The following is a 106,516-nucleotide window of genomic DNA, read 5'->3' on the forward strand; positions in this document are numbered from 1 at the left end:
ACCAGCAGCGACCGATCGAACTCCATGAACGCGTCCCGGAGCTCGGCGTCGTTGGTGTACTCGACGACACCCCGGGCGATCGCCGTCCGCACGGCGTCGGCCTGGCCGCTGACGCCGCCGCCCTCGACGCTGACCTCGATGTCCATCTCCCCACGAAGGTCGTCGCCGAGGATCCGGAACGGCTCTAACATCTTCAGCCGCGAGATCTCGGGTTCGACCAGCTCGACGGGCTGGCTGTTGATCCGCACCCGCCCCTCGCCCTCCCGGACGGTGGCGCGGGCGACTGCCGTCTTCTTCTTGCCGCTCGTGTTGGTTACCATGTGACGTTAGCACCCAGCTGCTCGCTGACTTCGTGGAGGTGGACGAAGCGGATGTTCGACAGTCGATCCAGCGACGTTCCCTCCAGGATCTCCGCGTCGTCGTCCTCGTACGGATCGCCGACGTACACCCGGACGTTCTCGAACGCCTCGCGCCCCCGTGGCTTCTTGTAGGGGACCATTCCCCGGATCGACCGCTTCAGGATCGTATCGGGGCGTTTGGGGTAGGCGGGTCCTCGGTCGGACCCGAGCTGGAGCCGGGTCCGGTAGGTGTCGAAGACGTCCTCGCTGTCGCCGGTGATCACGGCGTCCTCGGCGTTGACGACGGCGATGCGCTCGCCCTCCAGGGCGCGCTCTGCGACCTGGCTCGCGACACGGCCCATGATGCAGTCTCGGGCGTCGACGACGAGGTCGGCCTCGAACTCGGCGACGCTCATGCGATCACCCGCACGTCGCTTCCCTCGGGATTGTCCTCGATGAGTTCCTCGAGGGGAAGGGTCTCTCCGACCTGGTCGATCTTTGTCGCCGCCGACGACGAGAAGTCGACGGCCGCGACGGTGACGCTCTTCTGTAGGGCGCCGGCCCCGAGCACCTTGCCGGGGACGACGACGGTCTCTTCTTCGCGCGCGTACCGCTCGATGCGCCCCAGGTTGACCTCCGCGTGGCTCCCCCGGGGTTTCTCGAGACGGTCCGCGACGTCTCGCCAGACGTCGGCGTCCGCCTCTCTGGACGTCGACTTCAACTCGGCGATGAGGTCTGTCAGTCTCGGATTGGTCTTGCTACTCATTGGTTGTAGGTCGCTGAAAAGTGATGCAGGGAGCAGGATTTGAACCTGCGGACTCCTACGAGACAGCGCCCTGAACGCTGCGCCGTTGGCCTGACTTGGCTATCCCTGCCCGCATCACTTCCTATCGTTCGCCCCGTAAAACCCCTTTCGGTCCGACACGCCGCGCTGGCGGCCGGCACAGGCCTCGGAGTCGGGGTGTGGGGGTGTCGATACATCGCTGTTTACAGCTGAACTGCTTCCTCGAGTTCGTCGGCGCGGGCCTCGATCGAGTCGGCCGCCCGCGTCACGAGTTCCTCGACGGTAAACGAGCCGTCGGTCTCGACGTGGAAGACGAACGCGTCGGGGACGTCCTCGACGCGCACTTCCTTGCCGGGATACCGTTTTGCGAGGTCGTTGTCGAACTCCTCGGCGTTGAGGAGTTCGCCCTCGTCCTCGATCACTCCGCGGACGATCCGGCTCTCCTCGTCTTCGAACTCCTCTAGGTCGCCGACGACCTCGACACGCTGGAGGTGTCGGTAGCCGACGGCCACGCCGCCCTGGTGTTTGGCGTGGGTCTGGCCCCGTTCGATCCGGGCGTCGGCCTCGACTTCGAGGCGTTGGCCCTCCTTCAGCTCGATGATCGGGACGTTCTCCTCGGCGGGTGTAACGAGGGCGTCGCCCGAGACGAGGTCCCGGGAGTAGGCGGTCGCGGGCCCGGAGACGTCGAGCGAGAGCGTCACGACGTCGTCCTCGACGAACTCGCCTTCCGGCGGGGTCGTCAGCGGGACGAGCCCGAGCCGGAGCGCGAGCTGTTCGTCGAACATCACCGAGGAGTTCTCGATGAAGCGGACCTCGTCGATCGCCATCGTCGGCACGTCGGCGACCATCGCCCGGCGGATTCCATTGGCGAACGCGGGCGTCGCTCCCCGCACCAGAAAGCGGGCCTCCCGGTCGCCGCGTTCGACGAACTCGACGTCGTACTCCCCTGGCATGATCAGTATCCGCCCTTGCCCTTGGGTGCGCGCGATCCGTCGTGTGGGACCGGGGTCACGTCCTCGATGCGACCGATCTCGATGCCCGAGCGCGCGAGCGCGCGGATCGTCGCCTGCGCGCCGGGGCCGGGCGATTTCTGGAGGTTGCCGCCGGGGCCGCGAACCCGGACGTGGAGTCCGGTGATGCCCGCGGCCTTGATCTCGTCGGCGACCGACTCGGCCATCTGCATCGCGGCGTACGGCGAGGCCTCGTCGCGGTTCTGTTTGACCGCCGTCCCGCCCGAGGACTTCACGATGGTCTCGGCGCCCGTGAGGTCGGTGACGGTCATGATGGTGTTGTTGAACGATGCGTGTACGTGGGCGATCCCCCACTTGTCGTCGTCCTGGCTCATGATTCTTGGTCCTCCGCGCGTTCGGGGTGGAGTTCGTCGGCCAGCGGGCTCGTCTCGTCGAAGGCGACCGCGTCCTCCTCGTCGACGTCGACGAGGTAGGAGGGCACCTGGTGGCGCCGGTCGCCGACGACGACGTGGCCGTGGACGATGAACTGTCGGGCCTGCTGGGGCGTGTTCGCCAGCCCCTTCCGGTAGGCGACGGTCTGGAGCCGCCGTTCGAGGACGTCCTCGACCTCGAGGCCGAGGATGTCGCCGAGTTCGTCGGCCTCGCCCAGGATCCCCAGCCGGGCGAGCCGACCGAGGAACTCCTCGCGTCGGCGCTCGACGGTCTCGTCGTCCTGGGGCTGGGCGAGCAGGTCACGGGCCTCCCGGCGGTAGGAGCGAAGCTCGGACTGTGCGCGCCAGAGCTCCTCCTTGTTGGCGAGGCCGTAGCGGTCGATCAGGGAGTGTTCGCTCGAGATGCGTTCGCCCTGATAGGGGTGGTTGGGCGTCTCGTACTGTTTGGTCTTCGTTCCGATCGGCATCAGAGCTCACCTCCCTCGTCGTCTTCCTCCTCGGCGGCTTCCTCGGCCTGTTCCTCGCGGATCTCCTCGACGTTGACGCCGATGGTTCCCTCGGTGCGGCCCGTCGATTTGGTCCGCTGGCCGCGGACCTTCTGGCCGCGCTGGTGGCGGATGCCCTTGTAGGAGTCGATCATCTGCATCCGGTTGATGTCGTGTTGTCGGGCGAGCTGGAGGTCGTTGCCGACCTCGTGGCTCGTCTCGCCCGAGAAGAAGTCGTGGCGGCGGTTGGCCAGCCACTCGGGGACCTCCGTGGCGTAGTTCTCGACCAACTCGACGATGCTCTCGATCTCGTCGTCCTCCAAGGCGCCGAACGTTGCCGTCCGGTCGATGTTCGCCTCGTCGGCGATGATCCGGGCGGTGCGTCGGCCGACCCCGTTCATCTCCGAGAGCGACCGCTCGACGGACTTCGTCCCGTCCAGGTCGGTCTGGCCGATCCGGACGAAGTATCGAATGTCGTCCTCGTCCTCCGTGTCTTGTGTCTCGCTCATGTTGTGAGTGTCTCGTCTGGTGTCTCTCGCGTGCGACGGTGGCTCCTCGCCGGCCCGCCGCAGTCGACGTCGTGGCGGGGATTTGAACCCCGGAGGCTTGACGCCACATGGTTAGCAACCATGCGCCTTGGGCCGCTTGGCTACCACGACACCGGTCTCCGCTATCGTCGCCCTTCCGGACTCGGGGCACCGTACCCCTACATCGTAGTGCGGACGAACCTACCCCTGTCGGGTACTTAAGCCCAACGAAACGCCCGCTCCCGGTCGCCACGCCGACCAAACTGACCGATCGGTCCGGACCGGCGTGATTTATGTACCCCGAACCGATAGCTCCCCCAACAAGTGTCCCGACGAACCCTCCTCGTCAGGCTGGCCGGCGCCGTCGTCGGCGTCGTCGCGATCGCGTTCGCGGCGGCGACGATCGACGACCCGGTCGAGCCCGGCGGCGACGGCGGCACCGGCGGCGAGGGGACGGGAAGCGGGACGCCGGTGCCCGAGGCAACCGAGGGGCCGGTGTCGGCCGTCGACGTCCCTCCGTTTCTCGAGTATCTCCTCCTGTTGGCCGTCGTCCTCGTCGCGGTCGCCCTCGCGTGGTACCTGATCAACCACCGGCGGGAGGCCGTCAAGATCATCGCGATGCTGGTGGCGGTCGTCCTCGTCCTGATCGCGCTCATCTACGGCCTCTCGATGCTCGATCTCGGAGGCGGCGGGAACCAGTCGCCGGCACAACCACTCCCACAGGAAAACGAGTCCGTCGGCGACCCCGGCTCGGGGGACGGCGACGCGACCGTCGACACGAGCCCGATCAGTTCGGTCCTGCTCGCCGTCGGCGCCGTCCTCGCGGTCTTCGTCGGCGCGCTCGCGCTGAGCAGGCGCGACACCGGCCCGCCCGACTCCGCGGGGACGGTCGAGGCGGGCGACGGCGAGGAGGAGGCCGCCGCCGTCGCCGGAGCCGCCGGCCGGGCGGCAGAACGGATCGAGGCCGGCGACGGCGAGGACGTCGACAACGAGGTCTATCGGGCCTGGCGGGACATGACCCGGCTGCTCGAGGTCGACCGTCCCGAGAGCTCCACCCCCGGCGAGTTCGCCGACAGCGCGGTCGAGGCGGGCATCGCACGCGAGGACGTCTCCGACCTCACCCGGCTGTTCGAGGACGTCCGGTACGGCCACCGCGAGACGACCGACGTCGAGGAACGGCGCGCGGTCGAAACTCTCCGGCGGATCGAAGCCGAGTACGGCGCCGACGGCGGTGAGGACGAATGAGGCTTCGATCGGTCACCCTCGCCATGGGGGTCGCGGCGTTCGTCGCCGCCGTGGCGATCCTGGGTGGGGTCGTCGTCTTCGACGTCGGCCGCTGGCTCGCCTTCCCGATCGCGGTCATCTCTTTGCTGGTCGCACTGAACGTCCTCGCCCGCCGTCGGGGCGCCCGCGACCGCGGGGAGACGCCCGACCCCGAACGCCGCGCGCCGGTCCCGATCCCCGGAACCGACCTCTCGGCGACCGTCACCGAGTTTCGGTCGGAGTACGAGCGCCGGCTCTCCCCGAGCACCCGGATCCGGGAGGGGCTCTCCGACGCCGCGGTCGCGGTCCTGACCCGCTTTCGGGGCCTCTCGGAGGTGGAGGCCCGCGAGCGCGTCGAGGAGGGGACCTGGACCGACGACCCCCACGCCGCCGCCTTCCTGGCTCCGGAACTCGACCCGCCGAAACGGTCGCTACGCGAGCGGTTGACGGGCCGGCTCGCCTCCGAGACCCGCTTTCGGGAGGGCGTCCGCCGGACCGCCGCCGCGGTCGCGGCCGTCGGCTACGGCGGGACCGACGACCGGGGAGAGCTGCCGGCCTACGGCGGGGCGACCGGCTCGGGAACCGCTCCCCGGACCGACTCCTCCGTTGTCGAGGGGGTCGTCGAGCGCGCGAGCCGGGAGACGGGCCACTGGACCGGGATCGGCGTGATCGCCCTGGCCGCCATCGGGATCGGCACCTTCGCCGAGTCCGCCGCGGTCGTGATGGCCGGCGCCGTCGGCATCGGCTACGCGGCCGTCGCCGACGCCCTCGAGGCGCCGACCCCCGAGATCGAGGTCGAGCGAACCCCGAGCGAGACGAGCCCCGAACCCGGCGACGAGATCGCGATCGAGGTCGAGGTGCGAAACGAGAGCGGCCGGTTCCTCCCGGACCTCCGGATCGTCGACGGCGTCCCGCCCGGGCTCGCGGTCACGGAGGGCGCGGCCCGTCTGGGTACCGCGCTCCGGCCCGGCGAGGAGGTCTCCTTCGAGTACACCGTCACCGCCCGTCGGGGGACCCACGAGTTCGACCCCGTCCTCGTTCTCACGCGGGACCTCTCGCGGTCGGTCGAACGCGAGTTCCTGGTCGGGGCGGAGACGACGCTGGTCTGTGAGCCCGTCCTTCGGCCGATCGCCGCCGGCGTCCCCTTGCGCCAGACCGCAGCGACGTTCTCGGGACGGCTGACGACCGACGAAGGCGGTTCCGGTACCCAGTTTCACTCCGTCCGGGAGTACCGCCGCTCGGACCCGCTGAACCGGATCGACTGGAACCGCCACGCCCGCACCGGCGAGCTGGCGACCCTGGAGTTCCACGAGGAGCGGGCCGCGAAGGTGCTCGTCCTTGTCGACGCCCGCGAGTCGTGTTACGTCGCGCCCGGCCCCGAGGCCCCCCACGCGGTCGACCGGTCGGTCGCCGCCGCGGGCCGGATCGCCGCCACCCTCATGGCCGACGGCGACACGGTCGGCCTCGCCGCCATCGGTCCGGTCGACGACCGCGGCGAGGGCGACGACCAGTGCTGGCTCGCGCCGGGATCGGGCCACACCCACCGGGCCCGGTTCCAGGAGCTGCTCGCGACCCATCCCCAGTTCTCGACGATCCCCCCCGGCGGGAGCCGCCGCTGGATCCCTCAGATCCGGCGGATCCACCGCCGGCTCGGGGGCGACACGCAGGTCGTCCTGCTCTCGCCGCTTTCGGATCGTGCAGCCCCCCACATCGTCCGCTGGCTCGAGGCGCGGGGCCACGCCGTCACCGTCGTCAGTCCGGACCCGACCGCCGGCGACACCACCGGCCGGCGCCTCGCGAGCGTCGCCCGCCGGCTCCGCCGGTTCGACCTCCAGCGCGAAGGGGTCCCCGTGATCGACTGGCGCGGGGACGAATCGATCGACGAGGCGTTCGCCCGCGTCGGAGCGACGGGAGGTGGGGTTCGATGAGCGGGGAGGAAGCGGCCGATACCGACGACGAGGACCTCGAGGAGATCGACGCCGCCGACCCCGACGCCGCGGGACGGGAGGCGACCCGGCGCCCGACGACGATCGACGGCGGGGTCGCCGCCGGGAGCGCCGTCCTCGCGGCGGCCGCGGCCGCCTACGGCTCGCTCCCTGCCTTCGGCCTCGCCCTCGTCGGCGCCTCACTGCTCGCGCTCGGCCTGCTCTACGGCCGGCGGCCCGCGGTAGACGTCGCCGGACTCCTCCTGTTCGTCGGCGTCCTCGCGGGCGGGTTCGTCGGCGACTCCGTCGAGGCGACCCTCGTCGGCACCGTCGCCTGCGTCGTCGCCTGGGACTTAGGCCAGTGTGCGATCGACCTGGGCGAGCAACTCGGTCGGGAGGCCGACACGACCCGCCTCGAGGCCGTCCACGTCGCCTCGAGCGTTCTGATCGGGGTCGTCACCGTCAGCGCCGGCTACGCGCTGTACCTCGTGGCCGGCGGCGGCCAGCCCGCCGCCGCGCTCGTGCTCCTCTTGCTCGCGGCCGCGCTCGTGACGGTCGGGCTGGGCGCCCGCCGCTCGCGGCCGAGCGGGCGCTCGCGGTCGGCCCACAGGAGCCACCGGTAGCTCCACCGGTTCAGGCGTCGGCCGTCTCGAGGTACTTCTCGTTTATCTCCCACCCGCCCTCGTCGGTCTCGACGAGGTACTCGCCGTAGTAGGGCACCCGGTCGGCGACGACCTCGCGGAACGCCTCGCGGATCTCCCCGCGACTCATCTCGCCCATCGGCTTCAGATCGTCGTTTCTGTTGAGACAGCCTTTTAGATACCCCTCGTGGGTGACCCTGACCCGGTGGCAGTTCGCACAGAACGTGGGGTTGCCGACGGGGTCAACGATCTCGACCATCCCCCTGCCGTCGCCGTCCTCGCCTTCGATCCAGTAGCGCTTGCGGTCGTGCATCTCCCGGCGTTCGATCTCGACGGCCCGCTCTGCGAGCCAGTCGTGGACTCGCCCGATGTCGATCGCCCACTCGGGGTTGCCCGTCAGTTCGGGCATGTACTCGATGAGCTGGAGTCTGAGTCCGTCGTTTTCGGCGACGTGATCGACCATCTCGGGGACGTAGCCCGCCGTCGCCTCGAAGACGACCATGTTCAGTTTCACCGGGTCGAGCCCGGCGTCGAGGGCGGCGTCGACGCCCTCGATCACCCGGTCGAATCCTCCGGATTTCGTGATCTCGGCGAACGCCTCCCGATCGATCGCATCCTGGGAGATATTGACCCGTTCGAGGCCGGCCTCGACCAAGCCCTCGGCCCGACCGGGGAGGAAGGTCCCGTTGGTCGTCAGCGAGGTTTCCATCGAGTCGGGAACTCGCTCGATGATCTCCTCGAGATCCTCCCGAAGCATCGGCTCGCCGCCGGTGAACTTCACGCTGTCGACCCCGAACTCGGCGGCCGTTTTACAGACGCGGACGACGTCGTCGGTCCCCATCTCGTTCTCCCGGGGATCCATCGGACCGCGGGTGTCGCCCAGCCCCTCGTTGTGACAGTAGACGCAGTCGAAGTTACACCGATCGGTGAGCGAGACGCGGATCCCGGTGACGTCCCGATCGAACTCGTCGGTGAGCATCGCTTGGCCGCCCTTCGCTTTCCACCCGCATAAGCGCGCGGTCGGTTCGCCGATATCGTAACCGGTTTTGGTTACACCCTGTGTCTGCGCACGGACCGCTCTTGGCGCTGGCCCGCCAGGGATCTCCATGAGCACGATCGCCGAGTTCTCTGTGCCCGCCGCGGAGTTCCCGCTCGGAGCGGCCCTCGCCGACCTCCCCGTCGACGTCGAGATCGAGCGCGTCGCCGCCTACGATTCCGATCGCGTGATGCCCTACGTCTGGTTTTCCGCCCCCGACGCCGACGCCTTCTCGGGGCTCGACGACCGCCTCGCGGCCGATCCCAGCGTCGAGGCGGTCGAGTCTCTGACCGACCTCGGCGACGAACGCCTCTACCGGATGGGCTGGGTCGAGGACGTCGCTCTCGTCTGCTACGCACTCGCCGAGGAGGGAGCGACCCTTCTGGACGCGACCGGCGACCGCTCGCGCTGGCGGCTCCGGGTCCTCTTTTCCGAACGCGAAGCGGTCTCGCGGACCTACGAGTTCGCGACCGAGGAGGGGCTCGCGGTCGAGATCCGTGGGATCCACGGGCTCGAGGACGACCGCCACGGCTGCGACGGGCTCACCGACGCCCAACACGAGACGCTCGTGGCGGCGTTCGGCGGTGGCTACTACGAGATCCCCCGCGACGCCGACATGGCAGCGCTCTCGGACGAACTCGGCGTCTCCCGCCAGGCACTGTCCGAACGCCTCCGGCGGGCCCACCGGGTTCTCGTCGAGCACGCGGTCGCGACCGGCACCGAGGAGCGTTGACCGGCACAAGAGATACCCCTGCGAGGCCCGAACCGGCGGTATGGACGAGGACATGCTCGCGGACCAGAAGCGGCTCGTCGCGCTTCTCGAAAGCGAGGGCTGGGAGGTCACTGATCTCGAACTCTCGGCGTACGACAGCCCCTGGGCCGACGAGGACGACCCCGAGGCGTCGGTCACGATCACCGCCCGGCGGGCCTACGACGGGGACCGGGAGGACGAGGCCGGCGGGAGCGATGACAGCCAGTTCCGGCTGAAGTGACTCACCCCTTGACGTTACAGACCGGGAACGTCCGTGCGACCTTGTCGCCGATGCCCAGCGCGTCCGAGACCCGGACGACCTCGTCGACGTCCTTGTAGACTCCGGGGGCCTCCTCCGCGATCGTCGCCCCCGACTGGGCCTTGACGTACACCTGCTGGTCGCGCAAGTCGTCCTGGACGTCCCCACCCCAGTAGTCGTTTTTCGCCTGGGTCCGGCTCATCAGCCGGCCGGCGCCGTGTGCGGTCGAACCGAAGGTGAGATCCATCGAGTGCTCGCCCCCGCGGAGGACGTAGCTGCCCGCGCCCATGCTCCCGGGAATGATCACCGGCTGGCCGACCTCGCGGTAGGCGGCGGGCACCTCCGGGTGGCCCGCCGGGAACGCCCGCGTCGCGCCCTTCCGGTGGACGTACAGTTCGCGTTCGTCGCCCTCCACTGTGTGGGTTTCCTTTTTCGCGATGTTGTGGGAGACGTCGTACAGCAGCTCCATCCCCATCTCCTCCCAGGGCCGGTCGAAGACGCGCTCGAAGACCTGCCGGGTGCGGTGCATCACGAGCTGGCGGTTGACCCACGCGAAGTTGATCGCGGCGTTCATCGCGCCGTAGTAGTCCGCCGCGAGCTGTGAGCCCGCGGGCGCCGCCGCGAGTTCCTTGTCGGGCAGGCGCTCCAACAGTCCCCGATGCTGTTTCTCGATCCTCCGGAGATAGTCGTTGCAGGTCTGGTGGCCTAACCCTCGGGAGCCACAGTGGATGAGGACGACGATCTGCTCCTCCGAGAGACCGTAGGCTTCGCCGACCTGGTGGTCGAAAACGTCGGTGACCCGCTGGACCTCGAGGAAGTGGTTTCCCGACCCCAGCGAGCCGAGCTGGTTTTTTCCCCGGTCCTTCGCTTTCTGGCTCACCTTCGAGGGGTCGGCGCCCTCCCGGACGCCCTCGTCCTCGCAGTGGGCGAGGTCGTCGGGAACGGCGTACCCCTCCTCTAGGGCCCACTCGACGCCCCGATCGAGGACCGCCTCGACGGTGTCGATGCCGCTCTCGACGACGCCGCCACCACCGAGACCTGACGGAATATTGGCAAACATCGAATCGACGAGCTCCTCCTCGTTTCCCTTCACGTCGTCGTACGTCAGATTCGTCCGCATCATTCGGACGCCACAATTTATATCATATCCGACAGCTCCCGGCGAAATACAGCCGTTTTCGGCGTCCATCGCGCCGACGCCGCCGACGGGAAAGCCGTAGCCCTGGTGGCCGTCGGGCATACAGATCGCGTGGTTCGTGATCCCCGGGAGGTGGGTCGCGTTCCGTAGCTGCTGGAGGGTCTTGTCGCCGGAGATCTCTTCTAGGAGGGCCTCGCTCGCGAGCACGCGGGCGGGTGCGCCCATCTCTCCCTCCTGGGGGATCTCCCAGACGAACTCCCGGACCTGCTCCAATGTGACGTCGCCGGCGTCGAACGTGGGCGCGGTCATAGCCGACAGTCGAACGCGAAGGCTGAAAGGTGTGTCTCCACGGCTTTCGATCCGGGCTCATGGGGTCGGTGGTAGCGATATACCGGTGATCGCCGGTAACGGACGACGACCGACCCCATCAGACGTCGAAGACGACGTACCCCTCCCACCCGCCCTCGACGCGCTCGATCCGCATCTCGGAGTAGGTGACGGCCTTTATCTCCCGGGCGTCGATCGCATCGAGGGGGAGTCCGCGGGCGGTCGCCTCGAGACGGAACTCCTCGTCCGTGTGCTCGCCCGCACCTTCCGTCTCCTCACACCCCGGAACCACGAGTTCGACGATCTCGTTTTCGACCGGGAGCTCGAGGCGGACGTCCCGGAGGTAGATCAGTTCGTCCAGGTACTCGAACAGCAGCGCCTCGAGGGACTCCGCGCTCGCCGAAAGCGAGAAGCGTTCGCCACCGGTCTGCTCGGGGGTCTCACAGCTCGCGGCGGCGAGCCCGTCGGCGACGGCGGCGAACAGCCCCGCGAGGTCGTCGGCGCTCGCCCACACGCCGATATCGGCGGTGTGATCCCGGAGTTCGAAGTGGGGCTCGATCGTCATCCGGTCGGGCTTTGCCGCCCGCGGCCGTATGTCCGTCGGTCGGGGCCCGCTGCCGGTGGAATTATATTCGCGTCAGTGCTACGGGAGGGCAGTGAGCGTCAATCTCGACACGTGCGTCGTCTCCCCCGGCGACGACGACCATCTCGAGGACGCCTGGGGGCTCAAGGAGCGGATCCGCCGCGAGGAGGGCGTGCTCAAGCAGCGCCGGGGCTTTTTCACCGACGCCTACCGACGCTCGACGGTCTACTGCTATCTCGCCGACGACGCGATCGTCGGCTTCGCCACCGTCCGCCGGGACGGCTACGTCCTCTTTCTAGCAGTCGATCCCGACTACCGCGACGACGGGATCGGCAAGCGCCTGATCGCCCGGGTCGTCGAGGACAACCAGTCCGTGAGCTGTCACGCCCGGACGACCAACGAGGGCGCCCTCGAGTTCTACGAGTCGGTTGGCTTCGAGATCGAACGCCGGATCGACAACTACTACGAGGACGGCGGCGACGCCTACTACCTCACGCTGGGCGAGGGCGGCGGGATCCGCGACCGGCTCTCGGATCTGCTCGGCAGGTAACGGCAGGTAGCCCCAGGGCGAACGGCACCCTTTTGAGACCCGCCCGAGGACCACGGGCCATGGAGGAGCGAACCCGGGCCTATCTCCGGGGGCGGTTCCGGGACTACTATCGCCGGACGGAGATCACCCCGCCGCCCGAGGCCGACGAGCGCGAGTGGGGATTTATCCCCTGGACCGACGGTCCCGGGACCACGATGGTCCGCCACCGCTCGCTGCTCGAGCTCGGCGACATCGAGGACTTCCTCGAGCGAAAGCGTCCCCGGCACGTCTACTTCTCGGTGGGGCGCTACGACGACCCCGGCGCGGGCTCGATGGGGGAGAAGGGGTGGCGCTCCTCGGATCTCGTCTTCGATCTCGACGCCGACCACCTGCCGGGGGTAACGTTGGGCGAGGACAGCTACGCCGAGATGCTCGCGATCTGCAAGGACGCCCTCTATCGCCTGCTCGACTTTCTCGAGGACGATTTCGGCTTCTCGGAACTCGAAATCGTCTTCTCGGGCGGACGGGGGTATCACGTCCACGTCCGCGACGACGCCGTCCTCGATCTGGAACGGGACCACCGCCGCGAGATCGTCGATTACGTCCGCGGGATCGGTCTCGAGTACGACCACCTGGTCGATCGCGAGACCGTCTCGGGACTGGGCCGGAAGACCCCGACCGAGCGCCGAACGCTGCGGATCGACGGCGGCTGGGGCCGGCGAGTTCACGGGTACTTCATGGCCTTTATCGAGGAACTGCTCAACCTCCCCGAGGACGACGCGCTCGAACGGCTCACGGCGTTCGAAGGGATCGGCGAGGGCAAGGCGAAGGCGACCCTGAACGCCGCCCGGAACAACCGCGAGGAACTGGAGGCCGGAAACGTCACCGTCCACACCGCCGTCTCCCAGCTCGCCGAACGCTTTTTGGAGGAGGCCGTCGAACGCGACAACGCGCCGATCGACGAGCCCGTCACGACCGACACGAACCGGCTGATTCGGCTGCCGGGCAGTCTCCACGGCGGCAGCGGGCTCGCCGTTTGCCGGCTAGACCGCGCCGAGTTGGAGGCGTTCGACCCGCTCGCCGACGCGGTTCCCGACCCCTTCGTCGGCCACGAGATCGCGGTCGATGTCGAGGAAGGTGGCGAGGTCGAACTGGGCGGCAAGATCCGAACGGTCGAGGAGGGGCCCCAGTCGCTGCCGGAGTACGTCGGGATCTTCCTGATGGCTCGCGGACGCGCCGAGAAGGAAAAGGAGTAGGTCCGAGGGGGTGCGTTGAAACGATAGACAGGGTCGGGAAACGTCAGTGAATCAACGGAGTCGAAACAAGGAGACTGTGTTGACCTCTTATTCGTTGACGAGCAGAAGCTTGCCCTGGAAGTCGCCCGATTCGCCCAGCTGATGTGCGTCGGCGACGTCCTCGAAGGCGAACCGGGCGTCGATGTGCGGTTCGACGACGCCGTCGTCGACCAGCGTGGCGATGTCCGCGAGTTCGTCCCCGATCCGTTCTTGATGCTCGCCGAGCAACACGGGAAGGATCACGAGCACGACGCCGAGTTCGAGCGACCGTTCGTGCATCGCCGAGATGTCCTGGGCCGAACTCGATTCGGTCGTTACGACGGTTCCGAACGGCCTCACGGCCTCGAATGCGGTCTGGAGGTGGTCGTCGCCGACCGGATCGAAGACCACGTCGAAGCCGTCGCCGCCCGCGTACTCCTCGACGTACGACGCGACGTCGGTCGCGGTGTAGTCGACCGTCGCGTCGGCACCGAACTCCTCGGCGAGCGCGCGTTTCTCCTCGCTCGAGGCGGTCGCGGTCACGTCGGCGCCGAACCAGTCGGCTAACTGGACGCCGACGTGGCCGACGCCGCCGGTCGCGCCGTAGACGAGTACCTCCTCGCCCAGGGAGACGGTCGTCTTGTCGGCGAGCATCTCCCAGGCGGTGAGCGCGACGACCGGCAGCGCCGCGGCGTCCTCGAGCGGGATCGATGCCGGGGCGTGGGCGAACGTCCCGGCGTGGCCGACGACGTACTCCGCGAGCGAGCCCTGCCGGCCCGCGCCACCGGGCATGCCGTACACCTCGTCGCCCTCCTCGAAGCGCGTGACGTCCGCGCCGACTTCGTCGACGACACCCGACACGTCACAGTGGAGCGTCGCGGGGAGTTCCGGCGCGAAGTCGGGAATGGCCCCCTGCCGGATCTTGTAATCGACAGGATTGACGCTCGAGGCGACGACCTCGACCCGGACTTCGTCCGGATCGGGGTCGGGAACGTCGATGGTCGTCTCCGTGAACACGTCCGGGTCTCCGAACTCCTCGATCACGTGGGCCGTCATCTCGGGAGGCATCTCGGTTCGAGGTTCGACCGCCTGCGGGGAATATGCGACGCTTGCGGCGATCGAGTGGGGTTGTTGTGGCGACTGCTCCCCGACTCGACGCGAGTCACGAACGAAACGAGTCCGCCACGTCAGAGGGGCTGAAGCGGAGGGTATGTGTCTAATTGGCACACTTCGCAGCCTCCCGCTTCAACGCCCTCTCCGGCGAGTCGTCTGACGCCGTCCAGGAACACGGACGTTCGAGGAGTCTGATGGACCGTAGCGGTCCCTTGAAAGCCCAGCCAGGTCGGTTATTCGTCGGTTTCGTCGGTCTCGTTCCCGCCGTCGCCGGGATTGAAGTGGATCGTCTCGCTTCCGGCGTCGTAGACGTCGTCCCAGTCTTTGTCCTCGTCCACGAGGAAGACCTCAACGGTCAGGTCCTCGCGCTCGCCGAACTCCGTCAGCCCGTCGGGACGGACGGGGATGTGGAAGGTGCCGTTCTCGGTCATCTCGACCTCGCCGGTACGCTCGACGATCTTCTGGTTGTCCGCGCCCTCGTTGATCTTCACGAAGAAGTACGGCTCGCCGACCACGTCGCCGTGTTCGGGCGGGTCGACGCGCTCCATGCTGGTGTTGGCGACGACCTCGACGTTGAAGTTCGAGTACCCCTCGCCGTCGGCCGCGGCCACGGTATCGACGAACTCGATGCTCTCGATCCGGTCCGCGTCGTCGTCCTTCCGTTCGAGGGGCCGGTTGGGTTCCTCCGGCGGCGACCACTCGGCGTCCGCAGTGTCGTCGACGTAGTCGTCCGCTCCATCGTCGCCAGCGTCCTCGCCGGAGTCGTCCGTCCGGTCCTCGAGACCGCTCGAGTTCCCCTCCTCGTCGTCGGTCGCGTTGCCCTCGGTGTCGTTGGCGTCGGACCCGTCGTCCTCGTCGGATTCGTTTCCGGTGGTCGCGTTCTCCTCGTCGGTCGCGTTCTCGTTGGCGTCTCCGAGGCTGGAGTTCTCGTCCGTCCCGTCCGACTCGTTTTCGTCCTTGCCGTCGGACTGGTTCTCCGCGCCGGTTGACCCCGCTCCGTCGGAGTCGCTCGAGTTCTCGCCGTCGCTCGCGTTCTCCTCGGGGTCGTCCGCCGAGCCCTCACTCGCTTCCGTATCGGACTCCGTCGAGTCGTTCTCGCCGTCGGACTCGTTCGAGTCGGTTGCGTCCGTTGGGTCTTCGTCCTCGCCGGTGTCGTTTGCGGGATCGTCGGCCCCCGGTCCGAAGGCGGCACATCCCGAGAGGGCGACGAGTACCACGACCGCGATCACGGCAACGTTCCTGAGTCGCATCGGTTCCAGGTAGTCCGTGGCTCCACCATATACTCACCGTATCCGGCACGTCGGAGGTCCCCGTCACGACGGGCCGGCGACCACGCTCCGGGTCGGTATCTTTACAACGTCGGCACCTGTTCGCCTAACCCGTATAGCTCGGATGAACCTCGACGAACTCCGCTCGGTCCAGAGCAAGGAGCGCCAGAAGGACAGCCTCCAGAACCTGCGTCCCTCGTTCTACCGGGAGGTCGGCGAGTACATCTCGGAGCTCAAAGCCGAACGCGAGCGCGCGGCCGAGGCCGCAAGCGACCCCTTCTCCTCGCCGGAGGTCGGCCGGCTCACCGACGAGATCGAGACCGCCAAGGACGTCGTCGAGGCGATCTACGAGCGCCGGATGGGCAAACTCGTCAAACAGGCCAGCCTCGCGGCCGCGGGGATGCCCGCCGACGACGAGGGGCTGACCGAGGAGGAAGCGGAGCTCTTCTCGGATCTCATCGACCGAATCCGGGCGAACAAGGGCCGCGTGCTCGACGTTCTCGAGTGGAGCGAGGAGGCCGCAGACGGGACGGACGTCGAGGGGGAATCCCGGGAGCCCACGCCCGACGATCCTGGTGCCGACGCCGCCGGAGCCGAACCGGCGGAGCCCTCGGACTCCGAGGGCGTCTCCGTCGCCGACGCGATGGGCGGCGATCTCGAGGAGCGCTCGCCCGCATCCGACGCCGGGGGCGACGGTCCCACACCTGAACTAGAGACGGGGAGCGCGTCCGGCGCGGAGGGCGGACTCGACCCCGACGAGATCATCGACGAGTTCGACGCCGAACCGGGATCCGGTCGGGACTCCCCACCCGCCGAAGCGGGGACCGACTCGAGTCCCGGTCCCGGATCGGCGACCCCCGATTCCGGCGGGGCCGAACCGGACGACGAACCCGACACGGGTCGGCCGGAGGGAGGGCGGGATCGATCGACGGACGGCGGCGGAACCGCCCCCGCGTCGGGCTCCGCGGACGTCGATCGGGTCACCGTCAGGATCACCCGCGACGTCGGCTCGATCCTGGGCGTCGACGACCGGGAATACTCGCTGGCCGACGACGACGTCGTGACCCTCCCCGAGCGCAACGCGACGCCCCTCCTCGAGCGCGACGCCGCCGAACCGCTCGAGTAACCGGACCCGGGGACCACAAGAGCTACCCCCGGGACGGCCCAACCCCGGTCCATGCTCGAGATCGGCGAGCCCGCACCCGAGTTCGAACTGCCCAACCAGCACGGGGAGCCCGTTTCGCTCGACGAGTTCGACGGCCGGGTCGTCGTCTACTTCTACCCGCGGGCGAACACCGAGGGCTGTACGACCGAGGCCTGTGGCTTCCGGGACGAACTGCCCGCGTTCGACGAGCACGACGCCGCCGTCGTCGGGATCAGCGACGACCCGGTCTCCGACCTCGCGGAGTTCGCCGCGGAGTACGACCTCGAGTTCGACCTCCTCTCGGACGAAGAGGGGAAGGTCGCCGCGGCCTACGACTCCTACGGCGAAAAGCAGATGTTCGGCAACACGTTCGACGGCGTCTTCCGGAACACGTACGTCGTCGGACCGGATGGCCGGATCGAGGCCGTCTACGAGGGCGTCTCGCCGGAGGGCCACGCCGGAGAGGTCCTCGACGGAATCGACGAAAAGTCGTCCTGACCCGAGCGTTCCGGTTTTTGGTTCCGGGGACCGAGGTCGAAGCATGGAACGCGTTTCGTTCGAGGACGTCGAGCGCGAACCCGCCGACGGCGGCGGGTGCCAGTCGCTGACCGACGCCCTGGCTACCGAGCACGTCGCGATCAACCGCTATGTCCTGGCACCCGGCGAGCGGTTCAGCGGCTCCGTCCACGCCCACATGGACCAGGAGGAAGTCTTCCTCGTGCTCGCGGGCGAAGCGACGTTCGAAACGCGCGAGGAAGAGGTGATCGTGGGCGCGAGCGAGGCGATCCGGTTTTCGCCCGGGGAGTTCCAGTCGGGGCGAAACGACGGCGACCGGCGGCTGGAGGCGATCGCGATCGGGGCGCCACGGGACAGCGATGACGTCCGAATCGCCGAGATTCCGGTTCTCGATACCGACGTCTCCTGTCCGGCTGTGGCAAGGGGGAGATGCGGATCGCTCGCGCGGAGGACGTCGAACTCGTCTGTCCCGACTGCGGGGCCGAGTTGAACCCCTCGGAAACGAGTGGCTGACGGGAGGATTCGGGTTCTACAGTAAGCGACGAGGTTCAGCGAGAGATCGACCCACGGCATGCGAACCACCGAAGCATACGCGGGCTTTCGCCGCCGTTCCCCGGACGCTACGCGCTCGGGTTTTTCGTGGAGACTTTGACAAACGGTTCGAGTGAGCGAACGCGAACGAGGACCCCCGTAAAACGGTCCTACTGGAAGGTCCGGCCGAGCTGGTCCTCCTCGGCGGGTTCGGCCTGCTGGAACTGGTCTTCGATCTCGTCGTAGCGCTCGCGGGTCTCCTCGGTGACGCTCGCCTGGACCTCGCCGAGGGCGTGCTCGAAGTGCTCGCGGTTGACCCGGACGTTACCGACCGCGTCGGTCATCTCCTCGGGGGCGACCGAGCGGATGAACTCCCGGGTCGCGGCCATCGAGGCCTCCCGGCAGACCGCCTCGATGTCGGCGCCGACGTAGCCCGCCGTGCGCGAGGCGAGTTCCTCGAGGTCGACGTCGTCGGCGAGGGGCTTGTTCCGGGTGTGGACCTCGAAGATCCGTTTGCGACCCTCCTCGTCGGGCACGGGGACGTGGACGTGGCGATCCAGCCGTCCGGGCCGGAGCAGGGCGGGGTCGATCAAGTCGGGCCGGTTGGTCGTCGCGACCACGACGACGTCCTCTAACTCCTCCAGCCCGTCGAGTTCGGTCAGCAGCTGGGAGACGACGCGCTCGCCGACCCCCGAGTCGCCCGTGCGCTGGCCGCGTTCGGTCGCGATCGAGTCGATCTCGTCGAAGAAGATCACGGTCGGGGCGTTAGACCGAGCCTTCTCGAAGACCTCCCGGACCCCTTTCTCGGACTCGCCGACGAACTTGTTGAGCAGTTCGGGGCCCTTGATCGAGATGAAGTTCGAGTCGGCCTCGTTGGCGACGGCCTTCGCGAGCAGGGTCTTGCCCGTACCCGGTGGGCCGAACATCATCACGCCCTTTGCGGCCTGCATGTCCATCGACTCGAAGACCTCGGGGTAGTCGAGCGGCCACTGGATCGTCTCGCGAAGCCGTTCTTTGGTGTCGTCCAGGCCGCCGACGTCGTTCCAGGTGACGTCGGGGACCTCGACGAAGACCTCGCGGAGCGCCGAGGGCTCGATCCCCTTCAGCGCCTCCTTGAAATCCGCCTCGGTGACCCGGAGGTTCTCTAGGACGTCGGCGTCGATCTCTTCGCTCTCGAGGTCGAGATCCGGACGGATCCGCCGGAGGGCGTTCATCGCGCCCTCCTTCGCGAGGCTCGCCAGGTCGGCACCGACGAACCCGTGGGTGTTCTCGGCGTACTGGTCGAGATCCACGGAATCCGAGAGGGGCATTCCGCGGGTGTGGACCTGCAGGATCTCTTTTCTCCCGTCTTTGTCCGGGACGCCGATCTCGATCTCGCGGTCGAAGCGGCCGCCCCGCCGGAGTGCGGGGTCGATCGCGTCCACGCGGTTGGTCGCGGCGATGACGGTGACCCGGCCGCGCTCCTCCAGGCCGTCCATCAGGCTGAGGAGCTGGGCGACCACGCGGCGCTCGACGTCGCCGCCGGCCTCCTCGCGTTTGGCGGCGATCGAGTCGATCTCGTCGATGAAGACGATCGCGGGCGAGTTCTCTTCTGCCTCCTCGAACACCTCCCGCAACTGCTCTTCGCTCTCGCCGTAGTACTTCGACATGATCTCGGGGCCGGAGATCGTCTCGAAGTGGGCGTCGATCTCGTTTGCGACGGCCTTGGCCATCAGGGTCTTACCGGTGCCCGGCGGGCCGTGGAGCAGGACGCCCTTGGGCGGTTCGATGCCGAGCTGCTGGAACAGCTCGGGGTGGCGCATCGGGAGCTCGATCATCTCGCGGACCTGATCGAGTTCGCTGTCGAGCCCGCCGATGTCCTCGTAAGTGACGTCCGGGGCGCCCTGGCCGGAGGCTCCGCCCGACGAGATCTGCTCGGCGGGGGTCTCGGAAATCTCGATGCTCGTCGAGTCGGTGATCACGATCGTCCCCGAGGGGGAGGTGCTCGCGATCTTCAGGGGTACCGACTGGCCGGAGCTGGCCATCGGGCCGAACGAAAGCGAGAACGGCACGGTCTGACCCTCGGTGACCGCCTGCCCCGAGAGCTTGTCACGGACGAGGGGACCGATGTCTCCCCGAATCCGGAGGTTCTGTGGGAGCGCGACGGTGACCGACTCGGCGGGCTTGACGTCTGCGGCCTCGACCTCGACGCGGTCGTCGATGCCGACGTTGGCCTCCTGGCGAAGCCGCCCGTCGATCCGGACGACGCCCCGGCCCTCGTCCTCGGGGTAGCCGGGCCAGACGCGGGCGACGGTCTGGCCGTCGCCGGTGCCCGAGAGGACGATGTAGTCGCCGTTCTCGAGCTCTAGCTCGCGCATCGAGGCGCGGTCGATCGCGGCGAGTCCGCGGCCGGCGTCCTTCTGTTTGAGGGGTTTGACGGTGAGTTTCATCGGTCTTCCTCCAGTTCGATGGTGAGGACGCCGTTTTTCATAAACGCTTGCGCGTCGCCTGCATCCTCGGGGAGGTCGAACTCCCGCTGGTCGTCGCCGGTGACGACGATCACGGTGCCGTCGGCGACGTCGACCGTGGTTTCGTCCCCTGCGGGGCCGAAGTCGATCGCGTAGACGTCGCTATCCTCGTATGCGTACTGCCTGACCATCTGCCCGTCGTCGCGGGCGAGTTGCTGGATGTTCATCTTCGACTAACCCAAGGTAAGCCAGCAAACTATTTAAACCTTTCGTAGGTGAATCGGATGACTGCGGCGAGGTAGCTGTATTATCGCTGTTGGCAGTTCGGTCGGATCCAGGGGGAGAACTATCGTAGGGTGGTTCTGCTGGCCCCCTCAGTGTCGGGGTCCCGTCGGTCGCGGCGTTGTGCTCTACGAATCACTCCGAGTTAGGACGGATTCGCGCCTCACGAGTCGTTCGCAGCAAAATCAGTGGGTTGGGGCGGATTCGAACCACGGTCACTCCGCGTCGCTCCGTTCCCTGATTCGAATCCGCCCGTTCCATTCCGCCTCACGGTCGCCTCGCTAGCGCTCGGCGGTGCGTTCGGCAGAAATGGGTTGGGGCGGATTCGAACCGCCGACTTCCTCCGTGTGAAGGAGGTATCATAACCGGACTAGATCACCAACCCGCACGCGGTCGTAGCCGGTGGCCCGCCTTAAACGTTCCTCCCTCCCGGCGTCCTACTGCCTCGAGCGAGAGGACTCGAGCGCGTCGCGAGCGTGGGCGATCGCCGCCCGGGTCTGGCCCTCGATGCGGCGTTCGGCGTTTTCGAGGCCGGCGAGGCGCTTCTCGAGGCGGGAGGGTCCGGGTTCTTTCTCCCGGCCCGAGAGCTCCCGGAGCGTGGTCCCGGCGGGTTCGACCGTCTCCCGGAGACGCCGAGTTTCGCGTGCTCGCCCGCCCGCTCGAGCGAGTCCCGTGGCCGCCGAGGTGTTTGTTCGTGGCGAGAGAAGGTCGTGATCGAGTGAATAATTCACGTCCGCATGCAACGGAAACCGGCCGATCGGATCCAGAAATGTGTGAACGCTGAGGTCAGCCGGCGCCTCGGAGCCGGATCTGGTAATGTTTTTCCGGCCTCCCGGCGAATCACCTCCAATGAGTCGCGACGAGCGCGTCCGTGTCGGCGTGTTGAGCCTCCACACGAGCAAGGAGACGAAGGCGATCTGTAACGCCGTCGAGGATCTGGGCCACCGTGCGGAGTGGCTCCGGGCCGAGAACACCACCGTCCGGATCGGCGAGGGGAGCGTCGCCCTCGAGCCGGATGTGGACGTGATCGCCAACCGGATGTTGCTCTCGAACACCGACCAGCCCTGCGAGGAGCTCGGGCTCGCGAACACCTTCGCACAGCTCGTACCCACCCTGAACGAGCCGGCGGCGACGCTGACGGCCTTCCACAAGCTCTCGACGGCCGCGGCGCTCTCGAACGCCGAAGTCCGGGTCCCCGACGTCCTGCTGGCGCTTTCCGGCGACCGGCTCAACGCCGCTCGCGGTGAGTTCGGCGAGGAAGCCGTCTACAAGACCGCGATCGGGACCCACGGCGGCGGTACCTGGAAGGTCGGCCCCGGCGAGGGGGTAAACGCCACCGTCGGCAACCGTTACGCCTTCCTCCAGGAGCTGATCGAGCGCGACGACGAGCGGCACCGCGACGTCCGGGTCTACGTCGTCGGCGGCGAGATCGTCGCCGCGATGTACCGCTACGCGCCCGACAACGACTGGCGGACGAACGTCGCCCTCGGGGGCAGCGTCGAGGACGCCACCGCCGATCTCCCCGAGGAGGCCCGCGAGATGGCCCGCCGCTCCGCCGAGGTCGTCGGGCTGGACTACGCCGGCGTCGATCTCGTCGAGGGCGAGGAGGGCTGGTTCGTCCTCGAAGTCAACCCCACGGCGGGGTTCAAGGGGCTCCACGAGGCAACGGGGATCAGTCCGGCGCCCCACATCGCTCGCCTCGCGATCGAGCGCGGCGGCGGCAGCGTCGACGACGACCGGGTCGAGGACCTCGCGGCGACGCTCGACGACTCGACCCCGCGGGCGATGCCCGTGCCGCTCCCGACCGAGGAGGGCGAACCGTCGGTCATCGGCTACACCGAGGAGGTCGTCCTCTCGGGAACCAGCGGCTCCTCGACGGTGTACGCGAAGTCCGACACCGGCGCGACCCGGACGAGCATCGACACCCAGCTCGCCGCCGACATCGGCGCCGGCCCGATCAAGTCGATCACGCGCGTGCGCTCGGGGAGCCAGAAGACCGCAAAGAGCCGCCCGGTCGTCGACGTCGTCGTCGGCGTCGGCGGCACCCAACACACCGTCACCGCGAGCGTCGAGGACCGAAGCCACATGGACTACCCCGTCATCCTCGGCCGGGACATCCTCAAACACTACCGGGTGGACGTCGGCCGGCGGGTCGATGCGGACGTCGAGGACACGCCCGAAGAAGAGGAGTAGCTCACCCCTCCGACTCGTACTCCGCCCAGATGTACCGGGTCGCGACCGACCGGTAGGGACGCCAACCCTCGGCGATCTCGCGCATCTCCCCGCGGGTCAGCTCCTCGCCGTCGCCGTACAACTGCTCGATCCCCCGCCGGACCGCGAGGTCGCCGAGGGGCAGGACGTCCTCGCGCTCGAGGACGAACAGGAGGTACATTCTGGCCGTCCACTCCCCGATCCCCTTGATCTCGGTCAGGCGCGTGACGACCTCCTCCTCGGGGACCCCGGCGAGTCCCTCTCGCGAGAAGTCCTCCCGTTCGAAGGCCCTGGCGGCGTTTCGCACGTATTCCACTTTCATCCGGGAGAGCCCCGCCTCCCGGAGCTCCGCCTCGTCGGCCGCGAGCACGGTCTCGGGGGTGACCTCGCCGTCGAGAACCTCGAAGACGCGTTCCCTGACGGCGGCCGCGCTGGCCGTCGAGAGCTGCTGGTTGATGATCGAGATCGAGAGGCGCTCGTACTCGCTCCAGTCGGGTTCGCTGTAGGGATCGTGATCGTCGATGAGCTCCGCCATCACGGGGTCGGTCCGGAGGACGGCTTCGGCTTCCTCTCTCATGCGTCGGTGATCGAAGGGACCTCGAGAGCAAAGGTCTCCCGGTCGCCGACCGCTACGAGCGGTCGCCGATCGCGAGCAGGGCGGCACAGATGGCGGTCGCGACCGCCACCGAGCCCGCGAGCAGCCAGAACGCCGGCCGGAAGCCGACGGTCTCCGAGAGGTAGCCGACGGTGACCGGGGAAATCGCGCCGGCGGCCATCAACAGCGTCCGGACGACCCCCAGGCTCCCGCCGGCGATCGAGTCGGGAAACGACGAGATCAGGAACGAGCCCCGAACGGGTCGGAAGCCGTGCGAGCCGATCCCGAAGGCGACGACCGCGGCCCCCAGCGCGAGGAGGTTCCCGGTCGGCGTCAGCGCCACCAGCGAGACCAGCCCGACGGTCGCGACCCCGAGGGCCGCGAAGATGACGGGCAGGGTCCCGACCCGGTCGCCGACCTCGCCGGTCGCGAGCTGGACGAGCGAGAGCGCAAAAAGGAGGCTGTAGAGGCCGCTGGCGGCCGCCGAGGAGAGGCCCGCCTCCTGGGAGAGATAGAGCGGGACGAACGCGACCGCGCCGTTGTAGGCAAACGAGAACGCCAGCGTGGCGACGACGAAGGCGGCAAAGCGAGGCGCTGCGAACACCGCGAGGTACTGCCGGAGAGCGACGCCTCCGTCGCTCCCGCCTGCGGCCCCGGCGTCGGGGAGCCGCTCGGGTACCCGCCGGAGGAAGGCCGCGGCCAGCGCGACCCCGGTGACTCCCGCGGCGAGAAAGAGCGTCCGCCAGCCCGGGGAGAGAAGCGGGACGCTCGCGACGGCGACGACCGCGGCGGGCGCGGCGACCCCGCCGAAGGTCCCGATGGTGTCGAGGACGCCGAGCGCCCGGCCCGTCCGGGCGGGGTAGGCCCGCGAGAGCAGCCGGATCGCGACCGTCTTGTGGGCGCCGGTCCCGGCACCGATGACGACCATCGCGGCGACGAGGGCGAGGAAGGGCGGCTCGAGCGCGACCCCGAAGGCGCCGGCGGCCGCGAGCAGGGCGCCGCCGACGATCACCGTCACCGAGCCCAGCCGGTCGGCGAGCAGGCCCGAGGGAAACTGCAGGAGGGCGTAGACGACCATGAACGCGGTGAAGGCGGCGCCGACGGCGGTGTTCGAGACGCTGTAACTCGCCTGGAGGGGCTCGAACAGCGGCGGGAACGCGTATCGGAGGAACTTCGCGAGAAACCAGATCAGCGCCGTCAACACGAGCGCGTCGAACCGGCCGAGCCCGCGGAGCCGCGCCGCCGTGGTGGATCCCATCGCCGTTCGTATCGGTCCCGCCCGCGACCGAGTATCCTGCGATTCGGCGCCGCCTCCCGGGGGGACGAGTCAGCCGTCGGTCGTGGTTCCCGTCGCCGTCCCGGCTCCACCGCCGTCCCCGCCGGCGCGTGCTTTCACGTCCTCGGGATCGAACTCGTTCACGTCGGTGTTGGGCTCGAGGCCCGCCCGCTCGATGACCGCGATGTCCTCGCCGGCCGACTGGCCCTCCGTGGTGAGGTAGTCGCCGGTGAGGATGCCGTCGGCGCCGGCCTCAAACAGGAGGTGCTGTTCGTCGGGCGCGAGGTTCGCCTCCCGGCCACCGGTCAGGCGGACCCGCGCGTGGGGGTGGAGCAGCCGGTAGACCGCGATCGTCCGGATCAGTTCCCGGGTCGTGATCGCCGCCGACTCCCCCATCTCCTCGCCCAGCGGGGTCCCCGCCACCGGGTTGAGGACGTTCACCGGCAGCGAGGAGATTCCGACCTCCTGGAGCGCAATGGCGGCGTCGATCCGGTCGGCCGGGCTCTCGCCCATCCCGAGGATGACGCCGGCACAGAGGTCCATCCCCGCCTCCTTTGCGACCTCCAGGGTCTCCACCCGATCGTTGAACTCGTGCGTGGAGACGATTTCGGGGAAGTACCGCGGCGAGGTCTCGATGTTGTGGTTGTAGTGGTTGATCCCCTCGTCGGCGAGGATCGCGGCCTCCTCGCGGGTGAGGATCCCGAGGCTGGCGTCGACCTCGACGTCGGTCTCCTCGCGGACCAGCCGGATCGCCCGCAGCACACGCTCCCACTCCTCGGGACGGCGTTCCTTCGAGACGCCCTTTTCGGCGACGACGATCCCGAACCGCTGGGCGCCGTCGCGTTCGGCCCGCCGGGCCGCCGCCAGGATCTCCTCGGGCTCGAGGAGATCGTAGCCGTCGACCCCCGCGTCGAAGTGGACCGACTGGGCACAGAACCCACAGTCCTCCGCGCAGTTGCCGGCCTTGGCGTTGACGATGCTGCAGGCGTCGACGGTGCCGTCGCCAAGTCGGGCGCGGACGGCGTCGGCCGCCGCGGCGAGCTCGTCGACCGGCTGGGCCACCAGTGCGATCCCGTCGGTCCGGTCGAGGCGTTCGCCCTCCAGTACCCGCCGGACCGCGCCGTCGATCGTCGGGTTTCCGGTTTCGTAAACCACGATGAAAAACTCGTTGACGGACCTATAGTCGTTGGGGATCGACGCCCGGCCGGCTACGCCCGGGCCTCCGCCCGGACCCACTCGTCGGCGTCGTCGGTCCCGACCGTCTCGACGGCGAATCCGACCGCCGAGAGCAGTTCCTCGAGTTTGGCGGGTCGGTAGAGGACGAACGTCCGGTCGTCGTCCGCGTACGCCGACCCCTCGCAGGTCCCCTCGCCGTGTTTCACCGAGAGGTGGACGGGACCCTCCGGCCGGAGCACCCGGCGGAACTCGGCGAGCGTGGCCCGTGCGTCCGCTTTGGGGACGTGGAGAAAGGAGGCACACGCCCAGATCCCGTCGAAGGTCGCCGCCGGGAACCCGAGCCGGCGCATGTCCATTCGCGCGAACGACGCCTTCCGGGTCTCCTCGCGTGCGAGCTCGAGGAACGCGGGCGTCAGGTCGATCCCGACCGGCTCGTGGCCCGCTTCCCCGAACCGCGCGGTCTCCCAGCCGGGCCCACAGCCCGCGTCGAGGAGCCGTGCCGGCCCATCGGTGGTGTCCTCGATCGCTGCCAGAAACCGCGAAACCAGTTCCTCGACGGCAGAGCGGTCCTCGTTTCGCTTCCGGTACCGGTCGGCGACCGTCTCGTAGGTCGTCCGCGTTCCGGGATCGGTCATGGTTCCCGCTGGTCGAGCAGGCCGAAAACGTTTCTCCCGTCGTTCGTACGGGTGACCGTCAGTGGGGTTCGGCCGACGGGGCCCGTCGAGTCCCTCGCGGATCCGACGACGGCGCGCCACAAGCTTCTAATAGTTCTTCGATCATCGATCGGTATGGACCGACCGCTCGTGGTCACCGATTCGAGTGATAGCGTCGTCGACGTCATCGAGGAGGCCGGGGAGCTCGCGGAGCTCTCGGGGGCCCCGCTTACCGTCCTGACCGTCGTCACCGAAGAGGAGTACCAGAACGATGCCGAGGTGTTGGGCGCCATCGCCGAGATGGAGGGCTCGTCCTACAGCGTCGAGCCGGCGACGTACGCCCAGGAGGTCGCCGAGACCGCCATCAACGACCTGCTCGCCGACCGGGACGTCGAGACCGAGGCCGTCGGCCGGTACGTCGACGACGACGGCGACCGCGCCGACGCGATCCTCGAGGTCGCCGAGGAGCGCGGCTGTGACTACGTCTTTCTCCTGGGACGCCGGCGGAGCCCGACCGGGAAGGCGATCTTCGGCGACACCGCCCAGGCGGTCATCCTCAATTTCGACGGCTACGTCGTCACGACGGCGCGATAAGTCTTCATCCGGCCCTCCCGGCGATCCACGTACCGCAGGCCCGACCGACGGACGCCGCGGGCTCCGATCCCGCGCTCGTTTTCCCGTTTGCGAAGATATAGACCGGGCGATATCCCACATAATCGTCCATGGATCTCCCCGCCATCGAGGAACTGCACTTCGAGGACGCACCCGCCGTCGACTCCCCACCGGGTCCCGAATCCCGGCGGCTCGTCCGCAGACAAGCCGAGATCGAGAGCGGCGCCGTCCTCTACCCGACAGACGTCCCGATCGCGTTCGAGAACGGGAAGGGCGCAACGCTGAAAGACGTCGACGGAAACCTCTACCTCGACTTCTTCGCGGGCATCGGCGTCCTGAACGTCGGCCACGCCAACCCCTACGTCACCGAGGCGGCCGTCGAGCAGGCCGAACGCCTCCCCCACACGCTTGACTTCCCGACCCGGACCCGGGTCGAACTGATCGAGACGTTGGACGAGATCGCGCCCGAGGGACTGCGGGGGCGAAACCGGGTGAACTTCGGCGGGCCGACGGGCAGCGACGCCGTCGAGGCGACGATCAAGCTCGCAAAGCGGGTGACGGGAAACGACGGGCTGATCGCCTTCCGGGGCTCCTTTCACGGCGAAACGTCCGGCGCCTACAGCCTCACCGCCGACACGAAGTACAAGCGCCACTACACCCCGCTGCTCCCGGAGGTCGAACACGCCCGGTATCCCTACCCGTTCCGCCAGGACGGCTCGCCCGAGGAGCTGGTTGAACGAGCCCTTGAGGACGTCCAAACCCTCCTGGGCGATCGCTACGGTGGAATGGCCAACCCCGCGGGCGTCTGGGTCGAGCCGATTCAGGGCGAGGGCGGGACCGTCGTCCCGCCCGAGGGCTTCCTTTCCGGACTCCGGGACCTCTGTGACGAGTACGAGGTCCCGCTGATCGTCGACGAGATCCAGACCGGGATGGGCCGGACCGGCGAGTGGTGGGCCAGCGAGCACTACGACGTCACCCCCGACATCATGCCGATGGCCAAGGCACTGGGAAGCGGCTTTCCCCTCTCGGGGACGATGTACGACGAGAATCTGGATGCGTGGGGCCCCGGCGGCCACACCGGCACCTTCCGCGGGTTCAACCCCGCGATGCGCGCCTCGATCCGCGCGATCGAATACACCCGCCACCACGACCTGCTCGCCCACGCCCGGGAGCTGGGCGCGTTCATCGTGGACCGCCTCGCCGAGTGCGAGGCGGAAAACCCCCACGTCGGCGAGGTCCGCGGGAAGGGGCTGTTCGTCGGGCTCGAACTCGTCACCGACGACGGCGAGCCCGCGCCCGACCTGTTGGAGACGGTCCGGACGACCTGCTACGAGAACGGTGTCCTCGTCTGGGCGGGCGGCCGGGGCGACAACGTGATCCGGCTGCTCCCGCCGCTGGTGATGACGGAGGCTCAGGCCGAGACCGGGATCTCGATCCTGATCGACGCGATCGAGTCGGCGACCGACTGACCTGCGGCGAACGTCAGCCCCAGGAGGCCGACGCCACCTCGACCCTGACGAGGGCCTCCGGAGGCTCACCGTCCTCCTCTACGCTCGGATCGCGGCCGCGATAGCGCTGGAACAGCCGCGTCCGGCCCGCCCACAGCTTCTCCTCGTCGGTAATCACGGTCGCGGTACCGAAGAGGACGACGTGCCACTGCCCTACCCCGTCCTCGGAGCGTTCGATCGACAGCGAGACTCGCGGGTTCGCCCGGATGTTCTCCAACTTCTTCCCGCCGGTGACGAACTCGGCGACGCCGTCCTCGTAGCGATACCAGATCGGGGCGACGTGGGGCCGGTCGTTCCGGCTCGTCGCGAGATGGGCCATCTCCCGGCCCGTGGTCAACCACTCCTCGACCTCCTCGGGGACGCTCGTCTCGGTCATCCAGTCGGGAGACGCCGTCGCGGCCGATAAGGGTTCGTCTCGGAGAGCGGGGTGCGGATGCTGGATCGAGTGGAAGGACGGTTACCCGGACTCACTCGGCCGCCGACCGGGCGAACTCAAGGAAGGCGATGACGCCCGCGAGCCAGACGACGAACACCGGGTCGAGGTCGCCCCCCGCAGTCCGCCGGCCGAACGCCAGCGGACTCACCGACAGCGCGAACACGCCGATGCCGTAGGCGACCGTCGCCGCTCGCCCCTCGAAGTCGGGGCTCGCCTCGAGCAGCGACCGGTCCGACGCGAGGACGAAGTAGGCGGCGCCCGTATAGACGAGGCCGACGACCAGTGCAGTCGTCGACCCGACCGCGAACCGGACGAGAGCGACGCCGATCGCGAGACCGACGAGGACGGCGAGGAGGGGCGTTTGGTTCACGGATCGACGTGTCAGTCTCGGGGGAATAGTCGTTCCGGTTGTCGGTCCGGAGGGTCGATCGAAGGGAGACGGGCGGCCGGAACCCGGAGGTCAGTAGAACTCGCGGACGAGGTCCATCCCGTCCTCGGGGGCGCCGTCGGGAATCTCCGACATGTCCTCGGTGACGCCGTGTTGCTCGTGGTAGGGCACCGAGTTCTCGTCCTGGTAGATCACGCCCTGGTACTCCTTTTCGCCGTCGAGGATGACGTCTGCCGCGGCGTCGTAGTCGTTGGGATCGTGGCCCTCCTCCTCGAGGTCCACCAGGGTGTCCCGGAAGTAGTCGTAGGTGTCGACGTCGTTGAAGGTGACGCAGGGCGAGAAGACGTTGACGAAGCCGAAGCCGTCGTGTTCGATCGCCTCCTGGACGATCTGGGCGTGGCGCTGGGCGTCCGAGCTAAAGGACTGGGCGATGAACGACGCGCCCGAGGAGAGCGCCAGCGCGAGCGGGTTGACCGGGGGCTGTTGGGGGCCCTCGGGGGTCGTCGAAGTCTCGAAGTCCGAGCGCGAGGTCGGCGACGCCTGGCCCTTGGTGAGCCCGTAGATCCGGTTGTCCATCACGACGTAGCTCATGTCGACGTTCCGGCGGACGGCGTGGACGAAGTGGCCCGCGCCGATCGAGTAGCCGTCGCCGTCGCCGCCGGCGACCATGACCTCGATGTCGGGACGGGCCATCTTGACGCCCGTGCCGACGGGGAGCGCACGCCCGTGGACGCCGTGGAGCGCGTAGGAGTGCATGTAGGTCCCGATCTTGCCCGAACAGCCGATCCCGGCCACCACGAAGGTGTTGTCGGGGTCGTTGCCGGTGTTGGCGAGGGCTTTCATCATGCCGTTCATCGTCCCGAAGTCACCGCATCCGGGACACCACGTCGGCTGTTTGTCGGACTTGAAGTCGACGAATCGTACGTCTGAGCTCATTGTGCTGGCACCTCCGAGGCGAGTTGGTCGTCGATCTGTGCGGCGAGTTCGTCCGCCTTGAAGCGGACGCCGGTGTACTTGTTGATTCGGTCGACGCGGGTAAGGGTGTCGTGTTCGATGACGTCGGCGAACTGGCCGGTCGCGTTACACTCGACGACGATGGTGTTCTCGGCGGCCTCGATCTCGTCGGTGAGGTCGGGCCGCGGGAAGAGGTAGGGTACCGAGAGCACCCGGACGTCTTCGTCCATGAGATCGAGAGCCTCGACGAGCGCACCCTCGTTCGAGCCCCAGGAGATCACGAGGTTCTCCGAGTCCGGGTCGCCGAACTCGCGGTAGTCCCACTCCTCTTCGTCCCGGGCGGTCTCGAGCTTCCGGTTTCGTTTGTCAACCTGCTGGACGCGCTCGCCTTCCTCCTCGGTCCGTCGGCCGAGTTCGTCGTGTTCGAGCCCGGTCGACATGTGGGCACCGTCGACGGTGCCGGGAAGCGCCCGCGGGCTGACGCCGTCGTCGGTGTCGGCGTGGGCCCGAAAGCGGCCCTGGTCGTCGAGCCACTCCTGGGCCTCCTCGTCGTCGACGATCTTGCCGCGTTCGATCTCGACGTCGTCCATGTCGAACGCTTCGGGCGGGAACGTCCGTTCGGTCACCGCGAGCGCGAGGTCGGAGACGAGATACACGGGGGTCTGGTACTTCTCGGCGTAGTTGAACGCCTCGACGGTCTTCCAGAAACACTCGGTGATCGTCGTCGGCGCGAGGACGAACCGGGGGACCTCGCCGTGGCCGCCGTAGAGGGTCATGTTGAGGTCGCCCTGTTCTTGCTTGGTGGGCATCCCCGTCGAAGGGCCCGACCGCATCACGTCGGCGATCACGAGCGGCGTCTCGCTGGTGGCGATCAGCCCGAACGTCTCGGCCATCAGATCGATCCCCGGACCGGAGGTCGCGGTCATCGACCGGGCGCCGGCGCGGGCGGCCCCGAGGGCCATGTTGATCGCCGACAGCTCGTCTTCGGCCTGGACGACGTGGCCGCCGTACTCCTCGATCCGGCCCGTCAGGTACTCCATGACGTTCGTCGCGGGGGTGATCGGATAGCCGGCATAGAACCGACAGCCCGCCGCGATCGCGCCCATCCCGATCGCCTCGTCGCCGTTGAGCAGGACGTAGTCGCTGTCGGTGGTCTCCAGATCGTAGCCCAGATCGAGGTCGTCGTAGTTCTCGCGGACGTAGTCGCGACCGAGGCGGGCGGCCTCCTTGTTGTTGTCGACGATCTTCGAGCCCTTGCCGCCGAAGCGCTTCTCGAGGGCCTCGTCGAGATACTCGACGTCGAAGCTCGCGAGCTCGCAGGCCGCTCCGAGCGCGACGACGTTTCGCATGATCGCGCCGCCGGCGTCCTCGGCCAGGGACTTCAGCGGGACGTCGACGGCGGTCATCTCCTCGGGGATGTCGGCCTCCCAGGAGCGCTCGCCGTCGTAGATGATCGCGCTGCCGTCGTGGAGTTCGTCGACGTTCTCGTCGATCGTTCGTTGGGTCAGGGCGACGAGAACGTCCAGGCGGTCGACGACGCTCTGGACGTCGTCGACGGCGGTTCGGATCTTGTAGGCCGTGTAGCCCCCCCGGATCCGGGACGCGAAGTCCTTCGACGTGAAGACGTGTCGTCCGGCCCTGGCAAGCGCCTGGGCGAAGATCTTCCCGGTCGAGTCGATGCCGTCCCCGGCCTCGCCGCCGACCGCCCAGTTTAGGTCCTCGGCCATGTTATGGCGGCCCTAACCCTCGGCAAATGAAAAGGCTTCTGAAACCCTTACCGGCCCCGAACGATCGTCTCGGCTACTCATCCCCGAGTAAATTTCCGCTACGGTTTCCCCATCCCGGGTAGCCATCGCCTCCGCGTCGAGTTCCTGTCGGAGTTCGGACCATCGACGGGATGAAATGACCGTCGTCCGTATCGGGTGCCATGGAAATCGACCGCGAACTCCGGCGACGGATCGGGCTCGGACTCGTCGTCCTCGCGCTCGCGGCCGTCGTCGGCTACATCGTCTGGCGCTTCGTCGCGGCCGTCGTCTTCGCGGTCTTTCTCTACTACGCCGTTCGCCCGATCTACCGCTCGCTCGGACGCTTCGGGCTCCCCAGGCGCACCCGGGCCGGCCTCGCACTGGTCCTCTTCGGCGTCCCCTTCCTCCTCCTTGTGGGGTACACCCTGATGATCGTCGCCCTCGAGGTGCAGGGGTTCGTCGAGACCTACGATCTCCAGACCCAACTCGTCGAGCGGGCGATCGAGGAGTTCGGCGTCGCGGGGATCGACCTGAACGAGCTCCAGGAGGCCCTCGCCGGCGCGGGTGCCCAGGCCTCCCTCGGAGTCGCCCTCGTGAGCCTCGGTGGCGCGGTCAGCGCCGTCGGCTCGGCGCTGGTCCAGTTGCTCGTCGTCGTCGTGGTGACCTACTACATGCTGATCGACGGCCCGCGGCTGGTCGCCTGGATCGTGGAGACGTTCGACGAGTCCGGCGCCCTCCGGCGGTACGCCCGGGCGGTCGATCCGGAGCTGTCGCTGACGCTCTTCGGTAACATCGTCAACGTCTTCGTGACGGCGATCGTCGGCGTCTCGACGTTCTACGCCTACAATTTCTTCGTCCCGCCGACGGTCGAGGTGCCGTTCCCGGCGCTGGTGGGGGCGCTCGCGGGGCTCGGAAGCCTGATCCCCGTCGTCGGGATCAAACTCGTCTACGTCCCCGTCGTCCTCGGGCTGGGGGCGACCGCCGTGCTCTCGGGCGAGCCCGCGTTACTGGTCCCCGTCGGAATTCTCGCTGCCGTGAGCGCCGTCGTCATCGACTTCATCCCCGACTTCTTCATCCGGGCGCTGGTCAGCGGCGAGCGGACCCACACCGGCCTCCTGATGGTTTCGTACATCGTCGGCCCCGTCGTCTTCGGTTTCTACGGGCTCTTCTTGGTCCCGATCGTGCTCGTGCTCGCGACGAACGCCGCCACGATCCTCCTCCCGTACGTCCTCGGGAGCAGACCCGGGCGACAGTCTCGTCTCGAGGAGTACCCCGACGCCGACCGCGAGGAGACGACGGTCCCGTCCGCCGAGCGGGAGCCGGCGGTGCCCACGGAAGACGAGTAGCCGACCGCATGGGGAACGCCTTTTGCCCTCCCGGGACTCGCCCCGGTATGGAAGGCACCGCGGTCACCGTCGCGGACGTCCGCGAGGTCGGCCCTGACACCGTCGCCCTCGAGCTCGAGACTCCCGCGGGGTTCGACGCCGCCCCCGGCCAGTTCGTCCTGTTGCGCGCGGAGGTCGACGGCGAGGAGATCGCCCGCCACTACACCCTCTCCTCGCCCCGGGTGGGAGAGCGCTTCGAGATCACGGTCGGAATCGATCCCGACGGCGACCTCTCGCCGTGGCTCGCCTCGCTGTCGGGCGGCGAAACCGTCCACGTCGAGGGCCCCTTCGGCGAGATCACCTACGAGGGCGGCGAGGACGTCGTCGCCGTCGCCGGCGGCCCCGGGATCGGCCCGGCGGTCGCGATCGCCGAAGCCGCCCGCGAGGCCGGCCGGGAGGCCGCGGTCGTCTATCAGTACGACGGCGATCCGGCCCACGGTGACCGTCTCGAGACCCTCGCCGAGTCGGGCGCGTCGGTGGCGCTCCTCGAGGGCAGCGAGGGGGGAGACGAAGAGCTCGCCGACCGCGTCGCCGACCACGTCGAGGACGGCCGGTTCTACGTCTTCGGGTTCGAGGCGTTCGTCCGCGGGGTCGCGGACGCGATCGAGGCGGCCGGCGGCGACCCCGACGACGCGGCGATCGAGAACTTCGGCTGAGACGGTCGGAGACGACGATGTACCGCTCGATCGCAGCGCCAGGTTGCGATCGACAGTGCGCTGACTCACGTTCCGACCCTGTGGCTCCGAACGACCCGAATCCGGCGGCTACGTCCGGCAGTCGGCGACCACGAACGAAATGACTGACCCCGCCGGCCCGGAGACGAAAGACGGCGGAAGGCGGTCTCGATACGAAAGAAGAAAGCGGTTCGTGACGGTTATTCGGCGTCCTCGGCGGCGGCGATGACGCGTTCGACCAGCTCGTCGTCCTCGACGAGGTACTCGACGGTCTCGCGGACGCGTGCGACCAGTTCCTCGTCGGTCATGAGGTCGGCGACGACCTCGAGCATCCAGTCGACGTCGATGGTAAAGGAGAGGAGTTCGGTACCGGTCTCGTCACACAGCGTGACGCGGACCTCGTGGATGTCGGTGCTGAACCCGTCCATGTCGCCGATCGACTCGACGGTGTCGGTCGGGACCGACTCGACGGTGTCCATCAGCATCGGTTCGATCGCTTCGAGCATCGGCTCGATCTCCTCGGCCGACATCGACTCGACGTCCTCGCTCGAGATCGATTCGGCGTCCTCGGCCGAGATCGATTCGGGGTCCATCTCGGCGAGCATCCCGAGGCCCTCCGCCGACATCGGGACCTCCCCGAGGAGGTCCTCGCGGCTGGTGTCGACGACCCCGTTGACGACGAGGACGCCCTCCTCGCAGGCCATCCAGTCGACGGTCATGGCGTCGCCCCCGACGCTGAACCCGTCAGCGTCGAACCCCGTGATCCCCTCGACGTCGCCGTCGTAGTCGGCGTCGGGACCGTCCTCGCTGTCGGACTCCTCGTTGCCGCTCTCCTCGCCGGCCGTCCCGTCGTCGCTGTTGTCGGCGCCGCTCTCGTCGGTGCCGTTCTCGCTTCCGTCGGCCGTCTCCTCGCCGCCGCCCGTTTCGTTGGAGGTCTCGTCGGACGTCTCGTTGCCGTCCGTGTCGTCGCCTTCCTGGGCCCGCCCCGTACAGCCGGCGACGGCGACGGCCAACGCGCCCGCACTCCCGTACAGCAGCTCTCGTCGTTCCATACGTCCTCCGTCTACGAGCGGGTGCAAAAACGTTTTGGTGAGGATCTATAAAATATATTGTTAGTCCGGCGTTCGAATCCCGTCGAAACAGTCAGGAACGAACGACGGAATCCCGACCGTCCACCGGAGGGAATCGACGGACGACGGTCGTGCAGCGATTCGACCCGAAACCCTCGTATTACCGGCCGCAACCGCCGATAACGGTGGAATCGAATCCACAGTCTTTATCAGTAGGAAGGTGGTGAGTCCGGTCAATGCTCCTCTCAGTGGACCGATCGGACCGGGACTCTACCCGGTCGCTCAGTTTCGAGATCATCGCGGCCGTCGCCGAACGCGAGGGTGTCGATCCGACCGAGATCGAACCCCCCGAGTACGAGGCGCTGTACGAGGTCTTGGATCCCGAAGCGCTCGACGCGCTGTTCGCCCCCCGTCAGAACGGCGCCGAGCGCGCCTCCGGACGCGTCGAGTTCCGGTACTGTGGCTACGACGTCACCGTCACCGACGGCGGCGAGGTCTCGATCGAGAACTGACGGTTCCGGCCGACCGACGCTGGTTTTCCATCAGTCCGCACACGCCGACTCGAAGACCTGCCGGTGGAGGCGGTCGGCGACCCGTTCCGTCACGGTCTCCAAGTTCACCGTGTCGGCCCGGTTGTACTCGATCAGGCGCTCGAGAGAGTCCTCGTCGCCGCGTTCGTACCGGTGCCAGAGGCGGACGGCGTCCCGCCCCGAGAGATCGGGTCGCTCGCGCTCGATCCCGAGGTCGCGTTCGACCTGCTTGAGCCCGCCGGTAAGCTCGAGCGTCCGACAGGGGTAGAGGAGATCGACGTGGGGCAAGGAGGCGTCGACGTCGTAGCAGGTCTCGAGAAAGGGAACGTCGAAGCGCTGGCCGTTGAAGGTGACAAGCAGCGCCGAGCGGTCGAGTTCGGCCTGGAGGCGCTCGGCCGTCAGATCGCGGCCGGCGACGAGCGTGGTCGTCTCGCCGCCCCGATGGAGGGTGACGGTCGTCACGTCGTTCGAGTCGGCGTCCAGTCCCGTCGTTTCGATGTCCAGAAAACACGCGCTCCGAGAGGCGTTTTCGTAGAGGCGCCACCGGCTCGAGGCGGGGAGTTCGTCGGCGAAAAAGGAAAGGTCGTCGTCGGCGAGTCGGGTCCGACCCTCCTCGATGTAGGCCTCGATCCGGTCTGCGGTCGTCGGGCCGACGACGTCCCCCGCGAACTCGTCCCAGTGGGTGACCCCCGACTCCCAGAGCTTCCGCTCGGTTCGCTCGCCGACGCCACGAACCGGGATGAAGCTGTTCTCGATTCGCACACCCCTTCTGGGGCGCGTGTGATCTAAAGCGTACGGGTTTCCGGCGACGGCGGGACCCCGCGGAACCGGCCGACTTTTCATCCGGCCGACCGTATCGCTCCCCATGGCCGAGCGAAACGACGCTGCCGACGCCATCGGCGACCTCGTGGACACCCTGGAGGAACTCCGGGGGGAACTCGAGCCGGATAGCCCGGGACCGGGGCGGGGACCGCCGCTTCGCCCGCCTACACCCGGGGAGCTCCTCCGGATGGCCGACGAGGTCGCGATCCCGCTCCTGATCCGCGCCCTCGAGGCCCAGATCCGGGCCCTCGAACGGCTCCAGCGTGCCGTCGGGCTCCTCCGCAGAGAGCGGGAGGTCCGCGAGCGGACGGGCGAGACCCGAGAGCGGAGCCGCGAGCGCGTCGAGGGCCTCCGGGACCGGACCCTAGACGGGTTGGATGACGTGCTCGCGGAACTCGGGCGGACCGTCGAGGGCGAGCCGACCGATCGACGGGCCCGCGAGCTGCTCGCCGACGCCCGCGAGCTGCGCGACGAGATCGACGACCGGCTCCGGGACGCGACCGAGGGCCGCGAGCGACGGGGGCGGGATTCCGACCGCGTTCGCGACGCCCGGACGATCGAGGTGACGTCGCCCGACGAGGAGGACGAGGACGAGGAGACGGACGTGGACGTCGACGCCGAACTCGACACGCTTCGGGACCGCTACAGGCCCGAGGAGGGCGGCGAGGAGGCCGACGGCCTCGATGGCGGGGACGAGTCCATCGACACCGATGGCGAGGATGACGAGGGAGACGACACGGAGGAATCCGGAGAGGGCGACGGGGCCGACGGCGACGACGATCGGCCCCCCGGAGCGAGATAGTTAGGCTGAAGGCGTCCCCAGCCCGAGTCCGGGTAGATGAACCGATCGTCGGGCGACGTGGCTGGGGAGACTATCGCGGCCGACCCGGTCGGGCGGAGCCGCGAACTCGGGGACGTCTCCTTCGGCGCCGTCGCCGACGTCGGCGAGGGGGCCCACGTCCAGTGGGCGGCCCCCGACGGACTCGAGCTGCTCGGGCGGGGCGTCGCGGCGGCGTTTACCGCCGCTGGCGGGAACCGGATCGAGGACGTCCGGTCGGCGGCGGCCGCGTTCTTCGATCGGCTCGACCACGACGGTCCCCCCGAGAGCCGGTCGCGTGCCCTGGGCGGCCTCGCGTTCCACGCCGACCACGGCCCCACTCCGCCCTGGACCGGGTTCCCCGCGGCGTCCTTTCTCGTGCCGCGGATCCAGCTCACGCGGACCGACCGAGGGACGTGGCTGACTGCAGTCGGCGACGGCGAGCGGGCCGCGACGGACCTGCTCGCGGAGTGGGAGGAGCGCCTCGAGAGGCTGGCGACGATGCGCCCCAGCGGGACGAAGCCGGGGGTCGAACGGAGCCGGCGGCCCACCTCGCGGTCGGCCTGGCGCGAGCGGGTCGAACACGCCCTGGCGCGGATCGCCGACGGCGATCTGGAGAAGGTCGTCCTCGCCCAGACCCTGGCGGTCGAACTCGGGGAGGGAATCGACGTCGCGGCGACCGTCGAACGCCTCCGCCGGAAGTATCCGGGCTGTTACCGGTTCCTGATCGATCCCGACGCGGGCGGGCGGACGTTCTTCGGGGCCCCCCCCGAACGGCTCGTTTCGATGCGGGGCGACCGGATCGAGACCGAGGCACTCGCGGGCTCGGTCGCCCGCGGGGAGAGCCCCGAGGAGGACGAGGAACTCGCCGACAGGATGCGCGAGGACGAGAAGCTAGAGCGCGAACACGAGGTCGTCGTGCGCGCGATCCAAGCACAGCTCTCGCCGATCGCCGCCGACGTCTCGGTCGGCGAGCGGACCGTCCGCCGGCTGGCGACGATCCAGCACCTCAGGACGCCGATTACGGCCCGGGCCGGGGCGGCCGACCACGTCCTCGACGTCGTCGGCGCCCTGCACCCGACGCCCGCGGTCGGCGGGCTTCCCCCCGATCCCGCCATCGAGACGATCCGGGCGGTCGAGGGGTTCGACCGGGGGTGGTACGCCGCCCCGATCGGCTGGTTCGACGCGGAGGGCGACGGCGAGTTCGCCGTCGGGATCCGGTCGGGAGTCGCGAGCGAGCGCGAGGTCACCCTCTTTGCGGGCAACGGCATCGTCGCCGACAGCGACCCCGACGAGGAGTGGGCGGAGATCCAGCTCAAGTTCCGGCCCGTCCTCGACGAGCTCGAACGATGACCGACCGCCGGCCGCCGAACCCCTCGACGCTCTGGGCCGAGGTTCTGGTGTCCGAACTCGCCGCGGACGGGCTCTCCGCGGTCTGTATCGCCCCCGGGAGCCGCTCGACGCCGCTGACGGTCGCCTTCGCCGCCCATCCCGACGTCGAGGTCTACTCCCATCTCGACGAGCGTTCTGCTGCGTTCTTCGCGCTCGGGCGCGCCCGCCGGACCGGCGAGCCGACGGCACTGGTCTCGACCTCCGGAACGGCGGCGGCGAACTTCCACCCCGCCGTGATCGAGGCCCACCAGGGCCGGGTCCCCCTCCTGCTGCTCACCGCCGACCGGCCCCGGGACCTCCGGGACAGCGGCGCCAACCAGACGATAGACCAGGTCGATCTCTACGGGGACGCCGTCCGGTGGGCAATGGATCTCCCCGAGGCCAGGCTCGAGGAGCGCCCGGTCGAAATGCTCTGGACGACCGCCGCGCGGGCGCTCGCCGCCGCGACCGGAACGCCCGCGGGCCCGGTCCACCTCAACTGTCCGTTCCGAAAGCCTCTGGAGCCCGTCGAGACGGGCGAGATAGACGCCGACTTTCTCGACCGGATCGACCGGGATGGGGACGAGGGACCCGCCGTCCGGACGACCGGGGGGACGCCGGTCCCGGCAGCCGAGGACGTCGCCCGGATCGCGGAGACCATGGAGAGCGCCGACCGGCCCCTGGTCGTCGCCGGCCCCGCCGACCCCCCGGGAATCGACGCCGGGAGGATCGCAGGTCTCGCCAGGGCGGTCGGCGCCCCGATCCTCGCGGACCCGCTGTCGGGACTGCGCTTCGGCGAGCACGTCCGCGAGCGGGACGGGGAGTCGCCGAGGGTCGTCTTCGGCGGGTACGACGCCTACCTCCCCGATCCCGACCTCGCTCCCGACGTCGTCCTCCGAGTGGGGGCCTCGCCGACCTCGAAGCCGCTTCGGAACTGGTTGTCCGACGTCGCTCCGAAGCAGTTCCTGATCGACCCCGCGGGAGGGTGGCGCGAGGCGACCTACGCCGCGACGGATCTCGTCGTCGCGGATCCCGACCGCTTGGTCGGCGACCTCCTCGCGGTTCTCGAGACCGACGGAAACGACGGGAGCGGTGACGCGGGCACGTCGGGATCCGCCGGCAAGTGGCTCGAGGACTTCCATCGCCGCGAGGCCGCCCACTGGTCGGTCGTCGAGCGGGCGACCGACCCCGATCGGCTGGCCGCAGCGCCCTTCGAGGGCGCGGTGCTGGCGGCGGCGCTCGCCGAGGCGCCCGACCCCGCGACCGTCTTCGTCTCAAACAGCATGCCGATCCGGGACGCCGACCGTTTCGGCCGGCCCCGGGCGGCGGAGCTCTCGGTGCTCGCCAATCGGGGCGCGAGCGGGATCGACGGCATCACGAGTACGGGACTGGGTGCCGGTTCGGCGGTTGAGGAGCCCCTCGTGATCGTGACCGGCGACCTTGCGTTCTACCACGACTCCAACGGGTTGCTCGCCGTCGGGCGCTGTGGCGTCGATGCGACCATCGTCGTCCTCGACAACGACGGCGGCGGCATCTTCCACATGCTCCCGATCGAGGAGTTCGATCCGCCGTTTACGGAGCAGTTCAAGACGCCCCACGGCCTCGAGTTTTCGTACCTCGCCGAGTGCTACGGTCTCGAGTTCGAGTGCGTCGCGCCCGCCGACTTCTCCGAGCGGTACCGCGCCTCGCTGGCGAGTGCGGGAACCCAGGTGCTTTCGGTGGCGTTCGACGCGGAGGCGAGCCATCGTCGGCGGGAGGAGTTGGAGGAACGGAGTTTGACGGGCGGAAACGGAGACGAGTAGTCGGCCCGGGGACCGCGGCGGGTGTTCGGTCGAGGTTCTTTATATTCCGGCTCCACGAGGTGAACGAATCCGGGAGAAATACGTTCTCAGAAATGGACGTCTATCCGACGAATGGATCCCGTTCGATTCCTCCGCGAGGGCCTGGCTGACGACTCGTTACGGACCGCGATCCTCGTCGGCCTCGCTACGATTCCGTTTACGCTCGTGCTCTCCTGGGAGCCGGCGGCCGGCGACACCGTCGTCGTCGGTGGCTCCGTCTCGGGGACGCCCATGCTCCTGCCGGACTCGTCGTCGGCTCCCTGTATCGCAACCGGGGGGCTCGCCGAGCCGGGATCTGGACCGGCCTCGCGGCCTCGATCGGGACGGTAACCGTCTTCGTTGCCAACACGGTCACGACGGTTCCGCCGGACTCGTTGTGGATGGTCGCGCTCGCGGCCGTGCTGGGGCCGGTCGTCGTCGGGCTCGGCGTCGCCCTCACGGTCGCGTTCACGACGGTCGCCGCACTGGTCGGCGGATGGGCCACGACCCGGCTCCAGCGGGATCGGCGAAACCGGGCAGCGAGAAGCGGGGAGACGGGTGCCACCGGTCGGTCACGATGGTGGCTCGCCGTTCTCGTCTACGCGGTCGTCGCACCGGTCGTCTTGGTGTATGTGCTTTGGGTTCGACCGGAGAGCGGCGTCGGCCTCGTCCTCTCTATCGTGGGTGTGTTCGGGCTCGTCGTCTCCGCCGTCGTCGCGTTCGTCGGGCTGTTCATCGACGTGACGGCGCCCCGGGACCCCGCCACGGACCGGCTCCCGTCCGTCCGGCTGTACGTCGGCGTTCCGATCGGGGCGGCCGTTCTCGCCTACGCGATCGGGGCGCTTCGCGCGACGGGAAATCCCGTGGGGGACGGAACGTACGGCTTCGTTATCGCGCTCTGGGTTTGCGTAACCGCCTACCTCGTTTTCGAGCGGCGGCCGGGAGGGACGGTACCGAGCGGATCGAACGCGTAGCCCTCCCCGGAGGCCGATCGCGGGTTCAGAGAGAACCAGTCCCAACCGACCTCGCGGTGACCGACACACTGGCGCTGACGATGGTCGACGGGCGACTCGCCATCCACGAGGAGACCGCGATCGCCGTTGTGAACGGCGAGATCGTCGCGACTCCGAACCGGGTCCCTATTTGGCGCTCTCCGCGTAATTCGAGGACATGGTTTCGGACCTGTTCGATCCCGACCGCTGGGAGCCCGTCGAGGGCTTCGACCCCGCCGATCTCACCTATCACCGTGCCGTCGATTCGGGCACCGTCCGGATCGCCTTCGACCGCCCCGCCGTCCGGAACGCCTTCCGGCCGGAGACCGTCGACGAACTGCTCGAGGTGCTCCGGGACGCAAAGCGCCGGACTGACGTCGGCTGTGTCCTCCTGACCGGAAACGGTCCCTCGCCGAAGGACGGCGGCTGGGCGTTCTGCTCGGGCGGCGATCAGACGATCCGGGGCGACGAGGGCTACGAGTACGGCGAGGACGGCACGGACGGCGAAGGTGGGGGGAACGACGACGGGGATGGCGATGGCGAGCAGTCGGCGGCTCCCCGACTCCATATCCTCGAGGTCCAGCGGCTCATACGCCACCTCCCGAAGGTCGTCGTCTGCGTCGTCCCCGGCTGGGCCGTCGGCGGCGGCCACTCGCTGCACGTCGTCTGTGATCTGACCATCGCGAGCGAGGAACACGCCAAATTCCTCCAGACCGACCCCGACGTCGCGAGCTACGACGCGGGCTTTGGCTCGGCGTACCTCGCCAAACAGATCGGCCAGAAGAAGGCCCGAGAAGTGTTCTTCCTCGGGAAGACCTACAGCGCCGAGGAGGCAGCCGAAATGGGGATGGTCAACGAGGCGGTTCCCCACGAGGAGTTAGAGGAGCGAGCCCTCGAGTGGGGCGAGCGCATTAATTCGAAGAGTCCGACGGCGATGCGGATGCTCAAGTACGGGTTCAACATGGCCGACGACGGGATGGTCGGCCAGCAGGTGTTCGCCGGGGAGGCGACGCGGCTGGGCTACATGACCGACGAGGCGCAGGAAGGTCGGGAGGCGTTCGTCGAGGGGAGGGAACCGGAGTTCGATGGCTTCCCCTGGCACTACTAGGGGAGCGTCTGCCGGGACACTCGACCGAACCACCACCGCTTTGGCTCCCCTCGTCTAAACCCCGGCAATGAGCGAGACGGCGGAGCTCTCGGTGGGAAGGGCCTGGCTGATGGCCGCCCGGCCACAGACGCTGCCCGCGGCCGCGGCGCCGGTGATCGTCGGCACCGGGGTGGCGATCCACGAGGGACTCTTTGCTCCCCTGCCCGCGCTGTTCGCGTTCGTCGGTGCCGCCCTGATCCAGGTGGGGACCAACTTCGCGAACGACTACTACGACGCAAAGAAAGGCGCCGACACCGACGACCGCGAGGGCTTTACCCGGGTCACCCAGTCGGGACTGATCGCCGAAGAGAGCGTCAAGCGCGCGACCCTGCTTACGTTCGGGCTCGCGATTCTCTCGGGAACGTACCTCGTCTACGTCGGCGGGCTCCCGATCCTCGCGATCGGACTGATCAGCGTCCTCTGTGGGTGGGCGTACACCGGCGGCCCCTATCCCCTGGGCTATCACGGCCTCGGGGACCTCTTCGTCTTCGTCTTCTTCGGGCTCGTCGCCGTCGTCGGCACGTTCTACGTCCAGGCCGCGGCGACCCTGGCGGCCCCGCTCCCGATGGGGGCCCCCGAGGGCACCGTCACCACCGAAGCCGCCGTCGCGAGCCTCCCGGTCGCCGGGCTCTCGACGGCCGTCCTCGTCGTCAACAACGTCCGCGATCTGGAGACCGACGCCGCGACCGGCAAGCGAACGCTCGCGGTTCGGCTCGGCTACCGGGCCAGCCGGCTCGAGTACGCCGCCCTCCTCGCGCTCGCGTACCTGACTCCCTTCTGGTTTCTCGCGCGGGGCTTCTCGCCCGCCGTCCTCCTCCCCCTCCTGACCCTTCCCTACGCCGCCCTCGTCGCCCGGACCCTCTCGACTCGGACCGACGGCGAGGCCCTCAACCCCGCCCTCGAGCGAACCGGAAAACTGCTCGCGGGGTTCGCACTCCTCTTTGCCGCGGGGGTGGCGATCGGGTGACCGACCTGGCGTATCGCCAGTTCTCGCTGGCGCTCGCCGAGCCCCTCGAAACCTCGAGGGGGCCGATCGAGGCCCGCGAGGGGTTTCTGATCCGGCTGACCGACGACGACGGCGGCGAGGGGGTCGGCGAGGCGACTCCCCTACCCGGCTGGACCGAGTCCATCGAGGACTGTGAGCGCGCCATCGAGCGGGCGCGGGAGGCGGCCCGTGAGGAGGGACTCGCGGGCGCCCTTGAGGCGGTTTCGGATGCGCCGGCGGCCCGCCACGGACTCGCGCTCGCCGCACTCGACCGGGCGGCCACCGGTGCGGATACACCGCTCTACCGCCATCTCGGCGGCGACGGCGTCGAGCGGGTACCGGTCAACGCCACCGTCGGCGACGGCTCGCCCGACGAAACCACCGAGGACGTTCGCGAGGCGGTCGACGACGGCTTCTCGTGTTGCAAGCTGAAAGCCGGCGTCGGGAGCGTCGAGCGGGACGTGCGGCGGGTCCGGCGGGTTCGGGAGGCCGTCGGTGCCGACCTCGAGCTCCGGCTGGACGCCAACGGCGCCTGGTCGCGTGCGGAGGCCGAGCAGGCCGTCGAGGCCCTCGGTGATGACGTGGACCTGCTAGAGCAACCGCTTTCCTCCGACGACCTCGCGGGCCACGCCGACCTCCGCGGGCGCGGCGTCGCGGTCGCGATCGACGAGGGGCTCTACGAGCGCGGGATCGACGCCGTCGTCGGGGCGGACGCGGCCGACGCCATCGTCGTGAAACCGATGGCGGTCGGCGGGGTGGACGCCGGGATGAAGCTCGCGGTCTGGGCCCGGGAGTGTGGGGTCGTCCCCGTCGTGACGACGACGATCGACGCGGTCCTCGCGCGGACGGCGGCGGTCCACCTCGCGGCGGCGATCCCCACGGAGGGGAAGCGACCGGCGAGCGGGCTGGCGACCGCCGACCTGCTCTGTGAGGACCTCGCGGCCGACCCGGTCGAACTCGAGGGCGGCGAGGCGACCGTTCCCCAGGAGCCCGGTCTCGGCGTCGCGGGCGCGTGGGGTGGTCGGGATGCGTAAAACGCCCGACTGGCCGACGACCGATCCCGTCGCCCATCGCCGGGAGGCGACCCCGAACCGGACGGCGCTCACGGACGCGGCGGGGGAGTCCTGGGACTACCGCGAGTACGACCGACGGGTCGAGACACTCCGGCGCTCGCCCGCCCTCGATCCGGGGGCGCGGATCGCCGTCCTGCTCCCCGCACGGCCCGCGTTCGCCCTCCTCCCGTTCGCGGCGATGCGGGCCGGCGCCTCCCTCGTTCTCCTCCCGACCCGGGAGACGGTTCCCGAACTCGCGGCCAAGGCCCATCGCGCGGGGGTCGACGCGGTCGTCTGCGGGGACTCGACCGAGGAGACGTCCGTCGATCTCGCCGAGAGCGCGGGGGTCCCGGCGTACTCCGTCGACGAGCCCACGAGGGCGACCGTCGAGGCGCTCACAACCGGTCCCGTCGCCGACGGTCCCCGAGACCGTCCACCGCTCGAGCCCGACCGGACCCTGCTGATCGCCTTTACCTCGGGAACCGGCGGCGAGCCCAAAGGTGTCAGGCTCACCGCCGGCAACCTGCTCGCGAGCGCGCAGGCCTCGGCCTACCGGCTCGGGGTCGTCCCGGGTGATCGGTGGCTCTCGCCGCTCGCGATGTACCACGTCGGCGGGCTCGCGCCGGCGATCAGGTGCGCGCTGTACGGAACCACGGTCGTGATCGACCGCGGGTTCGACGCCGACCGGACGCCGGAGGTGATCGACCGGGAGGGCGTGACCTGCCTCTCGCTCGTCCCGACGATGCTCCGCCGGCTGCTCGAGGCCGGCTGGACTCCCCCCGACTCCCTCAGATTCGTCCTGCTCGGGGGTGCGCCGGCGGCGCCGACGTTGCTCGAGCGCGCCGGGGACGCGGACGTCACCGTCTGTCCGACCTACGGGATGACCGAGGCCGCCTCCCAGGTCGCGACCGCGAGCCCCGCCGAGGACCCGCTCGCCCAGGGGGTCGGCCAGCCGCTTTACTCCGCGTCGGTCTCGATCGTCGGCCACGACGGCGAGCCCGTCGCGCCAGGGGAAGTCGGCGAGGTCGTCGTCGACGGGCCGATGGTGACTCCCGGCTATCTCGACGACGATCGAACGGAGGAGGCGTTCGGTCCCCGCGGGCTCGCGACGGGCGACGTGGGAACCCGCGACGCCGAGGGCTACCTCCGGATCGCGGGTCGGCGAAGCGACCGGATCGTCACCGGCGGGGAGAACGTCGATCCCGGCGAGGTGAGCCGGGTCCTCGAAGCGCATTCAGCGGTCGCGGAAGCGGCGGTCGTCGGCCTCGCCGACCCGGAGTGGAGCGAGCGCGTCGGGGCGCTGATCGTCCCCCGCGGCGAGGCGCCGACCTCCGGCGAACTCTGCGAGCACTACGAGGATCGGCTTGCGGGGTTCAAGCACCCGCGGACGGTCGTGTTCGCCGATTCGCTCCCCCGGACGGCGTCCGGAACCGTCGACCGGGAGGCCGTCCGCGATCGCCTCGAGAGCGCCGGGACGCGGCCCGAAGAGGAGTTCGGGGACGGGAGTTAAGCCCCGCGGCCCCCTCTCTCCGGTCGTGTGTACGCTCGTCCTCGCCTGGCACTGTTTCGACGGGACGCCGATCGCCGTCGCCGCGAACCGCGACGAGGCGGCCGATCGGCCCTCCGACCCCCCAGGGGAGTTCGCCGCGGGCGTCCTCGCGCCCCGCGATCTGGAGGCCGGGGGGACCTGGATCGGCGTCACCCGAGGGGGACTCGTGGCGGCGATCACCAACCGCTGGACCGACCGCGAGGTCGCCGGAGACCGGTCCCGGGGCCTGCTCGTCGCCGACGTCCTCGACTGTGAATCGGCCGATGAGGCGATTGACCTCGTCTCTCGAGAGACCGACCGCCATGAGTACGACGCGTTCAACCTCACGATCGCCGACCGGGAGCGGGCGGTCGTCGCAGAGTGGGACGGGGAGCTCTCGATCACCGACCTCTCGCCGGGCGTCCACGTCGTCGTCAACGTCGCCGTCGACGACCGGCTCTCGATTCCCGAGCGCCGGGCGGAGGTCGGGCGACAGCAGGCCGAGAACGCCCGGCGGGTTCGACGGGAACTCACCGTGGGAGAGAACGAGGGGGTCGAGGGATGGCTCGACCGCGCGGGCGACGTCCTCTCGAACCACGAGTACGGCGTCTGTGTCCACGGCGACGGCTTCGGGACCCGGTCGTCGTCGCTGCTTGCCGTCGGCGAGGGTGCTCGGTATCTGTTCGCTGACGGACCGCCGTGTCGGACGGCTTACGAGCGGGTCGACGGCGCGGTCGAGTGGGGCGACGACGTGCGGCCGGACACGCGGACGGACGCCGAGGGCGACCGCGAGGGCCAGGTTTAAGCGGATCGCGGTCCGTCTCCCCGTATGGACGAACCCCTGTGGATAGGCCGAGCCACGTCGGTCGGGTGGTCGCCGTGAGCGTCTCGGAGATCGAATCCGAACTCTCCGAGGACGAACGCGCCGGCCTCGCGCTCGTCCGGGAGTCGGGCGGGATTCACCAGAGCGACTTCTGGAAGGAACTCGAGGTCTCCTCGCGGAAGGGGAGCCGGATCGCCGAGTCGCTGGTCGAGAAGGAACTCGTCGACCGCGAGGAGGCGGTCTACGGCGGTCACAACACCTACTACATCACGCCGACCGCAGAGGACCTCGATTTCACGCTGCTGATGGCCGGCGACATGCTCTCGCCCTTTATCGGCGAAGAGGAGGTCGATCCCAACAGCGACGCCTTCTCTCAGTGGATCATGAACCTCGCCTACGAGGACTAGCTCTCGCCGCCGGACGACAGCTTCGGCTCCAGCCGGTCGACCAGCCCATCGAGGTCCCGCGTCTGGTACCAGACCGAGCCGGGTCCGGTGAAGTCGAAGACCAGCCCCTCGCCGCTGAACAGCGTCGATTTCAGCCCGCCGACCCGCCGGGTCGAGGAGTCGACGCCGTCCTCCCAGGCGACGAGGTGCTCGTTGTCGAGCGTGTACGTCTCGCCGGCCTCGAGGTCGAGGCGCTCGAGCCCGCCGTAGGCGTCGAGGAAGGCCGTGCCGGTTCCCTTCAGTGCCAGCGGCGTCAGGCTCGCGCCCCCGAGCATCGACGTGAGGCCGCCGAGCTCGGAGTCGATGTCGATGCCCTCGGTCGCCGCGAGGAAGGCGCCGTCGACACTGTACAGCGTCTCGTCGGCGAGTTCGTACGCGAAGACGTCCCCGGGCGTCGGCGGGGCGAACGTCACCCGTCCGGGCTCGTCCTCGGCGACGAACCGGTTGGCGACCATCGACTCCCCGCCCAGCATCGACTTCGCGGAACTGACGAGCCCGTCGCGGCTGCTCGTCGTCTCGATCGTGACCGTCGAGGAGTGGCCCACCATCGCGCCCGGTTCGGCGACGATCGCCTCGCCCGGGTCGAGATCGACGACGAGGTGGCTGTACGACGGGCGGTGAGTGAATTGCGTGTCCATGAGTCCCTCGTTTCCGGGATCATATCACTGCAGGAAAACTCTTGTGGCGCCGGCAGGTCGCCGGCTACGCCAGCGCGCTCGCCGCCCGGATCAGCCGCCGCTCGCCGAAGGCGGGGCCGATGAGCTGGAGACCGACGGGAAGGCCGTCGGTTTCGCCCGCGGGCACGGAGATGGCGGGCAAGTCGGCCAGATTGACCGGGACGGTGTTCGCGTCGGCGAGGTACATCTGGAGGGGATCGTCGAGACTCTCGCCGAGTTCGAACGGCGGGACGGGCATCGTCGGGCTGGCCAGCACGTCGGCCTCCTCGAGGGCCGAATCGAAGTCCTGCTTGACCCACGCGCGGGCGTCCTGGGCCTTCGCGTAGTACTTGTCGTGGTAGCCCGCCGAGAGCGCGTACGTCCCTAGGAGGATCCGGCGTTTGACCTCCTCGCCGAACCCCTCCTCGCGGGTCCGCCCGAACGCCTCGTTCCAGTTGCCCTCCGCCTCCGCGCTATGGCCGTACCGGACCCCGTCGAACCGCGCGAGGTTTGAGGAGGCTTCCGAGGTCGCGATCACGTAGTAGGCCTCGACGGCGTGTTCGATCGAGGGAAGACTCACCTCGCGGGTCTCGGCGCCCCGGTCCTCGAGTTCCCCTAACGCCGCCCTCGTGGTCTCGACGACCCCCTCGTCGGCGCCCTCGAACAGCTCCGTCGGAACGCCGATCGTGAGCCCCTCTACGTCGCCGGTGGCGGCGTCGGCGTAGCTCGAGTCGTCGCCCTCGGTTCGGGTAGTTGCATCCCGATCATCGCTTCCGGCGATGACGTCGAGCAAGGCCGCCGCGTCCGCGACGGTCTCGCCGAACGGGCCGATCTGTTCCAAACTATTCGCGTAGGCGACGAGGCCATAGCGCGAGACGAGTCCGTAGGTGGGCTTGATGCCGACGACGCCACAGAACGCGGCGGGACACCGGACCGATCCCCCGGTGTCCGAACCCAGCGCGAGGTCGGCCTCGCCGGCGGCGACCGCCGCCGCCGATCCGCCCGAGGAGCCCCCCGGAACTCTTCCGGGTGCGACCGGGTTCTCGGTCGGGCCGAAGTGGGAGGTTTCGGTCGTCGAGCCCATCCCGAACTCGTCCATGTTGGTCTTGCCGACGACCGTCGCGCCCGCTTCCTTCAGTCGGGAGACGACCGTCGCGTCGTACGGTGGGACGTACTCCGCCAGCATTCGCGAGCCACAGGTCGTCCGAACGCCCGCAGTCGAGATGTTGTCCTTGACGGCGACCGTCCGTCCGGCGAGGGGTCCCTCGTCGCGTCCCTCGATCCGTTCTTCGGTGATGAACGCGTCGCTCATGAGACGTTGGGCCCCTTGAAGTAGCCCTCCTCGGTCTCGGGGGCGTTCTCTAAGGCCCGCTCGCGCTCCAAGGGGTCCCGGCTCTCGTCGGGGCGCATCACGTTCGTGAGGTCGGCCTCGCGATCGACTTCGGGTACTTCGTCCAAGGTCTCGAAGGCCGCGAGGATCTCGCCGAACTGGCCGGTAAAGGCCTCGACCTCGTCCTCTGCGAGGTCGATCCGGGCGAGTTCGGCGACGTGGCGGACCTCCTCGGGGGAGACGGCGTCGTCGCTCATGTTCACTCGCACTCTCGGACCGGGAGTAAGGGTTTCGATCCGACCGGTGGGCTTTTGCCCGTTCCCGCTGCTCGTCGGCACATGACCGGAAGCGACGGCGGCGACGGAGACTCGCTGACCTACGCCGAGGCCGGGGTCGACATCGGGGACAGCGAGGACGCGACCGCGGCGCTGCTCGCGGCGTTCGGCAGCGACCTCACCACCGAGTACGCCGGCCTGCTCGACATCGGCGACCGCTACCTCGCGCTGGCGACCGACGGCGTCGGCACCAAACTGATGGTCGCCGACGCACTCGAGGAGTTCTCGACGATCGGGATCGACTGCATCGCGATGAACGCAAACGACCTCGTCGCCGCGGGCGTCACCCCCGTCGCGTTCGTCGACTACCTCGCGGTTGACGAGCCCGACGACCGGCTGGCACGCGAAATCGGCGAGGGGCTCGCGGTCGGCCTCGAACGGGCCGACCTCACGCTGCTGGGCGGCGAGACGGCGGTGATGCCCGAAGTCGTCTCCGGGTTCGACCTCGCGGGGACCTGTGCCGGTCTCGCCGGGAAGGGGGAGGTCATAGACGGCGACGCCGAGGTCGGCGACGCGCTCGTGGGCGTGCCCTCCAGCGGGATCCACTCGAACGGGCTCACGCTCGCCCGCGAGGCCGTGACCCGCGACCACGAGTACGGCGACGAGTTCCCGCTCGACCCCGAGGTGACCATCGGCGAGGAACTGCTCCGGCCGACCCGGATCTACACCGATCTGCTCGAGCCGATGGGCTCTCACGAGATCCACGCCGCGGCCCACGTCACCGGCGGGGGCTGGACGAATCTCCTCCGGATGGGCGAGCGCCGGTACGTCATCGAGGACCCGCTTCCCGCCCAGCCTATCTTCGAGTTCGTCCAGCAGGAGGGCTCGGTCTCCGCCGAGGAGATGTACCGGACGTTCAACATGGGGACGGGGTTCGTCCTCGCGCTCGCCCCCGAGGAGGCAGAATCCCTGGCCGCCGAAACCGACGGCCGGGTGATCGGCCGCGTCGCGGCGGGCGAGAGCGTCGAGATCCGTGGCCTGTCGCTGTCCGGATAGGGCGACCTCACGGCAGGTCCGACGATCGCCCGGTCACTCCGCCGTCGCGTCCCGAATCGTCGAACGCTCCTCGTCGCTGTGGGCGATGAATCGGACGTCCGACAGCGTCCGGGGCTCGTACTCCCGGATCGTCTCGCCGATGATCGCCGCACCCTCCTCGAGGTCGAAGCTGGCGACGCCACAGCCCAGCGCGGGGATCACCAGCGACTCGCAGTCCCGGTCGTCCGCGGCCGCGATGGCGTTCCGGGTCGCCTCGCGGATGCTCTCGGCCGTCGCCTGCCCGTCCCCGTAGTGGGGCATCGCGGCGGCGTGGATCACGTAGTCGGCGTCGAGATCGTAAGCGCCGGTGACCGCTACTTCGCCGAGATCCACGGGCCCGTTCTCCATCGCCTCCTCGTTGATCCGCCCGCCCGCGCCACGGCGGAGCGCGCCGGCCGCTCCGGGACCCATCCGGAGGCTCGTTCCCGCAGCGTTGACCAGCGCGTCGGCGGACTGTGCGGCGATATCGCCCCGGATCACCTCGAACTCCATGCGCGGGCGTACGGTCCGCCGCCCCAAAACGTTGGGTCGAAGGCGTCACTCGACGGCGACGACGTTCAGACCGTCGTCGAGTTCCAGGGCGACCTCGTCGCCGTCGATCGCGGTCGTCACCCGCACGCGGGGCGGCTCCTCGGAGACCTGCTCGACGGCCGAGCCGCCGACCTCCAGGCGCCGGGCGATGTGATCCAGGTCGTTGAACCCGTACTGCAACTCGAGGCCGTGTTCGTCACAGAAGGCGACGACGGCGGGGTGGTACTTCGCGACGGTTCCCAACGGTGCCTGGGCGAGTTCCTTGCAAACGGTACACCGAAGCCGGGCGACGATCCGGAGGTGTCGATCGCAGTTCCGACAGGGTCCCCCCGATTCGTGGTCCTCGCAGATCGCGAGCGACCGCTCGACAGGTCCGGAGCAGGTGGGACAGACCTCCTCAAGCATGCCGTATATCCGCTGATAGCTGTGGACCCACGCCGCGGCGTAGATCTCGCCCGCCGACCGGTTGGCGAGTCCCGCGGGGTCGAGAGAGAACTTGGCGAGGTGTCCCCTCGACCGATCGCCGGCATCCGTCCACAACCCCGCACACTCCGTACAGCGGACGTAGACCCAGCCGTCCTCGTAGGCGACCGCAACGGGTTCGCCACAGAGCTTGCAGGCCATATCGACCGCGGTCGACTCGAGCGTGGGTTCCTCGAGGCCCGTCCCCGCGATCACCGAGCGGACGAGCTTCAGCCCCGCCTGCGAGAGTTCGTAGCCGCCGTCGGTCGCCCGGACGAAGTGGTCCTCGAGACGATCGAGGTGGTAGTTGAACTGACCGCTGTCGGCCGTCCCGACCCGGTCGCGAAGCTCCGAGAACCGGACGGTGACCTCCCCGAACGGATCGTATTCCTCCCACAGCGCGACCAGAATAGCCAGCCGCGTCTCGTTGCCGAGCAGTTCGAACGCCTCCGTCGCGTACGCCCCGGCGGATACCTCCTCGAGGGGCGAGTCGGACGAACCGGCATCGACCATACGGATAGGCCGGCAACCGGCGACATAAAACCGGAGGCCCGCGGTCTCCGCTCCTCGCGCATGCCGGTCGCGGAAGGCACGTCTTAGGTAGACCAAAACCCTTTTAGATTTAGGCCCACCTAACCTCTCGTGATGGACGTGCCCGCCCGTCGGCGCGAGGACGCCGACGCCACCGACGACGGACCTGCCCCTGTCGAGTCGATCGTCTCGAGCCACGAGACCCGTCCCGGAAAGGTCGTGCTCACCGAGCGAAACAACAGCGATGGCTGGATCTCGAGCACGGTCGCGGTCGATCTCGAGCCCTAAAATCGGTTCTTCGATCCGAACGGTTCTCGACAGCCGCCGACCGTCTCAGTGGGTCGCTTCCTCGAGGGTGAGCGTGTCGTCCTCGAGGTAGTGTTCGAAGTGGTGGCCGTCCTCTTCGAGGGTGACGAGGATCTCCCGGAGGATCTCGGCGGTGGCGTAGTCGCCGAGGTTCTCGGCGAGTTCGATGCTCCCGCGCAGCGATTCGATGATGTCGCCGTACATTTCGAGGTCGTTCTGGAACATCGTCCGGACGTCGTAGACGTCCTCGCCCTCGAACTCGACGGTCGCCCGGTCCTCCTGGTTCGAGGGTCCCGAGACGGGAACGCCGCCCAGCGCCTGGGCGCGCTCGGCGATGACGTCGGCGCCCTCCTCGACGTGCTCGTAGGACTCCTCGAGGAACTCGTGAAGGGGAAGGAACTCCGAACCCTCGACCACCCAGTGGTGCTTTTTGAGCTGGTGGTAGAGCACGTACGAGTTCGCGAGCTCGGTGTTGAGCGCGTCGACGACCTGTTCTGCCTTCTCGCGGTCGAGTCGCAGTTCGTTCTCCTCGACAGTGCCTGCCTGCTGGCGGACTTCCTTCTGGGTACTCATCTCGTCGCCATCTACAGCCCCCGACCACTTAAAGATTTCCCAGGCCCGAATAATAGTTTCCGTATTGGGAACCTCAATTCTCGTTTTCGCTATCTCGGTTGTTCGATAGCCAATCACACGGACGCCGCGTCCGGAAACCGTTAACCGGGTCGCGAGGCGACGGGAAACGGATGGCGCCGAACGTCCTCGTCACCGGTGAGACCCTGATCGACATGCTGCCCGACGGCCCCGGTCCGCTCTCGCGGGTCGGCGGGTTCGAGCGTCGGCCCGGCGGCGCGCCCGCGAACGTCGCCGTCGGGCTCGCCCGCCTCGGGGCCCCGCCACTGTTCTGGACCCGGGTCGGGGCGGACCCGTTCGGGCGCTACCTCGAGGACGTCCTCCGCGATGAGGGGATTTCCGAGCGGTACGTCGAGCGGGACCCCGACGCGAAGACGACGCTGGCGTTCGTGACCCACGACGAGGCGGGCGACCGGGCGTTTACCTTCTATCGCGAGGGAACCGCCGACACCCGCCTGGAGCCGGGTCGGGTCGGCGACGACGCTCTCGAGGGTCTCGAGTGGGTCCACGCCGGCGGGCTGGCGCTCGCGAGCGAGCCCGCCCGCTCGGCGACCCGGGACCTGCTCGAACGGGCCGCGGCCCGGGGCTGTACCGTCTCCTTCGATCCGAACGCGCGCCCGGAGCTCTGGGAGCGCGAGGACGCGTTCGCGAGCGAAGTCCGGGAGGTCCTCCCGGCGGTCGACGTCCTGAAGGCGACCGTCGAGGAACTCGACGCCCTTGGCTTCGCGGGGGACACGGCCGAGGAGCGCGCCCGCGACGCGCTCGACTGCGGTCCCCACACCGTTCTCCTCACCCGTGGCGGCGAGGGCGCCCTCGCGCTGGCCCGGCAGGACGCTCCCTGGATCGACGGGACGGAGCGGGCCACCCACGCCGGCTTCGACGTCGAGGTCGCCGACACGACCGGCGCCGGCGACGCCTTCCTCGCGGGCGCGATCGACGCGCTCGTCCGCGGGGAGGGCCTCGAGGGCTGTCTCGCGTTCGCGAACGCGGTCGCCGCCCGCGCGACGACGGCCGCGGGAGCGATGACGGCCCTCCCCGACCGGGCGGACGCCGATGCCCTCCTCTCCGAACAGTGACCGGTCCTCCGGACCCCGTCCGCGCCGTCGAGCGCTATCTCCGCTCGGAACGCGCCGACGTGATCGCGGCGGTCGGCGACTGTGCCGATCGGGTCGCCAGCGAGTGGGACGGAGGGTCGGCGACCGAGCCCGCGGCAGTCGCCGGCCGGCTCGAGGACTGCCTCGATGACCGCGGCCTGCTCGAGTGCCTGGCGACGGTTCTCGTCGAGGCCGTCGGGGCGGCGGGCTACGACCTTCCGGCGACGCCCGTCGCGGCGCCGCCGTACGTCGTCGTCACGAGCCGCGGCCCCGTCCTCCGGGCGACGGTCGGCCCCGGACGGCTCGTGGTCCTGTTGTCGGCCTTCGAGATCGTTCGGTCTACCGACGGGAGTCGACAGTACCGCCGTCTCGATGGCGTCGACCCGGTCGTCTCTCTGAAGTGAGCCGACACGCGGTTCGCCACGTTGCTAACCCCCCTCCTCTCGATACCACGAGTTATTAAAAAATAGGTTAGATATAATAACACTTTTACCTCCGGGGTGGCAACCGGTGGGTATGAGCCCGACACGACGATCCGTGCTGGCGGGGGCCGGCGGACTCGCCGCGCTCGCCGGCTGTCTGAGCGAGCCCGACGACGGTGCCGAGAGCGGGGAAGAGAGAGGGCGGAGCGGGTACGCCGCCTTCTTCGCGCTCTGGGACTGGTCGGAGCAGGTCGGCGGCGACGCCTTCGGGTTCGAGAACCCGGTCGGCGTCGGCGAGGCGGGCCACGGCTGGAGCCCCGATCAGGGACTCACCGGCGAGGCCGCCGACACCGACGCCTTCGTCTACCTCGACAGCCCCGAGTTCGCGTGGGCCCAGGACGTCGCCTCACAGCTCGAGGACGACTACGACGACGTGGCCGTCATCGACGCGATGGCGGTCCTCGAGTCCGAACTCCTCCCCTGGGAGGGCGGACACGACCATGCGGATCACGACCACGGGAGCGGCGATCACGGGGAGGGCGAGGACCACGAGGGTGATCACGAGAACGACAACGAAACGGGCGATCACTCCCACGAAGGTGGCGACAACCACTCTCACGAGGACGGTGATCACGACCACTCTCAGGAGGGTGACGACAACCACAGCCACGAGGGTGCCGACGACAGCCACAGCAACGAGAGCGACCACGAAGAGGGGAACCACACGGACGGCGGGGCGAGCGCCCGCCACGATCCCCACGTCTGGGTCGATCCGGTTCTCGCCGAGGCGATGGTCGGAACGATCGCCGAGGGGCTGGCGGAGGTCGATCCGGACAACGCGGAGACGTACGAGGACAACGCCGCCGAGTACGGGGAACGCATCGCCGGCGTCGGCGAGGCGTTCGAGGAACTGGTCGCGTCGGCAGACCGGGAGGTCGCGGTCCTCGCGGGCCACGACTCCTTCCGGTACGTCGAGGACCGGTACGGCTTCGAGCTCCACACCCCGGTCTCGGCCTCCCCCGAGGAGTCCCCGAGCGCGGGCGAGATCGCCGGGACGATCGAAGTGATCGAAGAGGAGGGGATCGATACGGTGCTCTACGACCCCTTCGAGGCACCCGAAGGGGAGGTGCCCCCGCTCGCCGAGACGATCGTCGAGAACAGTCCGGCGACGGAGACGGCGCCGGTCACGCCCGCGGCGGGGACGACCGCCGAGTGGGACGAGGAGGGCTGGGGCTGGGTCGAACAGCTAGAGGAGGTCACCCTCCCCTCGCTCCGACAGGCCCTCGGAGCCGAGTGATGGCGAGCACGATGGGGTCCCGGCGGGCGACCGGCACGGACGGCGACGCGGGAACTGGAAGAACTAAACCGCACGGCGACCCACGACAACCAGTGACCGACGTCGTCTCCGTGAAGGACGTGACGTTCGCCTACGGCGAGACGCCCGCGGTCAGCGACGTCACGCTGTCGATCGAGGAGGGGGACTTCCTGGGACTGATCGGCCCCAACGGTTCGGGCAAGACGACCCTGCTCCACCTCATGCTCGGCCTGCTCGCGCCCGACAGCGGCCGCGTTGAGCTGTTCGGCGAGCCCGTAGACGAGTTCACCGACGGCGAGCGCATCGGCTACGTCTCCCAGAAAGCCACCAGCGGCGGGGGCGGGATGCCCGTTACCGTCCGCGAGAGCGTGACGATGGGGCGGTTCGCCCACGCGGGCCACTCCCGACTCGACGAGGATGACCGCGCCGCCGTGAGTGAGGCCATGGAGACCGTCGGCATCTCCGGGCTCGCCGACCGGCGGATCGGCCGGCTCTCGGGCGGCCAGCGCCAGCGGGCCTACATCGCCCGCGCGCTCGCGAGCGAGGCCGACCTGCTCGCCCTGGACGAACCGACCGTCGGCGTCGACGCCGAGTCCCGCGACGCCTTCTACGCGCTGCTCGACTCGCTGAACGAGTCGGGGATCACCATCGTCCTCATCGAACACGACATCGGCGTCGTCACCGACCGTGCCGACCGGATCGCCTGTATCAACACCGAACTGTTCCACCACGGCGACGTCGACTCGTTCGTCGAGAGCGACGCGCTCGCCGAGGCCTACGGGGCGACCGGCCAGGTCGTCCACCACGACCACTGATGGCCGGGCTCCGCCGCCGGATCGAGCGCCTCGGGATCGCCGCGACGGCCGCCCTCTCGGCGCTCATGGTCGGGTTCGTCCTCTGCTACTGGCTCCAGGACTATCCCCCTCTCGGGGCCGCATACGAGCAGTACCGGATCGCCGGCCAGTGGCTCGACTACTATCTGGGAACGAACGTCTTCCGTCACCCCTACATGTGGCAGTCGATTGCGACCGGGGTCCTGATCGGCGTCGTCGGCCCGCTCGTGGGCACGTTCCTGGTCCACCGCCAGATGGCGCTGATCGGCGAGACCCTCGCTCACACCGCCTTCGCGGGCGTCGCCGTCGGTTTTCTGGCGGCCGGTACGCTCGGCTGGAACGGTTCGCCCCTGCTGGCCGCGCTCGTCGTCGGCATCCTCGGGGCGCTGGGCGTCCAGTGGCTCGCCGAACGAACCGACGCCTACGGCGACGTCCCCATCGCGATCATGCTCACCGGCAGCTTCGCCGTCGGGACGCTGATCGTCAGCTACGGCCGGGGCCAGACCGGGATCAGCATCGAGGACTACCTCTTCGGGAACCTCGCGGTCGTCACCCCCTCGGGCGCGCGGCTGATGACCGCCCTGAGCGTCGCGGTGGTCGCCGGGGTTGCCCTGACGTACAAACAGCTCCTGTTCATCACCTTCGACGAGCAGGCAGCCAGGGTCGCCCGGCTCAACGTCTCGGCGTACAACACCCTCCTGGTCGTGATGACCGCCGTCGTCGTCGTCGGCGCGATGCAGGTCCTGGGGGTGATCCTCGTCGCCGGCATGCTCGTCGTCCCCGTCGCCGCAGCCTCCCAGCTCGCGGGCGGGTTCCGGGAGACGATCACGCTCTCGGTGCTGGCGGGCCAGGCCGCCATCGCCGGCGGCTTCGCGCTCTCGATCGCCGCCGGCCTCCCCTCCGGGGGGTCGATCGTCGTCGTCGCGATCGGGATCTACCTCGCCGCGATCGCCCTCTCGAGCCGGTCGGTCGCCCGGCTCTCGACCCATTAGGGTCGGAGAGATCGATTTCCTGAGGGATCGTCCCGGCGGCTCGCGACCGACGGTCCGACGAGTTTTCGCGACGCTGTGACCCGCGGACCCGTCTGACCAACAATTAAGAGTGCGCCCTCCGTGGCCCGAAGCATGGACGAGACACGACAGGAGCTCACCTCCTTCGTCGGCCGGGACGTCTACTCAAGCAACGGCACCTACATCGGCGAGGTCGACGACGTCAAACTCGACGTCGGACGCGAGACCGTTACCGGGCTCGCGATCGGCAACGTAAACGGCGACCTCTTCAGTGCGGCCAACCGCGGCGCCCGCGGCGTCATCGTTCCCTACCGGTGGGTGCGGGCGGTCGACGACGTGATCCTCGTCAGCGAGATCGTCGAACGGACCCAGGAGGAAAGCGAGGGCGAGACCGACGAGGAAGGCGAGGTCGAAGACGAAAAGGAAGCCGCCGCGGCCTGATCAGCCACCGTTCTCGCCGTCGACGCCCAGGGCCTCGAACAGCGTTCGCGTCACCGCCTCCTCGGTGAGCTCGAGCAGGGTGTCGCGGGTGTCCTCGGAGATATCGATTCCGGTGAAGATGCCGAGGGGAATCTCCGCGCTGGCCTGGGTGGAGTGGCCTGCGGTCTCGCCCATCTCGCCGTAGGCGTCCGCCAGGACGTTCCCGATGTTCAGCCGGATGTCCTTCGAGCGCGCGGCGAGGAAGATCGTCTTCTCGGCGATCCCGAAGACGGCGGTCGTCGTCACCCCCTCTAAGTTGAGCAGGTGGTTCGCGGCCTGGGCCAAGGCCTCGCGATCCCGGACGAAGCCCGCGTTGCTGACGAGGTGGCTCCCCTGGACGTCCCGGTTGGCGATCGCTTCCGCGAGGACGTCCAGGGTCTCGGGGGACATCGACGGCGACTCGACCTGCTCCAGGGTGTCGTGGTTCGCAAAGGGATAGAGGTAGGCCGCGGCGGTGAGGTCCGCGGGGGTGGTGTCGCGTTTGAAATCGAGGGTCTCGGCACGGATGCCGTAGAGCAGGGCGGTCGCGACCTCCTCGGAGACGTTCATGTCGAACTCCTGGATGTACTTCGTCAGGATCGTCGACGTCGAGGACATGTTCGGCCGGATGTCGACGAACGAGGGGTCGAACGCCTCCGTCGGCTCGGGCTCGTGGTGGTCGATGACGACGTCGACCGAGAGGGGCAACTCGGCGGAGGTGTCGTGGTCGACGAGCGCAGTCGTGTCGTAGATCGAGGGGTCCTCGACGTCGTCCCACTGGAGGAGTTCGATCCCCAGAAGGTTGACGAACGCACGATTTTCCTGGTGGCCGATGTCGCCGAAGTAGACGATGTCGGCGTCGATCCCGAGGTGGGCCGCGATCGCCTGGACCGCCGCCGCGCTCGCGATCGAGTCGGGATCGGGGTTGTCCTGGGTGACGATCGCGAGCTTCTCGTCGGTCTCCTCTAACACCGTCGTCAGCTTCCCGGCGTTGTACTCGAGTTCGCCCGACTCCAGGGCCCGCAGCGCCGAGTCGGCGATCACGGCCGAGGGGTTGATGACGATGTCGGCGCCGAGGTCGGAGAGCTCGTCGCCGGAGACGGGGTCGCTTGCCCGCGCGACGACGAACTGGTCGCCGTTCTGTTCGCGGATGTGCTCGACGGCCTGCTTGTTGGCCTCGACGTCGGAGGCCAGAATGAGGACGACCCCCCGATCCTCGACGATGCTGGCGACCGTCTCCTCGCGGATGTCGGCCGTCCGGGCGTCCAAGTCCTGGTCGCGCAGGGACTCGACGCGGCTCTCCTCGCGGTCGATGATTAACACGTCCTTGCCCTGTTCGACGAGCTCCTCGGCGACGGCGTAGCCGACGCTCCCACAGCCGAGGATCGCGTAGTCCGAAATCGTAGAGATACTGACCCCGGAACTCATGTTGGCGAAAGCTTGCTCCCGGTCTACTTAACGGTCCCGAAGACCGGAACCTCCGGGACACCCCCAAAGACGGGACTGCCAAACAAAACGTATTTCAACGCGCCGCCGAATCTCGGATACGAGGGCCGGTAGCTCAGTCCGGCAGAGCGTCTGACTCTTAATCAGACGGTCGCGTGTTCAAATCGCGCCCGGCCCGCTTTTACGACGAAAACGAGGCGCGACCAGCGGGAGCTCCTCGGGAACGGTGACCGGAGGGAACCGTGAGTAGGACGTGAGGAACAAAGCGTCCACGAGCGATTTGAAGGAGACCAGAAAGGCGCAGCGAAGCGAGCATTTCTGGTCGTAGTTCACGATCGCGCCCGGCCCGCTTCTGCTCCGAGCGACACCGCGAGTGGCGAAACTTGTCCATCGGTCGTGACACGACGGGCGTATGGAGCGATCACCTCGAGTCGCCCGCCCCGCCGACTCCCCGGCTGACGAGTGTGGCGACGCCGTCGAAGTAGCCGGTCCCCCACAGGGCGACGAGGAGCGCGCCGACCGTGTTGTAGAGGAGATCGAAGACGATGTCGCTCGTTCCGTACTGTGCCAACACCGGTTCGCCGCCGACGACGGCCGCCAGCCCGGCCGAGGCGAACTCCCCGATCTCCCAGAGGACGCCGAAGGCGAGGACGAACACGAGGATGAACACGAACCGGAACTCGCCGGGGAGTTCGACCGAATCGGCCGATCGGTCGAGCGCGTCCACGACGGCGTAGCCGACGCCCGCGACGAGGGTCGCCGACACCGTGTGGGTCATCGAATCGTACCATCCGAACGTCTGGTAGGGACCGAGCGCACCGACCGCGTGGAAAAACGACGCCAGCGCGATCCAGAGCGCGAGCGGGGCACCCATCTCGTGATCGAACTCGCGGCGTATGAGCGCCGGGAGGACGGTGAGCGCCAGCGGGATGCCGGCGTTTACTACCAGCCCGAAATCGACCGTGACGAGCGCGTAGCCGACGATGAGCCCCAGCGCGATCTGGATCAGTCGAACGCCGTGCCAGCACCGCCGGTCGGACAGTCCCGGGATGGCGCCGCCCTCGTCCGTCACGACGAATCACCCAGCTGGCTGTGATGCTCCCCGCCGGCCGTGTCGTGGCGGTAGAAGTAGACCACGAAGAGGACACCGGCGAGCCCGCCGAACGCGGTCGCGTAGACGAGATCCCACATCAGTTCGTTCTTCGTGGTGAGAAACGACGTCGCGAAGACGACGTCCGAGACCCACTGGCCGATAGTCCAGAGGCCGGCGACGGCCATCGTCGCGAGCACGACGAAGGCGACGACGAACCGCGGGGACATTCTGATCGGCGTGAAGGCGTCGATCTCGGCGGTAACCAGCAGAGCGATCGCCGCAACGGTCAGAAAGCCGGCGATCGGGAGGGTACCGTACAGTCGAACCCAGATCGGGACGGCGGCGATCAACAGCACCTCCCAGGGAGGCACCGACGACGGATCGCGCCGAACGATCGGCGGGACGAGGGCGAGAACGACGATACTCGCTCCGAGGGACGCCCAGAGGAGCGATTCCTGCCAGGCGGTCGCGGCGGCTGCAACGACGATCGCCGAGACGATCAGCCATGCGAGCGCCGCGTTCACCCGATCGTTCTCGACGAGCGATCGGACTATCGGCATCCGTTCACCGTACGCCGACGGTACTGGCTGGGTGGCGGTCGGATCGCTCTCCGGTCCGACGATGGCCGGATCGGCCGGCCGTCACCGGCCGCCCGTCCGGACCGGATACTCGACGTGGCCACGGTGGGTGTCACGAGTTCGATGCCGATGTGGTCGTCCATGCGTCAGTAGGTCCGAACCGCCTCCTCCGCCATAATGTCACGCCTTACGCTCGACGGCCCCGGGTCCTGCCGGAGGTCTACCGCCCGGCGCCGGAACGCGTCGGACACGGCGACTTGAGTTCGGACGCGATCGGCCCGTCGGCCGCCGTGGCGGTCCCGGCAACGATGTGCCCCTCGCCTCCCGACGGAGCCCACCGAGGCGCCGCCCGATCAGCGAGAGGCTGGGCTCGCTACGAGGGCCACCGATCACCGCATCGGCTCCGCTTCCGGCGACTCGAGGGCCTCCGTGACCCGGTGGAGGAGCTCCTCGAGTCGGGCACGTTCGAGCTCCGGCCAGCCCGTCGCGTGGTGGTAGTCGGCGAGAACGTCCCGGATGCGCTCGAGTTCGGCGGCCGTGAAGGTGGTTTCGCCGGCGTCTACCCGCTCGAACGTCCGGAGGAGTTCGGGTCGGGGCTCCGTGCCGTCCTCGAGACGCGACAGGAGCGCGTGGTGGAGCGTCCAGCAGGTCTCCCTGGACAGCGAGAGGGTCGTCGGAGCGGGTGGACGGCCGTTCATCGGTCTCCGGCCTACGGGGCGTCGGCGCATAAGGGTTGCCACGGCGTGTCACTGGCGTGACCGAGTGGTCGGGCTCGCGGGACCGATGGCGAGGCCCCGACCTAAAACACCGTCACGACCCCGCCGAGGAGCCCGATCGTGACGAGGAGGCGCCCGAGGCTGCCGAGGAACGTCGCGATCGCGAACCGGACGTAGTCCTTCTCGAGGACGGCGAAGGCGTAGATCGAGATCGTGTCGGGGAAAAAGGGAACTGACAGCGCGATCGCGAGTCCGCCGTAGCCGTAGCGCTGGGCGAGTTGGACCGATCGGGCCTCCGACCACTCGAGGACGTCCCACCGCGAGCGCCGCAGCCATCGGGTGACGGGGCCGGACTCCTTTACCTCCTGGCCGATGTGGAAGGCGAAGACGCTGCCGGCGGCTTTCCCCACCGCGCTCACGATCATGATGCTCCCGAGATGGGCCCAGGTCGGGAGCCCGAGGTCGAGCGGTGCGACCAGGACGATCTCGCTGGGCCCGGGGAGCACGAACGCGATCAGAAACGAGTAGACGAAGATGATGCCCATTCCGGGCCAGCCCGTCGCCGACTCGACGATTCCCTCGAACCCCCCGGCGAGAAAGTCGACGAGGAGCGGCGCCGGTATCCCGATCATACGTCCCACGTCCATCGTGCGTCGAGTACGTATCGGTACACTCCGCTGACGAGGATGGCGACGCCGTTGGCCACCAGATACAGGAGGTTCACCCCTTCGACGAGGACGAACAGGATCGCCAGCTGGATCGGGATCGCCGTCCCGCGGACGACGTTCGTCTTGAACAGGCCGGCGAGGTACTCGCCGGTGCCGGTGTTGCGACTCTTCCGAAACGTCCAGGCGTTGTTGAGGACGTACGAGAGGACGATGGTCATCTCGATGGCGATCAGCGCCCCGAGGAGGTAGTTCAAGCCGGCGGTGTCGACGAACAGCCAGAGCAACACCATCTGTACGCCGGCGGTGATCGCCCCGACGAGGACGAACCGCCGGAGCCGGAGCGCGAGCGGACCGCTCCGGAGGTTTCGGACGAACGAACGGATCATTTGTATCCCAGCGCCTCCAGCCGTCGTTCGAGATCGTCGTCGACGTCCGGTTTCGACGCGGCGTCGCCGTCCGAGAGCCTGTTGGCGTGCGAGCGGGCGATCGGACGGAACTCCTCGACGACCGCCCGTTCCTCCTCGGAGGGATCGACCGAGCGGTCGGTCCCCTGGATCGGGTCCGACGGGCGGTGGTACAGCTCGGAGTCGCCGGTGTCGACGTTCTCGATGTATGTCCAGTCCCTGTCGCGAACGGAGACGAGCAGGTCGCCGTCCGAAAGCGAGCGGGGGATCGGCTGGGCGGTGACCTCCTGGCCCCGGACGGTGACCGAGACGACCGGCTCGTCGGGCGGGGCGTCGCCCTCGCGGACGGTCGACACGAGGCTCTCTCCCTCCCAGATCTCGGGGGCGTCGGCGCCGAGCAGCTCCGCGATCGTCGGCGGGATCGCGTCGAGGCCGATCTGGCCCTCGATCCGTCGGCCGTCGGCGCCGGGAACGTCCGCGATCAGCGGGACCCGGATCAGCTCGTCGTACAGCTTCGGGTAGTGAGCGAGGTGGCCGTGTTCCTGGAACTCCTCGCCGTGGTCGCCCGCCAGGAGGATCGCGGTCTCCTCGCGGGCGCCGGCCGCCGACAGCGCCTCGAGGAGGCGGCCGATGCTGGCGTCGACCTGTCTGGCCGTCGCCTGGTAGAGCGTCCGCAGGTCCGACAGCGTCCGGTCGCCGACCTCCCAGCCCAGTCCGGTTCGCGTGTGGGCGTGGATCATCCGGGGGGTGCCGATCAGGTCCGAGGACACCTCGCGGATGTAGCGGGGTGCGGGGACGTACGGCGTGTGGGTGTCCATGTAGTGGATCCAGAGGAAAAAGGGCGAGTCGGTTCCCTCGATGAAGTCGGTCGCGGCGTGTTCGACGTCGAACATCCGGGAGGTGTCGAGAAAGGGGCGGTCGTCGGCGTTGCCCCGCAGCCGCGAGGCCGCGCGCCTGATCGGCGAGGCCGCGAGCTGGAGCCAGGCCTCGACGGTCGGGTGGGTCGCGAGGTACCGGCTGTAGATGCTCGAGCCGACGCTCGCGACGAACGGCTCGAACTCGTCGAACCCGTCGTCGTATCCCCAACTGGAGGTGAGAAAGCCGTTGGCGGCGTTGAAGCCGGCCGTCGAGACGCCGGCCTCCGAGAGGGTTTCGGGCAGGGTCGGGACCTCGTCGACGCCGATCCGGCCGGTGTCGGCGAACACCGGCCGGGAGGCGAGGATGGAGGGAAAGGAGAAGGGGGTCCAGTTTCCGGTCGCGAACGCCCGCTCGAAGACGGTCCCGCGCTCGGCGAGCGAATCGATCACCGGGCTGTGGCGGCCGTCGTCGTAGGGACCGATCGCGTCCGTCCGGAGGGAGTCGACCGTGATGAGGACGACGTTGGACGTCTCGGAGTCGCCCCTCCCACCCCCGTCGCGGACCCCGGTCGAGAGTGCCTCCACGTTGGTAACTGAACGGTCAGTCGCGGGTTTGACTGTTTCGATTCCGCGGACGACCCCGATCCGGCGACTCCGACCGCGGAGGCTGCAAGCACCAGGGGCTTGTGTAAAACCGTGGTAGATCAGGCCGCAATGTGTGCAACCTTCACCGACGACGACGTCGGCAAGACCGTCGTCAACGCGAGCGGCGACGAGATCGGCATCGTCTCGGCCATCGAACACGGAACCGCCCGCGTCGAACCGGACCCGGGGATCACCGACACGATCCGGGCGAAACTCGGCTGGGAGGACACCAACGAGGAGACCTATCCGCTTCAGGACCACGCCGTCAGCCGCGTCACCGACGACGAGGTCCGACTCGAACAGGACCTCGCGGGCGCCAGCGGGGCCGCAGGGACCGGCCCCGGCACGTCCGGCGTCGGCGACGACGCCGGCATCGGGAACGACTCGGGGCTCACGGACGACGATGACGACCTCCTCGGCGACGACGATACCCGCCGCAACGACGACGATGACGACAGCCTCCTGTAGGCACCGAACTCGCCGACTCGTCCCTTGTCGCGTGCGATCCGGATAGCGGCGGCGACCGCTACATGTACGAGCGGTCCTCAGGGTAGTCCCGGCTGCCCTCCTCGATGGCGTTCATTCGGTCGGCCAGCGTCGCGTAGTACTCCTGGAGCTCCCGGGACTGGCGGCGCAGTTCGCCCTCGTCGACGTCCACTCCATAGAGGGATTCGAGGGCGTCGACGAGCCGGATCGCGGCCTCCAGGTCGGGACCGGGCGAGTGGACGGGCGTGAGGAGCGCGCCCGTCGGCGGCGCGGCGCCGTTCATGCTCCGGGCGACGAGTTCGCCAACCGGGCCGTCGAGGACCCCCCCGCGGAGCCCGTCGAACCCGCTTCCCTCGAGGCGGTGCTCCCGGAACGCGTCGGTCGCGACGGTGAAGACGTCGTGTTCCTCGGGGCCATGGGGGAAGGGGATGCCGTAGGGGACGACGATCTCGGAGATCCCCGCCTCCTCGACCCACGAGAGCAGCGAGTCGACGAACGCCGGCGCGGCCGGCACCGGGACGAACAGCTCGCCGACGACGGCGGCGAGGGCGGTGTCCTCTATATCGTAGATCCGGGTCGGGTTGCGCGGGCGTCCCTCCGCGAACGGGGTGATCGTCGGGAACTCCGCGGGCGAGACGTGGCCGACCGCCTCGCTCGGCAGGTGCCTGGTGAGGTAGTCGGTCGCGGTGACCCCGGCGAAGCCGGGACTCGAGAGGCCGACGACGAGCACGTCGGCGGCTGGTTCCCCGTCTGCGGTCACGTCGAACGTCGAGTGGGACATGACCGGCTCTACGTCGGGGGGTCTCAAAGTTCCATGCCCGTCACACCCCCATCCGTCACGCTCCGCTCTCAGCCCCGTCGCGTTCCGTCGGGTCCGGTCACCCTTCGTCCCCGTCCGCTCCGGGTCCCCTGACGGTCAAGACCGGGACGTCCGAGAGCCTGACGACCTTCTCGGTGACGCTGCCCAGCAGATAGCGGTCCAGTCCCGTCCGGCCGTGGGTCCCCATCACGACGAGGTCGATTCCCTCCTCGTCGACGTACTCGAGGATCGTCCGGTGGGGCGTCCCCCGGACGACGGCCGTCGCGGCGGGCTCGACCCCGGCCTCCCGGGCCTCCGCCGCGACGCGGTCGACGATCCGGTCGCCCATCGTTTCGAACTCCGAGACGATCCCCGCCGTCTCGACGTCGTCTGCGAACACGGTCACGTCGATGACGTAGAGGAGGTGGAGGTCCGCGCCGTACCGATCGGCCAGATCGGCGGCGTGAGCGAGCGCGCGGTCGGTCGTCTCGCTGCCGTCGGTCGGGAGGAGGATCCGGTCGTACATCCCCTCGTGGTACGTCTCCAAGGACCAAAACGATGTCCGACGACGGCCGCGACGACCGGCGAAAGCGGCGCCGGACCGTCGTGACGACCGAAGCGTTATCCTCCCTCCCCGATATACGTCGGCACACGATGGACGTGTCGACCGCCGAACCTGTCGGATCGGCCGGGCGCGGGCGATGACGTTCGACGAACTCGCCGTCCGCGCCGACGACGCCGCCCGCACTGCCGCCGAGCGCTATCGGGACCTCGCTGGACACCACGAGGAGTTCATCGAGCGCGAGGACCGCCGGAGCGTCTCGCGGCGGCGCTTTGCGACGCTCGTCGACCGGATCCGCCGGACGGGCGCGCCCTACGGCGCCCACACGATCGTCTACCGTCCCTCGGGCGAACTCCTCTTGGTCCGCCACGAGGGCGTCGGCCGCTGGGTCCTCCCCGGCGGCGGCGTCGAGCCCGGCGAATCCCTCGCCGAGACCGCCCGACGCGAGCTCGCCGAGGAGGCCGGGATCGAAGCCAGCTACGACGGGCTGGGACTGCTCACACGGATCGGGCTCGAGACCGGCGGCTACGAGACCTGGGGGTTGGTGCCCGTCTTCGCCGCCCGCGCCGAGAGCCTGGTGCCCGAGATCGACGACCCCGACGACGAGATCTCCGAGGCACGGTGGTTCGAGGACCTCCCCGAGGACACCCGCGACCGCGAGCACCTGGAGGCCTGGCGCCGCGACCGGCTGTGAGCCCGACGAGCAACCGTTTTCAGTCCCCGGACCCCACTGCGGGTATGTACGGCGTCGTCACCCGCAACCCCGAGGACCTTGAGTGGCCCGAGTTCGACCGGGGCTTTTTCGAGGTCAAGGACGTCTCCGGGCGCCAGGAGGAGCCCCTCGAGTCGGCGGTGAACATGGTCTCGTGTTTCGCCGACAACGCCGCGGCCGACGCCGAACCCGACCTCGTTCCCGTCGATGGCGACGGCAATCGTGCGACCCGCGAGCAGCCGTACTTCGACTGGGCGTACATCTGTCCGACGGACCCGAACTACCGCGCGGGACTCCTCGAGATCGTCGAGGACTGCGCCGCGGCAAATGGCGACGTCCGCCTCGACGACGTCGGCTTTCCCCGCGGGGAGTATTGCCGGTGTTCGCGCTGTGAGGAGGCCTTCGCCGAGAACACGTACGACGAGTGGGGAGAGTGGCGCGCGAGCGTGATTACGGCGTTCGTCGCCGACGCTGCCTCGCGGGTTCCGGGCCGAACGTATCTCACGCTCCATCCCGATCCCTACCCTGGCCACCTCCGCGAGCGGGCGGGAATCGACCTCCCGGCGCTAGCGGACCACGTCGACGAGTTCGTGATCCCGCTGTACGACACCCACTACGGGACGACCTACTGGCTCGAGACGATCGCCCGCGGGTTCGAGAGCGCACTCGAGACCCCCTTCAGCATCGAACTCTACGCGGTCGACGTCGGCGTCGAGGAGCTGATCCACGCGACGGAGGTCGCCGCCGCCTACGGGGAGGGCGTCCTCTTCGGCTACGACGCGGGCAACGCCCGGGCGGCGATCCGGCGGATGCGCGCCGACGAGCGTGAAGGGGTCTCCCACGGCGAGCCCTCCTGACTACTCGGTCGGTTCGTACTCGATCTCGACTTCGTCGTCGTCCCCACCGCCGAGGACCTTCCAGAGGGCTCCCAGGATGACCACTACCGCCGCGAGTTTGAGCAGACGTGCCATAGCGTGTGATCTGTCGGGCCCCTCCCACTTAGCCGTTCCTCTCATACGGATTGCTGTAACGATTTACCGGCGAAACCGCGATAGTTCTGCGGTTTCGCCGGTAATGATTTACAGAAGCCCGTATCAGGTGTCGATCTGGTCGGCGATCCCCTCGCGGACGATCGTCCCGCAGTAACCACACCGGACGCCATCCTTGAGGACCTCGAACCGGCTGGTGACTGGCTCGTCGGCGGTCGTGATACACCCCGAGTTCGGACACGAGAGGACTCCCGAAACTGCGTCGGGGCGTTCGACGCGGTGTTTCTCGACGACGTCGTACTCGCGGACGATGTTGATCGTCGCGTCGGGGGCGATCAGCGAGAGGACGTCGACCTCGTCCTGGCTCAGCTCCCGGCCCTCGACTTTCACGATGTCCTTGCGGGCGAGGCGGTCGGAGGGGACGTTCATCCCGACGGAGACGCTCTCGCCGTCGCCCCCGTCGATGCCGAGGATCGCGAGGACGTTCAGTGCCTGGCCGGCCCGGACGTGGTCGATCACCGTTCCGTTGTGGATCTTGCTGACCCGGAGCTGGTGGCTCGCGTCGTCTCCGTTCTCACTCATCCCCATCACCCAGGAGCATGTCCAGCAGGGCCATCCTGACGGGAACCCCGTTGTGGGCCTGCTCGAAGTAGGCCGCGTGGTCGGTGTCGTCGACGTCGGGTGCGATCTCGTCCACCCGCGGAAGGGGATGCATCACCGTCAGGTCGTCCTCGGCCGCCTCGAGGGCGTCGGCGTCGATCCGGTACTCGCCGGCGACCTGCTGGTACTCGTTTTCGTCGGGAAAGCGCTCGCGCTGGATCCGGGTGACGTAGAGGACGTCCAGCGAGGGGAGGATCGCCTCGTAGCCCTCGTGTTCGCGGACCGTCGCGCCCTCCAGGTGGAGGTCGTAGACGACCTCGCGGGGAAGCTGGAGGCTCTCGGGGCTGATGAAGTGCTGGTCGGCCTCGAAGTTCGTCAGCGCGTAGGAAAGCGAGTGGACGGTTCGGCCGTACTTCAGGTCGCCCATGATCCCGATGGTGAGGTCGTCGAGCCCGGCGTTCTCCTGGATCGTATAGAGGTCCAACAGGGTCTGGCTCGGGTGGTGGCCCGCGCCGTCGCCGGCGTTGATCAGGGGGACGTTGACGAACTCGCCGGCCATCGTCGCCGCGCCCTGGCGCGGGTGACGGAGCACGAGCGCGTCGGCGTACCCCGCTGCGACCCGGACCGTATCGGCGAGGCTCTCGCCTTTGGTGACGCTGGAGGCGTCGACCGCTCCCATGTCGACGGTGTCGCCGCCGAGGCGCTTGATCGCGGCCTCGAAGCTCATCTTCGTGCGCGTACTCGGCTCGAAAAAGAGCAGGCCCAGCAGGGAGCCGGCGTGGCGGTCGGCGACGGCCCCCGGGTCGGCGTCGATCTCGGCCGCGCGGTCGAGAACGGCCTCGACGTCCGCCCGGGAGAGTTGTTTGCTCGTGACGAGGTGGTCCTGGCGCATTCGTCCGTGATGGCGCCCCGGGCGACCTTGAATCTCCCCCTTCGTCACCCCGGTCGGGCGGACTCCCGGCCGAAGGGAGCGCTCGGGGGGACGGGCGTGCGCGCCCGGTTCGCAGACCAAAAGGTTATGACCGAGACGGACGAGTTGTTCGCCGAATGGCAGATCCGGTCGCCACCGGTATCGACGTGCTGGATCGAAAGCTCGCCGGCGGCCTCCCCCCCGGGACGATCGTCGCCTACACCGCCCGCCCGGCGAGCCAGTCCGAGCTGTTGCTCTACGAACTGACGGCCGCCCGCCGAACGCTGTATCTCTCGACCCAGCGGTCGGCCGAGGCGGTCTCACACGCGATGGAGCGGACGGCGGCGCCCGTCGGCACCCCCCGGATCCGGCGAGTCGGCGACGACGAGCCGCTGGCGGAGGCCCGCGAGCTGGTCGGAGCCCTCCCCGCGGACGCAAACCTGATCGTCGATACGATGGACGTCATAGAGCGAACCGACCGCACCGCCTACACCGCCTTTCTCAACTGGCTGAAAGAACACCTCGTCGAGACCGGCTCGATCGCGGTGTTGCACTGTCCCAAAGTCGAGTCCCCTCCATCGACTCGCTCGACGACGCTCCACGTCGCCGACGCCGTCTTCGACCTCCGGTCGGCCGTCGGCGCGACCGAACTCGAGACCTACCTCACAGTTCCGAAACTCCGTGGCGGGGGCGCGCCGACGGAGACGATCAAGCTCGAGCTCTCCGAACGGGTCTCGATCGACACGAGCCGTGACATCGCGTAGCGGTCCGTCGCGGAGCGATCCCGTCACTCTCCCACCCGGGGAATGCCAATCCTTAATAGTCGAAGCGCGTCGAGTTGTTACATGGCAGTCGTCAGCGTCTCCATGCCGGACGGGCTCTTAGAGCGCATCGACCAGTTCGCCGAGGACCACGGCTACACCGGCCGCAGCGAGGTCGTCCGGGAGGCCGGTCGGAACCTGTTGGGGGAGTTCGAGGACACCCGCCTGGAGGACCGGGAGCTGATGGGCGTCGTCACGGTGCTCTTCGACTACGAGACGACGAGCGTCGAAGAGCGGATGATGCGCCTGCGCCACGAACACGAGGCCCTCGTCGCCTCGAACTTCCACACCCACGTCGGCGACCACCACTGCATGGAACTGTTCGTCCTCGAGGGCGAGTTAGAGGACATCTCGACGTTCGTCGGCAAGATCAGAGCGACCCAGGACGTTCTGACCGTCGACTACTCGGTGATCCCGGTTGACGACTTCGATCCGGTCGCCGACGGCGCCTGAGACGGGAGCGTAGTTTTACTACGCTGCCGACGAAACCACGGGTATCATGTCGTACACGAAGGTCAACTACGAGGAGGTCGACCAGGTCTCGAACGCGATGCACTTCCTGCGAGACCCTTTGCAGACCGAGCGCGTCGGCGTCACCGTCGCCCGGTGTGATCCGGGCTGGAAGAGCCGGCCCCACGACCACGCCGACAACGACCACGAGGAGGTCTACGTCCTGATCGAGGGACGGGCGACGATCGACGTCGACGGCGAGGACGTCGCGATGGAAACCGGCGACGCACTCCGCATTCCACCAGAGTCGACCCGCCAGATCAGAAATGGGAACGAAGAGAGCGCGTTCGTCCTCGTCAGCGCCCCGAACTTCTCGGGGGACGACGACGAGGACGACGACTGGCTGCTGTCGGGCTTTGCCGGCTGATCCGTGTACTCCGTCCACCACGCGATCGTCTCCCTGGTCGTCGGACTGGCGGCCGTCCTCGTGCTCCCTCCGGTCTCCCTTTTCGGCGCCGCCGTCCCGCCCGCGGTCCTCGTTCTCTACGCGGTCGCCGCAGGCGTCCTGATCGACCTCGATCACTTCCTCATCGCGCGGCTCCGGACCGGGGGATGGGACGCCCTCGAGACCTGCCTCGCCAGCCCCCGGATCGCCCTCTCCGATCAGGGGGAGATCTTCGCTCCCGGCGACGTCGGCGTCCTCTCGCGGCTCCTCTCTCACCACCTGATCGGCGGACTCGCCGTCGCCGCCCTCGTGCTCGCGAGCCGACCGCTGGCGGTCCTGACGGCGGTCGTCCTCTACGCCCACGTCGTCTCCGATCTCGTCTGGGACGTCCGGGGGGCCGCTACCGACGACCGGCCGCCGGCCGAACGCCTGCAAACGTTCCGGTAGTTTCCCCGCGTTGAATCGTCGGTGGGTTCCCTGAGCTATATCGGTGCCGCGGACGACAGGGGGGACATGGAGCTTCTCGAACCGGATCCGGTCCCCGAACGCGCCCGCGACGTCAAGGAAACTGCCCGGGAGTTCGCCGACGAACACATCGCGCCGAACGCAGAGGAGTACTACCGATCGGGGGAGTACCCCCACGAGATACTCGAGGCGGGCCAGGAGGCCGGTCTGGTCGCCCAGGACGTTCCCGAGGAGTGGGGCGGCAAGGGGTACGACCTCGCGCAGACGCTCGCGATCGCAGAGGAGTTCTATCGGGCCGACGCCGGCATCGCGCTCACCCTCCAACTCGCGAGTTTCGGCTGTGAGATGACCTACGAGTACGGTAGCGACGAGCAGTGCGAGGAGTACGTCCGCCCCGTCGCCGAGGGCGACCAGATCTCCGGGCTCGCGGTCTCCGAACCCGAGACGGGAAGCGACCTCGCGGGGATGGACACCCGCGCCGAAAAGGAGGGCGACGAGTACGTCCTGAACGGCGAGAAGTACTGGATCGGCAACGGCGTCGAGGCCGACTGGGTCACGGTCTACGCCCGGACGGGCGACGACGAGACCAACCGGTACGGCAACCACTCGATGTTCATCGTCCCGACCGACACCGAGGGCTACGAGGCCGAACACATCCCCGAGAAGATCGCGATGCGGGCCTCCAAACAGGCCCACATCACCTTCGAGGACTGCCGGATCCCCGAGGAGAACCTGATCGGGACCGAAGGTGCGGGCTTCTGGATGCTCGCGGAGTTCTTCAACCACGGCCGGGTCATCGTCGGCGGCCACGGCATCGGCCTCGCGGCGGCGGCCATCGAATCCACCTGGGAGTTCGTCCACGACCGCGAGGGCTTTGGCCGGAACATCAACGAGTTTCAGGCGGTCCAGCACGGCCTCGCCGACATGCTCAGACGGTTCGAGGCCGCCCGCTCGCTCTCCTGGCGGGCCTGCGAGAAGGTCGAGGAGGGTACCCAGGCGGGCTACTGGGCGGCGCTGACCAAGACGGAGGCGACGGAGGCCGCCGTCGATATCTCCGAACGGGGGATGCAGTTCCACGGCGGCCGGTCGATCCTCGCCGAACGCCGGATCTCGCGGGTGTTCCGAGACGCCCGGATCCCCGTCATCTACGAGGGGGCAAACGAGATCCAGCGCAACCTGATCTACCGGCAGGCGCCCTGAGATCCGCTCAATTCTCCGGATCGAGGTCCCGAAAGGCACCCGCAAAGCCGTCCTCGGAGAGCCCCGTCACGGTCGTATCGACCCGTTCGCGGAGCTCCTCGACGCGCTCGCACAGGCGTCGGTACTCGGCGTGGTCGGCGAGCTCCCGTTCGGTCTTCTCGGATTCGAGCAGGGCCTTCTTCGAGACCAGCGCGTAGTACTCGCCGATCTCCGACTCGTACTCGGTGCGGGCCGCGATCGACTCGAGCATCTCGAGCAACTCGTCTTTCGAGACCGGCTTGACGAGGTAGTCGTCGAACCCCATCTCGATGATGTCGAAGTCGGGGTCGACCGCGGTCACCATCACGACCCGGCAGTCGTACCCCTCCTCGCGGATCGTCGCCAGGACTTCGTCCCCGGAGAGTCCGGGCATCCGGCGGTCGAGCAGGACGATCTCGACCGTGTCGTCGATCGCCTCGAGGGCTGCCTCGCCGTCGTTGGCCGTTCGTGCCGGGTACTCCGGCTCGAGCCAGGTCGCAAAGAGGTCAGCCAGGCGGGCCTCGTCGTCCACGACGAGCACGGTGGGCTCGCTCACCGCGACCACTTCCCCGGCCTCCCGGCGACTCCAGTCACGCCTCCTGAATGGTGACAACGGCTGATAAATCCCGCGACTCGGTTATTTGCCCTCGAACTCCGGCTCGCCGTCGCCCATGAACGCGGTGATCCCCTCCATCAGGTCGTCGGTCCCCATCAGGTGGCCAAAGGCCGTCGCCTCCAGTTCGAGGCCCGCCTCCATGTCGTCCCGGCCGGCACGCATCGCCCGCTTCGTAAAGCGGTGGGCGATCGGCGGGCCCGCGGCGATCTCCTCTGCGAGGTCGAGCGTGCGTTCCTCCAGGGAGTCGTTGTCGGTGACCTCGTTGACGAAGCCGTAGTCGGCCATCGTCTCGGGGTCGTAGCGTTCGGCGGTCAGAACGATCTCCTTGGCGCGGCCCTCGCCGACGATCCGCGGGAGCCGCTGGGTTCCCCCCCAGCCGGGGATCAGTCCCAAATTGAGCTCGGGCTGGCCGAGTTCGGAGCGCTCGCTCGCGACGCGCATGTCCGCACACGCGGCGAGCTCCATCCCGCCGCCCAGACAGTAGCCGTCGATGCCGGCGACGACCGGGAGGTCACATTCCTCCAGCGAGCCGAACGTCTCCTGGCCCTGCCGGGAGAGCTCGATCCCCTCGATGGGATCACCGCCGCCGGCGGCCATGCTCTGGACGTCGGCGCCCGCCGAGAACGCCCGGTCGCCAGCGCCGGTGAGCGCGATCGCGCGAACGTCGTCGTCCCCGTCGAGCGCCTCGACCGCGCCGGCGAGTTCCTCGAGCAGGTCCGAGCTGATCGTGTTCATCCGGTGGGGACGGTCGATGGCGACGTGGGCGACCTTCTCGCGGGGGTACTCGACCCGGATCGCCTCGTAGTCGGGCTCGTCGCCACCGTCGTCGTTCCCGTCGTCGGCGCCGTAGAAGCCGCCGTCGTCGGCGAACCCACCGAGGGCCTCGGAGGGGGCGTGTCGGGCTGCCCCGGTCTCCTCGTGGGCGTCCTCGAGCGCGGAGAGCAGATCGGCGAGGCCGCGCTTATCGGCCATCTTCGCGGGGCCGTCGGGAAAGCCCGCGCCGAGTTGCATCGCCTCGTCGATGGCATCGGGACCGGCCACGTCGCCGTCGATCAACTGGGCGACCTCGTCGGCCATCACGGCGAGCAGGCGGTCGGCGATCCACTCCTCGCCCTCGTCGGTCGGGATCTCGACGCCCTCGCCGTCCTCGTAGTCGTAGACGCCTTTGCCGGTCTTCTTCCCGAGGTCGCCCGCCTCGACCTTCTCGACGGTCAGCGGACACGGCTCGTAGGCGTCGCCCAGGGTCTCGTGCATGTACTCCTGGACGTGGAGGCCGACGTCGAGGCCGACCTGGTCGGTGAGTTCGAACAGCCCCATCGGCAGCCCCATGTCGAACTTCGCCGTCGAGTCGATCTCGGCGACGGTGGCCTCCTCGCCGTGGACCATCCAGGCCGCCTCGTTCATCAGCGGGACGAGCACGCGGTTGACGATGAATCCCGGACTGTCCTTGTGGACCCTGACCGGGGACTTGCCGACGTCCTCGGCGAGGGCCTCGATCAGGTCCAGCGTCCCCTCGTCGGTGTGAGCACCCGAGATGACCTCGACTAAGGGCATCCGGATCGGCGGGTTGAAGAAGTGCATGCCACAGAACCGTTCGGGCCGGTCGGTGACCTCCGAGAGCTCCGTGATCGACAGCGAGGAGGTGTTCGTCGCGAAGACCGCGCGCTCGGGCGCGTACTCCTCGACCTCGCCGTAGACGTCCTTCTTGATCTCCATCTTCTCGGGGACGGCCTCTATGATGACGTCGCTCTCCCCGACGGCCGCTTCCATCTCGACGACCGGCTCCACTCGCTCGAGGGCGGCGTCGGCCTCCTCCTCGGTGAGTTGGTCCTGCTCGACCAACTTCCCGAGCGACCACTCGATGTCGTCGTACCCGTCGGAGACGAGGTCCTCGTTGATATCCCGAATCGCCACGTCGTAGCCCGCGATCGCGACGACCTCCGCGATCCCGTGGCCCATGTTCCCGGCGCCGAGAACTGCGACGCTGTTGACGTCCTCGAGTTCCATACCGTCCGTCCAACCGGAGGCCGTTTCAACGTTTCCCTCCACAGAAGAGTAAACGCTAGTCAAGTTTACTAGCTCGGTCGATCCTCCGGGAAGCGTCAGCCATCGGAGTCCGTGTCGGTGTCCGTGCCATCGGAGTCCGAGTTCGTGTCGCCGTCGTCTCCGTCGGAATCGGTATCCGTGCCGTCGGAATCGGAGTCGCCATCGCCTCCATCGGAATCCGAGTCCGCGTCCGTGCCGTCGGAATCGGCGTCCGAATCCGAACCGGCGTCGCCCACCGCACCTCTCCGTCCGCCACTCGATGCCGGTTCCCTCCCGACATCGCCTCGGGGGGCGGGCGGGTCCCGATCCGGCACTCGCCGATGTCGGCTCGCTTGAGCCTCGGGGTCGTCGGCGCGGATGTAGAGGATCACGGGCGGGGCGATGTAGGCCGCGACCGCGAGGATCGCAAAGAGGGGATCGACGAAGACGAGGATCCCGAAGATCGCCAGGAGAGCGGCGCTTGCGGCGTGGACCGGCCGGTCGGTGTAGCCGAGATAGAACCGCCACAGTCCGTGGAGCCACTGGCTCGCGTCGCCCATTTCCCGAACGGAGGGGCCGGAGCGCCAACGCCCTTTCGCTTGCCACGGCACTGCCGGTCGCCGCTTTCGCGCGCTTTTTGGTCCCGCCCTCGAGAGTGAGGTCGTGAGAGATCGCCGGGCGTGGACCGTCTGTATCTTCTGTTCGGTCGGGGTCCTCGGGGCCTTCCTCCAGCTCCGGGGCGCCCTGCTCCCCAGCTTCGGCGAGAGCTTCGCGGTCTCGGAGGGGGAGCTCGGACTGATCGCCTCGGCGGCCTCGGCGGGCACCCTCGTCTCGGTGTCCGCGGTCGGGACGGCCGTCAGCCGGATCGACGTCGGCCGGATGCTGGTCGTCGCGGGCGTCGGCTTCGTCGCCCTGCTGGTCGCGCTCGCGTTCGCGCCGACGTACGCCGTCCTGCTGGCGGGCTTTGGCGCCGCCGGACTCGCCCAGGGAAGCCTCCACGCCCTCGACCGGCCCCTGTTGAGCCACCTCTACCCCGACCGTCGGGGCCGGATCTACAACCTCCAGGACATGGCGTGGGCCGTCGGGGCGACGCTGGGCCCGCTGCTGGCGACCGCCGCGCTCGTCGTCCGGGGCTGGCGCCTCGCCTTCCTCGTTCTCGCCTGTGCGTTCGTCCCCGTCGTCGCCGCCTTCGGACGACTCGAGGCCCCCGGCTTCGAGACCGAGGAGGCGCTTGCTCCCCGGGAACTCGCCTCCCTCCTCCGCACGCCGACGGTGGGGACGATGGCGCTGTTGCTGGTTCTGTTGAGCCTGGTCGAGGGCGGGATCTTCACCTGGCTTCCCTACTACGTCGGGGAGTCGCTCCCCCGGAGCGTCGCGAACCTCTCGCTGTCGCTGTACCTCGCGGCGTACGTTCCCGGCCGGTACGCGTTCAGCCGGGCCACGGAGCGGGTCGACGAGATCGCGCTGGTGTTCGCGAGCGCCGCGCTCGCGACGGCGGCGCTCGTGGGATTCCTCTCGACGTCGGGATACGCGATGTTGGGCGCGGTCGCCGTCGTCGGCTTCCTCGTCGCGGGGATGTTCCCCACCCTGCTGGCGTGGGCGACCGACCACGTCCCCGAGTACAGCGGCCCGGTCAACGCCGTCGCCTTCGTCGCCAGCGGCGCCGGCTTCGCGGTCTTTCCGGCGGCGATGGGCGGGGTCGCCGGCCGGTACACGATCGGGGCGGCGATGGCGCTGCTCGCCGCCGCCATGGCCGTCTTCGCGCTCGTCGCCGCGGCCGTCGTCCTCCAGGATCGATGACGTCCGCTCGTGACCGTCGGGCGACGGGAGTGACGCCGGGATTCGAGACCGCCGCGAGGGCGGCGAATCGGGAGCGATCGGATCGCCGAGGCCGGGAACTGATAACCCCGCGGCGAGGAGGGGACCCGATGGGATCGTTCTCGTCCCGGCGCGTCGCTGCCGGCTGTGGAATCGCCGCGCCCGTCCTCGTGCTGTCGGCGATCCTGCTCTCGACTGCCCTCGCCGACCCCTTTACCTGGTCGGGCCACGCCCTCTCGGATCTCGGTCGACCGGGAACCGCCACCTTCCCCCTGTTCAACGGCGGGCTCGTTCTCGGCGGGGTCGTCGGCGCGCCGTTCGTCGGGCGCCTGTGGGCCGAGGCCTGGACTCCCCTCGAGCGTGCCGGCGTCGTCTGCTACGGCCTCGCGATCGCCGGGATGGCCCTCGTCGGGGTGTTCTTCCTCGAGCACACCGACTGGTACCTCGGGCGGTCGCTGCACGGCCCGGTCGCGCTCGCCTTCTTCGCCGGCGCCCCGGTCGCGAACCTGTTGCTCGGCGCGGGAGCCGTTCGTGCCGGCGAGCGCCGGTGGGGCGCAGTGACTGTCGGGGTCGGGCTGGCACACCTCCTGCTGTGGGGCGGCTGGCTCCTCGCGATCGACGTCGGGCTCCTCGAATCGGGGGCGTGGTTCGGCCTCGTCGAGTTCCTTGCTGCCGTGCTCTTCGGCGGATGGACGGCCGTCGCCGCCGTCCGGTTGCTCGACCGGAGCTAACCGAACTCCGTCGAAACCGGCGGTGTCCGTGCCAGGAACGGGTTTTGGCACTCTCCTGCACACAATCCTTAAACCGAAACCGTCCGTACCCGGACGTATGCACAAGGACGAGTTGCTCGACCTCCACGCCGAACTGGTGGTCATCATGGAGTACTTCAGCGACCGCGAGGAGGTCGACGAGGACCTCTTCGAGCCCTACCGCCGGCTCGACGTCGACCCCTCCCACGTCCACAAATCGAAAAGCGAGCACAAACACGCCGTCTTCGTCCTCGGCAACGCCCTCGCGGGCGCGATGAGCGAGGACGAGTTCTCCTCGGCAGGCCGGCTGGGCAAGCGCATGCAGGAACTCGCCGACGACGCCGAGTCGAAGATCTAGGAACCGAAACCGCATGGACCCCCGCCTCCGCGAACGTATCGACGGCTGGGAGACCCGGTCGCTCACCGGCGCGGTAGGGGACCTCGCGGAAGGGGTATCGGGCGTCGTCCTCGCCGAGGAGGGCCATCTGTTCGTCCACGAGGGCCGGATCGTCGGGAGCGAGGGCGACCCCGAGCGGGTCGTCCGAACGGGCCGGCTCCACGTCGCTCCCGCCCCCGCGCTCGTGCTCGGATACGCGATGACCGAGCGAGAGAGCGAAACCCGACGGAGCTACGACGCCGCGGAGACGCCGCCCGAGGCGCTCCACGACGTGCTCGCGGCCGACGAGCGCACCTGCTACGTCGATCCCGCGGGCGGCCCCGAACCCCGCGACGAGTGGGCGATCGTCTACGAGGACGGGAGCCGGGAGGCAGCCGTCGCCGTCGGGGGCGGCGAGCCCCTCACGGGGGCCGGGGCCGTCGAACACGTCTCGAGGGCCCTCGAGGGCTACGAGGTCGTCGAAGTCTCGCTCGCGCCGGTCGATCCCGCCGACCTCGGGCCGACGGTCGACGGCGACCCGCCCGGAGGCGACCACGACGGCGACGGGGATCGACTCGACCGGCTCGAGGCCCGCCTCGATGCCATCGAGCGCGAGGGCGAGGCGGGGCTGGTCGCGGAAAACCGGGTGCTCAGAGAGACCGTCGACCGCCTCGAGGCCCGGATCGAGGAACTCGAGGCTGGCGGGGGAGGCGAGCGGGCGGCCGGCGACGACGTCGCGCCGGAGGAGGCGATCGCGGGGACGAACCTGTTCGTGCGCTACGCCTCGAAGGGCGAGTCGACGCTGGCCGGCCTCGATTCGGCCGAACCCGAGGCCGTCCGCTCGAACCTCCGCCTGGACCACCACACCGAGTTCGAGGAGGGTGCGAGCGTCGAGGGCCGGCCGTTCGAGGACTTTCTCGAGTCGACCATCGAGTACCGGTTCGTCGACTGGCTCGTCGGGACCCTCCCCTTCGAGATCAGAGACACCGGAAGCGAGGAGGCCCTGGCCGACCTCTCCGAGGCGATCCCGCGGATCGACCGCGCGACGTTCGACGCCACGCTCGACCTCGACGGCGGCGAGTCGGTCGCCTTCGACGTCGTCGCCTTCGACAGACACGGGACCCCCCTGGTGACCGCACGGTGTCACGAGTCGCGCGAGCCCGCGAGCCGGGAGGTCGTCGCCGGCGTGGAGGAAGCGACCTCGCGAGCGACCTCGACGTATCCCGGGATCGCGGCGGCGATGGTCGTCGCCGCGAGCTACTTCGACCCCGACGCACTGGAGGTGGTCGACGGCGTCACCGGCGGCGGGGGGTTCCTGCGACGGAGCCCGAAGCGAAGCTACGTCACGCTCTCGAGAAATCGCGGCTATCACCTCTGTCTGGTCGAGGCCAGACGCGAGGAACTGTATCTCTCGACGCCCGACCTCTAACCCTCGATCTCGGCGACGTCCTCGATCTTCATCCCGTCTAGCTTCTCGCCGATCTCGTCGAGTTTGCCGTCGAGTTCGTCGACGAACTCCTCGGTGCGCTCGGTCTTGATCGCGCCCTGGCTCGAGGGCTCGATCAGGTTCTCCTCCTCTAGGACCCGAAGCGAGTACCGGACTTTGTGGTGGGGATAGCCGGTCTCGTTGGACATCTTCACGATGCCGATGGGCTCGTTCTCGATGACCATCTTCAGGACCTGAAGGTGTCGTTCCAGCATGTCTACTTCCTTCTCGAGTCGATCTATCATGGCATTTGTTAACTTGTCTTTGGGCCCTTTAAAAGTTTCTCTCCGGGATCCGGGACGAGGGGTGAGATCCGAGTTTTCTCGTGGGAGGAGTTAACGCTTCTGGTCGCGGCACCCGGGACCGGGGAGACCGTAATCGGTTTATCGACCGGGGAGAAACCCGGCGCTGTTATGACCGTCACGATCGTCGGGTCCCAACTCGGCGACGAAGGCAAGGGCGGAATCGTCGACGTCCTCGGCGACTCCGCCGACGTCGTCGTCCGGTATCAGGGCGGGGACAACGCCGGCCACACCGTCGTCCACGACGGCGAGGAGTACAAGCTCTCGCTGGTTCCCAGCGGGGCCATCCGGGGCAAGGTGAACGTCCTCGGTAACGGCTGCGTCGTCAACCCCCGAACCCTCTTTTCGGAGATCGACGCCCTCCGCGAGCGGGGCGTCGACCCCGACGTCCGGGTCGCCCGCCGCGCACACGTCATCTTTCCCTACCACCGCCTGCTCGACGGCATCGAGGAGGACCGAAAGAGCGAGGACGACAACGAGGTCGGCACCACCGGCCGCGGGATCGGCCCCACCTACGAGGACAAGGCCGCCCGGCGGGGGCTCAGGATCGCCGATCTGACCGACCCCGACACACTCCGCGAGCGCCTCGCGTACGTCCTCCCCCAGAAGCGCGCGTTAGTCGAGGACGTCTTCGGCCTCGACATCGGGAGTCTCGACGACCCCGACGCGCTCTCGGTCGATGCCCTCCACGAGGAGTATGCCGAGTACGGACGGCGCCTCGCCGAGGAGGGGATGCTCGTCGATAGCGGCGACTTCCTCGCCGACCGCATGGCCGAGGGCGAGGACCTCATGTTCGAGGGCGCACAGGGAACGCTCATCGACATCGACCACGGCAACTACCCCTTCGTCACCTCCTCAAACCCGACTGCCGGCGGCGCCGCCACCGGGTCGGGACTCGGCCCCGGCGTCGTTGGGGACGGCGAGATCGTCGGTGTCGTCAAGGGCTACCTCACGCGCGTCGGCAGCGGCCCGATGCCGACCGAACTCGGCGGCGTCCCCGGCGACACGCCGGGGTACGACGGCGATCCCTCGAATCCCGAGACCGAGAGCGAGGAACTCGCCCACCAGATCAGGGAGGAAGGCGGCGAGTACGGCACCGTCACCGGCCGTCCCCGTCGCGTCGGCTGGCTCGACATGCCGATGTTGCGCCACGCGGCCCGCGCGAGCGGCTTTACCGGTCTCGCGGTCAACCACGTCGACACCCTCGCCGGTCTCGACGAACTGAACGTCGGCCACGCCTACGAGGTCGACGGCGAGGAGCGCCTGACGATGCCCGCGACGACCGAGGAGTGGGGCCGGTGTGAGGCCCAGTACCGGACGTTCGAGGGCTGGCCCGACGTCGACTGGGCGGACGTCGCGACCGAGGGGTACGACGCCCTCCCCGAGAACGCCCGGACGTACCTCGAGTACGTCGCCGACGAACTCGACGCGCCAGTGTACGCCGTCGGCGTCGGCCCCGCCCGCGAGGAGACGGTCGTCGTCGAACGGCCATAGGGCTCTTCCCGAAACCTTTTGCTGAATGCGGATAGCGAAGGTAGTATGAAGGAGTCGCTCCTGGAGATCCTCTGTTGTCCGCTGGACAAACACGACCTCGAGCTCGAGGACGCCGAGTACGAGGAGAACGAGGTCGTCTCCGGTACCCTCATCTGTACGGAGTGTGGCGAACGCTACCCCATAGAGGACGGCATCCCGAACCTGCTCCCGCCGGACATGCGCGAGGGGACGCCGGCCTAACGGGTGAGTACCGTGCCCCCCGAAGAGGTCACCGTCACGGTCAGCCGCAAAGGCCCACAGCCACTGGACGCCCGCCCCTCGAAGCTCGAGGTGCTCGCGGGCGACCGGTTCGGGATCGCCATCGAGAACGAGGGATCGTCGGCCCACGTCCACTGCCGGATCACCGGTGAACTCGGCGACTACCTCTCGATCGACCAGTCGAACCACTACGTCGAGGCCAACTCCGACGCCTACATCTCGCTTCGGGCGCCCGACGTCGACCGGGAGCTGGAGGGAACGCTCGCGATCTCGACGGGGTACGGCGCCACTACCGTCTACGTCGGGCTCGCGGTGACGGCGGCGCCCGAGGAGATCGAGGTCGACGAGACCCTGGGGATCCCCGCGGGCGGCTCCTCGGGGTCGGGCGGCGGCGGACGGTTCGTCCAGCCGACGACCGGCGGGTCGGCGGGCCGAACCCGGAGCCGGAACCGGGCGGCCACGGGGGAGATCGACCGGACGACCCTCGCGGTGACCCTCGTCGGCGTCGTCGCGATCGGGGTCGCCGTCGTGTCCGCGAGCGTCGTCGGCGGCTCGTGGGGATTCCTCGCGGTCCTCGCGGTCGCCGCGGCGGTCGCCGTCGCGGGCTGGCTCGCCTACACCGCCTGATCGCTCCCGGTCACTCGACGAGGTCGCCGAATCCCTCTCCACCCTCGTCGCCGTCGTCTTCTCCGCCGAACCGTTTCGCCCGAAGGTATCGCGCCCGGTAGCGGTTCGCCCCCTCCCCGACGTCCGCCTCGCGGATCTCCTCTGTCCGGCCCTCCGCGACGGCGTCGACGATCTCCTCGATCTGGTTGCGTTCGCCCCTCGTCAACTCGACCTCCCAGGTGTGGCTCTCCTCGGATTCGTCGATCGCCCAGCTCCGCGCGGCGGCGATCACGAGCGAGCAGGGCTCCCGACAGGGGAACGGTCCCTCGCCGCCGGGGGCGTCGATCGGGTCCTCGGAATCGTACTCCCACTCCCGGCGGCGGAGACACTGGGAGTCGACACAGCAGGCTTCGGCCATCCAGTCGACGGCCTCCCGTGGGAGTTCGTCGATCACGTCGTAGATCCCGGTCTGGCGCTCCGCGGTGTCGATCCAGTGATCGACGTCCAGCTCGCCTTCGCGCTCGCGGTGCCAGTTTTCGACCGTGGCGGGGTAGAAAAAGCCGACGGCGGAGACGAGTTCGGTCGCCGACGGCGACGGGAACACCCAACCGGGGACGAGCGTCGGCGCCGTCTTCAGCGGCCGGTAGCGGCCGTCCTCGTCGAAGGTGGTCAGCTCGCGAGCCTCGCGGGGCTCGTCGTACGTGTCGAGGTCCTCGACGGCCGCGCCGGCGTCCTCGACGTGGCGGAGGTCGTACCTTCGGTCTCCGTTCTCAGCAAGGGTCGTCGTGAGCAGGAGCTGACCCCACTCGCGGTCGATACCCTCCGCGAGCGCGTCGTAGCGGTCGGGGACCGCCAGCGGCTCGGGATCGGACTCGCCGGGGGTCGCCTCGCCGGGAACGGGCGCGCGCTCACACCACCGGAGGAACGCCCGGCGGGCGGTGCCCGCGCCGCCAACGCGATCCCAGTAGCGCCAGTTCGTCGCGTACTCGCCGAACGCCGAGAGCGTCCGCCGGAGTTCCTCCGTCGAGAGTCCGGTCCGTTCGAGTTCGGGGAGCTCGAGTCGGTACCCCTCCGGGCCGGCCTCGACCGAGAGCCCGTCGCAGTCGACGGTCTCGCCGCCATCGACGCGCTCGACGAGGGCCTCGACCGCTCGCTCGGCGTTCACGGCTCAGTCACCCGCCTCCGCCCGCGAACCCCGGTCGTCGGCGTCCGCCATCTCGGCGGTCGCCCGTTTCACGCGGTCGATGGCGTTCTCGATGTCCGCACCCGCGTCGGCCGCCCGCTCGAGGATCACCTCGGCCATCAGCGCCTCGGTGCCGACGGCGCCGGCGTACCAGATCCGGTGCTCCTCCACTTCCGCGGGCACCTCCCACCCCTCGCGGTAGTCCTCGGTCAGCCCCATGTCCTCGGGGATGTCCTCCTGGGTGTGGTAGCCGTCGGCGACGAAGAGGGGGACGACGACCACGTCGTCGCTCTCGAAATAGTCGGTGACGTCGTCGACTTCGGGTTCCTCGTCCATGAACAGCGCCTCGACCTCGTCGAACCGTCCCCGATTGCGGATGCGATCTGCGTGGTACTCGACGGCCTTCGCGCTGTTCTCGTTTCGTTCGGTGCCGTGGCCGACGACCGCGAGGCCGACCCCCTTCCCGACGTCGGGGTCGTCGGTCACCGACTCCGCGCGCCGGACGATCACGTCGGTCATCGCGTCGTGGGTCCCGACGGGGCCACAGTAGTGGATCGTCTTCCCCTCCGCCTCGAGGGTCGCCCAGTCGGCGTCCGTCCCCTCGGAGTCCCAGCGGTCGGGGTCCCACTCGGAGAGGCGAAGCTCCCGGGGGATCACCTGCTCGGTGAAGTAGCCCTCGCTGATAAAGAGGGGGACGACGTACACCTCGTCGCTCTCGAGGGTTCGGATCACCTCCCGGAAGTGGGGCTCTTCCTTCCAGAACGCCTCCCGGACCTCGTCGAAGGCACCGGTGTCACGGACGGTGTCGGCGTGGGCGTAGGTCGGCCGAGCGGCGCCGGGATTCAAGTGCGAGCCGTGGGCCGCGATGACGAGCGCCTGCATAGTGAGGGGTTGGGACGGCGGCGGTTTATCGGCTACGGTCATACGATGGGGGAACGCCACTCCCCCTCGAACGTACCGGCGAGTCGCGTTCGAGGGGTCGGCGGTCTCCGACCGTCTCAGCGCAGCTCGAAGAAGCGCCGGTCGTCGCGCTCGCGGCGGGCGGGGTAGACGACCGCGAGGTTGCCCGACCTGGTGGCGATCGTCGCGGGAAGCGCCTCGAGTTCGGAACTCCAGCCGGGCGCGCCCGGTCGCGGCGAGAGGAGGACGGTCGTCCGCTCGCCGTCCTCGCCGAGGGCCTCCGGGAGGTCGTCCCAGCCGACGCGCTCGAAGGCGGCCGGGAGTTCGGGATCGACTCGCTCGAAGGACTCACGGCCCGACTCGCCGCCGACGAGGAGAACCGAGACCGGCGCGTTCGCCGCCGCGGCGATCCGTTTTGCGCTCCGGGCGGCAGCCGGAAAGCCCCACTCCCCCTCGATACCGGCCGGGAGGACGACCGTAACCGCCGCGGTCGCCGCGATCGGCTCGCGGACGCGCGCGACGACCACCTGCCGGTCGCTGCCGGCGAGCAGGCGATCGACCGTCCGCCCGATCGTCCGTCGCCTTCCGGCTCGCCCGTCCCAGCCCACCAGGATCGCCGACGCCCGGTCCTCGACGGCCGCGCGCTCGAGGCCGGCCGGGACGCCGTGATCGACTCGCGTTCGGGTGCCCATCGGGGCGTCCGCGGCCGCGGCGTGGTCGGCGACGTCCTCGAGGGCCTCGCTTGCGGCCTCGACGTTTCGTTCGACCGACCGGCCCGGCGGGACCACCGTGAGCGCCGAGAGCGTGCCACCCGGGTCCCGGAGGGAAAGCGCGAGTTCGACCAGCCCCTCGGCGTGGTCGGCCGACGGCGAGAGCGCGAGCAGGAGCCGGTCGCCGGCCGTGGGGGTGCGATCGCCGGCCGGCCCGCCCTCGCCGGCCATCTCGCGGCCGTACCGGTCGACCACCGTGGGGCTGACGACGCTCATCGCGAGAATCAACAGGACGGTGGCGTTGAGGACGGTGTCGTCGAACAGTTCGATCCGGACGCCGACGAGGACGATCGCGAGCGCCGCGGCGGCCTGGCCGAGCGAGAGCCCGAACATCGTCATCCGCTCGGCCGACGAGTAGCCGAAGGCCGCGCCGGCGATCCAGGCGGCGGCCCACTTGGTCGCGAGGGTCGCGACGATCAGGAACGCCGCAAGCAGGAGCGTCTCGCTGCCGGCGACGAGCACGCGGACGTCGACGAGCATTCCGATCGAGAGCAGGAAGAAGGGGATGAACAGCGCGTTGCCGACGAACTCGATGCGGTTCATCAGCGGCCCGCGGTGGGGGATCTGGCGGTTGATCGCCAGCCCGCCGAGGAAGGCGCCGACGATCGGCTCGATCCCGACGACCTCCGCGAGCAGCGCCGAGCCGAAGACGACCGCGAGCACGAAGAGGTAGTCGCTTGTCCCCTCGCGCCCGCCGCGAGCGAAGAAGGCGCGGCTCAGCCGGGGAACGGCGAGCCAGACGACGGCGAAGAAGCCCGCGACGCCGACCCCCAACCGGAGCCAGAACGCCCACCCCAGGGTCCCGGCGTCGGCCGCGACGACGACCGCCAGCAGAAGGAGCGCGATCGTGTCGGTGACGACGGTGCCACCGATCGTCGCGACGACGCTCTCGCGGTCGGCGAGCCCGAGCCGCGAGGCGACGGGGTAGGCGAGCAGGGTGTGGGAGGCGAAGATCGAGGCGAACAGCGCGGCTCCGGGGAGGCTCATGCCGAAGAGGGCGACGCCCGCGACGGTGCCGACGGCCTGGGGAACCAGAAAGGAGAGCAGGCCGAAGGCGACGCTCCGCGAGCGGCTCTCGACGAACCGGGCGACGTCGATCTCGAGGCCGGCGAGAAAGAGCAAGTAGAGCAGGCCGACCTCGCCGAGCAGGACGACGGTCTCCCCGCGCTCGAGGATCGCGAGCCCGTTGGGGCCGACGACGGCACCGGCGAGGATGATCCCGACGATCCCCGGAAGGCGAGCGTAGTCGAGGACGGCGGGCGCGACCAGGAAGGCGACGATCGCGAGAAAGAAGATCGCGATCGGGTCGCCGACCGGCGTCGCGAGGCTCATCCCTGCGGCCACGCGTTCGCGGTCGTCCCGACGCCCGACTCGATCATACGGGGTGAATCGAAGGGGGGACCCATGAAAGGGACGATCCTCCACGGGGCGCGCCAGCGACGAGCGGGCGCGAGACGGTGCGTTTACAGCCGGCGACCGCCAACCCAGGGCGATGAGCGAGCCACGGCGGGACCCTGACGCCCTCATCGCGCGGGCCGGCGTCCGCGGGAACCCCGATCGCGACCAGCACTTCCTGATCGACGACCGGGTCCTCGATCGGCTTCCGGGCTACCTCGAGTCGGTCCACGGGGCCGAGAACGGACCCCACACGGACCACCTCCTCGAGATCGGCGCCGGCACCGGCGCGCTCACCGATCGTCTGCTCGCCGCCGGAGAGCGGGTGACGGCCGTCGAGCGCGACCCCGGCCTCGCGTCCTTCCTCCGCGAGGAGTTCGCGGCGGAGATCGACGCGGGCCGACTGTCGGTCGTGGAGGGCGACGCTCTCGACGCCGACCTCCCCGAGTTCTCCGCGTCGGTCTCGAACCTCCCCTACGGCGTCTCGAGCGAGATCGCCTTTCGCCTGCTCCCCGAAAAGCGCCCCCTGGTCCTGATGTTCCAGCGCGAGTTCGCCGACCGGATGGTCGCCGAGCCGGGGACCCCGGAGTACGGCCGGCTCTCCGTCTCCGCACAACACTACGCCAACTGCGAGGTCGTCGAAACCGTCCCGAAGGAGGCGTTTTCGCCGCCGCCGGCCGTCGAGAGCGCCGTGGTCAGGACCACCGCCCGAGAACCCGACTACGAGGTCGGCGACGAGGACTTTTTCCTCCGGTTCGTCAAAGCGATCTTCACCCAGCGCCGGAAGACGATCCGGAACGCGATCCGGAACACCGCACACATCTCCGGGCTCGACGACCCCGATGCGGTCGTCGCGGCGGCCGACGAGACCCTCCTCTCGAAACGCGCCGGCGCGCTCGCGCCGACCGACTTCGCCGACCTCGCGGCCCTGGCCGACGACGTCGGGAGGGGAGACGGGTAAATGGGGGACCTCGCCGACCGCCGCGGGCTCGAGACCGACGTCTACGAGCCCGCCGAGGACTCCCGGCTGCTCGCGAGCGTCGCCGTCTCCCGGCTTGCGGACGCACGGCGAGTCCTCGAGGTCGGCACTGGCTCGGGGTACGTCGCCGAGCGGATGGCCGAGGAGACCGGTGCCCGGGTGATCGCCTCGGACGTCAACCCCCATGCCTGTGTGAGCGCGCGCGAGCGGGGTGTCGAGGCCGTTCGGGCGGATCTCGTCTCTCCCTTCGCAGACGGCGCGTTCGACGCCGTCGTCTTCAACCCGCCGTACCTCCCGACGGACCCCGATAACGAGTGGGACGACTGGATGGAGCGGGCGCTCTCGGGGGGTGAGTCGGGCCGGGAGGTGATCGAGGCGTTTCTCGAACGCGTCGGGCGTGTGCTCACCTCCGACGGGCGGGTCCTCCTGCTCGTGAGCAGCCTCGCCGGCGTCTCGGAGGTCGTCGAGCGAGCGGGCGAGGCCGGCTTCAGCGCTGTCGCCCGCGCCGACGAGTCTTACCCCTTCGAGACGCTGACCGTCGTCGAACTCTTTTACTAACTATCCCCTCCGGATCCGGGGACAGACCACCAGCCGGGCCCGACCCGCACCGTCGGCCAGATCGAACGCCAGTTCGAGAGGCTCGTCATCGCCCAGTCGGAGCCGGACCGCCTCGTCGGGGAGCACTCGATGGATGGCCTCCAGATACGACAGCGAGAACGTCGATCTCGACGGTTCGGTCGGGGGCCGCTCGAGCCCCTCGAGATCGGACTCGGGGACGGTCAGGGACATCTCGTCGGTGTCGCCGTCGGCCGCGGCGACGAGCGCGGGGTCGTCCGTGACCCCCAGCGTGAGGTGGTCGGCGAGCGTTCCCGCGGCCCGGATCGCCGAGCCGACCGTCTCGCCCTCCGTGTGGACCGCCGCCCCGTCCATCGAGAACGCTTCGAGGTCGGGCGGCTCCCGGATCGAGTCGGGATCGAGGAGGCCGATGGCGTACTCGAGTCCCTCGGCCGCGAGCCGGAGCCGGCCGTCGGGATCGAGCCACAGCCGGATTGGCCCGCGAGGAGCGACCGAGAGCGCGTCGTCGATCCGGGAGAGATCGATCCCGAGGGTCCGGCCGTCGCTCCGGTAGGTGTCGAAGGCAGCGGGTTCGAGTTCGACGCTCGCCGCGGCGACGGTCGCCGGACCGATCGCCGAGATCCCCAGTCCGTCGGGAGCGAGGCGGAGCCGGCACTCGGAGACGACGCTCCCGACGGCCTCGAGGGTCGTCGAGAGCGTGTCGGCCGAGCAGACGAGTTCGACCGGAGGTTCGTCGTCGTACTGTTCCGTTCGCGTCGGTCGGGTGTCGGTCGTGGTCATGATGGCGGGACCCTCGACCGACGGAGCAACGGCTATCCGTGCGGGGTTCCACCCGACGGTGGGGGCAGCCGCCTCCGCGTTTCGATCGGCCGGGCGATCCTGGCAGGGAAACCGGCCGATCGCGTCTCGGATCCCGGAACGACGTACTCGCCCGGACCGTATAATCGTTATGTCGATATGCTTGGGTGTTCGAGGGGGATAATCCGATATCAGTTATCTATATATGACTCAATCAGATATCGTAACCTGAAACGGGTTATGTCTACCAACGATCGATCTCGCGGGATCCTGACCCCGTCCGACCGCGCGTACCTCCGGGGCGAGTACGAACCGGGGAGCGTCCAGTCCGAGCGGAACACTCGCGAGCGGATCCGTGAGCGGGTCTTCGAGTCGCTCCGGGACTTCGAACTCCTGATCGAACACCTCCCCGAACGCGACCGGGGCCTTGTCTTCGAGAAGCGTCTCGAGGAACTCGACGGTCCCGAGGCGTTCGACGCGCTCGTCGCGGCGATGGCCTTTCTCTATCGGGGCATCGAGGACTCCGACGCCGACGTCGAGGAGGTGCTCCGGGAGGGGGTCGCGCTGGCGGAGGCCGACCGCGACCGTGCGGTCTCGGTCGAGTTCGAGCGAACGTTCCACGCGCTGTCGGGCGAGGAGCTGCTCCGTCGGCTCGAGGACGGCGAGACGCTGTCGCTTTCCGAACTCGCCTACCTCCAGCGAAGCGACGACGTTCCACGAGGAGAGCTGGCCGACGCGCTCGCGAGCGAGAAGCGAGTCGAGGACGGCCGGATCCAGTCGCGGGTGACCGACTTCTAGGGAGTCATGGGCCGTTGTGGATTATTTTCGACCCATTTGGACTGGAATCTCGTGCTTGGTACAGTGCGTGTACGTACCGGTTTACTCCCGTCAGAGCTTCGATTTACAGAACAATTATAATTCCTTCCGTCTGACTGAATAGTATGTCCGCGCTTCGGTCTGCCTTTTTCGATTGGAATCTGAACCGAGTGGTGAGGGTTGCTGTGAGCGTTACTGCAGTCTTCCTCGCAACTCGACTTACTGATGGGTTACTTGTGGGACTTGGAGTAGTAGTCGCACTGGCCATAGTACTCGATGTTCCGTGGTGGCTGTACGACCGATACGCGCAGTCAGACAAGTGATATACTCGCACCTGAAGTGAGCAAATTCTGCAGTCGACTTCTAGAACGTCGAGAGCTCGCCGTCGATCACGCGGCGGGTGATCGAGGTGACGTCGGCGAGCTGGTCGTTCACGATCGCCTCGATCTCGCCGCGTACGTCCTCGACCGTGACGCCTTCCTCGGTGACGACGTGGACGTCGGCGACGTGGGGCTCGTCGATCGGCCGGCCGATCTGGCTGAGGAGCCGAACCCGGAGGTCGCGGATACCCGAGACGTCGGCGACGACCGCCTCCGCGATCTCGGTGCTCAGAAGGTTGTAGATCTTCCCGATGTGGTTGACCGGGTTCTTCCCGCTCGTGGCCTCCATGCTCATCGACCGGTTGGGCGTGATGAGGCCGTTTGCACGGTTCCCGCGGCCGACCGAACCGTCGTCGCCCTGTTCGGCGGACGTGCCGGTGACGGTGAGATAGATCGAACCCTCGTCGTAGTCGTCGGCGGTGTTGACGTAGACCGAGACCTCCCGATCCGTGTACTCGCCCGCCAACTCCTCGACTTCCGCGCGGACGGATTCGACGGCCTCGCGATAGTCGTCCATGTCGGCGACGTGTTCGTCCACCATCGCCGCCGCGACGGTGACGTCGATCGCATCCTCCTCGCGTTTGCCCATGATCTTCACGTCCGAGCCGATCTCGGGGTTCTCCTCGGCGTAGGCGCCGTTGAGATGGCGTTCGGCCTCGAGGACGATCCGTTCGGTCTCCGAGAGGGGAGCGTGGCCGACGCCGAAGCTCGTGTCGTTGGCCATCGGCGCCGTCACCTCCTCTCGCGGGCTCTGCCCGCTCGAACTGTCCGAGGAGCCTGCCTCTTCGCTGTCCTCACCGAAGACGTCCTGGAGGTCGCCGCTGCCCGCGCCGAGTTTGACGTCGACGATGATGTCCGTCCCGAACTCGAGTTGGGGGATCGTCTCGGCAAGGTACTCCCGGGCGGCCTCGAGAGCGATTCGCTCGGTCGGGATCGTCGTCCCCTCGTATCGTTTCGTCGCCCGGCCGACGATCAGCAGGTAGATCGGATCGACGACCTCGCCGCCGCCGAAGGCGGGTTCGGCCTCGCCGGCGACGAGTTGGGTCTCGTCGGTGTTGAAGTGGAGTACGTGGCCCACTCGGTCTAAATACGCCTGGGCGAGCGCGCTCGCGACGCTCTCGGCGATCCCGTCACAGATCGAGTCGGGGTGTCCCAGCCCCTTTCGCTCGACGATCTCTACCTCCTGATCCTCGACTGCGCGTCGATCGATCGCCTCGACGCGGACGTTCCGTTCGGTCATTGTCTCGCCTTCGCCGCCGGCCGTTCTATAACTTGCGAAGATGATTTCGACGTGGATTATAACTGTGGGACAGTCGCGGACGCCTCCCGTCACCACGCCCCACACGTGGGGAACGCTCATTGGCGACGATCTCCGTCGTCGGTCCATGGACGACCGCGTCGCGGCGGCTCTCGAGAACACCTTTCCCGACCGGACGGTCGAGACGGTCGCCTCGACGGGCCCCTCCTGGAACGACGCGAACCGGACGGTCGGCGTCGAGTTCGCCGACGGCGAGAGGATCTATCTGAAACTCGCCATCGACGGGGACGGGACCCGAATCACCCGCGAGCGGGCCGTGATCGCGTTCGTCTCGGCGACCGATGCGGTGGCGGTACCGCGCGTGGTGGCGAGCGACGTCGATCGTGAGACTCCGTACCTCGTGACGGAACCCGTCCCCGGCCGATCGCTCGAGAAGCGGTGGATGGAGGCGAATCCGGCGGAACGGGCGGCGCTCGCTCGAGCGGTCGGACGGGCGCTGGCGCGCCTTCACCGGGTCCGGTTCGACGACCACGGTCACGTGACCGGCAGCGGTCCCGAGGGACTCGATGTCGAAACCGGACCGTGGACGACGGTCCTCGTCGAACGGATCGAGGCGATGCGATCGCTCGTACCCGCCGACCGCTTCGATCGCCACTTCGACCGGGTGATCGAGGCCGTCGAGGCCGACCGGGACCTGCTGGAGGGGGCGCCCGCCACCCTGGTTCACGGCGACCCGGCTCGCCCGAACTGTTTTTGCGACGAGCGGGGCGTCGGCTTCCTCGACTGGGAGATCGCCCACGTCGGCGACCCGGCGAGGGAACTCCACCGCGCCTGCGACCAGCAGATCGCCCCGCTCCGCGGGTGCGGCCCCGACAGGCTCGTCGAGGCGCTCCACGAGGGGTACCGGGCCGAGGCCGGCGGGCTCCCGTCGGGGTACGAGCGACGCCGTCCGATCTACGATGCCGTTCGCTTTCTGGGGGTCTCCGGATTCTTCGAGAAATACGTAGCGTACCGCGAGGAGCCGGCCGACGAACTCGCGGCGTGGGTCGAAGGCGAGATGGATCGCCGGCTCGCTCGGCTCTCCGACGGGTCGTGATGCTACGATCACCGCCCGACCTCACTCCTCGAGCAACAGTTCCAGATAGGAGGTTCGGATCTGATCGTCGGCGTCGAGCCCGAGTTCGTCGAGGACCGCGACTGCGCCCTCGCGGGCGGGTTCGATCTCGCCTTCCTCGGCCTCGGTCTCGACCTCGACGAACTCGCCGACGCCCTCGACGCGATCCAGAGTGACGGTGTACTCGCGGACCCTGACTCGCTCGCGCTCCTTTCGCACGGTGGCGGCCGGCTCGAACCCGAGGGAGGTGAGGATCGCGTCGACTGCCTCGCCGCTCTCGATCGCGGTCTCGATCTCCGTGCGGGTCTTCGACTCCGTCTCGACGAGGGGGCCCTTGTAGGTCAGCCGGCTCTCGTCGCCGCCGTCGGCGGACTCCCGGCGCACCCGGAGGGCCTCGTCGGTCTCGGGAAAGGATCGGTGTGGGGCGTCGTAGTAGGTGTCCTCCTGGACGACCCGCCCGCGGAAGGCGGCGTCGCGCTCCTCGAGACGGGCCCGGACGGCCTCGAGGTGGGCGGGAACCTTCAGTTCGACCTCGTACATACGGGGGAGTCCGACGGCGAGGGGAAGAATCGGTCGGTTACCGCCGGCCCAAAACGTCGTCCTTAAATGGCGACGGGGGGACGTTTGGGTATGACCGAGGACGACGAGGCCGAGACCGACGCACAGGCCGATGAGGCCGCCGACGAGGTCGAGGAATCCGAGACCGATGCCGAAAGCGAGGACGGACTCGCCGAGGGCGACTTCGTCGAGATCGCGTACACCGCCCGCACCGTCGAGGACGGCCAGCTCGTCGACACGACCGACATCGAGGTCGCAGAGGAAGAGGGCGTCGCCGACCAGGACCACGAGTTCAAACCCCGGACGATCATCCTCGGCGAGGGCCACATCTTCGAGGACGTCGAGGAGGCCGTCGTCGGCGCCGAGGCCGGCGACACCGGCACCGTGACGATCGACGCCGAGGACGCCTTCGGCGCGTACGACCCCGACGACGTCGAGACGATCAGCGCCGAGAAGATCGACGAGGACGACCGCTATCCCGGCGCCCACGTCCAGATCGACGGCCAGCACGGCAACATCACGACCGTCGTCGGCGGGCGCGCCCGCGTCGACTTCAACCACCCGCTTGCGGGCGAGGACGTCGAGTACGAGTACGAGGTGCTCTCGGAGGTCGACGACCGATCCCAGCAGGCAGCCGGCCTCTTCGAGATGTACGTCGACGTCAGCCCCGAGGTCCACATCGAGGTAGACGAGGTCGAGGAAGAAGTGGAAGTCGAGAGTGATGACGAGGACGAAGACGAGGGTGAGGAGAGCGAACCCGAGACCGAGACCCAGACGGTCGAAAAGGAGACCCTCTACGTCGAGTCCACTCCCGAGTTGACGATGAACCAGCAGTGGATGTTCTCCAAACAGCAGATCGCCCAGGACGTCATGGAGAACGTCGGCGTCGATCGCGTCATCGTCCAGGACGTCATCGACGGCTCCGGCGGGATGGGCATGGGCGGCATGATGGGCGGTATGGGTGGCATGGGCGGAATGGGCGGCGAGGAGGACATCGAGGAGGCCCTGGAGGACGCCGACGTCGATGCCGACGAGATCGTCGAGGAGCTAGAGGGCGAGGGCGACGTCGAACTCGACGCCGAGGAGTAACTCGGGACCTCTTTTCGGACTTTTTCGAGCCCGCGAGCCCTCGCGCCGCGAGACCCGCCCGCTACAGTTCCCGGTCGCTGTCGGGATTTGGAATCTCCCAGAGCAGTTCGGGGAGGAAGGCGTCGAGTTCGTCGATCACCCGGCGCTCGCTGACGCCCAGGCCCTCGCAGTGGTCGTGGGCCGAGTCCCGAATTCCGACGTGGAGGTCGCCCGACTCGCGCCAGACGCCCAGCGGGAACACCGAACACCGGGCGGGCTTCCAGTCTTCTTCCGCGTGAAGCGAACAGAGGCCGTCCTCGCGGAGAAAGGCACACGCGTTCCCGTCGTCGTCGACGTGTTCTTCTCTCCCTTTGTCCTCGCGAGCGACGAACTTCTCGCCGCGAAAGTCGGTGGTCGTCTCCGCGAGGTTCGCCCGCGCGGCGAGTTCGAGCAGGTCCCGGTCGTAGAGCAAGACGCCGTGGTGACAACACCAGGTGCAGTCGTCGACACACTCGAAGGTGAGGTCGGGGTCGAACTCGACGACGGCCTCCCGACCGGGGTAGACCTCGATTCGGGGGCGCTCGGCGCTCACGGCTCGATCGAGGGGGGCGAAAGCCAAGTGTCTTTGGCATCCGGTCGGCGGTGGGACGGGCCGGCTCACGACTGCGTTCGGGGACGGTGGGCGCGATCTGTCCTCGATCGGGTGTGCGAACGGGGAATAAAACTTCACCTATCGAAAAGGGCAGTTAGGTCGTGACAGGGATTTCCTTACTGGATTAGACAATCTTAACAGGGGAGAGCGACAACCACCGATCGATGAGCCGATCCAACCGAGACTGGTGGCCGAACCGGTTGAACCTGGAGATCCTGGACCAGAACGCCCGCCAGGCGGGCCCGAGAGGGGAGGAGTTCGACTACGCCGAGGAGTTCGAGAAACTCGACCTCGAGGAGGTCAAAGCCGACATCGAGGACGTGCTGACGACCTCCCAGGAGTGGTGGCCCGCGGACTACGGCCACTACGGACCCCTGATGATTCGGATGGCCTGGCACAGCGCGGGCACCTACCGGACCACCGACGGCCGCGGCGGCGCCGGCGGGGGCACCCAGCGCTTTGCACCGCTCAACAGCTGGCCGGACAACGCCAACCTCGACAAGGCCCGGCGGCTGCTCTGGCCCGTCAAGCAGAAGTACGGCAGGAAGCTCTCGTGGGCGGACCTGATCGTCCTGACCGGGAACGTCGCCCTCGAGTCGATGGGCTTCGAGACGTTCGGCTTCGGCGGCGGCCGCGAGGACGCCTTCGAGCCCGACGAGGCCGTCGACTGGGGGCCCGAGGACGAGTGGGAGGCCTCCGAGCGCTTCGAAGAGGAGGGCGAACTCGAGGGGAACCTCGCAGCCACGGTGATGGGACTGATCTACGTCAACCCCGAGGGCCCGGACGGCGAGCCCGACCCGGAGGCGTCGGCGACGAACATCCGCGAATCGTTCGGCAAGATGGCGATGAACGACGAGGAGACGGTCGCGCTGATCGCCGGCGGCCACACGTTCGGGAAGGTCCACGGCGCCGACGACCCCGACGAGCACGTCGGTCCCGAGCCCGAGGCCGCGCCCATCGACCAGCAGGGGCTTGGCTGGGAGAGCGAGCACGGCTCCGGGAAGGGCAGCGACGCGATCACGAGCGGGATCGAGGGGCCCTGGAACACCACGCCGACGATGTGGGACACGAGCTACCTCGACAACCTGCTCGACCACGAGTGGGAACCCGAGAAGGGCCCCGGTGGCGCCTGGCAGTGGACGACGGTCGACGACTCCCTCGATGGGGCCGCGCCGGGCACCGAGGATCCCGCCGAGAAGGAGGACGTGATGATGCTGACGACCGACGTCGCCCTGAAGCGCGATCCCGACTACCGCGAGATCGTCGAGCGCTTCCAGGACGACCCCCGAGAGTTCCAGGACGCGTTCGCGAAGGCGTGGTACAAGCTGATCCACCGCGACATGGGCCCGCCCTCGCGGCTCGTCGGCCCGGAGGTCCCCGACGAGGAGATGCTCTGGCAGGACCCGATCCCCGACGCCGACTACGATCTCGTCGGCGAGGAGGAGGTCGCCGAACTCGAGGACGCGCTCCTCGAGTCGGAGCTCTCGACCTCCCAGCTCGCGAAAACCGCCTGGGCGGCGGCCTCGACCTACCGCGACAGCGACAAGCGCGGCGGGGCAAACGGCGCCCGGATCCGGCTTCGTCCCCAGCGCGACTGGGAGGCAAACGAGCCCGAGCAACTGGCGACCGTACTCGACACCCTTCGGGGGATCAAAGAGGAGTTCAATGGCTCGCGATCCGACGACGTGCGCGTCTCGCTGGCGGACCTGATCGTGCTCGGCGGCAACGTGGCCGTCGAGCAGGCCGCGGCGGAGACCGGCTACGACGTCGAGGTCCCCTTCGAACCGGGACGGACCGACGCCAGCCAGGAACAGACCGACGTCGACTCCTTCGAGGTCCTCGAGCCGGAAGCCGACGGCTTCCGTAACTACCTCGGCGACGACAACGACCGGTCCCAGGAGGAGTTGCTGGTGGACAGAGCCGACCTGCTGGATCTGACGGCCAGCGAGATGACGGCGCTGGTCGGCGGGATGCGCGCGATGGGCGCGACCTACGACGACACGGGACTCGGCGTCTTCACCGACCGGCCGGGGGCGCTGACCAACGACTTCTTCGAGACCGTCCTCGACATGGACTACGAGTGGGAGGGGATCGAGACCGACGACTCCGAGGACGTCATGGACCGGGAGGAGCCCGCGGACGCAGGGGAGGTCTTCGAACTGCGCGACCGCGAGACGGGCGAGGTCGAGTGGACGGGCACCCGCGCGGATCTCGTCTTCGGGTCGAACGCCCGGCTTCGCGCCATCGCGGACGTCTACGCCTCCGAGGACGGCGAGGAGGAGTTCGTCGAGGACTTCGTCGACGCGTGGCACAAGGTGATGACCGCAGACCGGTTCGACCTCGAGTAGCGATTCAGACGAGCTACGGCCGCCGCTCGCCGGGCTCTTCGACCGCGTTCTCGAGCGTTCCGACGCCCTCGTAGGTAATCTCGACGGTGTCTCCCGGCTCGAGCAGTCCCGGGTTCGCGGGGCTGCCGAAGGCGACGACGTCGCCCGGCCGGAACGTAAAGCGCTCGGAGAGGTAGGAAACGACCTCGTAGGGGTCGAACAACATCAGCTCGGTCGAGGCCTCCTGGCGGCGTTCGCCGGCGACGTCGGTCCACATCTCGATGGCGCGGGGATCGAGGTCGGTTTCGATCCAGGGGCCAAGCGGCGCGGAGCCGTCGAAGGCCTTCCGGGCGGTTCGTCCCTGCTGATCCAGGGCGTCGACGTCGTTCAGGATCGTATAGCCCCGGACGGCTCCGGGAACCTCCTCGGGCGCGAGGTTCCGACAGCGCTCGTCGATCACCGCGGCGAGTTCGCCCGCGTAGGTGAGTTCGTCCGTGAACTCGGGGGAGGGGATCGGCTCGCCGGGGGCGACCAGCGCGGCGGGGGGCTTGATGAAGAAGTCCGGCTCCTCGGGACGGTCGTACTCCATCTGCTCCAGCGTTTCGGCGTAGTTGCGCCCGACGCAGTAGAGCGCGGTCGGCCGACACGGCGGGAGGAGGTCGCCGTCGACACCGACCTCGTAGCGGCCGTCCTCGGCGTGGACGGTGCCGTCGTCGTAGCGTCCCGATACCGGGCCCTCCGGCGTAGAGAGTCGTGCGAGTCGCATACCGGCGGTCGGTCCCCCTCGCGGTTAGTCGTACCGGCTCCGAGCGCGACCGGGAGACCCGTCGCCCGGTCGGGCACCGTATCGGCCTCGAACGGACCCAGTCTGTGCAGGTCCCGAAACAGTGGGTAGGTGGGGATTAGCCCCTCGAAATCGGATCATAACGAATTACTGTCGCCGGATCCAACAGGTCATGCATCGGCGGGAGTTCCTCACGGGGGTCGTCGCCAACGGCTGTGCGCTGCGGGAGTACGCGCTCGTTCCCGATGCCACCCCTCACGTGGGACGCGACCAGCGGCGATCGACCGACGGGGACGCCGGAGGGGCGCCCCTCGAGGAGGCGGCGGGATTGGTGGTGTTCACATACGACGACGGTCCGATCGAGGACTACACGATGACCTACCGGGTCCACCGGGAGTACGGCGTCCCCGGCTGTCTCGCCGTCTGTCCCGGGCGGATGGAGGACTCCGGGGGGTTCCTCGAGCCGGGCCACCTCCGGGAGATGCACGGCGACGGGTGGGGCGTCCTCTCGCATACGTATCGCCACCGCGCGCTCGGGCGGATCGGGCTCGCCGAACCCGCTCGCGAGGGCGACCGGCGAGCGTACGTCGAAGCCCATCGCCACGGCCGGTTCGAGGGGGATCCGCTGGTCGTCTTCGATGACGAGACGACCGTCTCGGCCACCGTCGCGGGGCGGGGAAGCGACCCGACCGGCGAGTTCGTCGAGTTCGAGGCCCCCCTCTCGGAGTCGATCGGCGCGTCGGGCTACGTCAGGTATCCCGAGCGATTCATGCGGGATGTTCTCGCCAGAACCGACGCACGTCTCGAGTCGTGGGGGGTCGAGGTCTCCGGGTTCGTCTACCCCTACGACCGGTACCACGGCGCCATCGAGGGGATCGTCCGCGAGCGCTACGGGGCGGTCGCGAACCACCGCTACGGCGGCGGCCACAACGGGATCGACGGGCTGGATCCGACGACGATGCGCCGGCGGTACGTCCAGACCGACAAGGCAAGCGAGGCCGAGATCGCGGCGTTCATGGAGACCGCCGCGACGGAAGACGTTCTCGCGATCGTCGGCGCCCACTCCCAGTTCGAGACGTTCCCCGAGGAGCGCCTCCGCTATACGATCGAGACCGCTCTGGAGTACGACCTCGCGATCGTGACGGTCGGCGAGGCGATCGCCGCCCTCGCCGGGCGCGACGACGAACCGGCCGGTTCGTCACAGCGACCCCGCGGATCCGTCGACACGAGGTTCCCGCTCCGGTAACGAAGGGGGATGTGGTGTCCGCGAACTCGCGTCCGCGGGGTTGGACCCCTCCCCCGACCGCATCAGGACCACTCGCGGGCGAGGTACTCCTCAAGACGGGTGAGGAGTACATCCACGTCAGGTACCGCGATCCGGATCGCTACGAGACGATCCGCACCCCCGACTGGGCCGCCGAGGCGGCCCGGTCGGTCTCGGAGGTCCGGACCGGCAAACGAGAGGACGAGTGGGAGGTTCAGAGCGTGCTGATCGAGAAGGGCGTCGGCGAGGAGACGGCCCTCGAGCAGGCCGAGGAGATCGTCGAGACGATCGGCGAAGGTTAGCCGAGGACCGCCACGTCGACTCGGACCCGCTCGTCGCCGCGCTCGAGAACCGCTCGCTCGACGACTGCCCCTTCGGCCCGGTCGCGCCAGTCCTCGAGCGCACGGACGCGGGACGCGCGGTCGTCGGGATCGCCGTCGTCCGACTTCTCCGTCGCGTCTCCGGGGGAGGGGTAGACCGCGAGGACCTCCTCCTCGAGGAGCGTTGCCGGCCGGCAGTAGGCCGCGTCCCTCCCGGGGGCGTCCCGGAAGACGTGGATCCGGGCGCGCATCCGCCCGTGGAACGGCGGCGTCACCCGGAGCACGGCCGTGCCGGGGTTCTCGCGGGTGTAGACGACGGCGTCGACGACCGCCTCGGGGTCGACGGCGATCGACCGGACCGCGTCGATCGCGGGGCCGGAGTCGGCCATTCTCACTCGCGCTCGTCGATCGGCGTCCAGGCCCGCCCGCGGTCGCCGACGTACTTCGAACGGGGTCGGATCAGCCGGTTGTCCGAGAGTTGTTCGCGGCAGTGGGCGGTCCAGCCGCCGACCCGGGCGACGGCGAACGTCGTGCTGAACAGCTCCCGGGGGACGCCGACGCCGTGGAGCAAGACGGCGGTGTAGAACTCGACGTTCGTCGCGAGATCGAGGTCGGGCTGGTACTCCTCGAGCAACTCCTGGGCGACCTCTTCGGTCTCCCGGGCGCTCTCGTAGAACTCGGTGTCGGGCGCGTCGCCGTCGTAGAAGCGCTCGGCGGCCTCCTCCAGAACTGCCGCCCGCGGGTCACGGACGTCGTACACCCGGTGGCCAAAGCCCATCAGCCGATCGCCGTCCTCCAACGTTTCCCGGAGGATCGACTCCGTGTCGCCGTCGGCGGTCTCCCGGAGCATCTCCAGGACCGGCCCCGGCGCGCCGCCGTGGAGAGGTCCCTTCAGCGCGCCGACGCCGCCGGTCACCGCCGAGATCAGGTCCGATTCCGTCGAGACGATTGCCCGCGAGGTGAACGTCGAGGCGTTCAGGCCGTGGTCGACGACCGCGTTGAGGTAGGTCTCGAGCCCCCTCGCCTCCTCCTCGGTGGGCTCTTCGCCCCGGAGCATGTAGAGGTAGTTCGCCGCGTGCCGGAGGTCGTCGTGGGGCTCGACGGGCGCTTCGCCCTGGCGGGCGCGCCAGTAGGCCGCGACGATCGTCGGCAACTGTGCGACCGCGAGCAGCGAATCCCGCTCGGGCTCTTCCTCCCCGCGGGCGAGGGTCGAACTCGCGACCCCCATCCGGAGGGCGTCCATCGCCGACTCGCCGGCCTCGCCGGCCGCCTCGACGACCTCGCGGGTCGCCGGGTCGAGTTCCCGGTGGGCACTCAGGTCGTCCTCGAACTCCGCCAGTTCCCCCTCCGTCGGGAGCCGGTCGTGGTAGAGCAGGTACAGGGTCTCCTCGTAGCGTGCGTTTCCCGCGAGCTCTTCGACGGGGTAGCCCGCGATCACGAGTTCCCCCGCCTCGCCGTCGATCGTGCTCAGCCGGGTCTCGGCCGCGACGATTCCCTCGAGTCCGGCCTTGACGTCGTCGTCTGCCATACGGATGGTCGGGCGGGACGACCGTTAACCGTTGGCCTTGAATCCGACCGGCCGGGGCCGTCCGCCCTGCATTGGAATGGAGAAGGGCCTTTCGCGTCGTCGCGGTTGACTGGTCCATGAGCAAACCCGATTCCTCGGAGACGTGGCTCGGCATCCAGCGACTCGCCAGACCGCTCGTGGTCGCGGGCGTCGTCCTCGGACTCGGGCTGGGCGGATTCTTCGACGGGATCGTCCTCCACCAGATCCTGCAGTGGCACAACATGGTGTCGTCGTACCCCGACCCGAGCGTCGCGAACGACTTCCGGCTGAACGTGGTGGCCGACGGCTTCTTCCACGGGGCGACGTACGTCCTCACCCTGCTGGGGATCACCCTCCTCATGCGCGCCTGGCGGCTCTCCGGCGTCCCCGCCTCCCGCCGGACGCTGTTCGGCTCGACGATCGCGGGCTGGGGACTGTTCAACACCGTTGAAGGGATACTCAACCACCACCTCCTCGGCATCCACCACGTCTGGCCGGCCGGTCCCGGACCCGTCGTCCTCTGGGACGTCGCCTTCCTGGTGTGGGGACTGCTCTTCGTCGCCGTCGGCTACGCGATCGTACGGGGCGATCCCTCCGTCTCCCCGACGTCCGACCGGGAGGGCGGGAACCGGGGGACGACCCCGGGACCCGCCGAACGGGAACGGGCGAACGACTGAGACGCCCTCTCGAGCCCTCGGCTCTCGCGACCGAGCCGCGAAACGCCGCCGACCGTCGACGGCGGCCGGGGCCGTCCCGGCGATACTCCCCGGCTCGCGTAGCCTTTTGGTCCCCGTTCGCATGGCCCGCGTATGGAGTACACGACCCTCGGATCGACGGGGATGGAGGTCAGCAAGATCTGTCTGGGCTGTATGAGCTTCGGCTCGCCGGACTGGCGCGAGTGGGTTCTCGAAGAGGACGAGAGCCGGGAGATCATCGACCGGGCGATCGATCTCGGGATCAACTTCTTCGACACCGCGAACGTCTACTCGCAGGGCGAAAGCGAACGGATCCTCGGCTCCGCACTCGAGGGCTACGACCGGGAGGAACTCGTCGTCGCCACGAAGGTGTACGGCTCGATGGGCGACGGCCCCAACCGCGGGGGGCTCTCCCGGAAGGCGATCGACCAGGAGCTTGCGGCCAGCCTCGATCGGCTGGGGATGGACACGGTCGACCTCTACCAGAGCCACCGCTGGGATTACGACGCGCCCATCGAGGAGACCCTGGGTGCGTTCGACGACGCCGTCCGTCGCGGGGACGTCCGCTACGTCGGCACCTCCTCGCAGTGGGCCCACCAGTTCGCCGAGGCCCTCCACGCGAGCGACCGGCTGGACAAAGAGCGGTTCCAGACGATGCAGAACCACTACAACCTCGTCTACCGCGAGGAGGAACGCGAGATGCTGCCCCTCTGTGAGCGCGAGGGCGTCGGCGTCATCCCCTGGAGCCCGCTGGCCCGGGGCTACCTCGCCCGCCCTCACGAGGAGGTAGACGCGACGACCCGCGGGGAAAACGAGGATCGCCTCTACGATCACCCCTACCGAGAGGGCGGCGGCCGCGAGATCAACGAGCGCGTCGAGGAACTCGCCGACGAGTACGACGCGACGATGGCCCAGATCGCGCTCGCGTGGCTCTTAGAGCAGGACGCCGTCGACGCCCCGATCGTCGGCACGACGAGCGTCGAGCACCTAGAGGAGGCGGTCGAGGCCATAGAGATCGACCTGTCGGCGAGCGACCGGGAGTATCTGGAGGAGCCCTACGAGCCGGTCCGGGTCTCGAGTCACTCCTGATCGCTCCTGATCGGTCGACGGGTTCCCAGCGGTGGCCGGCGGACCCAACCACACGAGGGCGTGAGCCGTCGCTACGAGGGTGAAATGAAAATGTCGAAGTAGATTCGGCCGACCGCAGTGGGTCGTCCGGCTTAGAGCCGGGTGACGTTGGTCGCCCGGGGGCCCTTGGGGGCCTGTTCGATGTCGAACTCGATCTCCTGTCCCTCCTCGAGATCCGGACCGCCAACGTCTTCCATGTGGAAGAACACGTCGTCGTCCGCGTCGTCAGTCTCGATGAAACCGTAACCGCCCGTGTCGTTGAAGAAATCAACCTTGCCTTTCGCCATTGCCTTCGTAGAGTGACGGCTGACCCGTATAAGGGTTTCGTGATCGTTCTCCGGGCCGTGAAACGAATCCTGCGAACGGGAGAGAGCCGCGGGACGCCACAGGATCCGTCCCGACGTCGACGGTCCCGGAGTTCCCGGCTCTTCGTCGTTCGGGATCTCGCGAGGACCGACATCGGGACCCGCCATACGGGTACGGCCGGCAGTCAGGAGAGCCGCGCCGCGAGGTCGGCCTCGGTGACGATCCCGACGGTTCCCCCGCCCTCGGTGATCATCACCGCCTTGTAGTGGTCCAGCAGGTTCGAGATCTCGTCGATCGTGGCGTCCCGCGAGACCGTCGGGAAGCTCTCGCTCATGTGTTCGGAGACGGGTTCGTCCCGGGCCGCCGAGTCGAGGCCGACGAGGTCGCCCTGGCTGATCGAGCCGACGGGCACCCCATCCTGGATCACGGCGAGCTGGGAGTACGCCTCCTCTTCCATCAGTGTCGCGGCATCGCCGACGGTCTCGTCCGGGGAGACGCTGACGACCTCCTCGTGCATCAGGTCTCCCACGTGGATCACGTCGCTTTCGGCCTCCTCTAGGGCGGTGACGATCCGCCGCAGCGTCGACAAGCGCGGATCGACGTCGCCGCCCTCGATCCGGGCGATCAGCGGCTGGGAGACGTCGGCTCGCTCGGCCAACTCGCTCTGGGTCAAGTCGAGATCTGTCCGCCGTTGGCGCAGGTCCGCGGGCGTCGGGAGCTCCATGTGCGTGGATAACCACGGGTTATAGAAATGTGTTTGGGTCCGAGACGCCATTCACCGGGTATGTCGGGAGGGTCCGGTCGGAACTCGGAGGACGGGGTGGCCGTTCGCGAGGCGGTCCTCGAGGACGGCGAGGCGATCCGGGCGGTCCACCGCGAGTCGATCCTGGGGCTCGGCCCGGCGGCCTACGACGACGAGCAGGTCGCGGCCTGGGCGGCGGGCTGTGCCGACGCCGACTACGTCGCGGGGATCGAGGGCGAAGAGCCCTTCCTCGTCGCGACCGACGGGGACGAAATCGTCGGCTTCGGCTCGTTGTCGGTCGGTCCACCCGAGGACTATGCCGCGGACGTCGATTGCGAGGTCACCGGCGTCTACGTCCATCCCGCCGACGCCGGCCGGGGCGTCGGCTCGCGGCTCCTCGCTGCCCTCGAGGAACGAGCACGGGAAGCCGGCGTCTCCCGCCTCGGGCTGACGGCGTCGGCGAACGCGGTCGGCTTCTACGAGTCGCGGGGCTACGAGCGGGTTCGGGCGTACCGCCACGAGTTCTCGGCGGCGCGATCGACCGGCGTCACTGGCCGGGTCGTCGAGATGAAGCGACGGTTCTAGTTACTCGTCGTCCTCGCCGTCTACCTCGAACACCTCGACGACCGACAGCGGCACGTCCCGTAAGGCGCCGCCGATCTCGCTCTTTGCGATCCGGGAGGCGTGTTCCTCGCTGTCGGCGTTGTAGATGTCGATCTCCAGGGCCAGGCCCACCAGGGCGGTCTCGGCCGCGACGAACGCCGAGTCGAACGGCTCGCCACAGGCCGGACACCCCGTCGCGCCGACCTCGACCTCGACGTACTCCATGTCCTCCTGGTTGAGTCGCTTGCCGGCCTCGCTGACGGCGACGCCGATCGCGTCGTCGATCTCCCCGACGTCGCGGACGAGCCACGCGGCCTCCATCCCGACGAGATAGTTTCCCATACCGCCTCCTCGCGCCCGGCCCTTTCCTGCTTTGTGGTTCGGGCCGGCCGCGCACGAGAGCCCGATAATGGCGATAACTTATCGGAATCGAACGAGTCGATTGTCGTACGGATAGGCATGGATCGCCCGAACTGCGGGTACAGTTGTCCTCGAGGAAACCACGATTGAATCGCAGGCAGGCGGCGACCTGAAACGGTAACGAACGATAATACACCCCGGGGCCGAGGAGGAACGTTTATATACAACCGTGGGCTCGGGACGGGCGAACGTCGATGAAATCCCGTGTCCGCCGCGTCACGCTGTTCGCACTGTATCAACTCTGCCTCGTGGCAGGTATCGCCATGATGCCGCTCGCGATCGCCGCCCGCCAGGCCGGCGTCACCCTCCCGATCCACCGGCTGATCGCCGGCGTCGGCGAGGCCTACGAGAACGCCCAGTAATCGGCTCAGTCCCGTCGGTTGACTTCGACCCGGACGTCCTCCGTGGAGACGTAGACGACGACGCTTCGGGTGTCGGCGCCGATGAACGTCTCCTCGCTCGCGATCACCTCGCCGCTTTCGGGTTCCTCGCCGCTCTCGTCGACCAGTTCGACCCGGAGGTGTTGTTCCTCGTCCGAGAGGTGGCCGACGCTCGCCGACTGTTCGGGGGGAGCCGAGACCGCCTCGTCGTAGGTCTGACGGTCGTCGTCGACGGTGTGGGCGACGATCACGACGTTTCGGTTGTCGTCGCTCTCGTTTTCGATCCGTAGCGTCACCGGTGTCGAGAGCCTGAGGTCCTGGATCGAGCCGAGACAGCCCGCGAGCGCGGCCAGCGGGAGAGCGGTTCCGGCCCGGAGCAGCGTACGGCGGTTCACGGTCGAACCGAAGGGGTCGACGACCGTATGCCTTCCC

At 68.7% G+C, this 106,516-nt stretch carries 122 protein-coding genes, 4 tRNA genes and 1 pseudogene (1 of these 127 running past the window's edge); 64 read left to right on the forward strand and 63 right to left on the reverse strand.

The features are described 5' to 3' along the window. From LCF40_RS03625 to LCF40_RS03665, 9 genes are all read right to left on the reverse strand, one after another. On the reverse strand, positions 1-320 hold the 5' portion of the coding sequence (locus LCF40_RS03625; protein WP_114575654.1) for a 30S ribosomal protein S9. 79 nt of this gene lie to the left of the window's left edge; the window shows 320 of its 399 coding nt (coding positions 1-320); its start codon is at positions 318-320; its stop codon lies off the left edge, out of view. Beyond that, positions 314-754, reverse strand: coding sequence for a 50S ribosomal protein L13 (locus LCF40_RS03630; protein ID WP_114575653.1), 441 nt, complete (start codon positions 752-754; stop codon positions 314-316). The genes LCF40_RS03625 and LCF40_RS03630 overlap by 7 nt, the downstream gene beginning before the upstream one ends. Further along, the gene (locus LCF40_RS03635; RefSeq protein WP_114575652.1) at positions 751-1,104 is read right to left on the reverse strand and encodes a 50S ribosomal protein L18e; all 354 of its coding nucleotides are present in this window, start codon (positions 1,102-1,104) and stop codon (positions 751-753) included. Before LCF40_RS03635 ends, LCF40_RS03630 begins: the two co-directional genes overlap by 4 nt. Positions 1,105-1,128: 24 nt before the next feature. Continuing rightward, positions 1,129-1,213 (reverse strand) — tRNA-Leu (locus tag LCF40_RS03640). 112 nt (positions 1,214-1,325) lie between these two features. After that, positions 1,326-2,075: a DNA-directed RNA polymerase subunit D gene (locus LCF40_RS03645; protein ID WP_114575651.1), complete on the reverse strand. Its 750-nt coding sequence runs from the start codon at positions 2,073-2,075 to the stop codon at positions 1,326-1,328. Positions 2,076-2,077: 2 nt separating this feature from the next. After that, positions 2,078-2,467 carry a 30S ribosomal protein S11 gene (locus LCF40_RS03650; RefSeq protein WP_114575650.1) on the reverse strand — a complete coding sequence of 130 codons (390 nt, stop codon included), beginning with the start codon at positions 2,465-2,467 and terminating at the stop codon, positions 2,078-2,080. Further along, positions 2,464-2,991 carry a 30S ribosomal protein S4 gene (locus tag LCF40_RS03655; RefSeq protein WP_224827391.1) on the reverse strand — a complete coding sequence of 176 codons (528 nt, stop codon included), beginning with the start codon at positions 2,989-2,991 and terminating at the stop codon, positions 2,464-2,466. Before LCF40_RS03655 ends, LCF40_RS03650 begins: the two co-directional genes overlap by 4 nt. After that, a complete protein-coding gene (locus LCF40_RS03660; protein ID WP_224827392.1) occupies positions 2,991-3,518 on the reverse strand; it encodes a 30S ribosomal protein S13 in 528 nt (175 codons plus the stop codon). The genes LCF40_RS03655 and LCF40_RS03660 overlap by 1 nt, the downstream gene beginning before the upstream one ends. A gap of 67 nt (positions 3,519-3,585) precedes the next feature. Beyond that, a tRNA-Ser gene (locus LCF40_RS03665) sits at positions 3,586-3,668 on the reverse strand. Between the two features lie 192 nt (positions 3,669-3,860). Between LCF40_RS03665 and LCF40_RS03670 the strand changes: the two genes are divergently transcribed. Genes LCF40_RS03670 through LCF40_RS03680 form a run of 3 tightly spaced genes read left to right on the forward strand, consistent with a single transcriptional unit; the run spans position 3,861 to position 7,347 of the window. Further along, positions 3,861-4,781, forward strand: a complete 921-nt coding sequence (locus LCF40_RS03670; RefSeq protein WP_224827393.1) for a DUF4129 domain-containing protein — start codon at positions 3,861-3,863, stop codon at positions 4,779-4,781. After that, entirely contained in the window at positions 4,778-6,727 is a 1,950-nt protein-coding gene (locus tag LCF40_RS03675) for a DUF58 domain-containing protein (protein ID WP_224827394.1), read from the forward strand. Before LCF40_RS03670 ends, LCF40_RS03675 begins: the two co-directional genes overlap by 4 nt. After that, on the forward strand, positions 6,724-7,347 hold the full coding sequence (locus LCF40_RS03680; protein ID WP_224827395.1) for a DUF7519 family protein: 624 nt from the start codon (positions 6,724-6,726) through the stop codon (positions 7,345-7,347). Before LCF40_RS03675 ends, LCF40_RS03680 begins: the two co-directional genes overlap by 4 nt. A 10-nt stretch (positions 7,348-7,357) precedes the next feature. Here LCF40_RS03680 and moaA read toward each other — a convergent pair whose 3' ends face one another. Next, on the reverse strand, positions 7,358-8,344 hold the full coding sequence (gene moaA / locus LCF40_RS03685; protein ID WP_224827396.1) for a GTP 3',8-cyclase MoaA: 987 nt from the start codon (positions 8,342-8,344) through the stop codon (positions 7,358-7,360). 127 nt (positions 8,345-8,471) lie between these two features. Between moaA and LCF40_RS03690 the strand changes: the two genes are divergently transcribed. Next, the gene (locus tag LCF40_RS03690; protein ID WP_224827397.1) at positions 8,472-9,134 is read left to right on the forward strand and encodes a helix-turn-helix domain-containing protein; all 663 of its coding nucleotides are present in this window, start codon (positions 8,472-8,474) and stop codon (positions 9,132-9,134) included. 40 nt (positions 9,135-9,174) lie between these two features. Further along, positions 9,175-9,393, forward strand: coding sequence for a hypothetical protein (locus LCF40_RS03695; RefSeq protein ID WP_114575643.1), 219 nt, complete (start codon positions 9,175-9,177; stop codon positions 9,391-9,393). Position 9,394: 1 nt separating this feature from the next. Here LCF40_RS03695 and LCF40_RS03700 read toward each other — a convergent pair whose 3' ends face one another. Both LCF40_RS03700 and LCF40_RS03705 read right to left on the reverse strand, forming a co-directional pair. After that, a complete protein-coding gene (locus LCF40_RS03700) occupies positions 9,395-10,858 on the reverse strand; it encodes an RtcB family protein (protein ID WP_224827398.1) in 1,464 nt (487 codons plus the stop codon). A 118-nt stretch (positions 10,859-10,976) separates the two neighbouring features. Beyond that, positions 10,977-11,441: an archease gene (locus LCF40_RS03705; RefSeq protein WP_224827399.1), complete on the reverse strand. Its 465-nt coding sequence runs from the start codon at positions 11,439-11,441 to the stop codon at positions 10,977-10,979. A gap of 91 nt (positions 11,442-11,532) precedes the next feature. Here LCF40_RS03705 and LCF40_RS03710 point away from each other — a divergent pair, with 91 nt between their 5' ends. After that, a complete protein-coding gene (locus LCF40_RS03710; RefSeq protein ID WP_224827400.1) occupies positions 11,533-12,009 on the forward strand; it encodes a GNAT family N-acetyltransferase in 477 nt (158 codons plus the stop codon). Positions 12,010-12,068: 59 nt separating this feature from the next. Then, positions 12,069-13,244, forward strand: coding sequence for a DNA primase small subunit PriS (priS, locus tag LCF40_RS03715; RefSeq protein ID WP_224827401.1), 1,176 nt, complete (start codon positions 12,069-12,071; stop codon positions 13,242-13,244). A gap of 87 nt (positions 13,245-13,331) precedes the next feature. On the opposite strand, the gene LCF40_RS03720 is transcribed toward priS, so the two are convergent. Continuing rightward, on the reverse strand, positions 13,332-14,330 hold the full coding sequence (locus LCF40_RS03720) for a zinc-binding dehydrogenase (RefSeq protein WP_224827402.1): 999 nt from the start codon (positions 14,328-14,330) through the stop codon (positions 13,332-13,334). 278 nt (positions 14,331-14,608) lie between these two features. Beyond that, positions 14,609-15,625 carry a hypothetical protein gene (locus LCF40_RS23670; protein ID WP_380683296.1) on the reverse strand — a complete coding sequence of 339 codons (1,017 nt, stop codon included), beginning with the start codon at positions 15,623-15,625 and terminating at the stop codon, positions 14,609-14,611. 142 nt (positions 15,626-15,767) lie between these two features. On the opposite strand from LCF40_RS23670, the gene LCF40_RS03730 reads away from it, so the two are divergent. The 3 genes and pseudogenes from LCF40_RS03730 to LCF40_RS03740 all read left to right on the forward strand — a co-directional run bounded on the left by LCF40_RS03730 (position 15,768) and on the right by LCF40_RS03740 (position 17,816). Beyond that, positions 15,768-16,769: a hypothetical protein gene (locus tag LCF40_RS03730; RefSeq protein WP_224827403.1), complete on the forward strand. Its 1,002-nt coding sequence runs from the start codon at positions 15,768-15,770 to the stop codon at positions 16,767-16,769. Positions 16,770-16,820: 51 nt separating this feature from the next. Further along, positions 16,821-17,285, forward strand: coding sequence for a thioredoxin-dependent thiol peroxidase (gene bcp / locus LCF40_RS03735; protein ID WP_224827404.1), 465 nt, complete (start codon positions 16,821-16,823; stop codon positions 17,283-17,285). A gap of 43 nt (positions 17,286-17,328) precedes the next feature. Further along, a pseudogene (locus tag LCF40_RS03740) lies at positions 17,329-17,816 on the forward strand (cupin domain-containing protein). A gap of 188 nt (positions 17,817-18,004) precedes the next feature. Here the strand turns inward: LCF40_RS03740 and LCF40_RS03745 are convergent. The 4 genes from LCF40_RS03745 to LCF40_RS03760 all read right to left on the reverse strand — a co-directional run bounded on the left by LCF40_RS03745 (position 18,005) and on the right by LCF40_RS03760 (position 21,294). Then, positions 18,005-20,263 (reverse strand): CDC48 family AAA ATPase, encoded by a 2,259-nt coding sequence (locus tag LCF40_RS03745; protein ID WP_224827405.1) that lies wholly within the window; start codon positions 20,261-20,263, stop codon positions 18,005-18,007. Further along, on the reverse strand, positions 20,260-20,508 hold the full coding sequence (locus LCF40_RS03750; protein ID WP_224827406.1) for an Hsp20/alpha crystallin family protein: 249 nt from the start codon (positions 20,506-20,508) through the stop codon (positions 20,260-20,262). The genes LCF40_RS03745 and LCF40_RS03750 overlap by 4 nt, the downstream gene beginning before the upstream one ends. Before the next feature lie 365 nt (positions 20,509-20,873). Beyond that, positions 20,874-20,948, reverse strand: a tRNA-Val gene (locus LCF40_RS03755). 52 nt (positions 20,949-21,000) lie between these two features. Next, entirely contained in the window at positions 21,001-21,294 is a 294-nt protein-coding gene (locus LCF40_RS03760) for a DUF7553 family protein (RefSeq protein WP_224827407.1), read from the reverse strand. A 118-nt stretch (positions 21,295-21,412) separates the two neighbouring features. On the opposite strand from LCF40_RS03760, the gene LCF40_RS03765 reads away from it, so the two are divergent. After that, a complete protein-coding gene (locus LCF40_RS03765; protein WP_224827408.1) occupies positions 21,413-22,756 on the forward strand; it encodes a RimK family alpha-L-glutamate ligase in 1,344 nt (447 codons plus the stop codon). Between the two features lies 1 nt (position 22,757). On the opposite strand, the gene LCF40_RS03770 is transcribed toward LCF40_RS03765, so the two are convergent. The 4 genes from LCF40_RS03770 to LCF40_RS03785 form a co-directional block, all read right to left on the reverse strand. After that, positions 22,758-23,351, reverse strand: coding sequence for a DNA-3-methyladenine glycosylase family protein (locus LCF40_RS03770; RefSeq protein WP_224827409.1), 594 nt, complete (start codon positions 23,349-23,351; stop codon positions 22,758-22,760). Positions 23,352-23,403: 52 nt separating this feature from the next. Further along, positions 23,404-24,627, reverse strand: coding sequence for an MFS transporter (locus tag LCF40_RS03775; protein ID WP_224827410.1), 1,224 nt, complete (start codon positions 24,625-24,627; stop codon positions 23,404-23,406). Positions 24,628-24,696: 69 nt separating this feature from the next. After that, positions 24,697-25,800: a biotin synthase BioB gene (gene bioB / locus LCF40_RS03780; RefSeq protein WP_224827411.1), complete on the reverse strand. Its 1,104-nt coding sequence runs from the start codon at positions 25,798-25,800 to the stop codon at positions 24,697-24,699. A gap of 53 nt (positions 25,801-25,853) precedes the next feature. Further along, positions 25,854-26,456 (reverse strand): class I SAM-dependent methyltransferase, encoded by a 603-nt coding sequence (locus tag LCF40_RS03785; protein ID WP_224827412.1) that lies wholly within the window; start codon positions 26,454-26,456, stop codon positions 25,854-25,856. 153 nt (positions 26,457-26,609) lie between these two features. Between LCF40_RS03785 and LCF40_RS03790 the strand changes: the two genes are divergently transcribed. Both LCF40_RS03790 and LCF40_RS03795 read left to right on the forward strand, forming a co-directional pair. Further along, positions 26,610-27,068: a universal stress protein gene (locus LCF40_RS03790; RefSeq protein ID WP_224827413.1), complete on the forward strand. Its 459-nt coding sequence runs from the start codon at positions 26,610-26,612 to the stop codon at positions 27,066-27,068. Positions 27,069-27,196: 128 nt separating this feature from the next. Next, positions 27,197-28,555: an aspartate aminotransferase family protein gene (locus LCF40_RS03795; RefSeq protein WP_224827414.1), complete on the forward strand. Its 1,359-nt coding sequence runs from the start codon at positions 27,197-27,199 to the stop codon at positions 28,553-28,555. Positions 28,556-28,568: 13 nt separating this feature from the next. Here LCF40_RS03795 and LCF40_RS03800 read toward each other — a convergent pair whose 3' ends face one another. The 4 genes from LCF40_RS03800 to LCF40_RS03815 all read right to left on the reverse strand — a co-directional run bounded on the left by LCF40_RS03800 (position 28,569) and on the right by LCF40_RS03815 (position 32,099). Continuing rightward, entirely contained in the window at positions 28,569-28,970 is a 402-nt protein-coding gene (locus LCF40_RS03800) for a pyridoxamine 5'-phosphate oxidase family protein (protein WP_224827415.1), read from the reverse strand. 91 nt (positions 28,971-29,061) lie between these two features. Next, complete coding sequence (locus LCF40_RS03805) at positions 29,062-29,400, reverse strand: hypothetical protein (RefSeq protein ID WP_224827416.1); 339 nt, start codon at positions 29,398-29,400, stop codon at positions 29,062-29,064. A 90-nt stretch (positions 29,401-29,490) separates the two neighbouring features. Continuing rightward, positions 29,491-30,354 carry a 2-oxoacid:ferredoxin oxidoreductase subunit beta gene (locus tag LCF40_RS03810; protein ID WP_224827417.1) on the reverse strand — a complete coding sequence of 288 codons (864 nt, stop codon included), beginning with the start codon at positions 30,352-30,354 and terminating at the stop codon, positions 29,491-29,493. Beyond that, positions 30,351-32,099 (reverse strand): 2-oxoacid:acceptor oxidoreductase subunit alpha, encoded by a 1,749-nt coding sequence (locus LCF40_RS03815; protein ID WP_224827418.1) that lies wholly within the window; start codon positions 32,097-32,099, stop codon positions 30,351-30,353. The genes LCF40_RS03810 and LCF40_RS03815 overlap by 4 nt, the downstream gene beginning before the upstream one ends. Positions 32,100-32,299: 200 nt before the next feature. On the opposite strand from LCF40_RS03815, the gene LCF40_RS03820 reads away from it, so the two are divergent. Beyond that, positions 32,300-33,463, forward strand: coding sequence for an AI-2E family transporter (locus LCF40_RS03820; RefSeq protein WP_114575621.1), 1,164 nt, complete (start codon positions 32,300-32,302; stop codon positions 33,461-33,463). Positions 33,464-33,510: 47 nt separating this feature from the next. Then, complete coding sequence (locus tag LCF40_RS03825; protein WP_224827419.1) at positions 33,511-34,158, forward strand: ferredoxin--NADP reductase; 648 nt, start codon at positions 33,511-33,513, stop codon at positions 34,156-34,158. A gap of 218 nt (positions 34,159-34,376) precedes the next feature. Here LCF40_RS03825 and LCF40_RS03830 read toward each other — a convergent pair whose 3' ends face one another. Continuing rightward, the gene (locus LCF40_RS03830) at positions 34,377-35,228 is read right to left on the reverse strand and encodes a hypothetical protein (protein WP_224827420.1); all 852 of its coding nucleotides are present in this window, start codon (positions 35,226-35,228) and stop codon (positions 34,377-34,379) included. A 254-nt stretch (positions 35,229-35,482) separates the two neighbouring features. On the opposite strand from LCF40_RS03830, the gene ddfA reads away from it, so the two are divergent. After that, a complete protein-coding gene (gene ddfA / locus LCF40_RS03835; RefSeq protein WP_114575618.1) occupies positions 35,483-35,758 on the forward strand; it encodes a DdfA family disk-determining factor in 276 nt (91 codons plus the stop codon). Between the two features lie 30 nt (positions 35,759-35,788). Here the strand turns inward: ddfA and LCF40_RS03840 are convergent, their stop codons facing one another. Next, positions 35,789-36,538 (reverse strand): ribonuclease H-like domain-containing protein, encoded by a 750-nt coding sequence (locus tag LCF40_RS03840; RefSeq protein ID WP_224827421.1) that lies wholly within the window; start codon positions 36,536-36,538, stop codon positions 35,789-35,791. A gap of 103 nt (positions 36,539-36,641) precedes the next feature. Here LCF40_RS03840 and LCF40_RS03845 point away from each other — a divergent pair, with 103 nt between their 5' ends. The 11 genes from LCF40_RS03845 (at position 36,642) to LCF40_RS03895 (ending at position 47,540) form a co-directional block, all read left to right on the forward strand. Next, complete coding sequence (locus LCF40_RS03845) at positions 36,642-37,400, forward strand: DUF7547 family protein (RefSeq protein ID WP_224827422.1); 759 nt, start codon at positions 36,642-36,644, stop codon at positions 37,398-37,400. Positions 37,401-37,436: 36 nt separating this feature from the next. Further along, complete coding sequence (locus LCF40_RS03850; protein ID WP_224827423.1) at positions 37,437-38,768, forward strand: isochorismate synthase; 1,332 nt, start codon at positions 37,437-37,439, stop codon at positions 38,766-38,768. Beyond that, positions 38,765-40,588 (forward strand): 2-succinyl-5-enolpyruvyl-6-hydroxy-3-cyclohexene-1-carboxylic-acid synthase, encoded by a 1,824-nt coding sequence (menD, locus tag LCF40_RS03855; protein ID WP_224827424.1) that lies wholly within the window; start codon positions 38,765-38,767, stop codon positions 40,586-40,588. The genes LCF40_RS03850 and menD overlap by 4 nt, the downstream gene beginning before the upstream one ends. 111 nt (positions 40,589-40,699) lie before the next feature. Beyond that, the gene (locus tag LCF40_RS03860) at positions 40,700-40,957 is read left to right on the forward strand and encodes a hypothetical protein (protein WP_224827425.1); all 258 of its coding nucleotides are present in this window, start codon (positions 40,700-40,702) and stop codon (positions 40,955-40,957) included. Positions 40,958-41,007: 50 nt separating this feature from the next. After that, a complete protein-coding gene (locus LCF40_RS03865) occupies positions 41,008-41,580 on the forward strand; it encodes a hypothetical protein (protein ID WP_224827426.1) in 573 nt (190 codons plus the stop codon). Between the two features lie 196 nt (positions 41,581-41,776). Next, a complete protein-coding gene (locus LCF40_RS03870) occupies positions 41,777-42,706 on the forward strand; it encodes a 1,4-dihydroxy-2-naphthoyl-CoA synthase (RefSeq protein WP_224827427.1) in 930 nt (309 codons plus the stop codon). Between the two features lie 67 nt (positions 42,707-42,773). Next, positions 42,774-43,712, forward strand: coding sequence for a 1,4-dihydroxy-2-naphthoate polyprenyltransferase (locus LCF40_RS03875; protein ID WP_224827428.1), 939 nt, complete (start codon positions 42,774-42,776; stop codon positions 43,710-43,712). After that, a complete protein-coding gene (locus LCF40_RS03880) occupies positions 43,709-44,764 on the forward strand; it encodes a mandelate racemase/muconate lactonizing enzyme family protein (RefSeq protein WP_224827429.1) in 1,056 nt (351 codons plus the stop codon). Before LCF40_RS03875 ends, LCF40_RS03880 begins: the two co-directional genes overlap by 4 nt. Then, complete coding sequence (locus LCF40_RS03885; protein WP_224827430.1) at positions 44,757-46,292, forward strand: class I adenylate-forming enzyme family protein; 1,536 nt, start codon at positions 44,757-44,759, stop codon at positions 46,290-46,292. The genes LCF40_RS03880 and LCF40_RS03885 overlap by 8 nt, the downstream gene beginning before the upstream one ends. A 25-nt stretch (positions 46,293-46,317) precedes the next feature. Beyond that, positions 46,318-47,115, forward strand: coding sequence for an NRDE family protein (locus LCF40_RS03890; RefSeq protein WP_224827431.1), 798 nt, complete (start codon positions 46,318-46,320; stop codon positions 47,113-47,115). A 74-nt stretch (positions 47,116-47,189) separates the two neighbouring features. After that, the gene (locus tag LCF40_RS03895; RefSeq protein ID WP_224827578.1) at positions 47,190-47,540 is read left to right on the forward strand and encodes a helix-turn-helix transcriptional regulator; all 351 of its coding nucleotides are present in this window, start codon (positions 47,190-47,192) and stop codon (positions 47,538-47,540) included. Here LCF40_RS03895 and LCF40_RS03900 read toward each other — a convergent pair. The 3 genes from LCF40_RS03900 to gatC form a co-directional block, all read right to left on the reverse strand. Further along, entirely contained in the window at positions 47,537-48,217 is a 681-nt protein-coding gene (locus LCF40_RS03900; RefSeq protein WP_224827432.1) for a TIGR00266 family protein, read from the reverse strand. The two genes, LCF40_RS03895 and LCF40_RS03900, sit on opposite strands and share 4 nt — an antisense overlap. A 64-nt stretch (positions 48,218-48,281) precedes the next feature. Beyond that, a complete protein-coding gene (gene gatA / locus LCF40_RS03905) occupies positions 48,282-49,547 on the reverse strand; it encodes an Asp-tRNA(Asn)/Glu-tRNA(Gln) amidotransferase subunit GatA (RefSeq protein ID WP_114575606.1) in 1,266 nt (421 codons plus the stop codon). Then, a complete protein-coding gene (gene gatC, locus LCF40_RS03910; RefSeq protein WP_224827433.1) occupies positions 49,544-49,822 on the reverse strand; it encodes an Asp-tRNA(Asn)/Glu-tRNA(Gln) amidotransferase subunit GatC in 279 nt (92 codons plus the stop codon). The genes gatA and gatC overlap by 4 nt, the downstream gene beginning before the upstream one ends. Positions 49,823-49,903: 81 nt before the next feature. On the opposite strand from gatC, the gene purM reads away from it, so the two are divergent. Continuing rightward, complete coding sequence (gene purM, locus LCF40_RS03915; RefSeq protein ID WP_224827434.1) at positions 49,904-50,896, forward strand: phosphoribosylformylglycinamidine cyclo-ligase; 993 nt, start codon at positions 49,904-49,906, stop codon at positions 50,894-50,896. Positions 50,897-50,929: 33 nt separating this feature from the next. On the opposite strand, the gene LCF40_RS03920 is transcribed toward purM, so the two are convergent. Both LCF40_RS03920 and LCF40_RS03925 read right to left on the reverse strand, forming a co-directional pair. Beyond that, positions 50,930-51,427, reverse strand: a complete 498-nt coding sequence (locus LCF40_RS03920; RefSeq protein WP_224827435.1) for a macro domain-containing protein — start codon at positions 51,425-51,427, stop codon at positions 50,930-50,932. A gap of 45 nt (positions 51,428-51,472) precedes the next feature. Then, the gene (locus LCF40_RS03925; RefSeq protein WP_224827436.1) at positions 51,473-52,441 is read right to left on the reverse strand and encodes a helix-turn-helix domain-containing protein; all 969 of its coding nucleotides are present in this window, start codon (positions 52,439-52,441) and stop codon (positions 51,473-51,475) included. Between the two features lie 132 nt (positions 52,442-52,573). Here LCF40_RS03925 and LCF40_RS03930 point away from each other — a divergent pair, with 132 nt between their 5' ends. Continuing rightward, a complete protein-coding gene (locus LCF40_RS03930) occupies positions 52,574-52,747 on the forward strand; it encodes a hypothetical protein (protein ID WP_198667805.1) in 174 nt (57 codons plus the stop codon). 45 nt (positions 52,748-52,792) lie between these two features. Here LCF40_RS03930 and dpsA read toward each other — a convergent pair whose 3' ends face one another. Continuing rightward, positions 52,793-53,338: a DNA starvation/stationary phase protection protein DpsA gene (gene dpsA / locus LCF40_RS03935; RefSeq protein WP_224827437.1), complete on the reverse strand. Its 546-nt coding sequence runs from the start codon at positions 53,336-53,338 to the stop codon at positions 52,793-52,795. Positions 53,339-53,508: 170 nt separating this feature from the next. Between dpsA and LCF40_RS03940 the strand changes: the two genes are divergently transcribed. The 6 genes from LCF40_RS03940 to LCF40_RS03965 all read left to right on the forward strand — a co-directional run bounded on the left by LCF40_RS03940 (position 53,509) and on the right by LCF40_RS03965 (position 58,510). Next, complete coding sequence (locus tag LCF40_RS03940) at positions 53,509-54,471, forward strand: carbohydrate kinase family protein (RefSeq protein ID WP_224827438.1); 963 nt, start codon at positions 53,509-53,511, stop codon at positions 54,469-54,471. Then, on the forward strand, positions 54,468-54,893 hold the full coding sequence (locus tag LCF40_RS03945; RefSeq protein WP_224827439.1) for a DUF7988 family protein: 426 nt from the start codon (positions 54,468-54,470) through the stop codon (positions 54,891-54,893). Before LCF40_RS03940 ends, LCF40_RS03945 begins: the two co-directional genes overlap by 4 nt. Before the next feature lie 112 nt (positions 54,894-55,005). Next, positions 55,006-56,208, forward strand: a complete 1,203-nt coding sequence (locus LCF40_RS03950; protein ID WP_224827440.1) for a metal ABC transporter substrate-binding protein — start codon at positions 55,006-55,008, stop codon at positions 56,206-56,208. 92 nt (positions 56,209-56,300) lie between these two features. After that, positions 56,301-57,041, forward strand: a complete 741-nt coding sequence (locus LCF40_RS03955; protein WP_114575597.1) for a metal ABC transporter ATP-binding protein — start codon at positions 56,301-56,303, stop codon at positions 57,039-57,041. After that, the gene (locus LCF40_RS03960) at positions 57,041-58,051 is read left to right on the forward strand and encodes a metal ABC transporter permease (protein WP_224827441.1); all 1,011 of its coding nucleotides are present in this window, start codon (positions 57,041-57,043) and stop codon (positions 58,049-58,051) included. Before LCF40_RS03955 ends, LCF40_RS03960 begins: the two co-directional genes overlap by 1 nt. A 132-nt stretch (positions 58,052-58,183) precedes the next feature. Next, positions 58,184-58,510 (forward strand): PRC-barrel domain-containing protein, encoded by a 327-nt coding sequence (locus LCF40_RS03965; protein WP_224827442.1) that lies wholly within the window; start codon positions 58,184-58,186, stop codon positions 58,508-58,510. On the opposite strand, the gene LCF40_RS03970 is transcribed toward LCF40_RS03965, so the two are convergent. Beyond that, positions 58,511-59,956, reverse strand: a complete 1,446-nt coding sequence (locus tag LCF40_RS03970) for a DHH family phosphoesterase (protein WP_224827443.1) — start codon at positions 59,954-59,956, stop codon at positions 58,511-58,513. Positions 59,957-60,078: 122 nt separating this feature from the next. On the opposite strand from LCF40_RS03970, the gene LCF40_RS03975 reads away from it, so the two are divergent. Next, positions 60,079-60,152, forward strand: a tRNA-Lys gene (locus tag LCF40_RS03975). Positions 60,153-60,395: 243 nt separating this feature from the next. Here the strand turns inward: LCF40_RS03975 and LCF40_RS03980 are convergent. The 6 genes from LCF40_RS03980 to LCF40_RS04005 all read right to left on the reverse strand — a co-directional run bounded on the left by LCF40_RS03980 (position 60,396) and on the right by LCF40_RS04005 (position 64,875). Beyond that, entirely contained in the window at positions 60,396-61,046 is a 651-nt protein-coding gene (locus tag LCF40_RS03980; RefSeq protein ID WP_224827444.1) for a DUF2238 domain-containing protein, read from the reverse strand. After that, a complete protein-coding gene (locus LCF40_RS03985; RefSeq protein ID WP_224827445.1) occupies positions 61,043-61,627 on the reverse strand; it encodes a hypothetical protein in 585 nt (194 codons plus the stop codon). Before LCF40_RS03985 ends, LCF40_RS03980 begins: the two co-directional genes overlap by 4 nt. Before the next feature lie 407 nt (positions 61,628-62,034). Beyond that, entirely contained in the window at positions 62,035-62,343 is a 309-nt protein-coding gene (locus LCF40_RS03990; RefSeq protein WP_224827446.1) for a DUF7853 family protein, read from the reverse strand. Between the two features lie 101 nt (positions 62,344-62,444). After that, positions 62,445-62,906, reverse strand: a complete 462-nt coding sequence (locus tag LCF40_RS03995; protein ID WP_114575884.1) for a YqaA family protein — start codon at positions 62,904-62,906, stop codon at positions 62,445-62,447. 83 nt (positions 62,907-62,989) lie between these two features. Further along, complete coding sequence (locus LCF40_RS04000; protein ID WP_224827447.1) at positions 62,990-63,415, reverse strand: GtrA family protein; 426 nt, start codon at positions 63,413-63,415, stop codon at positions 62,990-62,992. Then, on the reverse strand, positions 63,412-64,875 hold the full coding sequence (locus LCF40_RS04005) for a sulfatase (RefSeq protein ID WP_224827448.1): 1,464 nt from the start codon (positions 64,873-64,875) through the stop codon (positions 63,412-63,414). The genes LCF40_RS04000 and LCF40_RS04005 overlap by 4 nt, the downstream gene beginning before the upstream one ends. A gap of 111 nt (positions 64,876-64,986) precedes the next feature. On the opposite strand from LCF40_RS04005, the gene LCF40_RS04010 reads away from it, so the two are divergent. Beyond that, a complete protein-coding gene (locus LCF40_RS04010) occupies positions 64,987-65,403 on the forward strand; it encodes a hypothetical protein (RefSeq protein WP_224827449.1) in 417 nt (138 codons plus the stop codon). 58 nt (positions 65,404-65,461) lie between these two features. On the opposite strand, the gene LCF40_RS04015 is transcribed toward LCF40_RS04010, so the two are convergent. Together LCF40_RS04015 and LCF40_RS04020 are read right to left on the reverse strand one after the other, a co-directional pair. Next, complete coding sequence (locus tag LCF40_RS04015) at positions 65,462-66,202, reverse strand: proteasome assembly chaperone family protein (RefSeq protein WP_224827450.1); 741 nt, start codon at positions 66,200-66,202, stop codon at positions 65,462-65,464. 97 nt (positions 66,203-66,299) lie between these two features. Next, entirely contained in the window at positions 66,300-66,746 is a 447-nt protein-coding gene (locus LCF40_RS04020; RefSeq protein WP_224827451.1) for a universal stress protein, read from the reverse strand. A 175-nt stretch (positions 66,747-66,921) separates the two neighbouring features. Between LCF40_RS04020 and LCF40_RS04025 the strand changes: the two genes are divergently transcribed. Beyond that, on the forward strand, positions 66,922-67,476 hold the full coding sequence (locus tag LCF40_RS04025) for an NUDIX hydrolase (protein WP_114575585.1): 555 nt from the start codon (positions 66,922-66,924) through the stop codon (positions 67,474-67,476). A gap of 44 nt (positions 67,477-67,520) precedes the next feature. Continuing rightward, a complete protein-coding gene (locus tag LCF40_RS04030) occupies positions 67,521-68,351 on the forward strand; it encodes a hypothetical protein (protein ID WP_224827452.1) in 831 nt (276 codons plus the stop codon). 237 nt (positions 68,352-68,588) lie between these two features. Here the strand turns inward: LCF40_RS04030 and pyrI are convergent, their stop codons facing one another. Together pyrI and pyrB are read right to left on the reverse strand one after the other, a co-directional pair. Beyond that, positions 68,589-69,065, reverse strand: coding sequence for an aspartate carbamoyltransferase regulatory subunit (pyrI, locus tag LCF40_RS04035; RefSeq protein WP_224827453.1), 477 nt, complete (start codon positions 69,063-69,065; stop codon positions 68,589-68,591). After that, positions 69,058-69,975 carry an aspartate carbamoyltransferase gene (gene pyrB, locus LCF40_RS04040; protein WP_224827454.1) on the reverse strand — a complete coding sequence of 306 codons (918 nt, stop codon included), beginning with the start codon at positions 69,973-69,975 and terminating at the stop codon, positions 69,058-69,060. Before pyrB ends, pyrI begins: the two co-directional genes overlap by 8 nt. A 155-nt stretch (positions 69,976-70,130) precedes the next feature. Between pyrB and LCF40_RS04045 the strand changes: the two genes are divergently transcribed. From LCF40_RS04045 to LCF40_RS04065, 5 genes are all read left to right on the forward strand, one after another. Beyond that, complete coding sequence (locus LCF40_RS04045; RefSeq protein ID WP_224827455.1) at positions 70,131-70,757, forward strand: RAD55 family ATPase; 627 nt, start codon at positions 70,131-70,133, stop codon at positions 70,755-70,757. 81 nt (positions 70,758-70,838) lie between these two features. Next, positions 70,839-71,267, forward strand: coding sequence for a nickel-responsive transcriptional regulator NikR (gene nikR, locus LCF40_RS04050; protein WP_224827456.1), 429 nt, complete (start codon positions 70,839-70,841; stop codon positions 71,265-71,267). A gap of 46 nt (positions 71,268-71,313) precedes the next feature. Continuing rightward, positions 71,314-71,691, forward strand: a complete 378-nt coding sequence (locus tag LCF40_RS04055; RefSeq protein ID WP_114575580.1) for a cupin domain-containing protein — start codon at positions 71,314-71,316, stop codon at positions 71,689-71,691. Between the two features lie 3 nt (positions 71,692-71,694). After that, positions 71,695-72,156: a hypothetical protein gene (locus tag LCF40_RS04060; RefSeq protein ID WP_224827457.1), complete on the forward strand. Its 462-nt coding sequence runs from the start codon at positions 71,695-71,697 to the stop codon at positions 72,154-72,156. Between the two features lie 66 nt (positions 72,157-72,222). Further along, positions 72,223-73,374, forward strand: a complete 1,152-nt coding sequence (locus LCF40_RS04065) for an acyl-CoA dehydrogenase family protein (RefSeq protein ID WP_224827458.1) — start codon at positions 72,223-72,225, stop codon at positions 73,372-73,374. Between the two features lie 7 nt (positions 73,375-73,381). Here LCF40_RS04065 and LCF40_RS04070 read toward each other — a convergent pair whose 3' ends face one another. The 3 genes from LCF40_RS04070 to LCF40_RS04080 form a co-directional block, all read right to left on the reverse strand. Continuing rightward, positions 73,382-73,948, reverse strand: a complete 567-nt coding sequence (locus tag LCF40_RS04070) for a HalX domain-containing protein (protein WP_224827459.1) — start codon at positions 73,946-73,948, stop codon at positions 73,382-73,384. Positions 73,949-74,029: 81 nt separating this feature from the next. Continuing rightward, the gene (locus tag LCF40_RS04075) at positions 74,030-76,015 is read right to left on the reverse strand and encodes a 3-hydroxyacyl-CoA dehydrogenase/enoyl-CoA hydratase family protein (RefSeq protein ID WP_224827460.1); all 1,986 of its coding nucleotides are present in this window, start codon (positions 76,013-76,015) and stop codon (positions 74,030-74,032) included. Between the two features lie 95 nt (positions 76,016-76,110). Beyond that, positions 76,111-76,593 carry a hypothetical protein gene (locus tag LCF40_RS04080; protein WP_224827461.1) on the reverse strand — a complete coding sequence of 161 codons (483 nt, stop codon included), beginning with the start codon at positions 76,591-76,593 and terminating at the stop codon, positions 76,111-76,113. 103 nt (positions 76,594-76,696) lie between these two features. Between LCF40_RS04080 and LCF40_RS04085 the strand changes: the two genes are divergently transcribed. The 4 genes from LCF40_RS04085 (at position 76,697) to LCF40_RS04100 (ending at position 80,405) form a co-directional block, all read left to right on the forward strand. Further along, positions 76,697-77,833 carry an MFS transporter gene (locus tag LCF40_RS04085; RefSeq protein ID WP_224827462.1) on the forward strand — a complete coding sequence of 379 codons (1,137 nt, stop codon included), beginning with the start codon at positions 76,697-76,699 and terminating at the stop codon, positions 77,831-77,833. 128 nt (positions 77,834-77,961) lie between these two features. Further along, positions 77,962-78,582, forward strand: coding sequence for a DUF998 domain-containing protein (locus LCF40_RS04090; RefSeq protein ID WP_224827463.1), 621 nt, complete (start codon positions 77,962-77,964; stop codon positions 78,580-78,582). A gap of 97 nt (positions 78,583-78,679) precedes the next feature. Beyond that, positions 78,680-78,958, forward strand: a complete 279-nt coding sequence (locus tag LCF40_RS04095) for a UPF0058 family protein (RefSeq protein WP_114575562.1) — start codon at positions 78,680-78,682, stop codon at positions 78,956-78,958. Between the two features lie 13 nt (positions 78,959-78,971). Next, entirely contained in the window at positions 78,972-80,405 is a 1,434-nt protein-coding gene (locus LCF40_RS04100) for a DUF7527 domain-containing protein (protein ID WP_224827464.1), read from the forward strand. On the opposite strand, the gene LCF40_RS04105 is transcribed toward LCF40_RS04100, so the two are convergent. Continuing rightward, complete coding sequence (locus LCF40_RS04105; protein WP_114575560.1) at positions 80,402-80,707, reverse strand: hypothetical protein; 306 nt, start codon at positions 80,705-80,707, stop codon at positions 80,402-80,404. The two genes, LCF40_RS04100 and LCF40_RS04105, sit on opposite strands and share 4 nt — an antisense overlap. A 168-nt stretch (positions 80,708-80,875) precedes the next feature. On the opposite strand from LCF40_RS04105, the gene LCF40_RS04110 reads away from it, so the two are divergent. From LCF40_RS04110 to LCF40_RS04120, 3 genes are read left to right on the forward strand one after another with little or no spacing between them, the layout of a single operon-like run. Then, positions 80,876-82,258: an adenylosuccinate synthase gene (locus tag LCF40_RS04110; protein WP_224827465.1), complete on the forward strand. Its 1,383-nt coding sequence runs from the start codon at positions 80,876-80,878 to the stop codon at positions 82,256-82,258. 45 nt (positions 82,259-82,303) lie between these two features. Next, the gene (locus LCF40_RS04115; protein WP_224827466.1) at positions 82,304-82,498 is read left to right on the forward strand and encodes a methytransferase partner Trm112; all 195 of its coding nucleotides are present in this window, start codon (positions 82,304-82,306) and stop codon (positions 82,496-82,498) included. A gap of 12 nt (positions 82,499-82,510) precedes the next feature. Continuing rightward, on the forward strand, positions 82,511-83,143 hold the full coding sequence (locus tag LCF40_RS04120; RefSeq protein ID WP_224827467.1) for a DUF7524 family protein: 633 nt from the start codon (positions 82,511-82,513) through the stop codon (positions 83,141-83,143). Positions 83,144-83,153: 10 nt separating this feature from the next. On the opposite strand, the gene LCF40_RS04125 is transcribed toward LCF40_RS04120, so the two are convergent. The 3 genes from LCF40_RS04125 to LCF40_RS04135 all read right to left on the reverse strand — a co-directional run bounded on the left by LCF40_RS04125 (position 83,154) and on the right by LCF40_RS04135 (position 87,307). Further along, on the reverse strand, positions 83,154-84,287 hold the full coding sequence (locus LCF40_RS04125) for a DR2241 family protein (protein WP_224827468.1): 1,134 nt from the start codon (positions 84,285-84,287) through the stop codon (positions 83,154-83,156). A gap of 3 nt (positions 84,288-84,290) precedes the next feature. Then, entirely contained in the window at positions 84,291-85,187 is an 897-nt protein-coding gene (locus LCF40_RS04130) for a CbiX/SirB N-terminal domain-containing protein (RefSeq protein WP_224827469.1), read from the reverse strand. 116 nt (positions 85,188-85,303) lie between these two features. Continuing rightward, the gene (locus LCF40_RS04135; RefSeq protein WP_224827470.1) at positions 85,304-87,307 is read right to left on the reverse strand and encodes a cation:proton antiporter; all 2,004 of its coding nucleotides are present in this window, start codon (positions 87,305-87,307) and stop codon (positions 85,304-85,306) included. A 160-nt stretch (positions 87,308-87,467) separates the two neighbouring features. On the opposite strand from LCF40_RS04135, the gene LCF40_RS04140 reads away from it, so the two are divergent. Together LCF40_RS04140 and LCF40_RS04145 are read left to right on the forward strand one after the other, a co-directional pair. Further along, on the forward strand, positions 87,468-88,331 hold the full coding sequence (locus LCF40_RS04140) for a 16S ribosomal RNA methyltransferase A (protein ID WP_224827471.1): 864 nt from the start codon (positions 87,468-87,470) through the stop codon (positions 88,329-88,331). Then, complete coding sequence (locus LCF40_RS04145; RefSeq protein WP_114575552.1) at positions 88,332-88,907, forward strand: HemK2/MTQ2 family protein methyltransferase; 576 nt, start codon at positions 88,332-88,334, stop codon at positions 88,905-88,907. It abuts the gene before it with no gap. Here the strand turns inward: LCF40_RS04145 and LCF40_RS04150 are convergent, their stop codons facing one another. After that, entirely contained in the window at positions 88,908-89,705 is a 798-nt protein-coding gene (locus LCF40_RS04150; RefSeq protein ID WP_224827472.1) for a beta clamp domain-containing protein, read from the reverse strand. A gap of 258 nt (positions 89,706-89,963) precedes the next feature. Between LCF40_RS04150 and LCF40_RS04155 the strand changes: the two genes are divergently transcribed. Beyond that, a complete protein-coding gene (locus LCF40_RS04155; RefSeq protein WP_224827473.1) occupies positions 89,964-90,521 on the forward strand; it encodes a DUF8102 family protein in 558 nt (185 codons plus the stop codon). Positions 90,522-90,664: 143 nt separating this feature from the next. Beyond that, the gene (locus LCF40_RS04160) at positions 90,665-90,862 is read left to right on the forward strand and encodes a hypothetical protein (protein WP_224827474.1); all 198 of its coding nucleotides are present in this window, start codon (positions 90,665-90,667) and stop codon (positions 90,860-90,862) included. Between the two features lie 40 nt (positions 90,863-90,902). Here the strand turns inward: LCF40_RS04160 and LCF40_RS04165 are convergent, their stop codons facing one another. Next, complete coding sequence (locus LCF40_RS04165) at positions 90,903-92,159, reverse strand: methionine adenosyltransferase (protein WP_224827579.1); 1,257 nt, start codon at positions 92,157-92,159, stop codon at positions 90,903-90,905. Between the two features lie 145 nt (positions 92,160-92,304). On the opposite strand from LCF40_RS04165, the gene LCF40_RS04170 reads away from it, so the two are divergent. Continuing rightward, positions 92,305-93,273 (forward strand): phosphotransferase family protein, encoded by a 969-nt coding sequence (locus LCF40_RS04170; protein WP_224827475.1) that lies wholly within the window; start codon positions 92,305-92,307, stop codon positions 93,271-93,273. A 21-nt stretch (positions 93,274-93,294) separates the two neighbouring features. Here the strand turns inward: LCF40_RS04170 and cyaB are convergent, their stop codons facing one another. Continuing rightward, a complete protein-coding gene (gene cyaB / locus LCF40_RS04175) occupies positions 93,295-93,831 on the reverse strand; it encodes a class IV adenylate cyclase (protein ID WP_114575546.1) in 537 nt (178 codons plus the stop codon). 90 nt (positions 93,832-93,921) lie between these two features. Between cyaB and LCF40_RS04180 the strand changes: the two genes are divergently transcribed. Beyond that, entirely contained in the window at positions 93,922-94,938 is a 1,017-nt protein-coding gene (locus LCF40_RS04180; RefSeq protein ID WP_224827476.1) for an FKBP-type peptidyl-prolyl cis-trans isomerase, read from the forward strand. Between the two features lie 61 nt (positions 94,939-94,999). Here the strand turns inward: LCF40_RS04180 and LCF40_RS04185 are convergent, their stop codons facing one another. Continuing rightward, positions 95,000-95,509, reverse strand: a complete 510-nt coding sequence (locus tag LCF40_RS04185) for a YkgJ family cysteine cluster protein (RefSeq protein WP_224827477.1) — start codon at positions 95,507-95,509, stop codon at positions 95,000-95,002. Between the two features lie 224 nt (positions 95,510-95,733). Between LCF40_RS04185 and katG the strand changes: the two genes are divergently transcribed. After that, on the forward strand, positions 95,734-97,917 hold the full coding sequence (gene katG, locus LCF40_RS04190) for a catalase/peroxidase HPI (protein WP_224827478.1): 2,184 nt from the start codon (positions 95,734-95,736) through the stop codon (positions 97,915-97,917). Positions 97,918-97,930: 13 nt separating this feature from the next. Here katG and LCF40_RS04195 read toward each other — a convergent pair whose 3' ends face one another. Next, positions 97,931-98,662 (reverse strand): fumarylacetoacetate hydrolase family protein, encoded by a 732-nt coding sequence (locus LCF40_RS04195; protein ID WP_224827479.1) that lies wholly within the window; start codon positions 98,660-98,662, stop codon positions 97,931-97,933. Positions 98,663-98,852: 190 nt separating this feature from the next. Here LCF40_RS04195 and LCF40_RS04200 point away from each other — a divergent pair, with 190 nt between their 5' ends. Next, complete coding sequence (locus LCF40_RS04200) at positions 98,853-99,926, forward strand: polysaccharide deacetylase family protein (RefSeq protein WP_224827480.1); 1,074 nt, start codon at positions 98,853-98,855, stop codon at positions 99,924-99,926. Between the two features lie 110 nt (positions 99,927-100,036). Next, positions 100,037-100,246, forward strand: coding sequence for a hypothetical protein (locus tag LCF40_RS04205; RefSeq protein ID WP_224827580.1), 210 nt, complete (start codon positions 100,037-100,039; stop codon positions 100,244-100,246). On the opposite strand, the gene LCF40_RS04210 is transcribed toward LCF40_RS04205, so the two are convergent. Both LCF40_RS04210 and LCF40_RS04215 read right to left on the reverse strand, forming a co-directional pair. Then, a complete protein-coding gene (locus tag LCF40_RS04210) occupies positions 100,243-100,653 on the reverse strand; it encodes a DUF8009 family protein (protein WP_114575540.1) in 411 nt (136 codons plus the stop codon). The two genes, LCF40_RS04205 and LCF40_RS04210, sit on opposite strands and share 4 nt — an antisense overlap. A 2-nt stretch (positions 100,654-100,655) precedes the next feature. Then, positions 100,656-101,792 (reverse strand): citrate synthase, encoded by a 1,137-nt coding sequence (locus tag LCF40_RS04215; protein WP_224827481.1) that lies wholly within the window; start codon positions 101,790-101,792, stop codon positions 100,656-100,658. 116 nt (positions 101,793-101,908) lie between these two features. Here LCF40_RS04215 and LCF40_RS04220 point away from each other — a divergent pair, with 116 nt between their 5' ends. Continuing rightward, complete coding sequence (locus LCF40_RS04220; RefSeq protein ID WP_224827482.1) at positions 101,909-102,487, forward strand: DUF2243 domain-containing protein; 579 nt, start codon at positions 101,909-101,911, stop codon at positions 102,485-102,487. A gap of 132 nt (positions 102,488-102,619) precedes the next feature. Then, complete coding sequence (locus LCF40_RS04225) at positions 102,620-103,594, forward strand: aldo/keto reductase (protein ID WP_224827483.1); 975 nt, start codon at positions 102,620-102,622, stop codon at positions 103,592-103,594. Positions 103,595-103,725: 131 nt separating this feature from the next. Here LCF40_RS04225 and LCF40_RS04230 read toward each other — a convergent pair whose 3' ends face one another. Further along, positions 103,726-103,920, reverse strand: coding sequence for a cold-shock protein (locus LCF40_RS04230; RefSeq protein ID WP_114575536.1), 195 nt, complete (start codon positions 103,918-103,920; stop codon positions 103,726-103,728). A gap of 203 nt (positions 103,921-104,123) precedes the next feature. Further along, positions 104,124-104,663 (reverse strand): CBS domain-containing protein, encoded by a 540-nt coding sequence (locus LCF40_RS04235; protein WP_114575535.1) that lies wholly within the window; start codon positions 104,661-104,663, stop codon positions 104,124-104,126. 60 nt (positions 104,664-104,723) lie between these two features. On the opposite strand from LCF40_RS04235, the gene LCF40_RS04240 reads away from it, so the two are divergent. Next, entirely contained in the window at positions 104,724-105,266 is a 543-nt protein-coding gene (locus tag LCF40_RS04240; protein ID WP_224827484.1) for a GNAT family N-acetyltransferase, read from the forward strand. On the opposite strand, the gene LCF40_RS04245 is transcribed toward LCF40_RS04240, so the two are convergent. Further along, the gene (locus LCF40_RS04245; protein WP_224827485.1) at positions 105,267-105,626 is read right to left on the reverse strand and encodes a DUF555 domain-containing protein; all 360 of its coding nucleotides are present in this window, start codon (positions 105,624-105,626) and stop codon (positions 105,267-105,269) included. Between the two features lie 272 nt (positions 105,627-105,898). Between LCF40_RS04245 and LCF40_RS04250 the strand changes: the two genes are divergently transcribed. Then, positions 105,899-106,066, forward strand: coding sequence for a hypothetical protein (locus tag LCF40_RS04250; RefSeq protein WP_198667804.1), 168 nt, complete (start codon positions 105,899-105,901; stop codon positions 106,064-106,066). 5 nt (positions 106,067-106,071) lie between these two features. On the opposite strand, the gene LCF40_RS04255 is transcribed toward LCF40_RS04250, so the two are convergent. Further along, entirely contained in the window at positions 106,072-106,479 is a 408-nt protein-coding gene (locus LCF40_RS04255) for a hypothetical protein (protein ID WP_224827486.1), read from the reverse strand. Positions 106,480-106,516 lie beyond the last annotated feature (37 nt).

Source organism: Saliphagus infecundisoli, from assembly GCF_020177375.1.
GTDB lineage: Archaea > Halobacteriota > Halobacteria > Halobacteriales > Natrialbaceae > Saliphagus > Saliphagus infecundisoli.

Excerpts from the sequence above, each read along its gene's own strand:
- LCF40_RS03870 (WP_224827427.1), top strand. The coding sequence starts at position 41,777 with ATGGTTTCGGACCTGTTCGATCCCGACCGCTGGGAGCCCGTCGAGGGC.
- LCF40_RS03790 (WP_224827413.1), top strand. The coding sequence starts at position 26,610 with ATGGACCGACCGCTCGTGGTCACCGATTCGAGTGATAGCGTCGTCGAC.
- LCF40_RS03995 (WP_114575884.1), bottom strand. The coding sequence starts at position 62,906 with ATGGGCATCATCTTCGTCTACTCGTTTCTGATCGCGTTCGTGCTCCCC.
- LCF40_RS03675 (WP_224827394.1), top strand. The coding sequence starts at position 4,778 with ATGAGGCTTCGATCGGTCACCCTCGCCATGGGGGTCGCGGCGTTCGTC.
- LCF40_RS03875 (WP_224827428.1), top strand. The coding sequence starts at position 42,774 with ATGAGCGAGACGGCGGAGCTCTCGGTGGGAAGGGCCTGGCTGATGGCC.
- LCF40_RS03845 (WP_224827422.1), top strand. The coding sequence starts at position 36,642 with ATGGCCGAGCGAAACGACGCTGCCGACGCCATCGGCGACCTCGTGGAC.
- LCF40_RS03925 (WP_224827436.1), bottom strand. The coding sequence starts at position 52,441 with ATGGTCGATGCCGGTTCGTCCGACTCGCCCCTCGAGGAGGTATCCGCC.
- LCF40_RS03705 (WP_224827399.1), bottom strand. The coding sequence starts at position 11,441 with ATGACGATCGAGCCCCACTTCGAACTCCGGGATCACACCGCCGATATC.
- LCF40_RS03940 (WP_224827438.1), top strand. The coding sequence starts at position 53,509 with ATGGCGCCGAACGTCCTCGTCACCGGTGAGACCCTGATCGACATGCTG.
- gatC (WP_224827433.1), bottom strand. The coding sequence starts at position 49,822 with ATGAGCGACGACGCCGTCTCCCCCGAGGAGGTCCGCCACGTCGCCGAA.
- LCF40_RS03795 (WP_224827414.1), top strand. The coding sequence starts at position 27,197 with ATGGATCTCCCCGCCATCGAGGAACTGCACTTCGAGGACGCACCCGCC.
- LCF40_RS03970 (WP_224827443.1), bottom strand. The coding sequence starts at position 59,956 with ATGAGTTCCGGGGTCAGTATCTCTACGATTTCGGACTACGCGATCCTC.
- LCF40_RS04180 (WP_224827476.1), top strand. The coding sequence starts at position 93,922 with ATGACCGAGGACGACGAGGCCGAGACCGACGCACAGGCCGATGAGGCC.
- LCF40_RS03775 (WP_224827410.1), bottom strand. The coding sequence starts at position 24,627 with ATGGGATCCACCACGGCGGCGCGGCTCCGCGGGCTCGGCCGGTTCGAC.
- LCF40_RS03985 (WP_224827445.1), bottom strand. The coding sequence starts at position 61,627 with ATGCCGATAGTCCGATCGCTCGTCGAGAACGATCGGGTGAACGCGGCG.
- LCF40_RS03900 (WP_224827432.1), bottom strand. The coding sequence starts at position 48,217 with ATGGACACGCAATTCACTCACCGCCCGTCGTACAGCCACCTCGTCGTC.
- LCF40_RS04170 (WP_224827475.1), top strand. The coding sequence starts at position 92,305 with ATGGACGACCGCGTCGCGGCGGCTCTCGAGAACACCTTTCCCGACCGG.
- LCF40_RS03630 (WP_114575653.1), bottom strand. The coding sequence starts at position 754 with ATGAGCGTCGCCGAGTTCGAGGCCGACCTCGTCGTCGACGCCCGAGAC.
- LCF40_RS03745 (WP_224827405.1), bottom strand. The coding sequence starts at position 20,263 with ATGAAACTCACCGTCAAACCCCTCAAACAGAAGGACGCCGGCCGCGGA.
- LCF40_RS04225 (WP_224827483.1), top strand. The coding sequence starts at position 102,620 with ATGGAGTACACGACCCTCGGATCGACGGGGATGGAGGTCAGCAAGATC.
- pyrI (WP_224827453.1), bottom strand. The coding sequence starts at position 69,065 with ATGAGTGAGAACGGAGACGACGCGAGCCACCAGCTCCGGGTCAGCAAG.
- LCF40_RS03700 (WP_224827398.1), bottom strand. The coding sequence starts at position 10,858 with ATGACCGCGCCCACGTTCGACGCCGGCGACGTCACATTGGAGCAGGTC.
- LCF40_RS03920 (WP_224827435.1), bottom strand. The coding sequence starts at position 51,427 with ATGGAGTTCGAGGTGATCCGGGGCGATATCGCCGCACAGTCCGCCGAC.
- LCF40_RS04240 (WP_224827484.1), top strand. The coding sequence starts at position 104,724 with ATGTCGGGAGGGTCCGGTCGGAACTCGGAGGACGGGGTGGCCGTTCGC.
- LCF40_RS03770 (WP_224827409.1), bottom strand. The coding sequence starts at position 23,351 with ATGAGAGAGGAAGCCGAAGCCGTCCTCCGGACCGACCCCGTGATGGCG.
- LCF40_RS03680 (WP_224827395.1), top strand. The coding sequence starts at position 6,724 with ATGAGCGGGGAGGAAGCGGCCGATACCGACGACGAGGACCTCGAGGAG.
- bcp (WP_224827404.1), top strand. The coding sequence starts at position 16,821 with ATGCTCGAGATCGGCGAGCCCGCACCCGAGTTCGAACTGCCCAACCAG.
- LCF40_RS03815 (WP_224827418.1), bottom strand. The coding sequence starts at position 32,099 with ATGGCCGAGGACCTAAACTGGGCGGTCGGCGGCGAGGCCGGGGACGGC.
- LCF40_RS04025 (WP_114575585.1), top strand. The coding sequence starts at position 66,922 with ATGACGTTCGACGAACTCGCCGTCCGCGCCGACGACGCCGCCCGCACT.
- LCF40_RS04055 (WP_114575580.1), top strand. The coding sequence starts at position 71,314 with ATGTCGTACACGAAGGTCAACTACGAGGAGGTCGACCAGGTCTCGAAC.
- LCF40_RS03810 (WP_224827417.1), bottom strand. The coding sequence starts at position 30,354 with ATGAGCTCAGACGTACGATTCGTCGACTTCAAGTCCGACAAACAGCCG.
- LCF40_RS04030 (WP_224827452.1), top strand. The coding sequence starts at position 67,521 with ATGTACGGCGTCGTCACCCGCAACCCCGAGGACCTTGAGTGGCCCGAG.
- LCF40_RS03990 (WP_224827446.1), bottom strand. The coding sequence starts at position 62,343 with ATGAACGGCCGTCCACCCGCTCCGACGACCCTCTCGCTGTCCAGGGAG.
- LCF40_RS03960 (WP_224827441.1), top strand. The coding sequence starts at position 57,041 with ATGGCCGGGCTCCGCCGCCGGATCGAGCGCCTCGGGATCGCCGCGACG.
- priS (WP_224827401.1), top strand. The coding sequence starts at position 12,069 with ATGGAGGAGCGAACCCGGGCCTATCTCCGGGGGCGGTTCCGGGACTAC.
- LCF40_RS03635 (WP_114575652.1), bottom strand. The coding sequence starts at position 1,104 with ATGAGTAGCAAGACCAATCCGAGACTGACAGACCTCATCGCCGAGTTG.
- dpsA (WP_224827437.1), bottom strand. The coding sequence starts at position 53,338 with ATGAGTACCCAGAAGGAAGTCCGCCAGCAGGCAGGCACTGTCGAGGAG.
- LCF40_RS03720 (WP_224827402.1), bottom strand. The coding sequence starts at position 14,330 with ATGCCTCCCGAGATGACGGCCCACGTGATCGAGGAGTTCGGAGACCCG.
- LCF40_RS03965 (WP_224827442.1), top strand. The coding sequence starts at position 58,184 with ATGGACGAGACACGACAGGAGCTCACCTCCTTCGTCGGCCGGGACGTC.
- LCF40_RS04250 (WP_198667804.1), top strand. The coding sequence starts at position 105,899 with ATGAAATCCCGTGTCCGCCGCGTCACGCTGTTCGCACTGTATCAACTC.
- LCF40_RS04115 (WP_224827466.1), top strand. The coding sequence starts at position 82,304 with ATGAAGGAGTCGCTCCTGGAGATCCTCTGTTGTCCGCTGGACAAACAC.
- cyaB (WP_114575546.1), bottom strand. The coding sequence starts at position 93,831 with ATGTACGAGGTCGAACTGAAGGTTCCCGCCCACCTCGAGGCCGTCCGG.
- LCF40_RS04090 (WP_224827463.1), top strand. The coding sequence starts at position 77,962 with ATGGGATCGTTCTCGTCCCGGCGCGTCGCTGCCGGCTGTGGAATCGCC.
- gatA (WP_114575606.1), bottom strand. The coding sequence starts at position 49,547 with ATGAGCGACGCGTTCATCACCGAAGAACGGATCGAGGGACGCGACGAG.
- LCF40_RS03650 (WP_114575650.1), bottom strand. The coding sequence starts at position 2,467 with ATGAGCCAGGACGACGACAAGTGGGGGATCGCCCACGTACACGCATCG.
- LCF40_RS03800 (WP_224827415.1), bottom strand. The coding sequence starts at position 28,970 with ATGACCGAGACGAGCGTCCCCGAGGAGGTCGAGGAGTGGTTGACCACG.
- purM (WP_224827434.1), top strand. The coding sequence starts at position 49,904 with ATGACCGGAAGCGACGGCGGCGACGGAGACTCGCTGACCTACGCCGAG.
- LCF40_RS04140 (WP_224827471.1), top strand. The coding sequence starts at position 87,468 with ATGAGCGAGCCACGGCGGGACCCTGACGCCCTCATCGCGCGGGCCGGC.
- katG (WP_224827478.1), top strand. The coding sequence starts at position 95,734 with ATGAGCCGATCCAACCGAGACTGGTGGCCGAACCGGTTGAACCTGGAG.
- LCF40_RS04135 (WP_224827470.1), bottom strand. The coding sequence starts at position 87,307 with ATGAGCCTCGCGACGCCGGTCGGCGACCCGATCGCGATCTTCTTTCTC.
- LCF40_RS03865 (WP_224827426.1), top strand. The coding sequence starts at position 41,008 with ATGGTCGCGCTCGCGGCCGTGCTGGGGCCGGTCGTCGTCGGGCTCGGC.
- LCF40_RS04020 (WP_224827451.1), bottom strand. The coding sequence starts at position 66,746 with ATGTACGACCGGATCCTCCTCCCGACCGACGGCAGCGAGACGACCGAC.
- LCF40_RS04015 (WP_224827450.1), bottom strand. The coding sequence starts at position 66,202 with ATGTCCCACTCGACGTTCGACGTGACCGCAGACGGGGAACCAGCCGCC.
- LCF40_RS04045 (WP_224827455.1), top strand. The coding sequence starts at position 70,131 with ATGGCAGATCCGGTCGCCACCGGTATCGACGTGCTGGATCGAAAGCTC.
- LCF40_RS04235 (WP_114575535.1), bottom strand. The coding sequence starts at position 104,663 with ATGGAGCTCCCGACGCCCGCGGACCTGCGCCAACGGCGGACAGATCTC.
- LCF40_RS03825 (WP_224827419.1), top strand. The coding sequence starts at position 33,511 with ATGGAAGGCACCGCGGTCACCGTCGCGGACGTCCGCGAGGTCGGCCCT.
- LCF40_RS04215 (WP_224827481.1), bottom strand. The coding sequence starts at position 101,792 with ATGGCAGACGACGACGTCAAGGCCGGACTCGAGGGAATCGTCGCGGCC.
- LCF40_RS03655 (WP_224827391.1), bottom strand. The coding sequence starts at position 2,991 with ATGCCGATCGGAACGAAGACCAAACAGTACGAGACGCCCAACCACCCC.
- LCF40_RS04210 (WP_114575540.1), bottom strand. The coding sequence starts at position 100,653 with ATGGCCGACTCCGGCCCCGCGATCGACGCGGTCCGGTCGATCGCCGTC.
- LCF40_RS04095 (WP_114575562.1), top strand. The coding sequence starts at position 78,680 with ATGCACAAGGACGAGTTGCTCGACCTCCACGCCGAACTGGTGGTCATC.
- ddfA (WP_114575618.1), top strand. The coding sequence starts at position 35,483 with ATGCTCCTCTCAGTGGACCGATCGGACCGGGACTCTACCCGGTCGCTC.
- LCF40_RS03660 (WP_224827392.1), bottom strand. The coding sequence starts at position 3,518 with ATGAGCGAGACACAAGACACGGAGGACGAGGACGACATTCGATACTTC.
- LCF40_RS03820 (WP_114575621.1), top strand. The coding sequence starts at position 32,300 with ATGGAAATCGACCGCGAACTCCGGCGACGGATCGGGCTCGGACTCGTC.
- LCF40_RS04165 (WP_224827579.1), bottom strand. The coding sequence starts at position 92,159 with ATGACCGAACGGAACGTCCGCGTCGAGGCGATCGATCGACGCGCAGTC.
- LCF40_RS04000 (WP_224827447.1), bottom strand. The coding sequence starts at position 63,415 with ATGATCCGTTCGTTCGTCCGAAACCTCCGGAGCGGTCCGCTCGCGCTC.
- LCF40_RS03695 (WP_114575643.1), top strand. The coding sequence starts at position 9,175 with ATGGACGAGGACATGCTCGCGGACCAGAAGCGGCTCGTCGCGCTTCTC.
- LCF40_RS04230 (WP_114575536.1), bottom strand. The coding sequence starts at position 103,920 with ATGGCGAAAGGCAAGGTTGATTTCTTCAACGACACGGGCGGTTACGGT.
- LCF40_RS04105 (WP_114575560.1), bottom strand. The coding sequence starts at position 80,707 with ATGATAGATCGACTCGAGAAGGAAGTAGACATGCTGGAACGACACCTT.
- LCF40_RS03750 (WP_224827406.1), bottom strand. The coding sequence starts at position 20,508 with ATGAACATCCAGCAACTCGCCCGCGACGACGGGCAGATGGTCAGGCAG.
- LCF40_RS04195 (WP_224827479.1), bottom strand. The coding sequence starts at position 98,662 with ATGCGACTCGCACGACTCTCTACGCCGGAGGGCCCGGTATCGGGACGC.
- LCF40_RS04065 (WP_224827458.1), top strand. The coding sequence starts at position 72,223 with ATGGAGCTTCTCGAACCGGATCCGGTCCCCGAACGCGCCCGCGACGTC.
- LCF40_RS03690 (WP_224827397.1), top strand. The coding sequence starts at position 8,472 with ATGAGCACGATCGCCGAGTTCTCTGTGCCCGCCGCGGAGTTCCCGCTC.
- LCF40_RS04110 (WP_224827465.1), top strand. The coding sequence starts at position 80,876 with ATGACCGTCACGATCGTCGGGTCCCAACTCGGCGACGAAGGCAAGGGC.
- menD (WP_224827424.1), top strand. The coding sequence starts at position 38,765 with ATGACCGACCGCCGGCCGCCGAACCCCTCGACGCTCTGGGCCGAGGTT.
- LCF40_RS04080 (WP_224827461.1), bottom strand. The coding sequence starts at position 76,593 with ATGGGCGACGCGAGCCAGTGGCTCCACGGACTGTGGCGGTTCTATCTC.
- LCF40_RS03830 (WP_224827420.1), bottom strand. The coding sequence starts at position 35,228 with ATGGAACGACGAGAGCTGCTGTACGGGAGTGCGGGCGCGTTGGCCGTC.
- LCF40_RS04100 (WP_224827464.1), top strand. The coding sequence starts at position 78,972 with ATGGACCCCCGCCTCCGCGAACGTATCGACGGCTGGGAGACCCGGTCG.
- LCF40_RS03930 (WP_198667805.1), top strand. The coding sequence starts at position 52,574 with ATGGACGTGCCCGCCCGTCGGCGCGAGGACGCCGACGCCACCGACGAC.
- pyrB (WP_224827454.1), bottom strand. The coding sequence starts at position 69,975 with ATGCGCCAGGACCACCTCGTCACGAGCAAACAACTCTCCCGGGCGGAC.
- LCF40_RS03765 (WP_224827408.1), top strand. The coding sequence starts at position 21,413 with ATGAGTCGCGACGAGCGCGTCCGTGTCGGCGTGTTGAGCCTCCACACG.
- moaA (WP_224827396.1), bottom strand. The coding sequence starts at position 8,344 with ATGCTCACCGACGAGTTCGATCGGGACGTCACCGGGATCCGCGTCTCG.
- LCF40_RS04075 (WP_224827460.1), bottom strand. The coding sequence starts at position 76,015 with ATGGAACTCGAGGACGTCAACAGCGTCGCAGTTCTCGGCGCCGGGAAC.
- LCF40_RS04200 (WP_224827480.1), top strand. The coding sequence starts at position 98,853 with ATGCATCGGCGGGAGTTCCTCACGGGGGTCGTCGCCAACGGCTGTGCG.
- LCF40_RS04150 (WP_224827472.1), bottom strand. The coding sequence starts at position 89,705 with ATGACCACGACCGACACCCGACCGACGCGAACGGAACAGTACGACGAC.
- LCF40_RS03850 (WP_224827423.1), top strand. The coding sequence starts at position 37,437 with ATGAACCGATCGTCGGGCGACGTGGCTGGGGAGACTATCGCGGCCGAC.
- LCF40_RS04155 (WP_224827473.1), top strand. The coding sequence starts at position 89,964 with ATGTCTACCAACGATCGATCTCGCGGGATCCTGACCCCGTCCGACCGC.
- LCF40_RS03730 (WP_224827403.1), top strand. The coding sequence starts at position 15,768 with ATGAACCTCGACGAACTCCGCTCGGTCCAGAGCAAGGAGCGCCAGAAG.
- LCF40_RS03860 (WP_224827425.1), top strand. The coding sequence starts at position 40,700 with ATGGATCCCGTTCGATTCCTCCGCGAGGGCCTGGCTGACGACTCGTTA.
- LCF40_RS04145 (WP_114575552.1), top strand. The coding sequence starts at position 88,332 with ATGGGGGACCTCGCCGACCGCCGCGGGCTCGAGACCGACGTCTACGAG.
- LCF40_RS04220 (WP_224827482.1), top strand. The coding sequence starts at position 101,909 with ATGAGCAAACCCGATTCCTCGGAGACGTGGCTCGGCATCCAGCGACTC.
- LCF40_RS03785 (WP_224827412.1), bottom strand. The coding sequence starts at position 26,456 with ATGACCGATCCCGGAACGCGGACGACCTACGAGACGGTCGCCGACCGG.
- nikR (WP_224827456.1), top strand. The coding sequence starts at position 70,839 with ATGGCAGTCGTCAGCGTCTCCATGCCGGACGGGCTCTTAGAGCGCATC.
- LCF40_RS04160 (WP_224827474.1), top strand. The coding sequence starts at position 90,665 with ATGTCCGCGCTTCGGTCTGCCTTTTTCGATTGGAATCTGAACCGAGTG.
- LCF40_RS23670 (WP_380683296.1), bottom strand. The coding sequence starts at position 15,625 with ATGCGACTCAGGAACGTTGCCGTGATCGCGGTCGTGGTACTCGTCGCC.
- LCF40_RS04245 (WP_224827485.1), bottom strand. The coding sequence starts at position 105,626 with ATGGGAAACTATCTCGTCGGGATGGAGGCCGCGTGGCTCGTCCGCGAC.
- LCF40_RS03950 (WP_224827440.1), top strand. The coding sequence starts at position 55,006 with ATGAGCCCGACACGACGATCCGTGCTGGCGGGGGCCGGCGGACTCGCC.
- LCF40_RS03885 (WP_224827430.1), top strand. The coding sequence starts at position 44,757 with ATGCGTAAAACGCCCGACTGGCCGACGACCGATCCCGTCGCCCATCGC.
- LCF40_RS04130 (WP_224827469.1), bottom strand. The coding sequence starts at position 85,187 with ATGCAGGCGCTCGTCATCGCGGCCCACGGCTCGCACTTGAATCCCGGC.
- LCF40_RS03645 (WP_114575651.1), bottom strand. The coding sequence starts at position 2,075 with ATGCCAGGGGAGTACGACGTCGAGTTCGTCGAACGCGGCGACCGGGAG.